We start from the raw sequence: 115,343 nt of genomic DNA, 5'->3' as shown, positions 1-115,343 counted from the left end.
CACCAGGATCATCACCAGCACCGAGGTTGCCGACGCCAGCGGGTAGCTGTCCAGCAACTGGTACAGCGCGTGGTTACTGTTGACCGCCCCGTTGGCCAGCTGGAAGGCGCCCTCGCGCACGGCCTCGATGGCGGCGCCACCGAAGATGGTGAACCACACCAGGCTGACCAGGCTTGGCACCAGCAGCACCCCGGTAACGAACTGGCGAATGGTGCGACCGCGGCTGATACGGGCGATGAACATGCCCACGAAAGGCGTCCAGGAGATCCACCAGGCCCAGTAAAACACGGTCCAGCCGGCCAGCCAGCTGTTCATCTGCTCGCCGCCGCTGGCGTTGGTGCGGGCCATCATTTCCGGCAGCATCTTGATGTAGATGCCGAGCGAGGTCGGCAGCAGGTTGAGCATCAGCAGCGTCGGCCCGACCATGAACACGAACACCGCCAGCACCAGTGCCAGCACCATGTTGGTGTTGGACAGCCACTGGATACCCTTGCCGATGCCCGACACCGCCGAGGTTACGAAGGCAATGGTCAGCAGGGTGATGATCGAGATGTAGAACAGTTTACCGGGGCTTTCGATCCAGCCGTTGTATTCCAGGCCGCCGGCAATCTGCAGCGCCCCAAGGCCCAGCGAGGCGGCCGAGCCGAATAGCGTGGCGAAGATTGCCATCATGTCGATCAGGCGGCCGAGAGGGCCGTTTGCGTGCTTGCCGATCAGTGGTCGGAAGGCGGCGGAAATCAGCTGCGAGCGGCCACGGCGGAAGGTGCCGTAGGCGATTACCAGGCCGACGATGGCGTACATGGCCCAAGGGTGCAGGGTCCAGTGGAACAAGGTGGTGGCCATTGCCACCTGCATCGCTTCGCTGGTCTGCCCGCTGGCCGAGCCGGGCGGCGGCGATATGTAGTGCGACAGCGGCTCAGCCACGCCGAAGAACATCAGGCCGATGCCCATGCCGGCGCTGAACATCATTGCTACCCAGGACACCGTGCGAAATTCTGGCTGTTCGCCATCGCGGCCCAGCGGCACTCGCCCGTAACGGCTGGCGGCCAGCCACAGCACGAACACCACGAACAGGGAGGAGGTGAGCACGAAGAACCAGCCGAAATTGAGAATGACCCAGGATTGCGCGCTGGAGGCGCTGCTGGCCAGGCTGACCTGGTTGAGGAAGCCCCAGAGCACGAAGGCGATGGCCAGAAGGCTGGTGAAACCAAAGACAATCCAGTCAAGCTTGCCCTCGAAATGCCGGTCCTGGCGGGCTTCTGCGGTTTTCGAGGGGTCTGTGACGCCAAGATCGAGTGTTTCGGGGATGTGTTCCTTTGCCATGTATGATGAGGCCCCATTGTGTCTGCCTGAGCGCGCAGGCTTGTTGTTGTGTGGGCTGCCGAGCGCGATGACGGCCTCGGCGGGGTGGATTGCTGGCGGGATTATCCTGCGCAGCAAATGGCGGCTCATGTCCCCATAACGTCCTGGGGCGTCCATTACGCGACTTGGCAAATACTTTTAGTTCTGGGGGCAGTGGCCCTTTCTGCCTCGGCTTCTGGTACCCTGATGGGCATAACCCGGGCCCGCACATACGAGCATCGTAGAAGCGCTGCTGCTTGTGGGCCTGGCCGCACCAGGAAACGGAGATTCGTCATAATGGCCACTGACCGTGTGAGCCTGATTCATTTCGATAAATTGAGCATGAGCCCTGCCGCTGCCGATCGGTTCCAGAAAGCCCTCGACGCGCTGGAAGCGCTCAAGCTGCAGGACCGTTACGTGTATCTCATTGCTCCCTATCTGGGTGATATCGCTGACGCCTCCGACGCCGAGCAACTGGCCACAGCCCTCGAGCAGGGCTTGCGCGTAGTCGAAGAGTTGCTGGCAGCCAGGTCGGTAACCAAGGTCAAGGCCGAGGAAGTGCGCCAGGTGTTCCACAGCGCAGGCGAACGTGCGCGTGCAGAGCTGCCTGGCTGAGCAGTTGCATGGCCAAAGACATCGACAACCCCTGCGTCTCGTTATGCCAGCTCAACAGCGAACTGTGCGTGAGCTGCGGCCGTACCCGTGACGAAATCCGCAAGTGGCGGGGCATGAAGCGGCCCGAGAAAATGGCCACTGTGCAGCGGGCGGCGACGCGAATGAAGGCTATCGCCAAGAAGGCGGCCAAGCGGCAGAATGCCAGCTGAACCTGCGTGCAATTCACGCAGCCTTTCCTGATTGTCTGCCGAGCCTGAAATGGATTCTCACTCGCTGTTCGCGTTCACCCTGGTCGCCGCCATCGCGATCGCCAGCCCCGGCCCTGCCACCTTGATGGCTATCAACAACAGCCTTGCCCATGGCCAGCGCAGCGCGATCTGGTCGTCGCTGGGCAATGGCACGGGCCTGTTCTGCTTGTCGGCTGCGGCCATGCTGGGGCTAGGCGCACTGCTGGCCAGTTCTGAAGTACTGTTCAATGCCGTGAAGATCCTGGGGGCGGGCTACCTGTTCTACCTGGGCGTGCGACAACTGCTGAAGAAGAGCCCGATGCTGGAGCAGGGGGCCGCAGAGCGTGCGGCCAAGGTGCGACCCGCGCCGCTGAAACTGTTCAAATCGGCCTTCCTCACTGCAGTCACCAACCCCAAGGCGACCATGTTCTTTACTGCGCTGTTCCCGCAGTTCATCGACCAGGGGGCTGCGTTGTTGCCGCAGTTCCTGACCTTGACCGGGATTTTCGTGGCCTTGTCGCTCACTTCGCTGAGCGCGTATGCCGCCTTGGCTGCGCGGGCCAAAGGGGTGCTGACCCGGCCGTCGCTGTCGCGCTGGGTGAACCGGGTGGTGGGCACCACCTTTATCGGTTTCGGCGCGGCGATCCTGGCGATGCGACGGCAGGGTGCCTGAAAAGCCCACGTTGTCGCCTGCTGTGCAGGCCCTTACTGTCTGTCCTTCGGCAGATTTTTCAACTGAACGATGAAAGGCTCGTCTGCGGGTTGCTGATGGTCCAGACTGTCCACAGCGCGCAGACGATAGCTGCAGGCGACCACAGTGGGTGGCAGCCTTTGGCTATCACGCCGGGTCGCCGGGTGTTTCATGTGCCGAGGGTTGTAGATGATCGAGCGTTGCTTTCGCCACGTCTTGCTCCTGGTGTGCCTGTCACTGCTGCCCCTGGCTGCGGTGGCGGATGATGCATGCTTACGGCTGACCGCCACAGGAAATCCGGAGTACCCCCCCTACCTGTGGCGCGACCCGCTAAACCCTCAACGATTGATCGGTGCCAATGCCGACCTGCTCAAATACGTGGGCAAGCAGTTGGGGCTGGACATAGAGGTGGTTTACGCCGGGCCGTGGTCGCGAGCCCAGGAAGCCGTGCGCACTGGGCGGATCGACTTGATGGCCGGGTATTTCCTGACCGAGGCGCGCCGGCAGCATGTGGACTTCATCGCCCCGCCATTTTTGCGCACCCCCAGCGTCATCTGGGTGCGCCAGGACAATGCTTTTGCCTACCAGCAATGGGCCGACCTCAAAGGCCGCAAGGGTGGCACTCTGGTCAACAACAGCCACGGCCAGCAGTTCGATGAATACGCCCAGGCCAATCTCACCCTCGAAGCGGTGCCCAGTGCCAGGCAGGCGTTCGAGAAGCTGATGCACAAGCGCAGCGATTATGTGGTGTACGAGCAGTATCCTGGCATGGCGCTGGCACGCACATTGGGCATCGCAGCCACTGTGCAGGTGTTGCAGCCACCGGTGTCCAGCGAAGGGTTGTACCTGGCAATCTCACGTGAGTCGCCCTGCAACCGGCCACCGCTGCGTGAGGCGCTGGCGCGGGAGATGGCGAAGATCGTTGGCGGGGCCTTGCCCGAACAGTGGTTGAAACAGAATCTGGAGCGGTGGCAGTGACAGAGTGGCTCATGTGCTGCGCGGTCTTTGTTGGGGGCAGCCTCGCGTCGGTACATGTGCCACTCCAATTCAACGCATATGCAAGATGATAGGGCTGCTGCTGGCCGGGTCGGTATGCCCACGCAGCTTGCCTACCGCCTGCACATCCACCGCACCACCCTGGTTGCCCCAGGCCGTACGCACAAAGCTGAGCACGTCGGCAATCTCCTGATCACTCAGCTGTTCGCGCAAAGCCGGCATGCGATAGGCGTCCGGCACCCCTGCAGCCACCACCCGCTGCGAACCATTGAGCGTGATATTGATTGCCGAGGCGCTCTCCTTGGCCAGTGCCGAGGTTGCCCCGGCCAAGGGCGGCATCCATTCGGCCTGGCCCTTGCCGTCCAGGCCGTGGCATGACGCACAGCGTGTCACGTAGGTGCGCGCTCCTGGGCTGTCCAGCCGTGTGGCTAGCGATTCGGCCTGGTATTGCCAGGGTGCGCCGTCACGTTGAGGGTCGCCGGGCAGCGACTTCAGGTAGTGGGCGATGGCGGCCAGGTCGTCGTCACGCATGAATTGCGTGGAGTTGTTGAACGCCTCGGTCATCGAACCATATACCACTGCATGCCGGTTGCGCCCGGTCTTCAGGAACTGCGCGATCTCGGCCTCGCTCCAGCGCCCCAGCCCGGTGTTGTGGTCGGCACGCAGGCTGGGTGCATACCAGCCGTCGAGCAGTGCGCCGGACAGGAACGGCTTGCCGCTGTCATCCAGCGCCTTTTCATTGAAGGCCAGGCCGCGTGGCGTATGGCAACTGCCGCAGTGCCCGGGGCCCTGGACGATATAGGCGCCACGGTTCCACTGTGCATCCTGCCCGGCCTTGGCGGTGTAAGGCGTGGTGGCGGCGAACAGGCCGTTCCACAAGGCGATGGGCCAGCGCAGGTTCAGCGGCCAGGGGATGTCGCTGGCCAGGTTGGCCTGCCGCGCCGGTTGCACGCCGTGCATGAAGAATGCATACAGCGCCTTGACATCATCATCGCTGAGCTTGGCGTAGGACGGGTAAGGCATAGCCGGGTACAGGCGTCGGCCACCCGGCGCGACACCCTGGCGCACGGCGCGGTCGAAGTCAGCCAGGGTATAGTTACCGATACCGCTGTCGCGGTCGGGGGTGATGTTGGTGGCGTGGATTGCCCCCAGCGGGGTGGCCATTTCCAGCCCGCCGGCGAACGGTTTGCCATCCGGCAGGCTATGGCAGGCCACGCAGTCACTGAGCCGGGCTACGTATTCGCCTCGGCTGACCAGCGCCGGGTCGGCAGCAGTGGCCTGTGCATCGGCAAACGGCGATGCGGGTTCACGGGTGACATACCAGGCCAGCAGGCCCGCCGCGACCAGGCACGGCAGCGCCAGCCAGCCAGCGGTTCTTGCGAAACGATGGGTCATGAGGCGTCCCTTGTGCGATCAGCTGAAGGTGTGGCGGCTCAATGGCAAACTGCGCACGCGCTGGCCAGTGAGCTGCGCGACCGCATTGGCCACCGCCGGGGCAACGGCGGGCAGCGGTGGTTCGCCGATGCCGCCCATCTTCGCCCCGCTTTCGATGATGCGCACATGCACCCGGGCCATGCGCGAAGGCGGCAGAATCGGGTACAGGTCATAATTGCGCGCGCGCGGCTTGCCATCCACGTACACCGCTTCTTCCACCAGCGTCTGCGACAGGCCCAGGGCGACAGCGCCGTTGACCTGATGCTCGATGATCGCCGGGTTGACGATGCTGCCTGGGTCGATGGCTTGCCAGATGTCGTGCACCCTGACCTGGCCGTTGTCGATGGAAACCTCGGCAATGACCGCAGCCTCCGAGCCGAACGGTGAGGCCATGGCCACGCCGCGTGCGCGCTTGCTGCCATCCTCGGCGGTGAACGGTCCGCGCTTCCAGCCGCCGGACAAGTCGGCCACTGCGTTCAGCAGGTTGGTCAGTCTCGGGTTGTCGCGCAGCAGGTGCAGGCGCAGTTCAAACGGGTCCTTGCCACCTTTGTCAGCCAGTTCGTCCAGGAATGATTCGTAGAAGAAGTCGTTCAGCGAGTTACCTACCGAGCGCCAGTAACCGAGCATGGCCGGGCCTTTGACATAGATCTGGGCAATGCGCTTGTTGGCGATGGCGTAGGACTTGCCTGACAGCCCCTCAAGCGCGGTCGGGTCGATCTTCTCCCCTTGTTTTCCAGCAAGGGCCTCGGTTGGGCCCTCGGTGGCGCTGACCGCTTCGAGCGCCACTGGCATACCGTCTGCGTCCAGCCCGGCGCGGAACTTCACCACTGCGACGGGGCGCAGTACATCGCGCAAAAACTCCTCCTCGCGGCTCCAGATAAGCTTCACCGGCCGGCCAACCGCTTTGGCCAGGGCAATGGCCTGTGGGTAGGGGTTGGCAGAGTCGTACAGGAAGTGGCGGCCAAAGAAGCCGCCCAGCAGCGGCGAGTGCAGGTTGATTTGTGCAGGCTCCAGGCCGGTGCGTCTGGCAATGTCGTCTCGGAACATGTCCGGGGCCTGGTTGGGCAGCCAGACGTCGAGGCTGCCGTCCGGGTTGAAGCGGGCGAGGGCGGACGGTGGCTCCAGCTGGGCATGGTTCAGGTACTGGTTGTGGTAGCTGGCCTCGACCTTGGTCTTGGCGTTGGCCAAGGCGCCGGCAATATCCCCTTCGTTCTCTTCATCACGGGATGGCCCTTGCACCGTCGCGAGGTGTTCGCGCCAGGCGTCGCTGGAAAAATCGGCCGGCATCGGGCGCACTTTGCTGTCGGCGGCCGGTTCTTTCCAGTCCACCTGCATCGCCTCCACTGCACGCTTGGCGTGCCACCAGCGCTCGGCGACCACGGCCACGGCGCCTGGCAGCTGATGCACAGAATGTACGCCTTTCATGGCCTTGACCTGGTCTTCGTTGCGCAGGCTGCCAACCGTCATGCCCAGGCGCGGCGCATGTTGCACGGCAGCGTGGAGCATGCCGTCGACTTTGATGTCGATGCAGTACTGGGCCTTGCCGGTGGACTTGTCGTAGGCATCCAGGCGGCGTACGGGCTTTCCAATCCAGCGAAACTGGCTGGGGTCGCGCAGCTTGACGCTGGCCGGGTCGGGCACCGGCAGGTCCATGGCGCGACCGGCCAGCTCACCGTAGGGTACGGAACGTCCGGTCGTGGTATGTACTACGTTACCCGGTGTGGTAGAAAGCTCATCGACCGGTACACCCAGGTGTTCGGCGCCCGCCTGCAGCAGCATGCCCCGGGCGAGCGCGCCCAGGCGGCGCATGGTGGGGTAGCTCATGCGCACCGACATGCTGCCACCGGTGATGCGCATGCCGTTCTCCATCACCACGTAGGCTTCGCCCGGTGGTGCGCTATCGACCACGAAATGGGCCGGGTCGACATCCAGCTCTTCACCCACAATCTGCGCCATGGCGGTGAAAGGGCCTTGCCCGCCTTCCATAAAGGGGCTCAGCAGGCGCACCGTGCCGTCCGGGCGAATCTCCAGAAATGCAGGCACCTGGGTGCCGCGTTCCGCGGTTGCCGCAGCGGCGGCTGCTGCCTGCACGCGGGCCGAGCCCATGGGCAGGCCGAAACCTAGCACCAGGGCACCGACTGCGGTGCCGGCAAGAAAGCGCCGACGTGACAGGTTGACCGTTTCGCCCCGCTGCAGCCTGAGCAGTTCGGCGGGTGTATCGACTGGCGTGTTCATCAGGCCTGTTCCCCCTGGGCCAGGTCATGCACGGCGGCATGGATGGCGTTGTAGGTGCCGCAGCGGCACAGGTTGACCATGGCTGCATCGATCTGCGCATCGCTGGGTTTGGGCGTGTGCTTGAGCAGCGCCGTGGCTGCCATGACCTGGCCAGACTGGCAATAGCCGCATTGAGCCACCTGGTGCTCGACCCAGGCGGCGACCACCCGTTTGCCGACGGGGTCGGCTTCGATCGCCTCGATGGTGGTGACCTCACGCCCCACCACACCGGCCACCGGGGTAACGCAGGCGCGCACCACATTGCCGTCCACCAGCACCGAACAGGCGCCGCACTGGGCCAAGCCGCAGCCATACTTGGTGCCGGTCAGCCCCAGGTCATCGCGGATTACCCACAGCAGGGGCGTGTCGGCGTCCGCCTCGACCTGATAGGTCTTCTGGTTGATGCGTAGTTCCATGGTTTCACCTGCCCGTCACGGTTGTTGTCGCTGTGTTTTATCTGCATGGGGAATACGTTGTCCCCCGGTGCAGAAACGCTAGCACAGCAGGATGACCGCTGGTCTGGTGGCGGGGTGGCTTCAGAGGATCAGGCAAGTAATCCGGCGGAATACGCAAGCCAGCTTCGAAAAATCAAGCCTGCAGTCGGCGTTGAACAGGACTTGCGCAACGAAAACCCGGATAATGCCGGCCAATTTCGTTTTGCACGCTTAAATCACGGTAATCCCGCATGGAAATCAAGGTCAATTTTCTCGACAATCTCCGTCTCGAAGCCAAATTCGATGACTTCACGGTGATCGCCGACCAACCTATCCGCTACAAAGGCGATGGTTCGGCCCCCGGCCCGTTCGACTATTTCCTGGCGTCTTCGGCCTTGTGCGCGGCTTACTTCGTCAAGCTGTACTGCCAGACCCGCGATATCCCCACCGAAAATATCCGCCTGTCGCAGAACAACATCGTCGACCCGGAAAACCGCTACAACCAGATTTTCAAGATCCAGGTCGAACTGCCCGAGGACATCTCCGACAAGGACCGTCAAGGCATCCTGCGCTCCATCGACCGCTGCACGGTAAAAAAGGTGGTGCAGACCGGCCCTGAGTTCGTGATCGAAGTGGTCGACAACCTCGATGCCGATGCCCAGGGGTTGCTGATGCCGGTGTCGGACACCAGCACCTATATCCCCGGCAAGGACCTGCCGCTGGAGCAGACCATTGCCAACATGTCGGGCATCCTCGCCGGGTTGGGGATGAAGATCGAGATCGCCTCGTGGCGCAACATTGTGCCCAACGTCTGGTCGCTGCACGTACGCGATGCGCAGTCACCCATGTGCTTTACCAACGGTAAAGGCGCCACCAAGGAGGCTGCGCTGGCCTCGGCGCTGGGCGAGTTCATCGAGCGCCTCAACTGCAACTTCTTCTACAACGACCAGTTCTGGGGCGAAGACCTGGCCAACGCCCCGTTCGTGCACTACCCGAACGAGCAGTGGTTCAAGCCGGGCCCGCGCGACGCGTTGCCGGCCGAGATCCTCGATGAGCACTGCCTGGCGATCTACAACCCTGACGGGGAGCTGCGTGGTTCGCACCTGTATGACACCAACTCGGGTAACACGGCGCGGGGCATCTGTTCGCTGCCGTTCGTGCGCCAGTCCGACCAGCAGGTGGTGTACTTCCCGTCCAACCTGATCGAAAACCTGTTCCTCAGCAATGGCATGAGCGCGGGCAACACCTTGGCCGAGGCGCAGGTGCAGTGCCTGTCGGAAATCTTCGAGCGGGCAGTGAAGCGCGAAATCCTCGAGGGCGAGTTGTGCCTGCCGGACGTGCCGCAAGAGGTGCTGGCCAAATACCCGGCGATCGTCGCCGGCATCCAGGGCCTGGAAGAGCAGGGCTTCCCGGTGCTGGTCAAGGATGCGTCGCTGGGGGGCGAGTTCCCGGTCATGTGCGTGACCTTGATGAACCCGCGCACGGGTGGCGTGTTTGCCTCGTTCGGTGCCCACCCGAGCCTGGAAGTGGCGCTGGAGCGCAGCCTCACCGAGCTGCTGCAGGGCCGCAGCTTCGAAGGCCTGAACGACCTGCCGCAACCCACCTTCGAAAGCCATGCACTGACTGAGCCGAACAACTTCGTCGAGCATTTCATCGACTCCAGCGGCGTGGTGTCGTGGCGCTTCTTCAGCGCCAAGGCCGACTTCCAATTCGTCGAGTGGGACTTCTCCGGGCACGGCGAGGACTCCAACCAGCAGGAGGCCGCGACCCTGTTCGGCATCCTCGAAGACCTGGGCAAGGAAGTGTACATGGCGGTGTACGACAACCTTGGCGCCACCGCGTGCCGCATCCTGGTGCCGGGCTATTCGGAAATCTACCCGGTCGAGGACCTGATCTGGGACAACACCAACCGCGCCTTGTCGTTCCGTGCCGACATCCTCAACCTGCACAGCCTCGACAGCCGCTCGCTCAAGCTGCTGCTCAAGCGCCTGGACAATTGCGATGTGGATGACTACACCACCATCACCACGCTGATCGGCGTGGAGTTCGATGAAAACACAGTGTGGGGCCAACTGACCATTCTGGAGCTGAAGCTGCTGATTTGCCTGGCGGTACAGCGTTTTGAGGACGCCAAGGAACTGGTTGAGGCATTCTTGCAGTTCAACGACAACACCGTAGACCGCGGCCTGTTCTACCAGGCGCTGAACGTGGTGCTGGAAGTGCAGTTGGATGACGAACTGGAGATGGATGACTACGAAGCCAACTTCCGCCGTATGTTCGGCAATGCGCGCATGGACGCGGTATTGGGTTCGGTGGACGGCAGTGTGCGCTTCCATGGCCTGACCCCGACCAGCATGAAGCTCGAAGGCCTTGATCGCCACCTGCGCCTGATCGACAGCTACAAGAAACTGCACGCGGCCCGGGCCAAGTTCGCCTGACAGGCGCTGCGCCCAATCATCGCCGGCAAGCCAACGCCACAGGTATTGCACCGCTCTTGAGATTTGTGCCGAACCTGTGGACGCTGGGTTGCCTGCGATAAGTCAGGCGCCGTCCTACAGCCCTTTGATCTGGGCGCCATCCTCATTCTGTCTTGCCGCGTTGCCATCCAGGCGCTTAGCGTTCTCTTCCTATCCACTTCAGGTGGTAACTATTCGGGCTTAGCAGGCCCCCCTTCGAAAGCCTCCGCCGGTGGTGGCGCTGCACGGACATTGAAAAGCTTGCAGACACAGTACCAACAGAGGGCGACGGTCAGGTTGTAGGGAAACAGCACGGCCCAGAACGGCAATTGCCAGTTCTTTTTGCCCTGCATTTCACCGGGCTCGCCGGTTCGCCAGGGGGCATAGTGGCGCCAGGCTTCTGCCGGGGTCAGGCAGATGGCGTGCAGTGGCTTGTGCCACCAGTTGGGTTCACCGGGCGGGGGGAGTTTGTCCGGGCCGTGGTCCATGAAGTGGCGCAGGTATTCCCACACTTCGGCGACATGTTTGACGCCGGGTTCGGTGGGTTCGTTGCTGTCGACCCAGAGGCAGTCTTTTTGATGCAGGCTGCCGTCTTCGCGGCGGGGGGCGAAGGCGAGGGCATAGCTGGTGCTGAAGGATGAACCGCCGTATTCGGTGCGCTTGAAAATGCCACCTCCGGTGTTGGCCCATTCGAATACGAGTACCTTGCTCAAACGTTGGTAGTAGATTTTTTGGGTTGATCGATTGAAGCAGAAAATTGATAAGCGTTTTATGAAATATATTCGATAGGCTAAGAATGGGAGGAAGATTAAAGGTGCAATTAGTGTAAGGAGGATAAAGGTATAACTAAAGGTGTATGGGTTCCAGGCTTCACTGGTTAGTAAGTAAGGGTAGGTGAAGATGACGAGCGCAATGGTCATTGCACAGTACAGCTTTCCCATAAAAACTGAGTCTGTTACCCAGGGGTTTCTCAGGCATAAGGTGGTTTTTGACAAGCTTGATAGTTGCCCGCCAATAGCGGGGTTATACCCTGAACTTGAGCTTGAGTTGAATATCCAGATGGTTGCCATGATCAGCGCTCCAGACGAAAAATTGACAGGGTCTCATTGTCTTCGTCCAGGCCTTGATTGGCGTTGTAGGGATGGATACGCGTTAGCTGCAGGCAGGGTCCGGAGGTCGCGCTGCTGACGGAGGTGTCGCTCATGTACGCTTCCTTTTTGGGGTTGAATGCGCTGGGGCCTCCTCAAATGCTTCGGGTGGCGGTGGCGCTGCTCGGACGTTGAACAGGCGGCAGATGCCATACCAGCAGAGTGCGACGGAGAGGTTGTAGGGAAACAGCACGGCCCAGAACGGCAATTGCCAGTTCTTTTTGCCCTGCATTTCACCGGGCTCGCCGGTTCGCCAGGGGGCATAGTGGCGCCAGGCTTCTGCCGGGGTCAGGCAGATGGCGTGGAGTGGCTTGTGCCACCAGTTGGGTTCACCGGGCGGGGGGAGTTTGTCCGGGCCGTGGTCCATGAAGTGGCGCAGGTATTCCCACACTTCGGCGACATGTTTGACGCCGGGTTCGGTGGGTTCGTTGCTGTCCACCCACAGACAGTCTTTTTGGTGCAGGCTGCCGTCTTCCCGGCGGGGGGCGAAGGCGAGGGCATAACTGGTGCTGAATGATGAACCGCCGTATTCGGTGCGTTTGAAGATGCCACCTCCGGTGTTAGCCCATTCGAATACGAGTACCTTGCTCAAACGTTGGTAATAGATTTTTTGGGTTGACCGATTGAAGCAGAAACTTGATAAGCGTTTTATGAAATATATTCGATAAATAAGGAAAGGAAGGAAGGTGAAGGGGGCGAGTGTGAAGCCGGACATTAATATGGGGTTGGAATTAAAGTAGCCCAGGAATTCTCTGCCAAATAGATTTGGGTATAAGCCGATTATTAATGATAGGATCATTGTGCAGTACAGTTTCCCCATGAATACGGAATCTGATATCCAAGGATTTCGCAGACATAAAGTGTTTTTTGATAAGTTTGATGCTTGCCCGCCAATAGCGGGTTTATACCCTGAAGCTGACGTTGAATTGAATATCCAGATGGTTGCCATGATCAGCGCTCCAGACGAAAAATTGACAGGGTCTCATTGTCTTCGTCCAGGCCTTGATTGGCGCTGTAAGCTAGATGCAGTGAGATATGTTCTTGGTTGGTAAGCGTGTTCTCGAAATGCAGAACCAGGCCAGCACCTACGATGTGGCCGGTCGGGGCAATTGGGAATACGTCCATTCTTTGGTCATCATGGAGGGAGCTCAAGCTTCCTGACCATTTGCTTACGCCTAACCTGAAGCCAGGTAGCAGGACTGTGAACTCAACGGTTGGTTGAAATGTGCCTACTTCGTTATGTGTGATAGCTGTCCAGTTTGGCGGAGACCAGTGATTGTTTTGATTCCATCTTGTATCGACTTTGGTTATGCCGAGTGTGAGGGCTTGCTCAGCTGAAATTAGCTTTGGTCCAAAATGCTCATCATGCCAAGCTTTGATTTCTGCATGCAGCGATGGGAATGCAGGCAGTTTTTTTTCATGGTCCAAGATGATTTCAATGCGGATTTCTCCATCGTTAATACGATTGCCGAAGATGCTGCGTGCTGCCCAAAGTTCAATAGGGCTGTGAAGATGTTCATGTGCCTTGGCATGTAGGTAGAGCCCCCCTGCAATGATTGCAATACCTACGAGTACAAGTGCAGCTGCTGCCCATCCAGCGAAGGGAACAATGGATGTCACGCCCGCAACTGCAAGTCCTGCTTCAAGGGCAACAACAGAGCCAGTAGCCATCGTTACCCCGCCGGCCAAGGTGTATCCGCCTGCGGTTGAATTACCACTGTCGAGTTGACGCATTCCCTTAGATAGGTCAGAAAATAGGCTAAATGCAATCGCCGGGTATCCGGCTAAACGCGCAAACAAATTGCTACTCAAAAACTTGATAACCCCATTGCCGAAGGCCATACCCGGCGCTGTGGCACTTAGTCTCAGCATGACGGCCTTTTGCGTCGCCCGCACGCTGACCAATGTCGCCGCCGCTGCACCGATCACCCCGAAAACAGATGAAGCGAACCCCATGGTGTATTCCGGTGCGTCGCTCTTTTGCAGGCTGTTGTAAGCCGTCTTGAGCGATAAGATGTTGAACCACAGCATCCCCGCGTTTAAACCGCCACCACCGCCGGAGGTGAGCAACCCCAGAAAGTTGGGTTTCACCCGCGCAGTGGTGGTCAGCTCGATGGACACCGTGCGGCTACCCGAGATGCGCAACGCTTTCATCTCTTCAACCTGCGCCATGCCGCTCTTCAAATACCGCTGCACCTCCTGGCTAAAAGGATTTTCCGTAATGGCCTGCTCGGTGATTCGATAGCGCGCCGCCAACAACCCCAGTGCTTTCTCGGCATTGGCCTCACGCGCTGCCAGCAACACTTGCTGGCGCAGGCCATGGCTGGCATCCCAACGGGTCTGGCCACGCAGGCGCTTGAGCACCACGGCATTGACCGACTGGGCGGTGAGGTCGGTGATGTCCGCCATGGCCGGGAAGCGCCCCGCCAATCCCTCGATCACGTTGTCGCTGGCGCCGAACAAGGAGCCGATGGCGTCGGCTTTGTCCTTGAACGGGTTGAACGGCGCCAAGGCGGTGTAAAGCGGGCTGTCGTGCTGGTCCAGCCATTGCTCCAGGCGTTTGAAACGCCGGTCATGATCTTCGGTGCCGGGTGTCGGCTGGCCCATCGGGTGAATCAGCAACGCCAGTGAGATTTCCAGACCGCGGGCGGAGGTGCGTTCGTCGCGGTCGTAACAGGCCAGTGCCGCAGCCAGGCTGTAGGGGTTATCAATGTGTTGGGATTCGGCCGTCGCCAGCCAGGCGTCGTGATCGTTGCTGGCTTGCAAGGCCAGGTTGCGCAGGGCAGCAATCCGCCGTTCCAGCGCGTCGCGTTCGGCGAGGAAGCGCCGGTATTTGTCGACATCGAGGCGCTGTGCCAGGCGCGCGCCATTGGGGGAGTAATCTTCGTGGGTGAGGGCCTGGAAATGGGACTCGGCCGGCGACAGGGCAGGCCCCCGGCGTGACGTGCCCAGCCTGAACGCGGCCAGTTCCGGTGAAGGTGCATCCGCCGGGTACAGGCTTTCCAGCGTCTTGTTCAGCAGCATGGCGACCAGGTTGCGATGGTGAAAGTCGCGGCTCTGCGGGCTGAGCTGTTCGGCATCCAGCCGGTAACACGCTGGCACGCGCTCCTGCTCGGGAGGTTGGGCGGGTCTTGTGTGCTCCAGTTGCTCGGCCGGCATCAGGTCACGCAGTTGATGCTGGTAGGCCGAGACAGACAGGCTCAGGTCCAGGGCCATGCCTTCGGCGTCGGCGAGCGCCACCACCACTGGCACTTTCGGCTGGGTCCAGGGGTAGTGGCGGGCGATGGCATTGAGGTTGCCGATGGGCAAGGTTTCGGTGACCGGGTCGCTGCTCCAGGTCAGCGGCATGCGCCGCTCGGTTGGCTTGAAGTCTTCGACCCAGGTTTGCAGGGCACTGACCGGCAACACATGGGGCTGGGTGGACGGCGCCTGATTGCCGCTCACCAGCTCGGCCATGTCCAGCTGGCGCATGTGCCGTTTGCGCAGGGCTGCCGAACCGGTGATACGGGCGGTGATGGCGTTGGTCCACAGGTGCGGGCTGTAGCCGATCCACACTTCCTTGGCCGTATCCTGGCAGGTGTCGGCCCACACCCAACCCGTGCTCTGGCCGGACAGGTAGCGCTCACGGCGGTGGTAGTCCTCCAGCCCTTGGTAGCGCATCTCCTTGTAGAGGCCCGCGCCGACGTGCTCATGAATGACCAGTTTTTCGCCCAGAGGGCCTTTCATGAACACGTAGACATAGCCTGGGCGCACAGCGCGGAGGGTGTAGGCCGAGTGCTGCAGCGGGGCGAAGCCTTGTTCCAGGTTGAAGCCTGCATCGGTATAGCGGCAGGCGGGGGCGTCGCCGGTGCGGGGTACGATGGCGTAGCGCACCGGCAGGATGGGCACACGTGCGCTGCAGGCAGGGCCGGAGGTGGCGCTGCTGACGGAGGCGTTAGTCATGGGCAGGCTCCTTGCTTTCGACCAGTGCCTGGAGCTCGCGAAGGCGGGCCTGGGGCGACTCTTCGAGGTTGGTGTAGATTTTTCCTGCCTTGTCATTGCTCATCAGCCACATGTGCCCGGCTATCAGCCGAATGAATTGGCCCGCAACTTCCTCGCTCCGGAAATTGAGGGCTGTCAGTTGCGGCAGGAGTGTTTCTATCCATAGGCGTATGTCCGCCAAGGTATGGGTGGCATGGGGCGGCATGGCCAAGACCTCATGCGCCAATGAGAGGACGAAGTGCTCGTGCATGCCTGCTTGCAACCGATCAAGTTCAAGCGGGTGGAGGGTCAAAGGCAGTTCTGATCTTGAGCGGGCAGCAATCGGCATGTTTTCGTGTGTCTTCCACTCATGAGCCGGCCCCCAGTTGACTCGCCATGCCAACCGAGACACCGGGCCAAGCCAGGCCTTGCGATGGTCGTCGTCCAGCGCATTCAGCCAGGCTGCAAGATGGTCCGGCGTGACATGGTGAGTGGCAACGCTCTGATCAGGGAGCACGACCTGCACCAGGCTGGTGAAGTGGTCTGCCAGCGCTGCCAGGCCAACCTCGGCATCCAGCGCGATGGCTCCACCGATAGGCATCCAGGTCGTGATTGCATGGGCAAGCAGCTCGTGAGCGTCTGCAACGTCCACCAGCAGAGGCCCAAACTCATGACGGTCATCCAGGGCGCTGTTCTTCCATAACCATGCCTTTTGAGTATTCCGGCTGACAGCGTTGATAAGCTCGAGTACCGATGGGGCATAAGCAGGAACCAGTTCACCTTCCTGCGGGATGGGCCGATAGGCCCAGTACTCGATTGCCCTGGTCATGAGCAGCAGAAAGCGGCAGTTGTGAGCAAAGTCTTCGCTGCGCGGAGCAGGTGATGGCGTTGTAGTCATTGGCCTGGCCCTCGGATACAGCGGCAATCGGGCAGGGGGCAGGAACCATCAGGGCGGCGCCCACACAAGCGCTCCAGAGGCTTGCCGGTGTTCGGTGCACTGCTGATGGAAAAGGGGCTTGTCGTCCCATTTGCCGACTTGAGCATCTGGCCGGTGATGCGAATCGTCGGGCTGTCCAGGGTGATGCCCGTTTCGTCGATTCGAATGGAGCCACCAGGGCCTTGGATGACCACGGCTTCCGAGGCTCGAAGTTCATAACGGCGTGTACGTCTGAGGATATCCCCACGGGCTTCCAGCTCGGCATGCCCTTCGACCCGTTGCTCGAAGTTGCCACCGATACGGGTGTGGTGATTGGCGGCGATCTGGTCGTGACGGTGATTGCCGATGTTTTCGACACGGTCCTTGGCGATCCTGATCGTGTGGTTTCTGCCGATGTCGAGCGCGGCGTCCTGCCCGATGGTGATGTGCTCGTCATTGCCAACCGTTTCCGTACGGTCGTGGCCGATCAGGATCGATTCGTCGTGATCGACCTGCTCTTTGCGGTCATTGCCGACCTGCGTAGTCTCATCGTGCTTGACCACATTGTTCTGGTCCCTCTGGGCATGAATGAACACTTCCTCCTGGCCCAGTTCGTCCTCGAAGCGCAGCTCATTGAAGCCATCGCCCTTGTGGGTCTGGCTCTTGATGGTCATGCGGGTCTTGTGGCGGGGAAGGTCGTAGGGTGGCAGCTGGTTACCGCAGTAAGTACGGCCGGTGATCATCGGCTGATCGGGGTCGCCGTTGACGTAGTGGATGATCACGTCCTGGCCAATCCGTGGGATGGCCATCGAGCCCCAGCTGCCGCCGGCCCAGCCTTGGGATACGCGTACCCAGCAGGAGCTGAACGCGTTGTCCTGGCTTTCTCTGTCCCAGGGGAAGCTGACCTTGACCCGGCCCCATTCGTCGCAGTAGATCTCTTCACCGGGCGGCCCCACCACGGTGGCCATATGCGGGCCGTCAACGCGTGGTTTGGGCAACGGAGCTGGGCGCCATTCGGTTCTGCCTGGCACCAGTACCGCCTTTTGCTCGTAACGTGTGCCCTGGTCGGTCCCGGCAGCTTCTTCCTGCAGGCTGGTGAACTGGCTGCCTTCGTGGCGGACCGTGCTGACCCGCCAATGCACATTCAGGTCTTCGCGCGGGTGCCCGGTCAGGGTGAAGCTCAGGCCTGGTTGCAGGCGCACATCGTCGCCTTGCACTTGGGCAATACGCACGTCATGGCGCAAGCCGGTGATGCGGTTTTCGGTGAACGGCTTGCCAACGGCATCGCGTTTGTAACGGCCGGGGTAGTCGAAGCACTCATAGTCCGTGGACTGGTGCTCAAGATAGGGGCCCGAGGCCCTGTGTTCCTGACGATAGGCCGGGTGGGTGAAGGTGTAGTCGCGTTGAACCTGCCGTGCAGTACGCACCTGTTCGCTGTAGCGCAAGCGCCGTAGGCACGGTTGAGGCTGGTCGCCGCCGTGGTTGGAATGGTACAGCACGGTGTCCGGGGCTGACGGTTCACGCTCACGGTAGAAGCCTTCGGCGTCGTCCTCGTGTTTGATGACACCGTGACTTATCAGACCGAGTGACTGCAGTCTGTCGGTGATGATCAGCTTATGGCGTTTTTCATTGTGCTCGAAGCGGTAGACAAAGCCTTCTTCGGCCGCCAGGCGGGCGATGAAGTCGAGGTCGGTTTCGCCGGCCTGAACGCAGAATTCGCGCACCTGGTGGTCCAGGCTGGCGCGTAGTGCGTACTGGTCGATGCCCTGGCGCTTGAGCATCAGTTCAAGAATTTGCGGCACGGTCTTCTGCTGGAAGATGCGCCAGTTCGAACGCAGGCTGGCACGGGCCAGCTGTGGCTCGATCAGCGCGTCATAGTAGGTGCGGTAGAAGCCACTTTCCGCTTGGCTGAAACGACTGACCAGACCGTGCACGTAGCGTACTGGGCGTCCGCCTTCCCAGATGGTGAAGAGCACCGGTTTGTCGAGCAGGTGGCCGAAGTCGATATCGTTCTCGAAGCTGATCAATTTCAGCTCCAGTTCGAAGGGTGTGCTGATTCCTTCTCGTAGTTCGAACGACACCACTTCGAACTCAGCGTTGCCAACGAGTGCCTCAAAGCTGTAGCGCAAATCAGATTGGCTAGGCATAAAAGATCCTTGTCCGCCGTCTGAATCAACATAAAGCCCGGGCGGGCATGGCCTGCCCGGGGCATTTGCACAGGTCAGGCGGCGGGTGCGCGCCAGTCGTCAGAGCTTTCGGTATTGGCTACATCGTGAGCCCACGTGATCTTTCGATAAGCCAGCGATACTTCAACCAGTTGGGTGTAGTTTTCATTGTCTTTGTCGAGTGCGTGGGGAAGCACGGTATTGATGCTGACAATGGTGGCGTCTTCGAGCGTGGTCGTGAAAAAATGCTCTTGTTTGCCTTCCGACGAGGTGCGATACCAGCTGACCTCGACCGTTGGCAGCATTTCGCCGTTGGCAAGTGCCTGATACATCAGGGGTGTAGCTTTATTCAGCGAACTGGTGAATATGAAAGGCTTATGCACGCGCTGGCCACTCGGTTGACCGCTCTGGGGGTCAGTGGGCGTAGTCACCTCATGCTTGATTTCCTGAACCAGAATTTGATCTTCATGGCCTTGTTGGAACACGTTGCCGACGGATTCAGCGGTAAATGCATTTTCGGTGATGTTGCCTTGGGTGTGGCCTATGATCTTGATATAAGCGGGTGTTGGCATGGCAGTTTCTCCTACATCCATATGGATAAATCACGCCACCACGGGCGGCGTGGCCATCAGGAACGATGGGCTTGTCAACGAGGCAGGTACCTCGTCAATTCAATGAATCAGCTGCGCCGTGGATCGACGCGCTACTGCTGCAAGATGCCGTTGAGCGACTCCAGCACCTCGGTGGTAATCAGGTGCAGGCGATAGCTGTAGATGCTGTAAGCCACCGCCATGGCGATGGCGGAAATCACCAAGGGGCTCCACCAGGGCCATTGCCGGCTCATGCGGAAGTTGCGTGGGGCCACATTGGTGTAGGGGTCGCAGACTTCTTCGGGGGTAGGGCCGCGCAGTTCGCGGATGATCCCGTGCAGTTGGTGAATCAGTGCGTTGAGTGTTTCTTCGCCTTTCGGCGCGAGCGCGTACTTGCCCTTCAGCCCAAGGCACAGGGCGTAGTACATGAACTCAAGTACGTCCTGATAACGCTTGGGCTCCTGCATCAGGCGGGTGATCACCGTGAAGATTTTTTCCCCACCCCAGGTCTCGTCGTGGAAGATGCTGAGCAGCGGCTCCTGGCTCCAGCAGCTGCTCTTGCCCCAGGGCCGCTCCATAACGGCCTCGTCTATGAACAGGCACAGACCGTAGGAGTACGCCAGCAACTGAGCCGGCTCGTAACCGTGCTGGCGCATTTCTTCCTGAATGTTGTCGATCTGGCTGCGTACTTGCTGGTGCACGTCCTGGATGTTCGGCAGCTCGTCCAGCGTACGCAGGCGTATAACCAAGCCGAACAACGGTGATGCGGCATCCAGCATCAGGTTGGCGAAGCCGCCCCGCAGCTGAAATTCCGGGTCAGCGGGGTAGCCTTCGGAAACGGGCTCTGGCTCAGGTTTGTCCGTGGATGCTTGCCCATTGGTTGCTGCAGCCCGGGGGGCGGGTACTGGCTGTTCAAGGGTTGAATCCAGCGCGTTGACTGCAGCGTTGTTTTCATCGGTGGGCGTATTGTTGTCTTTTCCCATGTCACTCACTCCTGATCGCCCAGAACTGCAGTTCAAGCCCTGGGAAGTCGCCCGCAATGTGGATGCCGAAGCCATTCGCCTTGCTCATGCACGCCCAGGCCGGGTCACGTCGGTCCAGCTCGAAGTAGCTGAAGCCCGCATGGAAGGGCAGGTCGCGGGGCGCCACGGGTAATGGCAACAAAGGGATGCCCGGCAATTGCAGCGGCACCAGGTCATTCAGTGACTCAAGTGAGGTGATCTTGGCTTTCTGGATGAACATCTGGCGCAACGCCTGTGGTGGCATGCTGGCGCGCACGGCGAGGATGAAGTCGGCTTCGTCGATCAGCCGGCGGTCTTCCAGCGTGGTCGTCATCACGCCGAATTGTTCGCTCTCCAGCGGTAGTGAAACAGCGCGTGGCCGCAAGACGGTGCTCAGAGACCGACGCAAGGTGTCTTCCAGTGGTTTGAAAGAGGTGCGCAGCGCGGTGTGGTGATAGGCGGGGTACTCCTGCGGGAGCCTGTTCTGGTCGGTGAAGGTGACGAATTCGCCGCAGGCCTGGCTCATGCACAGGTACAGCTGCTCGGGGTGCGTTTGCGCTTGCCTGGCCAGATGCTGGAAGCATGGCCACCAACGGTTCATGGCCTGCAGCAGGTTGAAGTCGCGAATGTCGGCGATCCCGGACTGGCCCGAGGCACCAATCCGCGTGGCAAGGCCGCGCGCCCGCTCGCGCAAGGTATGGGTGATTTCTTCAAGAAACCGCTGCAGCGCTGGCACCGCCCGCACCGAAACGCTGGTGGGGTAGAACGCTTCGTCCAGTTGCAGGCTGCCGTCGGGGCGCCGTTCCAGAATACGTGCCAGGGCCAGGCGGGTGTAGGCGCTGCTGTCTTCGGTCTTGCGTTTGAGCTGCAGGTTGGGCACCGCAAGGTCTACCTGCACCAGGTCACCGTCAGCGGTGTGGGTATCCTTGATTTCCTGTGCCTGGGCGGTATAGCGGAAATTGGCTGCATTGTCGGGCCAACTCACTTCGCGGCCGCCATCGGTACGCAGCGGCAGGCACAGATACACCTCACTGTCTTGGCACGCGTCGTCGCCGATTTCCAGCGGCGGCGGTGGCGGCAGGTCGGCGGGAATGTCGAACACCGTGCCGTCCGGCATCACACCGCGCGCCCGGGTGATGGCGACTTTGCCCAGGCTCAGGTATTCGTCGCTCAACTGAAGTTCGCTGAAGCCGTAGAAGGCTGCGTTGAGGCTGGCGAGGCGCTGTTGCAGGGCTGCTTCGCTGGCCCTGGTCGCCTGCTGGAAATGCTGTGGTTTGACGAACAGGCCTTCGGGCCAGAGAACGGGATTGCGTGAACTCATGGGCGCTCCGTGTCAGCGTGAGTAAGCAGGAAGGGCAAAGGGTGTTGAGGCGCCATCAGTCTTCTTCCTTGAGCACGATGTGCGTGTCGTTGACCAGCACCGACAGCATGATCTGGCGGCCACGCGGCGGAATGCGCAGAACTTGCCGCCAACTGGCGTTTTCATGCCCTCGGTAATCGGCAATCACCGCGACGAAGCGGGTTTCGGCGTGGATAGTCTCGAACGGGATGTACTTGAACTGGCCAGGGCGCAGCAGGTAATCGTCACTGCGGATGTAGGTACTGCGCAGCGCTTTGGCCGGGTCCTGCTCCAGTAGCTGGTACACGGTGTTGCGCAGCAGTGAGTCGTCGCGCAGTTGCAGGATCGTGATGGCAATAGGCGTGGCGACCAGCGCTGAGGCAACGCTTGTGGTGCGCGGCAAGGTCAACGCCACCTGAGGGTCGTCGTAGCTGCCGGGGCCGCTTTCTTCCAGGGGCGAGCGCGCCGGGTCGCTTTCGTCTCCTTCGTCCAGCTCGACGGGAGACATGGCCGGGAATTGCGCTTGCAGGTATTCGAACAGAACCCCGATTTTTTCGGTCAACGCATAGGGGTCGCCAGCACTCAGGGTTACAGCGTAGGGGCTGGGCTCCAGGGCGCTATCCTGTTCGGCTGCGACGTCAAGGCTGTTCGGATTGCCGTTGAGGGTAGGGCTGGCATTGATGCTGAATGCGACCTCGGTCGGGTGATCCTTGGGCGGCCCGATGGGCAACGAGTGGTCCATGGCCACCTGGCTCATTCTGCTCAAAGAGGTACAGCCGGTGGGCACGACCAGCGCAAGCAGCAGGCTGGCGAGCAGAAGTGGATGAGGCTTCATGGGTATGCTCCGGCAATCAGGCGCTGCAGCGGGCTTTCTCGGAGTGCCCCTTCACCGTCTGCTGCGTCCAGCGCTGCCAGAGGGTCATTCCCCATGGCTGCTTTGAAGACCGAGGAGATCTCGACGGCTGGTTGGGGGGCAGAAGGCTGTGCCGGCCAAGCGGGTGCAGGCGCTTCCGCTATCAGGCGGTCGAGCACCCTCGGGTCCGGGTTGAACAGGTCCTCCAGCGAGCGCGTGCAGGCCTGATCCTGGGTGTACTGAACCTGTAGCCGATAGGTACCAATGAGAAGCTGGTCACCCTCAACCAGGCGTCTGGGTGGAAGCGGCCCCAGGCTGTTGGCACTGCCATTGAGGTAGGTGCGGTGGCAGTGGTCGATCACGCAGAAGCTGCCTTCGATCCAGCGGATTTCGCAGTGGATGGGCGCAACGGTCTGATCGCGGTCATTGATCTGCCAGTTTGCTCGCCCGCTGCCGATGGTGCCGCCCTTGCAATCGAACAGGTGCCGAGCAGTAACGCCGTGCTGCAGTTGGTCGAGGTTGGTGATGCTCAAGGTGACTGTGTTCATGAGCGCCCCCGGATGCGTACAACCGGGCTGATCTGGCCATGCCGGTCGTCGACGAAGCTGGTCCAGCCCAGGTATGCGCCCTGGCTGCGGTGCAAGCAGAAGGGGGACAACGCGCTCTGCTTAAGGCGCAGTTCCAGGTCGTAGGCCAGCCCGTCACGCAGCAGAAAGTCGATCAGTGCACGCAAACGGCCGAAGTTGATGCCGCTGGGCAGCAAGTCCCGCAGCTGTGTCTGGTCGAGTTCGCTGATCACGATGGTGAACTTGCTGCTGCGAGTGCGCGTGCGGCTGCCGATCATGAACGTGCTGCCCAGCTGGCCGTTGGTCCGCCCCAGCCTTGCAAGCTGCCTGGACGGCGTGACGACTGATCGCGTCTCGAACTCGCGGATGTGCACCTGCTTGAGGTCGAAGCAGTGCGCAATGATGCCGGCCACAGTGCCCGGCGCACGGCTGCGGCTGGCGATCACGCCGGCAAAACTGAGCAGGCGGCTCCAGGGCAGCGCCGTGTCCCCTCGCAACTGCTTGTCGTTAAGCCCAAGCAGGGCAAACACGTACTGCGAGAACCCGTCACTGGCACCTGGCTGGAAGCGGATGTAATAGCGGTACTTGCGCCAGATACGGTGCAACAGGCTGAGCAGGTAATGGTTGAAAAAGTCGAAGAAGGCCGGCCGTACACCGATGCCATGCGCATGTTCATACGCCACCTGTTCCAGGTAATAGGTGGGCAATGGCGAATCGGTGCCGTGCAACCCCAGGAATGTGGCAATGATGCGGTAGCGCGCTTCCTCAGCGGGCATCCGCTGGGCTTTGTACACGTCCGATACAGGGAAGGTCAGCCGTGGGTCGCAGGCCAGGCGCACGCGCAGCCGGGTGGCCTTGTCCGGCCAACGCGGTTCCAGGTCATCGCCATGCAGCCCGTGCAACCGCTCCAGCAACTGGAAGAAGTTGTACTGGTGCGCTTTGCAGAGCAGCTTGTCGGCTAGATCAGCGGTTGCTTGCCGGTCTGTATTGGCCATGTGTAGTGCTCGTTATTGGTGGTGTTGATCACTTCCAGCTGGTGGAAGGAATTGATGCTGGCGTACAGGGCGAAGAAATGAGCGAGCACACAGCTGAACAGGTACAAGTCGCCTTCGCAGAGGAAGGCGGTCTGGTCCAGTTTCAGCAGGGTGTGCAGGCCGCGAATGGGTTGCCCCTTGATCAGCCAATCCATGGGCTGCGTATGAATGTCGCGCATACCCTCCAGGCGTTTACGGGTGGTGCGAGCCTGCTGGATGTCGTGCAGGGCCATGAAGTCATAGGCCCGGATCACCGCTTTCAGCGGCTCTACCGAGAGCATGGACAGGTAGTTGAGCGACATGTTGGAGATCAACGCCCACTGCAACTGGCCGTCCAGCACCGGGCGACAGGGGCGGGTGGGGGTACAGAGATTGGTGTAGGTGGCCAGCGGCGGCGTAAGTTCGCTCAGGACGTTGATGTCATCCACGCCTAGCGCCAGCGGTAGGTCCCGATTGGTGCAGGTGAGGTCGATGGACGCGGTTTCCAGCTCGCCTATGTAGCTGTTGGCGTCGGCGCGGACGAAGGCGATTCGATGCATGACGCCATTGCCGTGCAGGCACTCTTCCAGCTGGCAGCGGTAATACAGCGCCGTGCGCCCCTGGACGTGCTCGATTTCATGGGCGAATGACTCGAAGGGACGGAAGGTCCGAAGGTGCTCACCGGTGTTACCGTCAGTCGTCGTTCGGGTGCTGATCACCTGGTCGACACTGAAGATTTCGTAGCCGTGCGGCGCTGTGCCCTTGGGCTTCAATGGAACCATGGCGTCCTTGCCGGACAGGTCGATGGGCTCGGCGCTGTGCTGGAACAGGTTGACCGCAGGTGCGCAGAACAGGTTGAAATCTGCTTTGCCGACACGCAGCGAGTCGGGTAGCTGGCGCGTGAAGTGAAATTCGAGGTTTACCTGCTGGCTGCCATGAGCTGGCCAGATTTTTTCCAGCCCGGTAACGCTGAAAAAGTGAAAACGTTGAGGGAACGCGAAGTATTCCTGCAGGATGCGGTAGCCATCAAAGACGTTCTGTGGATAAGGCAGCAAGGCGTCGTTGGGGCTGAACCCTGGGAATGCGATGCTGTTTGCCGGCAGCCGACGAACCTCGCCATTGATGGTCACGCTGACATGCTTGAGGTATTGAGAAACCCACAGGTAAAGCGTGCGAGCGGTTCGGGCATCGCCGCTGAGGTAAAAGTCGAGGCCGGTACAGCCCAGGCTGTTCAACGGCCGCTCGACCAGTGATTGAAGGCCGATGCAGATCACAGAACTGTCGGATGTCTGGGTGGCTGCGACCGTGTCGATCTCGAACGGATGAATGTTGACCGCTGTACAGGTGCGGAACTCGCAGGCCACGCCGTCTACCGGTTTCGAGAACAGCCGCGACCCCTTTGGGATGCGCTGTGACTGGCTGAGGGATTGCCTCACCGGGCTGAACTTGATGATCGTCGCGCTGGGCAGCGGCCGCAGGTAGTTCGGCCAGAGCAACTGCAGCATGGGATGGGTCAGCTCTGGCAAGTCGTCTTCCAGCTTCAGCCGTAGCTTGGCGGTCAGGAACGCAAAGGCTTCCATCAGGCGTTCGACATCGGGGTCGCTGGCACCTTTGCCAAGCAACCGCGCGAGTTGTGGGTTGTCCTTGGCAAAGTCGTTCCCCAGTTCGTGCAGGTAACGCAGTTCTTCGCTGAAACGGTCTCTCAGTGACATGGGTCACCTCACGCGCGTGTAGCGGTTGTGCCCATCGACCAGCAGCTCGAGTTGCAGCTGCTCTGCGTGGTTGTTGACCTGTACCAGGCAATCCAGCCTGAAATGCAGCTCCAGCGGGGCATGGGTATCGGGCACTGCGTTGAGCGTGCGTACCTGTATGCGCGGCTCGAAGCGCTGGAGGGTGCGGCGGATATCCGCGCTCACCTGCACAAGCAAGTCGCCGTTGCTCACGTCATGCCCGTTGAAGTCGCGCAGGCCCAGCTCAGGGCTGCTCTGGGAGCACCCCTGGCGAGCATTCAGCAGCGTTTCGAGGTGGCGCTTGATGGCGGCGAACTTGTGGGAAGCGCTCTCGCGTCGGGAGGCCTCCCGGCGGGTGCACTGGTCCACCATCAGGCGATCAAAAAGACCACTCATTGCGTATCGAGCCGCCCGACCAGGGAAATCTCGAAGTTCGCGCCCATGTACTTGAAGTGCGGGCGTACGGCGAGCGAAACCTGGTACCAGCCCGGGTCACCCGCAACATCCGAGACCTCAATACGGGCGGCACGCAGCGGCCGGCGGCTGCGAACGTCGGCAGACGGGTTCTCCTGGTCGGCGACGTACTGCTTGATCCATTTGTTCAGCTCGGACTCAAGGTCACGGCGCTCTTTCCAACTGCCGATCTGCTCGCGCTGCAGCACCTTGATGTAGTGGGCGAGCCGGTTGACGATGAACAGGTAGGGCAACTGGGTACCCAGCTTGTAGTTGGTCTGTGCCTGAAGCCCCTCAGGGGTTTTCGGGAAGTGCTTGGGCTTTTGTACCGAGTTGGCGGAGAAGAACGCGGCGTTGTCGCTGTCTTTACGCATGGTCAGGGCGATGAAGCCCTCTTCGGCCAGTTCGAATTCCTTGCGGTCGGATATCAGCACCTCGGTAGGAATCTTGGCCTGCAACTGGCCCAGGGATTCGTACAGATGGACCGGCAAGTCTTCGACAGCACCGCCGGATTGGGGGCCGATGATGTTCGGGCACCAGCGGTAGCGGGCGAAGCTGTCGTTGATGCAACTGGCTAACAGAAAAGCAGAATTGCCCCACAGGTAGTTGTCGTGCTGCCCGGCGATGTCTTCGTTGTAGTTGAAGCTCTCGATCGGTTGTTCCTGCGGGTGGTAAGCGGAGCGAAGCATGAAGCGCGGCCCGGTCAGGGCGACGTGGCGGGCGTCTTCGCTTTCACGAAAAGCGCGCCACTTGGCATGCCGAGGGCCGGCGAAGAGGTCTTTTATTTCCTTGAGGTTAGGCAGCTCCTCGAAGCTGTTCAAATTGAAGAATTCGGGGGCAGGTGCAGCAAGAAAAGGGGCATGGGACATGGCGCCAACGGAGGCCATGTAACTTAGCAACTTGATGTCAGGGGAAGAGGGGCCGAAGTTGTAGTTGCCTACCATGGCCGCAACCGGCTCTCCCCCGAATTGGCCATAACCCGCGGTGTAAACATGCTTGTAGATACCGCTGCAGGTAATGTCAGCAGCATTTTCGAAGTCGTCGAGCAGGTCCTCTTTACTGACATGCAAGACTTCAAGCTTGATGTTCTCCCTGAAGTCCGTGCGGTCGACCAGAAGTTTCAGGCTGCGCCATGATGATTCAAGCTGCTGGAACTCAGGCTGATGCAGAATGGCATCCATCTGTTTGCCGAGCATTCGGTCGATTTCGGCAATCATCTGGTCGGCTCGGTGCTTGTTGATCAGTTGATCTGGGTCATTGCTCTTGAGGATTTCGGTGATGAAGGCAGATACGCCCTGCCTGGCAATTTGGTAGCCCTCCTGGGCAGGTACCAGTTTGGTTTCTGCCATGATCTGGTCGAGCAAGGTGGCATTGCTCAATGTGTCGGCCGTTGCGTCTGTGGTGATGGCGGTGCTGCTTGGCTTGGGCATGTGGACGCTCCGTTGTCTCAATCTTGTTCTGGCGCCTCGAGCACCAGGTCCAGTTCTTGGGCGAGCTGCTTACGCGCCTGCTCGTTGTTAAGCAGGTGCTGCAATTGCTTGCGGAAGGCCGGGACGTTACCCAGCGGGCCTTTCAGGGCGACCAGTGCTTCGCGCAGCTCCAGCAGCTTGTTCAGCTCGGGCACCTGGCGCGCGATCCGGTCCGGCCCGAAATCGTTGATGGACCTGAACTGAAGGTGGACGGCCAGCTCGGTATCCGGGGCGGTGCCAAGCCTGGACGGTACCGTTACGTCCAGGCTCACGTTGGCGTCGTTCAACACGCTGTTGAATGTATGTTTATCGATGCGCATGACCTGACGGTCCTCAAGCGCACGGTTGTCATCCAGGCCGAAGTCGCCCAGCACCAGCATCTTGTGCGGCAGCTCCACCTCAGCCTGCTCATCGCTGGTAGCGGGGACATACTTGATATTGACGCGTTCTTTCGGCGCAACGGATCCCGTATTTTTAGACATCGGTACGCAACTCCCTGTTGGGCTGTAGGATGTTCAGGTGCTAGTTGTGTTTATTGTTGTCTCGGTCTTGTAGGAAGATTCCCACATATGATTAATGGGTTGGGTTATTTGTCCGTTCCCTATGAAAACGATGCACGGAATAGTGCTCTTTGGTCGAGCATTAAGATGTAAAGAAATATTTGTTTGTGTGCATTCGGTACTGTGTAATAGGCTTCTGCTGGATTTGTTTTAATTGGTCGCGCGGACGCATGGGCATTGCTATCTATTTGTAGGAAAGTTCTTTGCGCCATATAGGCCATTTGTACTATTCAGAGAGTAAATTCAGGATGATTAACCGCTGTGCATATGGCGCCGGTCTCTCGTTGCTGTTTTGTCTGCAGCCGGTGCTGGCAGGCTCCACGCGGGACTGTCCCCGGATTGTTTCCAACGTCGAGCGACTGGCCTGTTTCGATCAGGCTGCTGGCACCCCGGCGTACACGCCAAAACGGCAGTGGTCTGCACCGGAGCAGCAGGCCCCCACTGTGTTGCGTGTGATGGCAAATGAAGCTGAACGGGCACCGGATGACCTGACGTTTCGCATCGGGAGCCAGACCCAGGACGGGGCAGGCGCACCAGCGCTTGTGATTTCGGCGCCCGCCATCGCATCGGGTGATGAACGTGCTTACATGGCAATCAGTTGCATCCAGGCCATCTCCCGGCTACAGCTGATTGCCAGGCGCCCGATCGAAGCAAGCTGGGTCAAGGTACGCCTGAGCGGGGAGGGCTGGTCTACCCGTGAGACGTCCTGGCAAGTGATGGAGAACGGCCAAGTGCTCGATGCCGGGCGGGGCCTGCCCGCCATCGAACAGATCAGGAAGCTGATCGGTGCCCAGCGTATCGAGGTTGTGAGTGATTACGGCGAGGTCGACGGGCTGACCTTCGATGCGCAAGGCCTGGACCCCTTGATCAGCCGGGCGCGAAGCACATGTCGGTGGTAGCGCAGGTATCCAGGGAAGAGGTCACTCGGTTGCTCGCGCCGATTGATCCGGCAGTTCCGGCTGGCCTGTTCGATGTCGAGGACGAAACCTATCAGGCCATTGATCAGGAGATGGTCAAGCTGGGTGGGCTGCAGGAAGCCTCGATAGACTGGGTCTACATCGAAGACGCGTCCCGTCAGTACCTGAGCCAGCAATGCAAGCACTTGCGAATCGTTGCGCACCTGAGTGCCGCATGGTTGCGTAGCGGCTGCTGGGAGCAGTGGGGATGCACCTTGGCGTTGCTGGCCGGCATGCTCGAGTGCTATTGGGAAGCCGCTCATCCCAAGCCGGGACCGAAAGGCTTCCTGGGCAAACGCAAGCTGGTTGCCCTGGTGATCGATCGCTTGGCCGAGGCGCTACCGCGTCTTGATCGTTTTACCTACACCCCGACCCACGCAGCGGCAGCGCAGGCTGCCTTGAAACGCCTGCAACAACAGGAAACGGTGCAGCTGGACACGGCAGCACTGGGCGAACTTGAGCGCCTGCTAGGCAAGTACTCGGAACTTGCCAACGGTGTTGGCGAGGCTGCTGTGCCCAAAGCGCCGGCTGCAACCGAGAAGCCTGCGCCGTTGGCCGATGTCATCGCCACACCCGTGTCACGCATGTCGATGGGCAATGAGCGTGAGACACGGCGGGCCGTGCTGTCCATGGCCGAGCTCATCAACCAGCAGGACCCTTACGACGCTACCGGCTATCAGGTACGGCGTTTCGGTTTGTGGGCGCACATTCAGATTGCTCCCCAGGTCAGGCAGGGCAACCGTACGGAATTGATGGCGGTGCCGCTGGACATCACGCGGGTCTATGAAGAGGCCATTGCCAGTAAGGCGGTTGACCCCGCCTTGCTGCAGCGTATTGAAAAGAGCCTGACGGCTTGCCCCTTCTGGATTCGTGGCAGCTTTCTGGCTGCGACCGTCGCCACACAGCTGGCGATGTGCGAGGTGGCCGAAGCCATCCGTTGTGCCACCGCCCGGTTTGTACAGCGCATGCCGTCGCTGCAGCAGTTGTGCTTCAGCGACGGGCTGGTATTTGTCGACGACCAGTGCCTGGCCTGGCTCAAGGGCACGCAAGGGCCGTCTGGCCAAGGTGCAACCCCCCAGGAGTTCAGCGGCTTGCGCGAGGAGTTGGTCAGCCAGCTGGAAACCGGTGGCGTAGAACCGCTGCTCCTTCGGCTGCAAGGGCTGCAAGCGGGCTTTCGTGCTCCCCGTGAGCGCTGCCACACCACCGTGATTGCAGCTGATCTGCTGGCCGCGCGGGGTGTGTCCTGGCTGGCCCAGGACCTGTGCGCCAACGTTGCCCGAACCATGCAGCAAACCACCGCCAGTGCGTGGGAGCCCGAGGTGTTTCAGCGGCTTCAGCAGTACGCGGCATCCCCAGTGCTGGCAGTTCAAGACAAGGATCAGGAGCCTCGATGAATCAAATATGGACGCAACTCAAACGTTGGGGCTGGCCGTGGGTAACGCGCATTGGCCTGGCGCTGCCGCTGCTGCTAGGGCTTGGCGCCTTGCTGATGCTGGTCGCTATCTGGTGGCTTGGCCCGCAATGGACGTGGCGGGAGCAGCAGCCGCTGGCAAGTGTGGCTCATCGCAGCGTGGCAAGCCTGGTGCTCGTGCTGGTGCCGCTTCTGTGCTGGCTTGGGGTGCTGCGCACGCGCTTTCGCCGCCTGCAAACGGAGCGCCGGCAGGCACTGGCCGCCGAACAGGATGTCGCGCTACCGTTCGTGCAGGCGCAAGAGCGGGCCTTGAGCCAGGGGCTTGAGCGGTATCTCGACAATGCCGGTGGGCGACGCGCGTTGTACCGGCTGCCTTGGTACCTGGTGTTGGGCGACGAACAGTCCGGTAAAAGCAGCTTCATCGACCGCACCGATCAGCGCTTTACCCTGACGCGTATCGACCAGGCCCAGGCACGGGGCCGACAGGCTGAAGCACTGGCCTATCCGGTAGGCTGGTGGGTCAGCGACGATGCCGTGATCATCGACCCGCCCGGCGTTTTCATCAGTCAAAAACCACCGGTGGGCTCGGCGGCCAACGACCCCACCAATACCTCCGCGCCGCCCGGCATCCAGGCCCGGTTATGGGAGCACCTGTTGGGCTGGCTGCAGCGTAAGCGAAGCCAGCGGGCGCTCAATGGTGTGTTGCTGGTGGTCGACCTGCCGGCGCTGCTGCATGGCAAGCCCGAGCAGCGCGTCGCGCTGGCCCATGGGTTGCGCACACGCCTGTACGAAGTGAGCAGTCAATTGGGCGCGCGCCTGCCGCTGTACGTGGTACTGACCAAATTCGATCTGCTGGACGGCTTCGACCAGTTCTACAGCCAGCTTCCGGCCGCCAAGCGTGAAAGCCTGTTGGGGTTCACCTTCAAGCTGGATGCGGTTGACGCGTTCGACGCCTGGCTGGATGAGTATGACGAGCACTACGGGCGGCTTCTCACCCAATTGCATGAGCAGGTCATCGATCGGCTGGATGTACTGGGCAAGACAGCACCGTGCGGACGCCTGTTCTCACTGCATGCACAGCTGATCGGGTTGCGCCCCATACTGCAGGCATTCTTGCGCGAAACCCTGGCGAGTGACCGGTTCACCACGCCACCCTTGGTGCGTGGTGTGTACTGGTCGTCAGTGGTACAGCAAGGCGACATGCGCAATGCCTTTGTCCGTGAAGCGGCTCAGCCCTACACGACGAAGCTACCCCTGCGTGAAGGTAAAGCACAGGGGAAGGCGTTGGTCTATTTCATCCAGCAAGCATTCAGGCGGGTTATTTACCAGGAAGCCGGGCTGGCGGGCGACAATGTTCGGGTAGCGCGCAGCAAGCGCCACTTGTTGTGGGTGGGCTCTGGTGTGGGCATCCTGGCGTTCAGTATCGCCATTGCCAGCTGGCAGCGTTACGCCGAGATCAATGGCGCCAAGGCTGCCAGTGTGCTCGCCAAAAGCCAGGAGTACGGCGGTCACGAAGTCGATATGCGTCTTGATCCGACCGGGCGCAACCTGCTGGCGCCACTGGACCAGATTCGCGATGCGGTGGCGGTGTTTGGCGACTATCGTGCGGCCTGGCCGGTGGTTGCCGATTTTGGCTTGTATCAAGGGCGCAACATTGGTCCCTTGGTTGATGAGGCGTACCTCAGCTTGTTGTCGAAACGTTTCTTGCCGGCCTTGGCCAGTGGTGTGATCGATGCCATGAACGCTGCACCACCTGGCAGTGAGCAACAAATGGCCGCGCTCAGGGTTTACCGGATGATCGAGGACCGCAATAGCCGCCGGCCAGAATGGGTCGAGGACTGGATGGCCCGTCAGTGGCAACGGGCCTTTCCTGGCCAGGGTCAGTTGCAGCGTGACCTCATGCAGCACCTGAAGTACGCCTTGGCCTATGCCGATACCGATTTGCCGCAGTACCGCCAGCGGGTCAGCGAAGTGCAGCAGGCGTTGCGCAAATTGCCGTTGCCACAGCGGGTCTACGCTGGGCTGAAACAACAATCGTACGAGCAGGTGCACGCCGGGCTGGACCTGCGCCACCAGGTAGGGCCTGCGTTCGATGTGGTGTACCAGCCGTCTTCCGGGTCAAGGCAAGGGGGGGAGGATGTAAGGCTGGCCGGCATGCTCACCGCCAAGGGCTTCAGGGATTACTTCGAGCCGCACAGCCAACGCTTCGCTGAAATGGCGATGGTTGATCAATGGGCATTGGGGGAGCGCAGTCAACTCGACTATTCGGACGTCGACCGCGATGCGTTGACCGAGCGGCTGTATAACCTCTACAGCGCCGATTACATTGACAGCTGGCGGCGCGCCCTGAACGCGTTTACGGTGGCTGACTTCCGTGATCTGGACCATGGTGTCGCGATCCTGGAGCAGTTGACCGGCCCCGCAGCACCGTTGCAACGGCTGCTGGATACGGTCAGGGATAACACCTCGCTTGCGTCTCCAGCAGTTGTTGAATCACCGGGTGAGCTGAGTACGCTGCGGGTAGCAACCGGAAAACCCGAGCAACAGCAAGCGTTGGCTATCCAGCGGGCGTTTGCAGGCCTGGGCGCCATGCTGCAGGCGACAGGAGAAAAGCCGAGCTACTACGATGAAACCCTCGGCGCTGTTGCGGCCGTGCTGGACTACGCCAAGGCCGTACAGGACAGCCCGGACCGCGGCAAGGCCGCGTTGCAAGCCGTGCATCAGCGCTTTGCGATGACAGGGCAGGACCCGATCGGCACCCTGCAACGTGTTGCCACAGGTTTACCGGAGCCTATCAGCCACCAGGTCAGAAAGCTCGCCGACCAGACTGCCCAGGTGCTGAACGTCGAAGCACTGCGCGAACTGGAGCGACGTTGGGATGCTGACGTGTACAGTTTTTTCCAGCAACGCCTGGCAGGCCGCTACCCCTTTGTGGTGAAGGCCCCCGATGCTTCTTTGGATGACTTCGAGGCGTTCTTCGGGCCGAAAGGGCGCCTGCAGCAGTTTAATGATCGGTATCTCAAGGTTTTCCTGAAGGACAACCTTGAGGCTTTGCAGTCCGCTCAGCACGGGCAATCCCTGATTCGTGCCGACGTGATCGAGCAGCTCGAGCTGGCGGAGCGCATCCGCGAAACCTTCTTCGATCAGCGTGGCCAACTGAGTGTGCAGTTCAGCATCGAGCCCTTGGGGCTCAGTGCGAACCAGCGTACCAGCCTGCTGGACCTGGATGGCCAGTTGATTGCCTACACCCATGGCCCAAGCCATATCACGGGTATTGTCTGGCCCAATACCCTGGGGCAGCAGGTCCGTAGCAATCTCACCTTGCTAAGGCAAAATGGCAACAGCAGCAGCCTGGAGTACCGTGGCCCGTGGTCGATGTTCCGCTTGCTCAGCCGCGGCGCGCTCAATGGCCGGACGGCGACCAGCGTGGACCTGAGCTTCCGGACCGGAGATGGTGTGATGCGCTATCGGGTTAACGCTGAAAAAGCCTTCAATCCTATTACCCAGCAACCGTTCAAAGGCTTCCGCTTGCCCCGAGGCTTATTGCAACAGCCAGCCAATGGGGTGCAGGCGGCGCTATCGGATGAGCAGCGACTATGAACATCGTCAGGGGCGCAATGCATTGACTGGGCAGGCTTTCGAATCTTGGGTATGCGCTGGCTGCCCCCGGCCTCTGCTTACTCCACAGCCTCGGCCACGCCCCGATCCTCACCCAGGAACCCGCCACTCTGGTGCTGCCACAACCGTGCATAGGTACCCTGTTTTGCCAACAGTTCGGCATGGGTGCCTTGCTCGATGATGCGCCCTTCATCCATCACGATCAGCCGGTCCATGGCGGCGATCGTCGACAACCGGTGGGCGATGGCGATAACGGTCTTGCCCTGCATCATCTCATCCAGGCTCTCCTGAATGGCCACTTCCACCTCCGAGTCCAGCGCGCTGGTGGCTTCGTCAAGCAGCAGGATCGGTGCGTTCTTCAGCATCACCCGGGCAATTGCAATGCGCTGGCGTTGGCCGCCAGACAGCTTGATACCGCGTTCTCCCACCAGGGTGTCATAACCGCTGTTGCCCTGGCGGTCGCTGAGCTGGCTGATGAAACCGTCGGCCTGGGCATTGGCCGCAGCAGCACGGATCTGTGCTTCGGTAGCATCGGGGCGGCCATAGGCAATGTTGTCGCGAATCGAACGGTGCAACAGCGAGGTGTCCTGAGTGACCATGCCGATGGCGCTGCGCAGGCTGTCTTGCGTGACCTTGGCGACGTTCTGCCCGTCGATGCGTATTTCCCCCTTATCCACGTCGTAGAAGCGCAGCAGCAGGTTGATCAAGGTGGATTTACCGGCGCCGGAGCGGCCGACCAGGCCGACTTTTTCGCCTGGACGAATGTGCAGCGTCAGCTCATTGAGCACCTGGCGCTCGCCGTTGTAGTTGAAGCTGACCTTGTCGAAACTCACCGCGCCACCCGTGGTGACCAGCTCTGCAGCACCCGGCGCATCCTGTACCTTGGGGCCGCGGGTGAGGGTGGCCATACCGTCCTGCACGGTGCCGATGTTTTCGAACAGCGAGGTAATTTCCCACATGATCCAGTGCGACATGCCGTTGACGCGCAAGGCCATGGCGGTGATTGCCGCCACGGCCCCGGTGCCGACCTGGCCCTGGTGCCACAGCCACAGTGCATAGCCACCGGCACCAAAGATCAAGCCCACCACCAGCGCCTGGTTGACGATTTCGAACTGGCTCACCAGGCGCATCTGGCGAAAACCGGTCTGCTTGAAGTCTTCCATGGCTGCGCGCGCAAAGTGCGCTTCGCGGTTGGAGTGCGAAAACAGTTTCACCGTGGTGATGTTGGTGTAAGCGTCAGAAACCCGCCCGGTCATCGACGACCGGGCATTGGCCTGCTCCTGCCCGACTTTGCCCAGCCGGGGTACGAAGTACAGCATGGCCAAGCCGAACAGCACGACCCAGGCAATGAAGGGCAGCATCAGTTTCAGGTCAAAGCCGCCGGCCAGGGCAATGATCGCGATGAAATACACGCCAATCCCCGGCAGGATTTCGATAAGGGTGAACAGCACATCGCGCACTGCCAGTGCCGTCTGCATCACCTTGGTTGTGACCCGGCCAGAAAACTCGTCAGAAAAGAACGACAAGCTTTGGCGCAACATCAGGCGGTGAAAGTCCCAACGCAGCCGCAGCGGCAGGTTGATCGCCAGCACCTGGTGCTGAACCATGGTGCGCAGCGCCACCAGCCCGATGCTGACCAGCAGGACGATGCCGATACCCCACAGCACACGGCTTTCCTCGGGGCCAACAGTACCGCCTGCCTGCCAGGACGCGAGCAGGTCGACCACCTGGCCGAGGAACGCGAACAGCCAGGCTTCGTATATCGACACCCCGGCACTGAGCAGTGCCAGCGCCAGAATGTAGCCACGGGCGCCGCGGGTACAAGCCCACATGAAGCGCAACAGGCCAACGGGCGGCGGTGGTACCTCGTCGGGTGGGAAGGGGTCGAGCCGACGTTCAAAGATACGCAGCATGCTTGTCTCCGGAAAACGGTTTTTGCCTGGCCAATGCCCTGCCGGCTTGCCTTTGCCGACTTTTGTTTTTAACCCGGAAAAGGTCGGCCTTGGGGTGTTTGTTAACAAACCTTTGCAACTCATTACATTTCAGATTGATTTCATTCTGCCCTGATGCTGTATAATTGACGCGACTTTGTGCTCGGCATCCTTTTCGTCGTTTTTTTGACATGAGTCATAAGGCGTCAGCAGAGGATGTGACACATTCCGCCTTCAAACCGTTTCAATTTACCTTTTGTAGAGCCAGTGTTTTGACTAATGGAATGCAGTTGTTGGCGATTTCCGGCCTGAGCGTCGAGAGCAGCCAGCTTCATCAACAAGGACTGTACTGGTTAGCCTGTGACGCCGCCGAAGACGCCTCCTTGCTATGCCGCCAGGTGGTCGAAGGCATGCCCGATAATGCCAGGGCAGCCCTGATCGCCGATGCGCAAGCCATGGATGACGTGCTGGGTGCGCTCGACGCAACGCGCGGCCCGGCCGAGCTCGCGTTGTATGAGGCCAACTCGCAAGCCACCCGTTATCTGGTTGAAGACCTGCCTCGTCTTGATGCCCGTGGGCGTGTGCTGGTGCTGCTGGCACCGGCACACGCCTGGGCGGATACCGAAGTCGAGCACTGGTGCAATGCGCTGCGCCCGGCGTTGTTGGCTGAAGCGGCGTTGCTGCTGGTCGTCAGTGGGGGACAGAGCACCGCCTTGGTCGAGCGCCTGCGCGTTTTCAACCAGTGCCTCGACGGCCTGGGGCAGGTGTACCGCGGCAAAGGTGGGGTGCGCTACCTGCAGCATTTCTGGAGCAACCCGCTTGGCAAAGCAGCCACCCGGGACATGGAGCTGACTCGGCTGAGCGCGGGGTTTGCCGTTGCTGCCACGCCTCAGGCACCCAGCGACACCGGTGGCGACGAGTTGCTGTGCCTGGCCCAGCGCCCGGTACTGGAAGGCGCGCCAGCCTTCTCTGAACACTGGCAGGTCTGCGAAAGCTTTGAGGAACTGGGGGGCAAAGCCAGCCGGGCGGTGTCTGCCACGGTGATCTTTGCCATGGACGGTGGGCAGCGTCTGGATAGCCTGGCGCGCCAACTGCACCACCTGCGGCAGTCGCGTGGCAACGCCTTGAAGCTGGTGGTGCGCGAAATGGCGCCGACCCTGCGTTATCAAGACGAACAGTTGCTGCTGGCTTGTGGTGCCAGCCAGATCGTGCCGTTCGGTGCCAGCTTGTCACGCTTCCTGACCATGGTCGAGAGTATCCAGGGTTACGTCTGGCGTCGACACCTGCCAACCGACTTCGATGCCTTGCTGGCACGCCTGCGGCCGCTGGCCATCTGTGGGTTGGTAGCGCCACGGGCGTTCGCCGAGGCTGTGCAAAGCATGTGGCACGGGGTGCGCAACGGCGAAATCGTCCACCAGTTGCTGGTGTTGCGTCCGGCGCCCGGCCTGACCCCGCTGCAGGCTTGCTCGCGTACGGTATTCCGCCGTGATGGCGACATTGCCTGCGTGGTTGGCGAGGTGCTGTTCCTGTTCCTGTTCGCTTGCCGCTCAGAAGGGGTCGAGCAGGCGCTTGACCACATCTTCCAGCTGTCATGGAAAGAGCTGTTCATCAGCCAGGAGGTGCTTGCCGGTGTCGACAGCCTGGCCACTCCGGCTTTCCTCGACAGCAACCTACCGCAGCCACCCCGCAGCGACACGGCGGCGCAACTGCCTGCACAGGCATGGTCGGCACTGGCACCGCGCAAGGTTGGCCTGGCCAAGCGGGGTGGCGCATGAACTTCGTGCAACTGCTGCAGGTGGTCGGCATTACCGCACTCGTCACGCTGGGCCTGGCCTTGTTGCTCGTGCGCCTGTGTTCGGCATTACGTGGCGTGTTGCGCCGTCGCCTTCCCCCCCGTTACCTGAAACCGCTGGGCGTACGCCGCCGCGCTGCACGCCAGGAACCCCAGAATGACTAATACCACCATCACCCTCCCGGTACTGGCCCGCTGGCCTGGACTGGGAGGGTGGAACCTCTATTTTTTTGCAAAGTTTCTGCTGGTCGCACTTGGCATGCTCGACTTCCAGGCGCTGCCGAACCTGTTGTTTGCTGCGTTTCTGCTTATCCCTTTGCCGGGCCAGTGGCTGCGTATTGCCCGGCAACTGCTGGCGGTGCCAATCGGTATCGCGCTTTTCTACCAGGACACCTGGCTGCCACCCTTCAGCCGCTTGCTGGCGCAGCCGGGGGTGCTGGACTTCTCGTGGGACTATCTGCTCGAGCTGCTGGGCCGCTTCATCAACTGGAACCTGCTGGGGGCGCTGGCAATGTTGCTGGTGGGTTACCTGTACCTACGCCATTGGCTGCGCCTGAGCACCCTGAGCCTGCTGGGGTTGGCATGGCTGTCGGTCGGCGGCTTGCCGTTGCTGGGTGCAAGCCAGGCGCCCGGCGTGGCGGCGCGCACCGCAGCCGAACCCGCGCCAGCCACTGCAGTAGCCGACAATGCCACGCTCGACAGCTGGCTTGAGCGCTTCTTCGCCAGTGAGCGCGAGCGGGTGACGGCGTTCCCGGCCGTGAATGCCGATGAGCAACCGTTCGACCTGCTGGTAATCAACATCTGCTCGCTGGCCTGGGAGGATCTGTCTGCCGTGGGGCTGCGGGACAACCCGCTGTTGTCGCGCATGGACGTGATCTTCGACCAGTTCAACTCGGCGACCTCCTACAGCGGCCCGGCCGCCATCCGTGTGCTGCGTGCCAGCTGCGGACAGTCGTCGCACACTGGCCTGTACCAACCGGCTCCGGAGCAGTGCCTGTTGTTCCAGAACCTGGCCCGGCTGGGTTTCCAGAGCAACACCTTGCTCAACCACAGCGGCCGGTTCGACAACTTCATCGGCGACATTACCCAACAGCACATGCCGCAACCCGGCATGCGCAATACCGACTTCCCACGGGCGCTGGTGGGCTTCGACGGCTCGCCGATTGCCAGTGACCTGGATGTCCTGCGCCGTTGGTGGGGGCAACGCAAAGGTACCCCGGACGAGCATGTGTCACTGTTCTACAACAGCATCAGCCTGCATGACGGCACCCGTATCGTCACTGCCGACGGCGGTACCCGCGTGGCCGACTATGCCACCCGCGCCAATCGCCTGTTTGGCGAGCTTGGCACCTTCCTTGACGAACTGGAGCGCAGTGGCCGCCGGGTAGTGGTGGCCATTGTCCCTGAGCATGGGGCCGCGTTGCATGGTGACCGCATGCAGTTGTCTGGCATGCGCGAAATTCCCACGCCGTCGATTACCCATGTGCCGGTCGGCCTGAAGTTCATCGGCATGGGCCAGCCTGCCCGCAACGAGCCGCTGCGGGTCACAGCTGCCACCAGCTACCTGGCGCTGTCCGAGCTGATCTCGCGTGTGTATGCGGGCCTCGGCCAGCAGCAGGTGCTGGATGTGCCCGGCCTGCTGACCGACCTGCCAACCACCGAGCAGGTTGCCGAAACCTCTGGCGCACAGGTGCTGAATTACCAGGGCCGTGCCTACATGCGCCTGCAAGGCCAGCCTGACTGGCAGCCCATTCCGAAGGAGCGCCCATGATCACTGGCAAGTCAGACCCGTCCGACCGCAGCGACGATATTGCCCAGTTGCGTCAGCACCTGGACATGCCAGAGCTGGACTACCAGGACATCTCGATGCTGGTGGGCGTTCAGCAGGCCCTGCAGCGCTGGCCATTGCTGGGTGAAAGCTGCAGGGCCAGCAGCGACGATGCGCTGTACGCGGCTGTCACCCAGCGCGAGAGGGTCGCGCCATGACCAGCCTGGCATTGCATGGGGTACGCGGAGGCCTGGGGCGCAGCGCCTTGCTGGCTGCATTGGGCTACGCGCTGCAGGGCGTGGGCGAGCGGGTGCTGCTGATTGACCTGTGCCCAAGCAACTTGCTCGGGCTGCACTTCAACCTGCCGCTGGATACGTCCGAGGGCTGGGCGCTGGCCGAGCGGGAAGGGCGACCGTTCAGTGATGCCGTGTACCAGGTGCTCGATGGCCTGTGCCTGCTGCCGTACGGCAACCTGCCTGGCGGTGCGCAGCACCGTGTGCCCGATGCGCAGTCATGGCGCGCTCGCCAGGTCGAGCTGGCCGAGCATTTCGACTGGCTGTTGTACGACCTGCCGCAATTGCCGGGCGATACCGCCGGCAATGGCATCGAGACTGATGTACGGATACTGGTGGCAGAAGCCGAAATGGCTAGCCACCTGCTGCTCGGGCGACGCCCGCTCGAGCACTTCGACATGCTGCTGGTCAACCGCTACGACCCGGCCAGCCGCTTGCAGAGCGACCTGTTGATGGTGTGGCGTGACCTGTTTCGTGATCGCTTGCCGATCCAGGTGGTCCATCGCGACGAAGCCTTCCTCGAAGCGCTGGCGTACAAGGCTCCCCTGGGTCTTTACGCACCGCAGAGCCTGGCCTGCCGGGATGTGCAAAGCCTGGCGGTGCGCTGTCTGACGAGGCGCCAGCCGTGACCCTGACCCCTCTGTCGGCCTATACCTGGTTCACTGTCCGTGGCGCGCGTCTGCCGGTCGCGTGGCTGTTCACCCTCGGCGTGTGGTTGGCCTTCCTGTTTCTGCGCCTGGAGTCACCCGCCTGGCAGGCGCTGCTGGCCGAGCGCCAACGCCTGTACCCGCAGCTGGCGGGCAAGCGCCCAACCCTGGGTGACCCGCTGCGTCTGTTGATCCAGAGCCTGTGGTTGTTGCTGCGGCGCCAACCGCAGGCACGTACAGCAGGGCCTGGCCGCCGCGCGTTGGGCGCGGTGCGCATGCACCTGCGGGCGGCAGGCGGGGTGGCGCGCCACTACCGCGGCCTGCTGATCGATGCATTGCAACAGGTACCCGCGCGCTACCGCGCCAGTGCTTTCAAGCACCAGGCCTCGGCACGCCTGCGCGGCCTGAGCGTGTTTGCCCGGCGGGCGTTCTATAGCGTGCTGACGGTATTCGCCCTCAGCCTCGCCCTGCTGTGCGTGACCGAACCGTTCGGCTACCTGGCGCAACTGATGTTCATCTGCCTGCTGCTGGTCATCGCCCTGCTGGTGCGACACATGCCAGGGCGTTTCCCGACCCTGATGCTGATCGTGCTGTCGACCATCATCTCGTGCCGCTATCTGTGGTGGCGCTACACCTCGACCCTGAACTGGAACGACACCACCGACTTGATATTCGGGGTGATCCTGTTGGCGGCAGAAACCTATTCGTGGTTCGTGCTGATCCTGGGTTACATCCAGACCAGCTGGCCATTGCAGCGCAAGCCGGCAAACCTCCCGGCCAACGCCAGGCACTGGCCAACCGTCGATTTGCTGATCCCCACCTACAACGAAGACCTGTCAGTGGTGCGCACCACGGTAATGGCCGCGCTGGGCCTGGACTGGCCACGCGAGTGCCTGCGCATCTATATCCTCGATGATGGCCGCCGCGACGCGTTTCGTGCCTTTGCCGACGAAGTCGGGGTAGGGTATATCGTGCGGCCCGACAGCAAGCATGCCAAGGCCGGCAACCTCAACCATGCGCTGGGCGTCACCGACAGCGAGTTGATCGCCATCTTCGACTGCGACCATGTGCCGGTGCGCTCCTTCCTGCAACTGACCGTGGGCTGGTTCCTCAAGGACGCTAAACTGGCGCTGGTGCAGACACCGCACCATTTCTTCTCGCCTGACCCGTTCGAGCGCAACCTCGGCTCGTTCCGCCGCCGCCCCAACGAAGGGGAGCTGTTCTACGGCCTGATCCAGGACGGCAACGATATGTGGAACGCGGCGTTTTTCTGCGGCTCGTGTGCCGTGCTGCGCCGCACTGCGCTGGAAAGCATCGGTGGTTTTGCCGTCGAGACCGTGACCGAAGATGCCCACACCGCCCTGCGCCTGCATCGCCAAGGGTGGACGTCAGCCTACCTGAGCATTCCGCAGGCTGCGGGCCTGGCCACTGAAAGCCTGTCGGCGCACATCGGCCAGCGCATTCGCTGGGCCCGTGGGATGGTGCAGATCTTCCGCACCGACAACCCGCTGTTCGGGCGTGGCCTTAGCCTGTTCCAGCGGGTGTGCTACGCCAACGCGATGCTGCACTTCCTGGCCGGCCTGCCGCGGCTGGTGTTCCTGACGGCGCCACTGGCGTTCCTGTTGCTGCATGCCTACATCATCTACGCACCGGCATTGATGATTCTGCTGTACGTGCTGCCACACATGATCCACGCCAGCCTGACCAACTCGCGCATGCAGGGCAAGTACCGACAAACCTTCTGGGGCGAGGTCTACGAGACCGTACTGGCCTGGTACATCGCCCGCCCGACCACGGTGGCGCTGTTCGCGCCGAAAAAAGGCACGTTCAACGTCACCGCCAAGGGCGGCCTGATGGAGCAGGAACAGTTCGACTGGCGTATCGCCCAGCCTTACCTGTGGCTGGCGGCGCTCAACGTGGTGGGTCTGGGCTTTGCGGTGTGGCGCCTGGTCACTGGCCCAACGGCAGAAATCGGCACGGTGATCGTCAGCTCGCTGTGGGTGATCTACAACCTGCTGATCATCGGTGCCGCAGTTGCGGTGGCCGCCGAAGTGCGCCAGGTGCGCCGCGCCCATCGGGTGCAGATGCGCTTGCCGGCGGGGCTGATGCTGGCCAGCGGTCATGCCTACCCCTGCACCCTGGTCGACTACTCCGACGGCGGTATCGGCCTGCAGGTACAGCCCGGTCTGGAGTTGAAACCGGGGGAGCAGGTACGCCTGCTGCTCAACCGCGGCCAGCGCGAGTTCGCCTTCCAGGCGTGCGTCACCCGTACCGTCGGGCAACACGTGGGCCTGGTGTTCCGCGACCTCGCCCTGCAGCAGCGTATCGACCTGGTCCACTGCACCTTTGCCCGCGCCGATGCCTGGCTTGGCTGGAACGAGCAGCACGAGGTCGAGCGCCCGCTGCGCAGCCTGATCGATGTGTTGAAGCTGGGCGGCGTCGGTTACGTGCGCCTGGTCGAGCACATGCCGCCATGGCTGCGGGCGTGGTTGCGCCCGTTGCGTTCGCTGGCGCTGTGGCTGGCCAGCTACTGGCCCCGCACACCGCGGGCAATCCCTTCCATGAACCCTGTTGATCGAGACGCATGATGACTGGTTATCCCGCGCGTACCTGGGGCCTGGCGATGGCGCTGTTTACCGCCTTGTCGCAGAGCGCCGCTGCTGCTTCTGTAGCTCCGCTTGCCGAGCCTGCGGTACCCACACCCACGGTACCAAACTGGCAGGTTGCAAAAACCTTCGAGCAGCTTGGACATGCGTCCGACAGCCTGCTGCTGGGGGTACGCAACAGCGAGCATATTGAGTTCGGCCTGCGTCGCGATCGCCTGGCCACCGATGCCAGCTTGCAACTGGACTACACGCCTTCGCCAGCCTTGCTGCCGAACCTGTCGCACCTGCGCGTCTACCTCAACGACGAGCTGATGGGCGTAGTTCCGGTGGAAAAAGAGCAGTTGGGCCAGCGTGTGCGTCGCCAGCTGCCGTTGGACCCGAAACTGCTCGGCGACTTCAACCGGGTACGTCTGGAGTTTGTCGGGCACTATACCGATGTCTGCGAAGACCCGGCGCACAGCGGCCTGTGGCTTAACCTTAACCGCAAGAGCCAGGTACAGTTGCACGAGCAGGCGCTGGTGCTGGAAAACGACCTGGCGTATTTCCCGTTGCCGTTCTTCGATACCCGCGACACCGGCAAGGTAGTGCTGCCGGTGGTGTTCAGCGGCGTGCCGAGCCTGGGCGAGCAGCGTGCGGCGGCAATCCTGGCATCCTACTTCGGTAGCCAGGCCGGTTGGCGCAAGGCCAGCTTCCCTGTGCTGTACAACCACCTGCCGGCCCGTGGCGAAAAACCTGCACCGAGCATCGTGTTTGCCAGCAACGACCGTCGCCCGGCGTTCCTCGCCGATCTGCAGCAGTTCCCGCCAGTCGACGGCCCCGTGCTGCAGGTGATCGATCACCCGGACGACCGCTTCAGCAAAGTGCTGCTGGTGCTGGGCCGTAACGACGACGACCTGATCAAGGCCGCCTCGGCGCTGGCGGTCGGCAACAATCTGTTCCGCGGCGCGCGCGTCAAAGTGGAACAGATGACCGCGCTGCAACCGCGTCAGCCCTACGATGCGCCGAACTGGACGCGCACCGACCGGCCGGTTCGATTTGCCGAGCTGCTGGATTACCCCGAGCAACTGCAAGTCAGCGGCCTGCAACCGCGGCCGGTGACACTGGAACTGAACCTGCCGCCCGACTTGTTCGTCTGGCGCAACCAGGGTATTCCGCTGCGCACCCTGTACCGCTATACAGCGCCAGCGGTGACCGACGAATCGCGCCTGAGCATCAGCGTCAACGATCAGTACATCACCAGCATGCCGCTGGTGGGCAATGACCGGCGCGGCGGTACCCTTGAAGAAATGCGCCTGGCAGTGCTGTCCGGTGACAACACTGCATTGACCGAGAACTCGCTGGTGCCGGCGCTGAAGATTGGCGACCGTAACCGCCTGCGCTTCGACTTCAGCTTTGCCAGTACCCTGGGCAGCGCCCAGCGCGATCGCTGCCAGACCTCGCTGCCGGTGGACGTGCGTGCAGCAATCGACGACAACTCCACCATCGACCTTTCCGGTTACCACCATTACATCGCCATGCCCGACCTGCGTGCATTCGCCCGCAGTGGCTTCCCGTTCAGCCGCATGGCCGACCTGTCCGAGACGCTGGTCATCATGCCGGCCAAACCTACGGCGATGCAGGTCGGCACTTTGCTCGACACGGTTGGCGGGTTGGCCGGACAGATCGGTTACCCGGCGCTTGGCCTGCAATTGATCGACGACTGGCAACAGGTCGCAGCGGCAGACGCCGACTTGCTGCTGATCGGCAGCCTGCCCGAGGCCCTGCGCGACGCGCCCGACCTTGGCCTGTTGCTCAGCGCCCAGCGTGACTGGTTGCTGCAGGGCCGCAGCGCATCGCTGCCCGGTGGCCAGCGTTTCGATACTGAGCCGGTGGCTGCAAGCAGCCGCGTGGCGGTCAGCGCCCAGGCGCCGATTGCGGCCATCACCGGGCTGAAGTCGCCGTTCCACGAGCAGCGCAGTGTTGTGGCCTTGCTGGCCAACAGCGACAGCGATTACGCATTGCTGCGCGACGTGCTTGGCGATGTAGGCAAGCTCGATGCGGTGGCGGGTTCGGTAACGCTGGTACGCAGCAGTGGCGTGAGCAGCCAGTTCGTCGGCGAGCACTACTTCGTGGGCGCGCTGCCGTGGTGGCTGCTGCTGTGGTTCCACTTGTCCGAGCACCCTGTGTTGCTGGCGGTGATCGCGGCTGTTTGCGTGGTGCTGTTCGCCTTCTTGTTGTGGCGGGCACTGCGCTGGGCAGGCAAGCGCCGCTTGGGTGAGGCGGGGTGATGATGCGTCAGATGCTGGTAGGGCTGGTCGCCTTAGGCCTGCCCGTCTTTGCCAATGCCGGGTCGGTTTGCTCATGGCCTGCCTGGGAGCGGTTCAAGGCCGAGCTGGTGAGTGTGGATGGGCGGGTCATCGACCCGAGTGACGAGCGCCTGATCACCACCTCGGAAGGGCAGAGTTACGCGTTGTTCTTCGCCCTGGTAGGTAACGACCGGCAAACCTTCGCGCAGTTGCTGCGTTGGACCAGCAACAACCTCGCCGAGGGTGACCTGGCCCGGCATCTGCCTGCCTGGCTGTGGGGCCGTGACGGGCAGCAGCAGTGGCAGGTGCTGGACGCCAACAACGCCAGCGATGCCGATCTGTGGATCGCCTACAGCCTGCTGGAAGCAGGGCGGTTGTGGGACCAGCCGGCCTACACGCAACTGGGCCAGCACCTGCTGTGGCGTATCGCCGCGCAGACCGTGCGCAAGCTTCCAGGCCTTGGCGTGATGTTGCTGCCAGGTGACTACGGCTTCGAAGACGCCCAGGGTACCCGCCTGAACCCCAGCTACCTGCCGCTGCAGTTGCTCGACCGCTTCAGCGAGGTGGACCCCTTGTGGGGGGAGCTGGCGGCCAACACGCGGCGTTTGTGGTTGGCATCGTCGCCAAAGGGCTTTGCCCCGGACTGGTTGCTGTGGACGCCGGCCGGAAAGCCAGCGGCAGACACGAAACATGGCAATGCCGGTGATTATGACGCCATTCGTGTGTACCTGTGGGTCGGCATGTTGGCCGAGGGGGCGGCGCAACGCCGCGAACTGGTGGCCCATTATGCGCCGATGGCGGCATTGACCCAGCGCCAGGGGCTACCTCCTGAGCACCTGGATGCACGCAGCGGTGAAGCCCGCGGCCATGGCCCGGCAGGTTTCTCTGCGGCCTTGCTGCCATTGCTTGCTGCCTCGCCAGAGCACGTGGCCGGCCTGGCGGCCCAGCGCCAGCGCTTGCGCGAACAACCGGTCGAGGCCAAGGCGTACTACAGCCAGGTGCTGGCGCTGTTCGGCCAGGGCTTCGACGAGGCCCGTTACCGTTTTGACCCGCACGGCCGCCTGTTGCCGGCCTGGAGTGCGCCATGCAGCGAATGATCGGCGTGTTGATGCTGGCGGCAATAACCTGCCAGGCAGATGCACAACCCAAGGATATCGATGAACAGCGCCAATGGCTGCTGGACCAGGTACGCCGTGGCGAAGCGCTGCACCGTGACGACCTGGTGCGCGATGCGCTGGGCCGTTTGCAGTTGCTTGAGCCGCGCAACCCGGAGGTATTGCTGGCGGCCTTGAGCCTGGCATTGCGCGAGAAGAACAGCAGTGAAGCCGAGCAGTTGAGTGCGCGGATCAGTGCCGTGGCGCCTGGCAGCCTGCAAGCACGTCAGGCCGCACGCCTGCTTGAACTTCAACAACCGGCGCCTGCGCGGCGCTTGCAGCAGGCGCGTCTGCTGGCGGTTACCGGCCGTAACGAAGAGGCGCTGGCGGTGTACGAACAGTTGTTTGCCGGCGAACCACCCAGCCTTGAATTGGCCCTGGACTACTGGCGCGTGCGCGGCAACCTGCCAGGCCAACGCCCTGAGGCGATCCGCCAGTTGCAGCGGTTGGATCAGCAGTACCCAGGCAGCGCCGGGCTGCGCCAGACCCTGGCCGGTTGGTTGTTCGCCGAAAAGCGTGACCGCGAGGCCTTGGCCCTGCTCGATCAGCTGGCGCGAGACCCCGGTGCACGGGATGCCGCTGCCCAGCGCGAGTTCGACTACCTGTCCGGGCAAGCCGTGAGTGCCACCAGCGCGGCAGCCTGGCAAGCCTTTCTTCAGCGTTACCCGGCTTCGCCGTTGTTGGCACAGGCCAGCGAGACCTTGCAACAGCAGCGCAAGCTGCTGGCCGACCCGGCATGGCAGGCCGGTCAACGGGGTAAGGCATTGCTCGACAAGGGCCGTAATGCCGAAGCGGAAACGCAGCTGCGCCGCGCCCTGCGCCAGTACCCGGGCGATGCCAGCCTGCATGGGGCCCTGGGTTATGCGTTGATGCGCCAGGGCCACCATGAAGACGCCCATGCGGCGTTCCGCGCGGCGAGCGCCAAGGAGCAGGACACCTACTGGATCAGCCAATGGAAGGACCTGGAGTCGTCCAGCCAGTATTGGGCCCTGCTGAAGAAAGCCGAGCGGGCCCTGGAGGTGAAAGACGTGCGCGGTGCGCGCGCACTTTACCAGCAGGCTCGCCAGCAACGGCCAAAGGATGAATACGCGTTGCTGGGCTTGGCAGATGTCTCGCTGGCCGAGGGCGATGTGGCGGCTGCCGAGCGGCAGTACCTGCAGGTACGGCGTATGGCGCCGGATAACGAAAGTGCCGTGCGTGGCTTGATGCGCGTTTACCAGGCGCAGTCGCCAGGCAAGGCGCAGGCATACCTGGACAGCCTGCCACCACGGCAGCAGGCGCAGTTCGCCAGCCTGCGACGCAGCCTGGAACTTGCGCGCCTGCGCCAGCAAGGGGACGAAGCCCTGCAGCGCGAGGACTGGTCGACGGCCAGCCATGTGCTGGGCCAGGCTTCAGCCCTGGCTCCCGATGAGCCTTGGCTGGTGTATCAGCTGGCCAACAGTCTGCGTCACCAAGGGCGCACTGGCGAGGCCGACGCGGCATTTGCCAGGCTGGTGCAGCACCAGCCACGTGATCCGGCAACGCGCTATGCCCACGGCCTGTTCCTGGAGTCCAGCGACCGTGATGCCTTGGCTCTGGACAGTCTGAGGGCGGTACCTCAGGCGACCTGGAGCGCGGACATGCACGCGCTGGAGCAGCGTGTTCAGCGGCGTATGACCCTGGCCTCTGCGCAGCAGTTGCAGGCACAAGGCCGCAGTGCCGAGGCGACAGCCTTGCTTGAAGCCGGCCTGGCGCGTGGTGAAGGTAGCCCGGACGACTTGATGCTGTTGGCTGACTGGGCAGCCGCGCGTGGTGAACATGGCAAGGCGCGCAGCTATTACCAGCGTGTGCTGGTCGCGCAGCCTGGGCGTCCTGATGCACGCCTTGGGGTGATGGAAAGCGCCGTGGCCGAAGGCAACCTGCAGCAGGCCCGGCACATGCTGGGCGTGAAGGTGCCACAATTTGCCGCTGATGACGGCAACGCCCAGCGGCGCCTGGCGGCGGTGTGGACCGCGCTGGGTGAACACGATCAGGCGGCCAGGCTGCTTGACCGGATTGCCGCGCAGCAGACGCGACCCGATCCGTTGTTGCGGCGCGACGCAGCCCGCCTGGTGGCGCAGGATGATCCTCATCGAGCACTGGACCTTTACGCGGCAGCGATGGCTGATGCGCAGTTGCTGGACCGTGCTGCCGTAGCGCCACGGGATGACCGTGCATTGACCCTGGCCAGCCGCGAGCGGGATGGCGACGACTGGCTGGCCCGCAGCCTGCGCAGTGATGTGGACGCCCTGTATCGCCAGCGCAATACCCATGTGACGCTGATGCATGACTACGGCTGGCGCGAGGATGACGGTACGCCCGGCACGTCGGAGCTGAGTACCCAGTCGACCTTGTTGCATGCCGACACTCCTTGGCAGGAGGGCACCGCGTTTGCGCGAGTAGAGCGCATTGGCATGGATGCGGGGTCGTTCGAGCCGAACGATCAGGGAAGCTACACCCCCGACTTCGGCAGCTGCCAGTTTGTTGGCCAGACCGCTGACGGCAAAACACTGCCCGCGTGCACGGGGGGATCGCAGACTGCAAACGGTAGCCTGTTGGCGTTGGGTTGGCAGGGCAGCCGCTGGGCGTTCGACCTGGGCACCACCCAGGGCTATGCAATCAACAACTGGCTGGGCGGCGCAACGGTCAACGGTGACCTCGGGCAGGTTGGCTGGTCGCTGACCGCCTCGCGCCGGCCGATGAGCAATTCATTGCTGTCGTTCGCCGGCGCACGCGACCGCCCGACGGGCGTGCGCTGGGGCGGGGTCACTGCCAATGGCGCCACGCTCGGCCTGAGCTGGGACCAAGGTGGCGACAACGGGGTGTGGGCCAGCCTGGGGCACCATTGGCTGTACGGCGAGAACGTGGCCGACAACCAGCGGACCCGGGCCATGGCCGGCTTTTACCACCGCGTGGTGGAAAAGGCCGACGAGCGTGTCCGTGTTGGCGTGACGCTGATGCACTGGCGCCATGACAAGGACCTGGGCGGCTACAGCCTGGGGCAGGGCGGTTACTACAGCCCGCAGCGCTACAGTTCGGTGGGCGTGCCGGTCAGTTATGCCTGGCGCAACTACGACTGGTCGCTGCTGCTGGAAGGTTCCGTCAGCTGGTCTCAGGCTCATAGTGGCAGTAGCCGCTTGTACCCGGACGCGCACATCAACCGCAAGGTACTGGCGAATTATGGCGTCGACTCCAACATCGATGCGATGACCGAAGCCAGCGACAGCAGCGGGTTGGGCTACCGCCTGCGCGGTCTGTTCGAACGGCGCCTGAGTGACCAGTGGGTACTGGGCGGCGGCTTCGACTGGCAGCACAGCGATGACTATGCGCCTAGCCATGGCATGCTCTACCTGCGCTACCTGTTCGAACCGTGGCGAGGCAACCTGGCCCTGCCGGTGACACCGCTGGAGCCTTACAGCGAGTGGCGGTGACGGCAATCGCTGCGTTGCAAGGGGCGCGCCTGCACGGGGCGATGCGGGCCAAGGGTTGACACCAGGCACGCCGCCCCACCATTATCCAGCCATACCTACGCAACGGGCTTGCCAGCATGTCCACATCCAACCACGCCATTTCCGCTTCGGGCTTCATCGCTCAGGCAGACGCGTGCGTTGCCGTTGCCAAGAAATCCAAGAAACAGCCGCTCATCTGACCGAGGCGCGCTGTCTCGTCAGGTGGGCTGACGAGACAGAAGGCGCCAGGTATCCCTGCCACCACTTCCACTCTTCGCCCTGCTGACGCTGACTTTCGGTCAACATCAGGAGTTTTTGCATGTCGAATTTCCGTGGTATCTGGATCGCCCTCGTCACGCCAATGCGCGCCAATGAAATCGACTTCCCAGGCCTGGAAAAGCTGGTGAAGAAGCTGCTCGAAGACGGTGTGGCCGGTTTTGTGGTGTGCGGTACCACGGGTGAGGCAGCGGCGTTGTCCAAGGCCGAGCAACTGGCAGTGCTGGATGCCGTGCTGGCCTGGGTGGAGCCTGGCAGGGTGGTGATGGGCCTGTCAGGTTACAACCTGGGTGAGTTGCTGGCCTTCCAGGCTGAAATCCAGCAACGTGACATTGGCGGACTGCTGGTTCCCGCACCTTGCTATATCCGCCCTTCGCAGGCTGGCATCGAAGCCTTCTTCGCCACCGTGGCCGATGCCGCCAGCGTGCCAGTGATCGTCTACGACATTCCCTACCGCACTGGCGTACGCATCGAACGTGAAACCCTGCGCCGTATCGTGCGCCATCCACGCATTGCAGCGGTGAAAGACTGTGGTGGTGACAGCGAGACGACCATGGCCCTGATCGAGGACGGCCACGCCCAGGTGCTGGCCGGTGAAGACCTGCAGATCTTCAATAACCTGTGCCTGGGTGGGGCAGGGGCCATTTCAGCCTCCGCACATGTGCGCGCCGACCTGTACGTACGCATGGTGCGGCAGGTTGACAGCGGTGATTGGGCCGCCGCGCGTGGTACGTTCTACCAGTTGCTGCCCTGGATCAAAGTGGCCTTTGCCGAGCCCAACCCGGCCGTGGTCAAGGCGGCGTTGCAGCTGCAAAGCCTGATTGCAGACGAGCTGCGCGAGCCCATGCAGGCGTGCACGAATACCACCCGAGACAAGCTGCAAAGCGTGCTGTGTTCGCTCGGCGCCTGAAGCGGCAACGGTTGATGGCGGGTTGACAAGCCGCCACACCCGGCATATACCGTTGGTTGTCAGGAGCCGCGCATCAATGGCGATGTCGCGGCCTCCACCCCGAACCCAAAGAGCAAATGAGCTCTCTCCGCATGCGGAGAGGGCTTTTTTTCGTCCCTGAAAAATAACAACAAGAGGTGGTCAACATGCGTCATGGTGATATTTCCAGCAGCAATGACACCGTCGGCGTCGCCGTGGTCAACTATAAGATGCCGCGCCTGCATACCCGCGATGAAGTGCTCGAAAACGCCAGGAAAATCGCCGACATCATTGTCGGCATGAAGCAGGGGCTGCCGGGCATGGATCTGGTGATTTTTCCGGAGTACAGCCTGCAGGGCATCATGTATGACCCGGCCGAAATGATGGAAACCGCCGTGGCCGTACCCGGCGTGGAAACCGAAGTGTTCGCCCAGGCCTGCCGCAAGGCCAATGTCTGGGGCGTGTTTTCGCTGACCGGCGAGCGCCATGAAGAGCACCCGCGCAAATCCCCCTATAACACGCTGGTGCTGATCGACAACAATGGCGAGATCGTGCAGAAGTACCGCAAGATCATCCCCTGGTGCCCGATCGAGGGTTGGTACCCGGGCGACCAGACCTACGTTGCCGATGGCCCCAAGGGCCTGAAGATCAGCATGATCATCTGCGATGACGGCAACTACCCGGAAATCTGGCGCGACTGTGCCATGAAAGGCGCCGAGCTGATCGTGCGCTGCCAGGGTTACATGTACCCGGCCAAGGACCAGCAGGTGCTGATGGCCAAGGCCATGGCGTGGGCTAACAACTGCTACGTTGCAGTGGCCAACGCCGCGGGCTTCGATGGTGTGTATTCCTACTTCGGTCACTCGGCAATCATCGGTTTCGATGGTCGTACACTCGGCGAGTGCGGTGAAGAGGAGATGGGTATCCAGTACGCCCAGCTGTCGATCTCGCAAATTCGCGATGCGCGGCAGAACGACCAGTCGCAAAACCACCTGTACAAGATCCTGCACCGTGGCTACAGCGGTATGCATTTGTCTGGCGACGGCGACCGCGGCATTGCCGAATGCCCATTCGAGTTCTACCGCACCTGGGTGCTGGATGCCGAGAAGGCCCGCGAGAACGTCGAGGCCCTGACCCGGCGCACCTCGGGGGTGGCGCAGTGCCCGGTCGGCAGCCTTCCCTACGATGCCAAGGAAAAGGAAGCCCGCTGACGGGGTTGCCCAGCGTGCCTGCGGGCACGCTGTTTCACAAAGCGAGGGGAAGACCATGCCGTTCTTGAACGACCTGCTGGAGCAGACGCGTCGCGATGCGTCCTCCAGTGCTGCACTGAGTGCCGAAAACTGCCACACCCGGGCAATCGTCGAGACCCACCTGCGCAGCGAAGACACCCTGCAGTCGCGTTTCCGCTTCGATGTCGCTGCCGTCATGCAGGTAGTACGCAACGAAGTGCTGGGCCAGGACGAAGCCTTGCAGGCCATCGAAGATGTGCTCACGGTGGTGCGTGCGGATATTCTCGACCCGCGCCGCCCGCTGTTCACGGCATTGTTCCTCGGCCCGACCGGGGTCGGCAAGACCGAGGTCGTGCGTGCCCTGGCCCGCGCCCTGCACGGTGATGCCGATGCCTTCTGCCGGGTCGACATGAACACGCTGGCCCAGGAACACTACGCCGCTGCTCTGACCGGCGCGCCACCGGGCTATGCTGGCGCCAAGGAAGGCCGCACGCTGTTTGATCAGGCGCTGCTGGACGGGAGCCAAGGGCGCCCTGGGATCGTGCTGTTCGATGAGCTGGAAAAGGCCAGCAAGGAGGTGTCCCAGGCGCTGCTCAATGTGTTCGACAATGGCCTGCTGCGCTTGGCCTCCGGTGAAAAGAGCTTCAATTTCCGTAACACACTGGTGTTCATGACCAGCAACCTGGCGGCAGACGAAATACGCCAGCACCGGCTGGGCCCGCTGGCGCCGCTGCGGCGTCTGCTTGGCCTGCAGGCAGGGCGACGCGAGCGTTTGCTGGGGCTGGTGCGGCGGCGCCTGGTGAAGCGTTTTTCTGCCGAGTTCGTCAACCGCATCGACAGCACTGTGGTGTTCAATGCCATCGAACAGGAGGTGAGCGAGCGCATCGTTGAACTGGAGGTGTCGCGCCTGAACCGGCGCCTTGCCAAGCATCACTGCCACCTGCAGCTGGATGCGGCGGTGGTTGGCAAGCTGGCCAGCGAAGGCCACGACCTGGAGTTTGGCGCGCGTGCGCTCAAGCGCTTTATCCGCCATGAGCTGGAAGTGCCACTGGCCGAGTACCTGCTTGGTAACCGCATCCCATGCCAGGCAGACGTGACGTGCATGACGGTGGCCGGCCACCTTGAGCGCGGGCGCATCCGTTTTTCGTTGCCGACATGACGGTTGTCACAGGATGGTGTGATGAGTAGACAAGACAGGCAATTGAAGGTGGGCTTGCTGTTCGCCGAAACCGGCGTTACCGCAGCCATTGAACGCTCGCAGCGCTGTGGCGCGCTGCTGGCGGTCGAACAGGTTAACCGCGAGGGGGGCGTACTTGGCGAACCGGTTCTGACCCTGGTCGGCGACCCCGGGGGCGACCCGGACCGTTATCGCAATCTGTGTGACGACTATGTGCGCAACCACGGTGTGCGCCTGATGCTCGGCTGCTACATGTCGCACACCCGCAAAGCCGTGATGCCCGTCATCGAGCGCGCCGATGGCTTGCTGTTCTATCCCACGCCCTATGAGGGCTTCGAGTACTCGCCCAATATCATCTACGGCGGGCCGGCACCTAACCAGAATAGCGCGCCTCTGGCGGCATACCTGACACGTCATTACGGCGCCAGGGTCGCCTTCGTCGGTTCCGACTACATCTACCCGCGGGAAAGCAACCATGTCATGCGCCACCTGTACAAGCAGCATGGTGGCGAAGTGGTGGAAGAAGCCTACATGCCCCTGTACCCCTCGGCCGATGACCTGGCCCTGGTGGTCGAGCGGGTGGTGCGTTCTGCCCCTGACGTGGTGTTCTCGACCGTGGTCGGTACGGGGACGGCAAGCTTCTACCAAGCAATGGCGCAGCGCTATGGCAATGGCCCTCGGCCGCCGATCGCCAGCTTGACTACCAGCGAGGCAGAAATTGCCGAAATGGGGGCCGAGGCGGCCCGTGGCAACATCGTCGTGGCACCCTACTTCACCAGCGTCGAGTCACCGCAAAGCAACGCATTCGTCAGTCAGTGCCGTGCGTTCTTTCCGGCCGATGTGCGCATCACTGCCTGGGCCGAGGCGGCGTACTGCCAGATGCGCATGCTGTGCCAGGCGGTAAATGCCACCGGCAGCCTGGAGGTGGAGGTAATCCGCAATCACCTGTACCACGCGAGCATGGATAGCCCCCAGGGCAGGGTGCAGGTGGAGCAGCAGAACAACCACTCGCACCTGTTTTCACGTATCGGCGAGATCGATGCGCGCGGGCAGATCTGCATCAAATGGCAATCGTCTACGACCATCCGCCCTGACCCCTATGTGGTGGTTCACAACCTGGACGACTGGACCTTGAGCATGATGGGAGGCGGCCCCTCATGAGCACGTCGAACATCCTGAACACGCTGCGTGAACTGCACGTGGGCATCGTTTGTCCGCCCAGTGAAATCACTGATGCCCTGGTGTTGCAACTGATGCGTATCGGCTGCTCGGTGAAGCAGTGCTGGCCACCGCCCAAGGCGTTCGACACCCACACCGACCTGGTGTTTTGCGGGGTGTTCGAAGGCCGCCACCATGCCGAGCTGGGCAAGCTGCTGGCCCAGGGCGGCGTACGCCTGACCGCCATCGCCTTGGTGGAGTACGAGAGCCCGACCATTCTTTCGCAAATCCTGGAGCTGGGGTGTCACGGCGTGATGGTGCTGCCTCTGGACAACCACAAGGTGCTTCCGGCGTTGGTGTGCGCCAGAAGCAACAGCGAAGCCCAGGCCCGCTTGATGCAGAAGAATGCCCAGTTGCAGGAGCGTCTGGAGCACCAGGCCGACATCAACAAGGCCAAGGTCCTGCTGATGGCGGCCCAGGGCTGGCAGGAGTCTGAAGCTCATGCCTACTTGTCGAAAGAAGCGATGAAACAGCGGCTGTCGATGCTGGAAATGGCAAGAAAAACCCTAAAACAATTCGAATGAGAAGAGGTTGCCATGTTGTACGGACTGGTTCTGCTGTATGTGGGTGCAGTGTTGTTCATCAACAGCATCTGGCTGATGGGGCGTATCACTGACCGCGAAGTGGCGGTGATCAACCTGTTTGTCGGTTTGCTCAGCCTGTTGGTGGCGGTCTACCTGATCTTCGTGGTGGGCTCGGCCGAAGGCATCAAGGCCGGTGCCTTGACCCTCCTGTTCGCCTTTACCTACCTGTGGGTGGCCGCCAACCAGGTGCTGCAGGTTGATGGGCGCGGGCTAGGCTGGTTCTGCCTGTTCGTCAGCGTGACGGCGCTGGTGGTGACAGTCAGTTCCATCCCTGGCGCCGAAGGGCTGTTGAAGGTATGGGATGTGCTGAACTGGGCGGCGTGGACGGTGTTGTGGTTCAGCTTTTTCCTGTTGCTGGCGCTGGCCAGGAAGATCCAGCGTCTGGTGGCGGCAATGACCTTGCTGTGCGCGATCTTCACCGCCTGGGTGCCCGGGCTGTTGATCCTGTGGCAGCAGATGGGCTGACGGCCATGCGCCCGCTGTGGAGCAGCCTTGCGCTGTGACGCTGCCCTTACGGCAGGCGCTTTTCCATCGGCTGATATACCAGCCCGGCAAACTCACCCACGTCGCCTGCCAGGCTGAATCCGTAGCGTTGGTAGGCGGGTACAGAAGACAGTGATGCCTTTACCGTCACCACCTCAGCGCTGGCATGCTCCAGTGCTGCGTTCATCAACCGCTTGCCTATGCCCTGGCGTTGCAGGCCTGGTGCAATGAACAGCATCGCAATGTGACGGCCTTCCTTGAGCTCGATCAGCCCCGCGATAGCGCCTTCGACAAAACAGGCCAGCATAAGGTTGCCACCTTGCATGCGCTCGGCAAACGCCTGGGGTGCTGACACCTGGGTAAAGGTCTCGATACCTTGCGCCGACAGCGTGGGCGCGACTGCCTGCATGAAGGCATCCATGCACAAGGCGCAGGCTTGGGGGAGGTCGTCAGGGGTGAGCGTGCGTACTTGCATGGTAATCGTCCTTGTCGGGTGTCCTTCTGTTGCCCACTTTAACCTGTTACGGGTTCAGAGGCCGATGCGGCATCAAGCTGCCTTGGCAGCGCCCGGCTTGCGTTCGCCAATCAGGATGTCTTCGAAGAATGCCCCGACAGGTTCGGTAGGGTGGCACAGTTGTATCTCCAGCACCCACACCACCTCGCTCGGGACAATCTCCACCTCGGCCAGCTTGTCCTGGCTATACAACACATGCGGGAAGTCGGCGATGCGATGCCCGGCCAGGTTGCGCTCCAGCTGCCAACCTTTGGCCTGGGCACTGCGCTCGGCGAAGTCATACAGTTCACGCCCGGTCAACCCGCGGCCCCAGGCCTGGCGGGTCTCGTCGAACACTTCATGCAGTGCCTTCACGCAGGCGTGGTGCAGGGCGTGCTGGCCAAACACGAAGGTATCGCCATAGTCACCTTCATAGCCATCCCATACCGGCCCAACGTCGACAACGACGATGTCCGTGGTACGTAACACGCGTTGAAGGTCAATGCCTTGCCGTGGCGTACGCACGGTATCGTCACCAAAACGGATGTAGGTGGGGTGCCAGGTGTGTGAGGCGCCCATCGCCTGCAGGGTATGCGCGGCCATCTCCAGTGCCTGGGCGGTGGTCATGCCGACTTGCAGTTGGCTGGCAATGGCGGCCACGGCCCGCACCGACTGCTCGCGGGCAGCGAGCATGCCGTCCAGCGAATAACGCGGGCCGACCTTTTCCAGCTCAGGGTGCAGCGGGTTGGCTGAGGAAGCCTGCGTTGTCAGTGCGCCGCTGGCGACAAAGGCCTCGGCGACAAAGCGATGGGGCTTTACCCCTGCTGCAAGGCATTGTTCGCGGGCCTGGGTGATCATCGTGGCATTGCCACAGGCATAGACTTGGGCTTCGTGCCAGCGATGTGTCTGGCTGAGCGCCACCTGCTGTATACGTGCCTGGGCCGAGAGCACCGGTTGCCAGCGAAAGTGCGGGTGCACACGGCTGGACACGTCGAGAAATTCGCGATCATAAAAATCCGCCGGCGAAGAGCCGCCCCAATACAGCGTGACGTCGGCATCGCCGGCCAAGGCTGTCAGCAACAGCGGCTTGATGCCGGCGTAACCTGTGCCAGTGGCGAAAAGGATCAGCGGGCGTTGATCATCGTGCTGCCAGGTACAGGCGCCCAGCGGGCCCTCGAGCTTTACCGTTGCACCTGCTTGCAGGGTGGGCAGCAAACCTTCAGTGAACAGGCCGCCGCTGACCTTGCGGATGTGAAACACCAGTTGCCCTTGTTCCTGGGCAGGCAGGTTGGCAATGGAGAAACAGCGGCTGTCGCCGTTGTCCAACTGAAACCGCATGTACTGGCCCGCCCGCACCTCCAGCGGCTGAGCAGGTTGCAACACCAGCTCGACGATATCTGCGCTCAGCGCGCGCTTGCCAACCACCTGTGCCTGGGTTTCCAGTGCGGGTGCGTCCAGTGACCAGCCGGGTATTTCCAGGCGCATGTCGCTGCAGGCGTGGCTCTGGCACAGCAACATCTCGTCGGCGGCCAAGGGGTAGGAAGGCGGCGGCGTGTCCGCATCCCGCTGCTTGTCCTGATGCTGCCCCGACACCACCTTGACCTTGCACGAGCCGCAGGCGCCGCGGCGGCAGGAGAAGGGTACCGGCAGGCCGCTGGCGAGCATGGCGTCGAGCAGCAGCTCCTGGCTGGCTTCGAAGGTTTTGCCCGTGGGCGAAATTTCAATGACGTGGCGGCTTTGCATGAGCACCTCGGGGCAAATGGAGGTTCGATTGTTGCTATAGTCCAGGACCAGCAGAACCTCCAGTTTTGGATATTTCATATGGTCCAGCTTCGTAAATGGCAGCCACTGCTCAAACTCGATGGGGCACAAGCTTCGTACCGGCAGATCGTCGAAGGGTTGGTGGCCGCAATCAGCGAGGGTCGCCTGCGCCCTGGCACGCCGTTGCCGGGCACGCGGGAGATGGCGCAACTGCTGAACGTCAATCGCAAGACCGTGATCCTTGCTTATGAGGAAGCCGAAACCAAAGGCTGGCTGCAAAGCGTGCAACGCCGGGGCACCTTTGTCAGCCAGCAGCTGGCGCCTGGCACAGCGGCCGTTTGCGGTGCCGTGCGGCCTTTTGCCCTGGCGCTGCCAGAGGAACCTGCCGTTGCCTACTTCAAGGCGAACGAACAGGCTGTAGCCCAACAAGGCCGGCCAGGGGCCTTGTTCTTCGACAACGGCGCCTGTGACCACCGCCTGCTACCGCAGGCTGTACTGCACCGCTATTACCGCAATGCCTTGCGCAGCAGCTTCAGCAGCAATAGTGTGCGCCACGGCAGCGAGTGCAGCAGCCGCAATCTGCGCAGCGCCCTGGCCGACATGTTGCGGCACAATCGCAGCCTGAACGTTGGCGCCGAGCATATCTGCCTGACCCAGGGGGTGCAGATGTCGCTGTCCCTGGTGGCCAGTGTGTTGCTCAAGCCGGGTGACGTTGTGCTGGTCGAGCGCCTGAGTTACCCCCCTGCCTGGGAGATCTTCCGTCAGCTGGGTGCCCGCCTGGTGACCGTGGAGCTGGACCATGAGGGCTGCCGAGTCGATCAGCTCGAGGCCCTGTGCCGGCAGCACAAGGTGCGGATGATGTACATAACACCCCATCACCAGTTCCCGACCACGGTCAGCCTGCCAGCCGGGCGCAGGCAACAGTTGCTGGAGCTGGCGCGCCAGCATGCCTTTTGCGTGGTCGAAGAAGATTACGACTACGAATACCACTTTGCCGGGCGGCCTTATCTGCCGTTGGCCAGCGACCGCCAGCAGCGGCACGTGATTTACATTGGCTCACTGTCCAAGCCTTTGGGCAGCACGTTCCGTTGCAGCTATATCGTGGCACCGGTGGAAGTGACAACCGTGCTGGAACGCAGGGCGATGTTGACCCTGGGGCAGGGCGATGCAGTCATGCAGCAGATGTTGGCGGACCTGATCAATGATGGCGAACTGAAGAAGCACCTGCGCCGGGTCAACCGCGAGTACCGGCGCCGGCGCGAGACTTTGTTGGGGTGTTTGCGCGATGCGTTCGACGAACAGATCAGCGTGCAGGCGCCAGAAGGTGGCCTGGCGCTGTGGGTGAGGTTTGCCGATGAGATCAACGTGGATCAGTTGGTCGACAAAGCGCTGGAACGGGACCTGGTGGTGCGCAGTGGGCGACAGTTTTCACCGTTTGGCCATGCCGAGAATGCCTTGCGCCTGGGGTTTGCTTCGCTGGATGCCGATGAGATCCGGCAGGCTACCCAACGCCTGGCAGACGCCGCGAAAGCGATTGGCAAGGCGCGGTGGCTGTAGGCACGGCCATCTGCCGCGACAGGGGATGGCACGGGCTTCGCCCGTGTTCGCGGGCAAGCCCGCTCCCACAGTGATCGCGCTGGCCTCAGGATTTGTGCAAGAGGGTTACGCCCCCAAGGGGCGCGCGGCCTTTGGGTCTCAACGCATTCCGTTCGGTTACCGCACATAACCGTATCTCGGCGCCTCAAGCCTGCGCCAGCACCTCCGATAGCAGCACACCCACCCTCGAATCTTCGATCAGAAGTGGTGCCAACAAGGAGTACTGCCCGCATGCTTGCCAACCTGAAAATTCGCACCGGAATGTTCTGGGTGTTGTCGCTGTTCAGCCTGACCCTGCTGTTTTCGACGGCCAGTGCCTGGTGGGCTGCCGTGGGTAGCGACCAGCAGATCACTGAACTGGACCAGACTGCGCACCAGTCGGACCGGTTGAACAATGCGTTGCTGATGGCGATTCGCTCCAGCGCCAACGTGTCTTCGGGCTTTATCGAGCAGTTGGGTGGCCATGACGAGAGTGCAGGCAAGCGCATGGCGCTGTCGGTGGAGCTGAACAACAAGAGCCAGACGCTGGTCGACGAATTTGTCGAAAACGCCCGTGAACCCGCCCTTCGCGTGCTGGCAACCGAGCTGCAGGCTACCTTTGCCGAATACGCCAAGGCGGTGGCGGGGCAGCGCGAAGCGACCCGCCAGCGTTCCCTGGAGCAGTATTTCAAGGTCAACAGCGATGCCGGTAATGCCATGGGGCGGTTGCAAACCCTGCGCCAGCAGCTGGTGACCACACTGAGCGAACGTGGCCAGCAAATCATGCTCGAGTCCGACCGGCGTCTGGCCCGGGCGCAATTGCTGAGCCTGTGCCTGCTGGGCATGACCGTGGTGCTGGCGGTGCTGTGCTGGGCGTTCATTGCCCAGCGTGTGTTGCACCCCCTGCGTGAAGCCGGTGGGCATTTCCGGCGCATTGCCAGTGGCGACCTGAGCGTGCCGGTGCAAGGGCAGGGCAACAACGAAATCGGCCAACTGTTCCATGAGCTGCAGCGCATGCAGCAGAGCCAGCGCGACACCCTTGGGCAGATCAACAACTGTGCCCGGCAGTTGGACGCCGCCGCCTCGGCGTTGAACGCGGTCACCGAGGAAAGCGCCAACAACCTGCGTCAGCAGGGGCAGGAGCTGGAGCAGGCCGCGACTGCCGTGACCGAAATGACCACGGCAGTGGAGGAGGTTGCGCGCAACGCGATCACCACCTCGCAAACCACCAGTGAATCCAACCAGCTGGCCGCGCAAAGCCGCCGGCAAGTCAGCGAAAACATCGACGGCACCGAAGCGATGACCCGCGAGATCCAGACCAGCAGTGCGCACCTGCAGCAGTTGGTGGGGCAGGTGCGGGACATCGGCAAGGTGCTGGAAGTGATCCGCTCGGTGTCCGAGCAGACCAACCTGCTGGCGCTCAATGCTGCCATCGAGGCGGCCCGTGCCGGTGAGGCCGGGCGCGGCTTTGCGGTGGTGGCGGATGAGGTGCGCACACTGGCCTACCGCACGCAACAATCGACCCAGGAAATCGAGCAGATGATCGGCAGCGTGCAGGCGGGGACCGAAGCTGCGGTGGCTTCCATGCAGGCCAGCACCAACCGCGCCCAGTCGACACTGGACGTGACCCTGGCCTCGGGGCAAGTGCTGGAGGGCATCTACAGTGCGATCGGCGAAATAAACGAGCGCAATCTGGTCATTGCCAGTGCGGCCGAAGAGCAGGCTCAGGTAGCGCGAGAAGTAGACCGCAACTTGCTGAACATCCGCGAACTGTCCAACCATTCCGCGGCAGGTGCGCAGCAGACCAGCGAGGCGAGCAAGGCGTTGTCGGGGCTGGTGGGGGAGATGACGGCGTTGGTGGGACGGTTCAAGGTTTGAGGCGCTGCGCCTGCGTGGAACATTAAGATAAGGTTAAACTTATTTAAAGTTCCCCTTGCGGGTTGACTTCGATACTACGCTTGAATAAAGTTCGACCGCCCCGAGCGCGGGGCCTTTTTTCCCTTCACTGAAGAATTCAATGGACACAGTATCTCGTCGCTGCCTGACCTCTGCCGAATGGCCGGGTCAGGCACTTGAACCGGAACACCGGTCCCGACACCCTGGTCGGGCAAGCCGCGCCAGAGCCTGATGCTCCGCCGTGACTTGCCGCCGCCGGTGTTGGCCGGTTGGAGGCAAGCTCATGAACCTCACTTCATTCGTTTCACATCGCCAGCCTGCGTGCCTTGCGCCGCGGCAGGCCCGCGCCTGGCCGCGGCGTCTGCACGGCTACCTTGACCACCACCAGCACCCCCCAAGTAGTTGCGGGGTGCTGGCGCGTCTTCATGCACGCTTGAGCCCCCGCACTTCTCACTGAATAAAAGATATTGAGCGGTATCTTTATGCTCGAACTTTTCACCTTAAAAGTTCGCGGGATAACTATTGCCCTGTGTTTATGAAAAGGAACCAAACCATGGATTGCGCGAGTAGAAAGTTCGCTGCCGACACAACTTCCGACTCTCGGCAGCGGACAGACAACTGTCGGAAAGAACCAGCATTATTCAGCGACCCGACATGCCTTCGTTCACCGCCTGAGTGAAACGTCTGTGTGTCGTGCCGCCGCAGCGGCAGGAGCACAGCAACATGACTGTCAAACACCGTAACACCTCATCGGCCAAGGCCGAACGCGAAACCCGCCTGTCCACCCGCGCCGCCCGTGAAGCGCGCAATGGCCTGGCGGTCACCCTCGCCAACCTCGATGCCAGCGAACAGGGCCTGACCGAGCACGAAGCCGCCAAGCGCCTGGCGTGCGATGGGGCCAACCAGGTTGCCCACGACCCGCAACCCCACGCCCTGGTGCAACTGCTCAAGGCCCTGAACAACCCGTTCATCTATGTACTGCTGACCCTGGCCGGGATCAGCTTCGTCACCGACTACTGGCTGCCGGTCAGCGCAGGCGAAGCAGACGATGCCGACCTGACCAAGGTCATCATCATCATGACCATGGTCAGCCTCAGCAGCCTGCTGCGCTTCTGGCAGGAGTACCGCTCGAACAAGGCTGCCGACGCGCTCAAGGCAATGGTGCGCAGTACTGCCACGGTGTTGCGCCGCGAGCAGATCGGGCAAGCCCCGCGCCTGCGCGAAGTGCCCATGGACGAACTGGTGGCCGGCGACATCGTGCAGCTTTCTGCAGGTGACATGATTCCCGCCGATATCCGCCTGCTCGAAGCGCGCGACCTGTTTATCAGCCAGGCCGTGCTCACCGGCGAAGCGTTGCCGGTCGAAAAGTACGACACCTTGGGTAATGTCGCGCAGAAGTCGGCGGCCGAGCATGGCGCACATCAGGACAACCTGCTCGAGTTGCCGAACATCTGCTTCATGGGTACCAATGTGGTCAGTGGCCGCGCCCGCGCCGTGGTGGTCGCCACCGGCCGACGCACCTATTTTGGCTCGCTGGCCAAGGCCATTGCCGGTTCGCGCAGCCAGACCGCTTTTGACCGCGGCGTGAACAGCGTCAGCAGCCTGCTGATCCGCTTCATGCTGGTGATGGTGCCGGTGGTGTTCATGATCAACGGTTTGGTGAAAGGCGACTGGGGTGATGCCTTCCTCTTCGCGCTTGCCGTGGCAGTGGGCCTGACCCCGGAAATGCTGCCGATGATCGTCAGCGCCAACCTGGCCAAGGGCGCCGTGGCCATGGCCCGGCGCAAGGTGGTGGTCAAACGCCTGAACGCCATCCAGAACCTGGGCTCCATGGACGTGCTGTGCACCGACAAGACCGGTACGCTCACCCAGGATCGGATCATCCTCGAGCACTCTGTGCGCTTCGACGGCCAAACCGACAAGCACATCCTTGAGCTGGCCTGGCTCAACAGCCATCACCAAAGCGGCATCCGCAACCTGATGGACCAGGCCGTGCTGCATTTCGCCGGCCAGGACCACCAGTTCCAGGCGCCTTACGCCTACGCAAAGGTCGACGAACTGCCGTTCGACTTCATCCGCCGCCGCCTGTCAGTGGTGGTGAAGAATGCCTTGGGCGATCACCTGCTGGTAAGCAAAGGGGCGGTCGAGGAAATGCTCGCCATCGCCACCCATGTGCAGGAAGGCGACAAGATCGTTGCCCTCGATCCGTGCCGCCGCCAGCAGCTGATGGCCAGTGTCGATGCCTTCAACCAGGACGGCTTCCGCGTGCTGGTGGTTGCCACCCGGCAGATCCCGGCGGCCGAAGGCAAGGCGCAGTATCACACCGAAGATGAGCGCGATCTGGTCATCCAGGGCTTGCTGACCTTCCTCGACCCGCCCAAGGAAACGGCCGGCCCGGCCATCGCCGCCTTGCGCGACATGGGCGTGCAGGTAAAGGTACTGACCGGCGACAACCCGGTGGTCACGTCCAAGGTCTGCCGTGAAGTGGGCCTGGCGCCAGGCCAGCCGTTGCTCGGCCAGGACATCGAAGGCATGGACGACACCACCCTGAAGCTTCTGGTGGAGGAGCGAACCGTCTTCGCCAAGCTCACCCCGCTGCAGAAATCACGGGTGCTCAAGGCCCTGCAGGCCAATGGTCACACCGTGGGCTTCCTTGGCGACGGCATCAACGATGCCGCCGCCCTGCGCGATGCTGACGTCGGTATCTCGGTGGACAGCGGCACCGACATCGCCAAGGAATCGGCCGACATCATTTTGCTGGAAAAGAGCCTGATGGTGCTCGAGGAGGGCGTGCTCAAAGGCCGCGAAACCTTCGGCAACATCATGAAGTACCTGTGCATGACTGCCAGTTCCAATTTCGGCAACGTGTTCTCGGTCCTGGTGGCCAGTGCGTTCATTCCGTTCCTGCCCATGCTGGCGATCCACTTGTTGCTGCAGAACCTGATGTATGACTTTTCCCAGCTGTCGCTGCCCTGGGACCGCATGGACAAGGCGTTCCTCAGCAAGCCACGCAAATGGGATGCCCGCAACATCGGCCGCTTCATGTTGTGGATAGGTCCTACGTCGTCGATCTTCGACATCACCACGTTCGCCCTGATGTGGTACGTGTTCGCCGCCAACAGCGTCGAAATGCAGGCGCTGTTCCAGTCTGGCTGGTTCATCGAGGGCTTGCTGTCACAGACGCTGGTAGTGCACATGCTGCGCACTCGCAAGGTACCGTTCTTCCAGAGCACCGCTGCATTGCCGGTGGTATTGGCAACGGGGCTGGTCATGGCATTGGGTATCTACATCCCGTTCTCCCCGGTGGGCGCGATGGTTGGCCTGGTGCCGCTGCCGTGGGAGTACTTCCCTTGGCTGGCCGCCACCCTGCTGGGCTACTGCGTGGTCGCCCAGGCCATGAAGACCCTCTATATCCGCCGTTTCGGCCAGTGGTTCTGAGCGATGCAAGGAGAGCAGACCATGCGGGTACTGATTTGTGCAGGACGCAACTACGCCGACACCCGACGCTGCCGCCAGGCCTTGGACGACGTCCAGCGCCAGCGGCCGATCCGGGTGTTGATCCACGGTGGCAGCCAGTTCATTGGAGGGGAAATCGAAAGCTGGGCGCGCGAGCATGGCGCCGATCTGGTGCGTTACCCGCCAAACTGGCAGCTGCACGGCAAGCAGGCCGAACGCTTGCGCAACCTGTTCATGCTCAATGACAGCCGCCCTGACCTGTTGCTTGCCTTGCCCGGTGGCGATGACACCGAGGAGCTGCTGGCCAGGGCCCGTGGCGCCGAGGTTCAGGTGATGTGCGCCAGGCAACCACGCCAGCCCGAGCGGGGCGATTGCAGCTAATGCAAACGCCTGGGGCCGTACGGTACCTGCGGGCTTGCCCGCGAAGCAGGCGCCTCGGTTTCACGGCCTCAAGCTTTGCGCAGCCGCCCTGGGCGGCTGCTTAACCTGGCTGCGCCGCCAGATCGTTACTGACGTTGCGCCCCAGCACCAGCACGGTGACAAAGCCACAGCCCACCAGCGCCGTGGCCAGGCTCAGCAGTACCGCAGTGCCCATATGGTCTACGACTTGCCCGCCGAAGAACGAGCCCACGGCAATGATCACCTGGAACAGGGCCACGAACAGCGGCATGCCACGTTCGACATCCTTGGGCGCCACGACAAACATCCAGATATTGGCACAGGCCGGGAACGCACCGAAGGCAAAGCCCCACAGCGCGATCAGCATGGCGGCGCCCGTCATGCCGGTGGCGAAGTGCGGGAACAGGGCGGTGCTGACTGCGATCATGAGCGCGACCAGCATCAGGGTATGCCGCACGCTGCGGTTGGCCGCAAAGCCGGCGAAGATGTTGCCCATGAAGCCGGCCACGCCATACAGCAGCAACAATGAACCGATCGTAGGCCCGTCAAAGCCGGCATTCTGTTTGAAGAACGGTGCGACGTAGGTGTACGCCGCAAAGTGCGCCAGGCCGATCAGCAACACGGCGATCAAACCGACCCGTGCTTGCGGGTTGATGAACAACGCCGGCAGGTCGCGGATGCGAATGGCCTTTTCCGGCATCAGCCGCGGCAGCAGGAAGACCTGTGCCAGCAGCACCGGTACGCCTACCAGTGCAGTGACCAGGAACGTCATGCGCCAGCCCATCAGGCCACTCAGCCAGGTGCCGACAGGCACGCCCACTACCGTCGCCAGGGTTACGCCCGCCATGATGATGGAGTTGGCTTTGGCTACGCCCATCCCGTCAGGTGCCAGGCGGCCGCTGAGGGCGATGGCTGTCGCCCAGAAGCCGCCGATACTGATACCCAGTAGCACACGGCCGACCAACAGCAGGTTGAAGTCGCCGGCGTAGGCGACGATGGCGTTGGCGATGATCATGATCAGCGTCAGGCCGATCAGCAGGTAGCGCCGGTCCAGCGCGCCGACGCCTACGGAAATCAACGGGGCGGCTAACGCAGCCATGATCCCTGGCAGGGTCACCATCAGGCCGGCAAGGCCTGCACTGATGCCCAGGTCGCTGGCCACATCGTTCAGCACCCCCACCGGGAGGAACTCACTGGTGACCAGGGCGAAAGCACCCACGGCTACCGAGAGGATTGCCAGCCATTGCTGGGTCACGCTTTGTTGGCTATGTTCGGGAAGGCCGCGAGGGGCCTGGCTGTTGCTTGGCATGGGTTAGGTTCCATGAGGGATCTCGCCTGTAGCAGGCGCAGGAGCGGGGGGATTTGCAGGGGATTGTAGAGGCGGCCTTGCCTGGCCGACAGGCAGGCCGCTCGATAGTAATCATCAGTGCAATCGATGAAACGTCTTGTGGAGAGCGCGCTGTCAGCGACTACGCCCTACCGGTACCGCACCGGTGCAGGCCATGGCAATTTGCAGCCTGCAGCGTCAGCTTCTCTTTCCTGCGTCGTATACCGGGGTGCCCAGCGAGTGATCGAACGCACCGTACGGGCGTCGCCGTCGGCTACTTTTGCTGTTGCTCACCCTCCACCCACTGCTGGTAGGTGATGCGGCTGATGTGCTCAGTACGATAGTCGTCGAGAAAGCGGTTGTGCTTGTTTTCTTCGGTGTGATGATGACGGAAGCCACACTTCGCCTGGGCAGCCTGTGACTGGCTGTTGTCAGTGTAGTAGCCACACCACAGTGCCTGCAGTTTCAGGGTTTCGAAGGCGTGGCGCATGACTTCCCGCACAGCCTCCGGAACCAGGCCTTTGCCCCAGTAGGGAACCCCGATCCAGTAGGAAATTTCACCTTCTTGTTCACTGATCTCGAAGTTGCTGTTACTGCCAGTCAGCAGGCCGACACAGCCTACGGCACGTTGATTCTGCTTGAGTTCAAGGGCGTACACTTCGGGGTGGTTGAACACTTCGCGAATGACCTCGCGGCTGTGCTCCACACTGGTGTGCACAGGCCAGCCCGCAACGGGGCCGACGCGCTCGTCCTTGGCATATTCGTACAAATCAGCAGCGTCGCTCTCCAGCCAAGGGCGAAGCAGCAAACGTTCGGTTTCCAATTTCATGTCCTGTACTCGTGTCTGGTCCGTGGGCCAGCGTATGGCCGACTGGCCACGCGGTAAACGTCACTACCTTGGCATTATCGGTACTTTTCGAAACTGCACGGGTGCTTGATGTTAGGCTGTTGGCTCTATCTGGCGGTGGTACCGAGTGCGATGCATCACATTCCGAAACTTTACGCGGCTGGTGATCCGATCCAGACAGGTGAAAGCACGCTTGCCGATGGGCAGGGGGCGCCACTGTCATTCGGTCATGCCTATCTGACACTGCTTGTGTGCCTGTCCGGGGCTGCCCGTTTCACGCTGAACTTCAAAGAACATGCTGTCAGGCGCGCAGATGTGCTGGTGCTGGCCGAAGACACCATAGCCTTGCTCAAATGTCGCTCACGATGCTTCAAGGTGTTTTTCTGCCTGATACCACAAGCACTTGCTGCCGAGGTCGCCTACCCACTGCCCAATTCATTGTTCGTCTTTCTGCACGACCATCCGCACTGTGTACTTGCCGAAAGCGAGAGGCCGCTGCTGGAAGGGTGGATGGGGCAGATGCGCGATATTGTGCGGTGCTGTGCCACTTATCAGCACATCATGCTGCGCAACCAGCTACAGAACCTTTTCCTGAAGATTGCCGAGCAGCTTCCCGTGTTACCGACAGCAGGCAGGGCGTTCAGCCGCAAGGAAGCGCTGAGTTGGCGATTCTGGGAGCTGGTAGGCAAACACAGCACCCGGCAGCGCGAGGTTAAGTTCTATGCCGACGCGCTTAACATCACCCCGTTCTATCTGTCGCAACTGACAAAGGTGTATTTCAATGCCAGCCCGAAAGGTTTGATCGATCGGCAGGTGACCCTGGAAATCAAGGCACTGCTTTCCTACAGTAATCACGCTGTCGGGCAAATTGCCGATGCGCTCAATTTTGCCGACGCGTCTTACCTGTGCCGCTATTTCAAACGTCAGACCGGTTTTTCGCTTTCCAGCTACCGCAGGCAAGCGCAGAACGTGCAAGGGCAGGGCTGACGCTTGCACAGCGGCGCCTGCCGAGGGCGCTTAGCAGCGTGCTCGGCAGGCACGGTATGCTATGGCGAGACCAGCACATCACACTGCGATTCGTTCAGTACATGCTTGGTGACGCTGCCCACCAGCAGTTCCTCCAGCGCGCTTGCCCCCTGCTTGCCGACCACGATCAGGTCGCACTCCAGCTCCTGTTCCTGCTCTGCAATGCGCCAGCCAGGGTCGCCGTGCACGAGGATCTGCCGTGCATCGGCCAGGCCGGCAGCCTCACTCAGCGCCGCGAGCTGTACTTGTGCATCCTTGCGGATGACATTGCGGTAGTGGGTGAGGGTGTCGTGGTCGAGATGGGCGAAGCGCACGCTGGCTTCGAACGGGGCTTCGTACACATGCAGCAGAATGATCTCTGCTTGCGGGGCAATGGCCTTGGCCAATTCGAGGGTGCGCAGTGAAACGGACGAAAAGTCGACTGGCACCAGCACGGTGCGGTAGGCATCACGAGGGGCCGGCTTGACCACCAGCAAAGGGCAGGGCATGCGGTTGAGCAGTTTCTGCACGGTCGAACCCAACAGCAGGCGCCGCGCTACGTTCTGGCCCCTGGCCCCACACACCAGCAGGTCGCTGTGCTTGTCCTGCACCACCCGGTTGATCTCCGTGATCACCGAGCCGCTGGCGACCTGCACGCCAGCGGAGATACCGTAACGCTGGAACAGCAGCGCTGCCAGTGCGTGGGTTTTCTCGCCTGCGCTATCCAGTACGCGTTTCAACAGATCGTCATCAGGCGTCACCAACTGTTTGAGGTGCTCGAAGGGTGCCGGGTTGGCAACGTAGAGCAGGTCCAGCGAGGCCTGTTGCGCATCGCTCAGGTAGGCCGCGCGCTCAGCGGCGTTGCGGGCATGTGGGGAAAGGTCGGTGGCAACCAGTATGTGTTTCAGCGGGTTCATGTGGGGCTCCTTGGTCAAGGCGCGCACTGCGATCAAGCGGTAAACCTTGCGCACTGTGCACCTGTCGGTACTTGAGTCATTCCTTGCGTGCAGCCATCGTCGCGCGAACCCGGCGCGAGGGCTTGATCTGGGTCAATGGCGTGTAGGTGTAGCGGCAGGTCATGCCGGCAACAGCACGCGCAGCAACCCCGTCACGACAATGGCAAATACCACCACCGGCAACAGGGAAAACCGCGCAGCGGCGTACACGGTAAGCCCCAGAGCAATCAGGTCGGCCGGGTGCCCGGAAACGAACTTGGGCGCGATCACGGCAATCAGCACGCAGCCGGGCGCGGCGTTCAGCACCTGGGTCAGTTGCGGGCCCAGGGTGCGGTTGCGCAGCAGTAAAAAACCCAGTGCACGGGTCAGGTAGGTGACCACGGCCATGCCCACGATGGTGACCAGCGTAGCAACGTCAATCATGGCTTGGCCCACAAATAGGCGGTCACCAGGCCGGCTACAGTGCCCGCGAGCACGTACCAGCCACCGGGGATCAGCAGGTAGAACAGCGCTGCGGTGAACAGGCTGAATAACCATGGCAGGGCAGCGTGTACACCTTTCCACAGGCCTTTGAGCAGTACCAGAAAGACCGCGGCGAAGGCCATGTCGAAGCCATAGCTGCGCAGGTCCCCGAGCAATGGCCCGATCTGCGTGCCAAGGCTGGTGAAGGTGACCCAGGTGATCCAAAGGGATAGCGACACGCCCATGAAATAGCACAGGCTGAAGCCACCACGCTGGCGTGCATCGGCCAGGCCCATGGCCCAACTTTCGTCACACATGAAGAACAGCGCTCCTAATGCCTTGGGCAACGGCAGGTGGCTCAAGCAAGGCGCCAGCGTCGCGCCCATCAGCAGGTGGCGGCTGTTGATCAGCAGGGTCATGGCAACAATCACAAGGATTGCCGGCGGCGAGGTCCACAGCTCGATTGCGGCCAACTCCGAGCCGCCACCGAAGTTGAGGCCAGTCATCAGTGCCACTGCGCCTGCTGTCAATTGGTGCTGGGACGCTTGCGCACCGAGTACCAGGGCAAAGGGGATGAACCCAAGCAATACCGGCAGGGCGGCAACGGCGCCACGGCGCAGTTCGCTGTGCGGCGTGGTGGCGGGTGGATCGTTCAGTACAGGTTCAAGGGCATTCATGGTCACCTCCAATGGAGGAAAATTATTCCAATGAACGACTGAAATTGGCTTGCGTAGTTGCGCTGATGCGCAGAGCATTTGGCAGTTGCTACCGATAATATCGAAAAAAAGGTTTATCAATGCCAATCAAGCTAGATGCCATTGACCGACGTATCCTCCGGGCGCTGCAGCGCGACGGCAGGTTGCAGAACCAGGAGCTGGCCAAACAGGTAGGCTTGTCTGCCTCGCCGTGCCTGCGCCGGGTACGCCTGTTGGAGGAGGCTGGGGTGATCGAGCGTTATGTGGCGCTGCTGGACCCGGCCAAGGTCTCGCTAGGCCTGACCCTGTTCGTGAGGGTATGGCTCAAGCGTCAGGACCAGGAAACCACGGACGAATTTGTCGAGGCTGTGCGCCAGTTGCCCGAAGTGGTGGAGTGCCATGTGATGGCGGGCGATTGTGATTTGATGCTACGGGTGGTGGCAGCAGACCTGGAGGCCTATCGACGCTTCCAGGTGGCGCACCTGACCAGCCTGAGCGTGGTCCAGAACGTGAAGACCGAAGTCCCGATGGAAAAAATCAAGCTCACCACCGAACTGCCGGTGTAGCTGCAAGGCTGATTACTCAGGGCTGCCTCATTACCGTCTTGACCCTCAGCCTTTCAGCCCGGATTTCCCAGTGGCCTGCCATGAAACCGCATTAACTGTCGCAGCGCTGTCGGCCCTGCAACAGCAGCAGTTCGGTGAGCGTGTCCATGGCCGGTGTTGCCTGGCTGCCTTTACGGGTTACCAACTCGTAGGGGTCGCTGACCGAGGCCATGCTCAAGGGCAGTATGCTGACCTGTTGATTCATTGCACATTGCTGGGCCACGTCGATCGACACCAGCGCAACGAAGTCAGGACGGTTTTGCAACAGCGACAAGGTCGCCAGGATCGAAGTGGTTTCAACCAGGTGCAGCGGGAAGCGCAGCCCGGCATCGTGAAATTCGCGCTCCAGTTGCACGCGCATGGGCATGTTGGCCCGGTAGACGATCCAGCGGCTCTCGGCCAGGTCGGCAAGGCTCAGGCTTGGCGCATGCTTGAGCGGGTGGTCGATGTTGGCGATGACCGCCAGTGTCTCATCCTGGACAAAGGTGCTGGCGAACAGCTGCGGCGTATTGCTGACACTGGTGCGGCACAGGGCGATGTCCAGGCGGCCGCTCTCGATCTGCGTCAGCAGCGACTGGCTAGTGTCTTCGATGATTTCGAACGACATCTGCGGCTGGATGCTGGCCAGCTGTGACACCGCCTTCATCAGCAACGGCACCGCGCCCATGATCGCCCCCACAGCCAGCCGGCCGCCGACCCCACGCAGGATCGCATCCAGATCGTGCCGCAGGTTGGCGATATCGGTCTGCAACAGGCGTGCGTAGCGGATGGCGCAGTGTCCGGCGGCCGTGGGCTCCAGGCCTCGGTTGGTGCGGTTGAACAGCACAGTGCCGAAGGTGGTTTCGATTTCCTGCAAGGCCTTGCTGGCACCAGGCTGGGTAAGCCCGACGCTGCTTGCTGCACCGAGCAGCGAGCGGTGCTCGTCCAACTCGATCAACAAGCGCAGGTGGCGGGCGTGCAGGCGGGACATGATCGAATTGAGCGATGGGGTCATCTGGTATTCGTCCTGGTTATACCGATATGGATTGTTCTCAATACCATGGCCAGCCGCGCATTCCTATACTGGCGCTGCACAGTGTCGCATCCAGTGCGGCTGAAACGCCCAGAACAATAAAGCCAGGAGCCTGCCAAGCCTTATGTCCCTGATCAACTACATCACCCAGATCCAATTCGATATCGGTGCCATTGCCTGCCTGCCCGCCGAATGTGAGCGCATTGGTATAACCAGGCCTTTGATCGTGACCGACCGTGGCGTGCGTGCCGCCGGTATCGTCGATACGGCGTTGAACACCTTCGGCAGCACCACCGCACAACTGCCGATCTACGACGGTACGCCACCCAACCCCAACGAGCATGCCGTGCGTGAGGCCGTGGCCATGTTCAAGGCATATGGCTGTGATGGCATCATCGCCATTGGCGGTGGCTCGGCGATCGACCTGGCCAAGGGGGTGGCCGTGTGTGCCCGGCACGACGGCCCGTTGAAGGGCTTTGCGGTGATCGAGGGCGGCCTGGCCCGGATCACCCCGGCAACCGCGCCGGTGATTGCCGTGCCGACCACGGCCGGCACGGGGAGCGAGGTCGGGCGCGGAGCCATCCTGATACTTGAGGACGGGCGCAAGGTGGGGGTGATCTCGCCCCATGTGGTGCCCAAGGCCGCCATCTGTGACCCGGCATTGACCCTCGGGCTGCCGGCACAACTCACGGCTGCCACCGGCATGGACGCGATTGCCCACTGCCTGGAAACCTTCATGGCACCTGCGTTCAACCCGCCTGCCGACGGCATTGCCCTGGACGGCCTGTGGCGGGCCTGGCGCTTCATCGAACGAGCCACCCGCGAGCCGGGCAACCTGGACGGGCGCATCAACATGATGAGCGCATCGCTGCAAGGTGCGCTGGCCTTCCAGAAAGGCCTGGGCTGCGTGCACAGCCTTAGCCACGCGCTGGGCGGGATCAACCCGCGCCTGCACCACGGCACCCTCAATGCGATCTTCCTGCCTGCCGTCATCCGCTTCAACCGCACGGCCGAAACGGTGGTGAGTGAACACAAGATGCAACGCATCGCCCAGGCGATGGGGCTGGCCGATGACAGCCAGATCGAAGATGCCATTCGCCACATGACCCGTACGCTGGGCCTGCCGACCGGCCTTGGCGAACTGGATGTCAACCCGGACCTGTTCCCACGCATCGTCCAGGGCGCGTTGGCCGATCACAGCCACCGCACCAACCCACGTGAGGCATCTGCCGAGGACTACCAGTGGCTGCTTGAAGCGTCCATGTAAGCCGTTACCTGCTGTTCAACCAATAACAACAAAAGTGAACGCCCATGAATACCAAATATGCGCAACCCGGGCTTGCCCGCGAACCTGAAGCGGTCGCCAGCTCGAACCCGTTCAGAAAGTACCAGGTCATCACCGTCAGCCTGTTGCTGGTGATCGGCATCATCAACTACGTCGACCGCAGTGCGTTGTCGATTGCCAATACGTCCATCCAGCGCGACATGGGCATCACGCCGTCACAGATGGGCATTCTGCTGTCGGCGTTTTCCCTGGCGTATGCCTTTTCGCAACTGCCCTTGGGCATGATCATCGACCGCCTGGGCAGCAAGATTTCGCTGGGGGCGGCCCTGCTGGGCTGGTCGGTGGCACAGACGGCTTCAGGCCTGATCAACAGTTTTTCTGCATTCATCGGGCTCAGGGTGGTGCTGGGAATTGGCGAGGCGCCGATGTTCCCGTCGGCGGCCAAGGCGCTGGCGGAGTGGTTCGAGGCCGAGAAGCGGGGGACGCCGACCGGCATCGTGCTGTCATCGACCTGCATCGGGCCGTGTCTGGCGCCGCCGTTGCTGACGCTGCTGATGGTCACCTGGGGCTGGCGCGGCATGTTCATCGTCACCGGAGTGTTCGGCATTCTGGTTGCCGCCTGCTGGTTCGCCTTCTACAAAAGCAAGGCGCGGTACCTGGCTGAACTGCCTGCCGAGGCGCGTGAGCAACTGCTGGCGGCCCAGGCGCATAAACAGGCGGTGCCAAGCGCCAGGCCCAGTGTGCAGGCACAACTGGCCGCGTGGGCCGAACTGTTCCGCCACAAGAGCACCTGGGGCGCAGTATTGGGCTTCATGGGGGTGATCTACATGCTGTGGCTGCACCTGACCTGGCTGCCAGGCTACTTCGAGCGCGAGCATGGCTTGAGCCTGTACCAGACCGCCTGGGTGGTTTCACTGGCCTATGTGTTCGGCGCGTTGGGCACCATTGTTGCGGGCCGCATCTGCGACCGCCTGGTGAAGCACGGTGCCAGTGTGCTGGGTAGCCGCAAGCGGGTTGTCGTGACTGCGTTGTTCGCGGCGGCCGCATTCACCGTTCCCCTGTCGTTCGGTAGCGGCTTTCTGCTCAGCGTGGCGCTGCTGTGTTGCGCGCTGTTCAGCGTGAACATGGCCAGCTCTACCGCATGGATGATCGCCAACACCGTGGTCGATAGCCAGCGCGTGGCCTCGTTTGGCTCGATCCAGAACTTCGGCGGCTACCTGGCAGGCTCTGTGGCGCCCATCGTGACCGGGTTCAGCATTCAGCAGACCGGGTCCTTCGCTTCGGCATTCCTGATCAGTGCCGCCGTGGCCGCGGTTGCTGCGATGGTTTATGTGTTGTTGTTGAAGCAGCCGGTTTCCACTGATTGCTGAGCATGCACCTGCAGGCGGATTTCATCAGGCAATTCAATAACAATTTGTGATGATTGGCATCATGACAATATATTTATCATTATCAATTTCAGGCCATAGCATCTGTTGCCTGCCATCGCCTATCTCAACGAGGTCTTGATGAACCGTTCGCTCTTCGTACACCAACGCACTGCAGCCTTGCTACTGCAACACTGGCGCAGCGGTGACCTGCTGACGGAACTGCCCGCCAGCCTCAAGCCCGAGACGTTGAAACAAGGCTATGACAGCCAGGACCAGTTGTTTGCCGCTGCCGCAGGCCAGCGCGCCGGGTGGAAGCTGGGCGTCGGCAGCCCGGCTGGCATGCGTGCCGGCAAGTTGTCGCGGCCCTTGATTGGCCAACTGGAAGCGGGGCGTTGCCATGCCGATGGCGCACATATCCAGCTGCCAGCGGTTACGCCGGTGACCATCGAATGCGAAATTGCCTTCGTGCTGGACCGGGATATTCCTCCGCAAGCCGGGCGCGTACCGGTGAGTGAGGATATTCGCGCCACGTGCGTCACCTTTGAAGTGGTGCGTTCGCGCTTTGTCGACCGCAAGGCTGTCGGCTGGCCAAGTTTTGTGGCTGACAACGTGGGGTTTGAAGCATTGGTGGTCGGCAATAGCCTGGGCGCCGGTATCAATGTGCCGTTGCTCGCCGACCTGGCCGAAACCACCGAGGTGCATGTGGATGGTCAACGGCGCGCCGGTGGCTTGTCTGGCGATGCGGCCACCGACCCGCTGGTGTCGCTGGCTCACCTGTACGCGCACGCTGCCGAGCGTGGCCAGACCCTGAAGGCCGGGGATATCGTGACCACCGGGGCCATGTGCCAGCCGTTCGACCTGCATGAAACAGGCCACCAGGTCAGCGCCAGGTTCCTTGGCCAGACCCTGACGTTCACGCTGTAACGGCCGACCATTGCTCGAACGCTGCCAGCATTCTTTGCCGGGTCTGTGGGTCGGCGGGGATCAGGTGTTCGATGCGCAGTGACTGCACGGTGACATCCTGCGGCATGCCAAAGGTGGTGAACGTGGACAGGAACCGCAGCTCACCATACGGGGTGTTCACGCGGGTCAGCAGCAGAGGGGTGGCTGTCGTCATCTGGCACGGGCTTGCCGGGGCCGGCAAGTCGCGCAAGCGCGCTGCCAGTGCCGGATTGCCTGCGGCCTCCCTGGATGCACGTTGCCAGGCTGCAGCGCGGATTTCCGGCGCGTTGACCAGGTGATCACCCAGACCACCCGGGCACAGCAGTGTCTGTAGCAGGTTGAGGCCGGTTGCCGGCTGTGCGCTGACACCGGCCATCGCCAGCAGCAGCCCGGTACTGGCGTTGGCGGCGATGACGTCCCAGTGGCTGTCGATGACGATCGCCGGAGCGGGGTTGTTCACCTGCAGAATATGCTCGATGGCAGTATTCACCAAGGCCAGTTCAGGCGCATCGAGTGGCGTGGCGGCGTAGCGGGGCGCGTATCCTGCAGCAACGAACACTTCGTTGCACCGCTCCAGCGGCGCATCCAGGGCCGAGAGGAGGGCATGCAACGTGCCTGGGCTGGCCTTGGCGCGTCCTGTTTCCACACAGCTCAGATGACGCTGCGACAGCCCCGTCAGCAGCGCCAGCTCCAGCTGGCTGAGGTTGGCCTGACGGCGCAGTTCGCGAAGATGCTGGCCCGCTGAGATGTGCGGGGCAGGGGTGCTGCGATGGAACAGATGCTGATTCATGCGTTGCCCTGATCGTCCTTGAGTGCAATGTCCATGACCTCACGGGTCATTGAGTGCAAGCAACCCTATCACTACTGTGCCGGCAAACCCTATCAAGGAGAGCTATATGGGCTTGCGTATCTGCGCGCTGGCAATACTGGTGCTGTTTTCGCTGTATACCGGCTGGACCATGCTGATTGCCGAGCAATCGCTGCTGGCATTCGGGCTGGCACTGCTGGCGCAGCTGGACACGGCCCAGGTGGTCATCGACCTGTACCTGATGGCCGGGCTGGCCGGTTGCTGGATGGTGAGAGACAACCGCATGCGCGGCAGCGCCGGGATCGCGGTGCTGCCTTACCTGCTGCTGACCGTCGTGTTCGTTTCGCTGGGGCCGTTGCTGTACCTGGTGATCAGAGGCGTTGCCGAGGGGCGCCAGCCATGAGCAGTGCCTTGCAGGCCTATGCGCTGTGTGTGGTGGTGCTGTTCCTCAAGATGTTCCTGGTTTCCTGCTATCAGGGCTATCACCGCTTGCGCTTCGTCGCGTTCACCAACCCGGAGGACGCTGCCGTGTTCGGGCGCGTCGCCCAGGCTGCAGAACGCCCGCAGGTGATACGTGCTGCCAAGGTTTGGGCCAACGACCTGGAGAACATTCCCCTGTTCTTTGCCCTCGGCGGGCTGGCTGTTGCGCTGGAAGCCGCCACGCTACCGGTACTGTGGCTGAGTGTGGTGTTCACGGTTGCCAGGGTCCTGCACACGCTGGCCTACCTGCGGGGTTTGCAGCCCTGGAGAACGTTGTTCTATGGCATCGGGGTCATTTGCCTGCTGGGATTCTGCTCACTCATCACCGCGAGAATAGGCGGCTGAACCAAAATATTGCATGAGTCATCTTGATGCTTTCACGTAGCAGTACTAATACTTAAGCACTGCCGAAGGGGATGATCATGCAGACACGCTTCGTTGTGGTTCCCGCAGTGCCACTCAAGAAAGAGGCTTATCCTCGGCGGCTTGGCTTTCCCGCCGCACTGGGGGAGGGTTACGACCTCTACGACACCCAAGACAAGATGCGTCTGAGCCTGAACTTTTCCACCCGTGCCCAAGCCGAGTTCGAATGTGCATGCCGCAACCGCTGTGCGGATGCCGGTGATGCAGGTCTTGCCGGCATCGGTTGATCGCCTGCAGTGGCCAGGTTCTTGTTCCTGGTGCTGCGTTACAGGGTCTTCGCGCTTGCCGGTTTGCCTGAACGGTTGAAACCCTGCGCGTCTAAAAAGTGCCGGCTAATGGGCGAGCGGTGCTTTGGCCTCGTACGGCCGTCATCCAATCGGCACATTCAAGCGTTAGCGTTGAGGCCGGAGCCGTTTCAGGGTTCCAGCTCGGCGCCTGATGGCACAGTCAATAAGCTCTACCGCGCGGCCTGCCATTCAATAGTCACAAAGTTGTAACACAGCTGATGCAAAGTGTGCCGGCCATCACATGGAGCACATTTTGATGAAACGCCTGATGAAGTCTGCTGCACTCGCCGTTGCCGTTTCCCTTTGCGCCACCTCGGCAGCCTTTGCTGCAGAAAACGTTCGGTTGACCGGTTCGGGCGCCAGCTTCCCTGCACCGATCTACCTGACCTGGTTCAAGGACTTCAGCAAGAACACGGCTGGCGTCACCGTCGATTACCAGTCCAAGGGCAGCGGCGCGGGCGTTCAGGACTTCCTGAACAAGACCGTCGACTTCGCCGCCAGCGACTCGGCCATGAGCGAAGCAGACATTGCCAAGGTTGGCGAAGGCGTGCAGTTGCTGCCAATGACCGCCGGTGAAATCGTCCTGGCTTACAACCTGCCGGGTAACCCTAAAGGGCTGAAGCTGCCGCGCGACGTCTACTCCAATATCTTCCTCGGCAAGATCACCCAGTGGAACGACCCGCAAATCGCGGCGGCCAACCCTGACCTGAAGCTGCCTGCCACCCCGATCACCGTGGTCGTGCGTGCCGACTCCAGCGGCACCACTGCCGTCTTCACCAAGCACCTGTCGGCCATCAACGCTGACTTCAAGCAAGGGCTGGGCGAAGGCAACACCGTCAACTGGCCGGCCACCGACAAGTTCATCAAGTCGCCGAAGAACGACGGCGTAACCGCCACTGTCCGCCAGACCCCAGGCGCCATCGGCTACATCGAGTACGGCTTCGCCAAGCTGGCCAAGGTCGACTTCGCCATGTTGCAGAACAAGGCTGGCCAATACGTCGTGCCGAATGCCGAGAGCGGTGCTGAAGCACTGGCGGCGGTGAACATGCCGGAAAACCTGGTGGCCTGGCTGCCTGACCCGGACGGTGCCAAGTCCTACCCGATCACTTCCTATACCTGGATGATTTTCCGCAAGGACAACGGCAACCCGGAAAAAGCCAAGGCCATGCGTGAAATGGTCGAGTACAGCCTGACCAAAGGCCAGACCATCGCCGACTCGATGGGGTACATCCCGCTGCCGCCGTCGGTAGTCGACCAGGTGCGTAAAGCGTCCGCCAACATCCAGTAATACCCAGGCGCTCCCGGTATCGGCATGAAGCCATGCCGGGGGTGTTTGTCCCTTGTCCCGGAACTCGCCAATGAACACTCCTTTTGCCATACCGGATAACCCCGACTCCGCGTGCCAGCCACCGTCTACGAAAGACTTTCTGGTCGATCGCACCTTCCGTGCGCTTGCGCGCATTGGCGTGGTGTTGGTACTGGCGCTGGTCTTCGCGCTGGTCTACGAAGTCGGCCGCAAGGCACTGCCCGGCATTGAAAAGCACGGTTTTGACGTGTTGTTCGGCAGCGTCTGGGACGTTAACCAAGGCAAGTACGGTATTCTGCCAGCGATCTGGGGGACGCTGTACAGCGCCTTGATCGCCCTGTTGATCGCCGGTTTCTTCGGCGTCAGCATGGCCATTTTCCTGACCCAGGATTTCCTTCCGGCCAAGCTTGCCGCGGTGTTTCGCACCATCGTCGAGCTGCTTGCCGCCATCCCCAGCGTGGTGTACGGCCTGTGGGGCATCTATGTGGTCATTCCGGCGATTCGCCCGCTGACCGCCTGGCTGAACAGCGAGCTGGGCTGGATCCCGTTTTTCGGCACTTCCCTGAGTGGCCCAGGCCTGCTGCCTGCGGCGTTGGTACTGGCGATCATGATCCTGCCGACCATCGCGGCGGTTTCCCAGGATGCGCTGACCAGCGTACCGATGAAAACCAAGCAGGCTGCCTACGGCATGGGGACCACCCACTGGGAAGCCATCCTCAAGGTGATGGTGCCCTCGGCGGCTACCGGCATCTTCGGCTCGTTGGTGCTCGGCCTGGGCCGTGCACTCGGCGAAACCATGGCGCTGGCCATGCTGGTCGGCAACGCCAACACCATTTCCCTGTCCTTGTTCGCACCGGCCAACACCCTGGCGGCGCTGCTGGCGCTGAACTTCCCGGAAGCCGGCCCGAACGAGGTCGAAGTGCTGATGTACGCGGCACTGGTACTGATGTTCATCACCCTGCTGGTGAACGTCCTCGGCTCGATGATCATGCTCTACGCCCAGCGGGGTAACAAACAATGACTGACCTGACGACCCCTGTTGCCGCGCTGCCCAGCCTGCAGCGCAAGCTGGAAGGCCGCGCCCTGCGCAGCCTGGTATTGACCACCCTGGCATGGTTCGCGGCACTGGTGGCCAGCGTGCCGCTGATTTCCGTGCTGTACATGCTGATCACTCGCGGCGGGGCACGCCTTAACCTGGAAGTGTTCACCGAGCTGCCGCCGACCGGCTTCGAGATGGGCGGTGGTTTCGGTAACGCCATGGCCGGTACCTTCGTCATGGTCGGCATTGCCGCCGCCATCGCTGTGCCGGTCGGTATCCTGGCAGCGGTGTTCCTCGCCGAGCTCGGCCCGGACAGCAAGCTGGCCAATGCCGCGCGCTTTGCCGCCAAGATGCTCACTGGCCTGCCCTCGATCCTGGCCGGGGTGTTTGCCTACGCCCTGGTGGTGATGACCACCGGTACCTACTCGGCACCGGCAGGCGGCGTGGCGCTGGCGGTATTGATGCTGCCGATCGTGGTGCTCACCGCTGAAGAGTCGATGAAGATGGTGCCCAAGATCATGAAGGATGCTGCCTACGGCATGGGCTGCACCCGTGCCCAGGTCATCTGGAAGATCGTGCTGCCTACCGGCCTGCCGGCCATCCTCACCGGCGTCATGCTGGCCGTGGCCCGCGCCGCTGGCGAAACCGCGCCACTGCTGTTCACCGCGTTGTTCAGCAACTACTGGATCTACCACGACGGCGACCTGGCGGTGATGAACCCCACAGCCTCGCTTGCGGTACTGATCTACAACTTCTCCGGCATGCCGTTCGACAACCAGCTGGAGCTCGCCTGGGCGGCCTCGCTGGTGCTGGTAATGATCGTGCTGGTCATCAACATTTTGAGCCGAGTCTTCGGCAAGCCCAAGTATTGAGAAAGGGAGCATCCAACTTGAACGTATCCACTGCGCAAAGAGCCGCTCCCATGGTCAGCGAAGCCCCCATCGTCATGGACTGCAAGCTCGACAAGATTTTCTACGGTAACTTCATGGCCGTGCGTGACAGCCATGTGCCGATCAGGAAAAACGAGATCACCGGTTTCATCGGCCCTTCGGGCTGCGGCAAGAGTACCGTGCTGCGTAGCTTGAACCGTATGAATGACCTGGTGAAGGGCTTCCGTTTCGAAGGCCATGTGCACTTTCTTGGGCAGGATGTCTACGGCAAGGGCGTCGACCCTGTTGTAGTGCGCCGCTATATCGGCATGGTGTTCCAGCAGCCCAACCCGTTCTCGATGAGCATCTTCGACAATGTGGCCTTCGGCCTGCGCCTGAACCGCTACAAAGGCGACTTGGGCGATCGCGTGAAGCACGCCTTGCAAGGCGCCGCATTGTGGGACGAAGTGAAGGACAAGCTCAAGGTCAGCGGGCTGTCACTGTCCGGTGGCCAGCAGCAGCGCCTGTGTATCGCCCGTGCCATCGCCACCGAGCCGGAAGTGCTGTTGCTGGACGAGCCCTGCTCGGCACTCGACCCGATTGCCACCCGCCGCGTGGAGGAGCTGATGGTCGAGCTGAAAAAGGACTACACCATCGCCCTGGTGACCCATAACATGCAGCAGGCGATTCGTGTGGCCGACACCACCGCGTTCTTCTCGGTGGATATTTCCCAGGGCACCCGCACCGGCTACCTGGTCGAGATGGGCCCGACCGCGCAGATTTTCCAGAACCCGCGCGAGCAGCTGACCAGCGACTACATCAGCGGCAAGTTCAGCTAAACCATGCAAGCTCAAGGTGGGCGGGTGTTGCAGCCAGGAAGGTTGCAACACCCGGCCGCGTTACCTTCCGTTAAAGTGTTACCCGGGATTACCAATGCGAGCGACGCGTCGTCTTGATCTGTCAGCGGTAGAGCGCGCACTGCGCGAGGTGCAGGGCCGTTTTGCCGAACTCAGCCAGCATTTCACCGAACCGCGGGACCCGTTTACCGACGAGGTGCTGCTGAATGTGGTTGAAGGCTATGCGCTGATTGACGACTATGTCGCTCGCGGTATCGACCTGTTCGACCTGCAACAGCTGAACCTGATGCTGGAAATCAATGCCACCGTGCTATGCGGCAGCGATCCGGCCCGTCGCCTGGAATTCGCCCCGCACCTTGCGGCAACCGAAGCGCACTTTTTCAACAACGTGGAAGGTGGCATCAAGGATTTGTACAACTGGTACTGCGCGTACCGCAGCGATTCCATCTGGAAGCGGGCAGCGGGTGTGTATGTACGGATCCTCAGCAAGCCGCAGCTGTTCATCGAAGGCAACAACCGCACGGGTTCGCTTATTGTCAGCTATTTGTTGATGCGTGCCGGGCTGCCGCCATTCGTGCTGTCGCTGGACAACGCCGAGGGTTACTTCAACCCGTCCTCGGTCATACGCAACTCCGCCAAACACGGTGTCAAGGCTTTGTACGAACTCCCCAAGATCAAGAAAAAGTACGCCGCGTTCCTGGAAGCGAAGGCGCCTGAGCCCGGCAAGTTCTTCCTGAACGGCACGCCCGTGCCTGCCTGTGAGGGGAGCCGCTGATGCAAGGTTCATCCCTGTTCGCACGAGGGCGGCAAGCCATCGAACGCAAGCTCAAGCGTGGCCAGGTACGCATTTCGTTCGATATCGACGACACGCTGGCCTGCCTGCCCGAACACGCCGCCGCCGAGGACAGCAAGCTGCCGGGTTTCGTCCATCGCTGGCTGGGTGAGCCCCTGCGCAGCGGCACCCGCGAGCTGATCCGCGACCTGCGCCGCCAGGGCTGCAGCATCTGGATCTACACCTCCTCGGGGCGTACCCCGGCTTACATCCGCCGCTGGCTGATGCTTTACGGCATTCATGTCGATGGCGTGGTCAACAGCGATCGGCACCAGCACATCCTGGCCCAGAACGGGCTGGAAAACTCACCCTCCAAGCTGCCTTCGGCTTTTGATATCGATCTGCACGTAGATGATTCCGAAGGTGTGCGCCTGGAAGGTGTCGACCACGGTTTCCGCGTGGTGGTGGTGTGCCCGAAGGATGAGCACTGGGCGCAGAAGGTGAAGGACGCGGTGGTGGATGTGCAGGCACGGCTGGCCTGGCAGCAACCGCATCGCTATGAGATGCCCGCTTGCCAGCGTTCGCAGGCACTGGCTTCCTGAAGCCAGGAGATTCCGCTCAGACAATGTAATTGGGGCTGCTTTGCAGCCCTTCGCGGGCTCGCCCGCTCCCACAGGGATCTTGGATATCCAAAGATTGTGGGAGCGGGCGAGCCCGCGAAGGGCCGCAAGGCGGCCCCGGTTCATTCAATCGTATGGATGCCCGCCTGCCACTCCTGCCTAAGCCATAAGTCTCGAACCCAGACCCAAGCAGGTACCGGGACCAAATCACCGGGCCACACCCTCCCGCCCCAAAGCACTCGCCACCCCACGCCAAAGCAGCGTTTCTGGCAATTTGCCCACTTCTGATAATCGCCTCCGACATCCCGTCCCCGTTTGGAGCGCGCCATGCACAACAACAATAAGCACCTGCCGCCTCGTTTTCTCGCAGCCGCCATCGCCAGCTTTTCTGCGCTTGGCCTGAGCAGCGTCGCCGAAGCCGAGATCATGCTGTACGACAAGGACCAGACGACGTTTTCCACCGATGGCTATATCAACGCCTTCTACGTCAACAGCAAGGTCGACCGTGAGGGCGAGCAGTTTGACCGCCGCCAGTCGCGGGTGAAGATGGGCTTCTTGCCCAACTACCTTGGCTTCAACATGGGCAAGCAGGTGGATGACCTGAAGCTCGGCGCGCGTGCCTCGTTCTGGGTAACCATCAACGACAGTGAAACCAACGGCACCGACACCGCCATCGACGTGCGCCAGTTTTACGGCACGGTGGCCAACCCCGAGTGGGGCGAGGTGCTGATCGGCAAGGACTTCGGGCTGTTCGCCCGCTCCAACATCCTGCTCGACGAACTGCTGGCCGGCTATGGCCAGGTCAGCGACACCCTGGGGCTGGTGGACGGCGGCGGGGTGTCGTTCGGCAACATTGGCAGCGGTTACCCATACCCGTTCCCTACCTCACAGATCACCTACCGTACGCCCGTGATGGAGGGCCTGCGGGTGGCGGTGGGCATCATGGACCCGGTGGACACCAACGACAGCAGCCCGACCGGAAAGGCCTACCAGGAAAACCCACGCACCGAGAGCGAGATCACCTACCAGTTCGACCTGGGTGGGGCGCAGATCTACAGCTGGGTCAACGGCAGTTACCAGACCTCGGACAATACTGACTCCACGGTAGAAACGATCACTTCCAAGGGGGTGGGTTACGGGGTGCAGGCAAAGATGGGCGGCTGGTCGCTGACCGGCTCGGGGTTCCAGGCCAAAGGCATCAACCCGTTCTTCACCAACAATGCCGGCGAACCGGTTTTGCGCAATGTCGACAGTGATGGCTACCTGCTGCAGGGCTCGTACAAGTTCGGCAAGAACCGCGTGGCGCTGTCCTATGGCAAGACCAAGGACGATGGCAACGGTGCGGTTGGCAGCGGCGCGGACTACGAGACCCGGGGTGTAGCGCTGTTCCATGACATCAACGACAACCTGAAACTGGTGGCCGAGTACAACCAGTTTTCCATCGACGGGCATGACACCAGTGCGCAGAACGAAGACACCGATACCTTTGCGGTGGGCGCGGTGTTGACCTGGTAAGCGGCCGGGGCCGCAAGGCGGCCCCGAATGACACGGTCTTTTACGCCCATGGAACCGCCCACCCGCTACCCAAGTAGCATTCGTCACCCACCACCACCTCCTTAAACTGATCACTCAGCCACCCCGTGCCGGAGACCACGATGCAGCAGGCTCATAACGACGGTGTGGTCAGTGCCATGTCGCAGGCTACCGACGCACGGCTGGCCGCTCAGGACCTGGCGCGGCAGTTGCTGCACCCGCACCTGGGGTTCGTGCTGTTCTTCTGCTCCGCCGAATACGACTTGCAGGCTTTGGGCGAAGCATTGGAACAGGACTTTGGTGGCATACGCCTGGTCGGCTGCACCAGCGCCGGTGAAATCACCCCGCTGGGCTACGGCCGCAATTGCGTGACGGCGTTGGGCTTCGATCACCGGCACTTTTCGATCGCCACCGCGTTGATCGATGAGATGGAGCGCTTCAGCCTGATCGACGCGCAGCAGATGGTCGAGCGGCTGGTCGGCACCTGCCGCAGCAATACCCTGGCGCCAATCAAGGGCCACAGCTTTGCACTCACGCTGCTCGATGGCTTGTCCAGCCGCGAGGAGATGGTGCTTGCCGCACTCAGCGCAGCACTGGGGGATATCCCGCACTTCGGCGGCTCGGCCGGTGACGACAACTACCTGAACCGCACCCATGTGTATTACGGCGGTACATTCCACAACGGTGCAGCCGTGGTGGTGCTGGTCAACACCTGGCTCGACTTCGAAGTGTTCACCACGCATCACATCCTGCCGCGCCAGGAAAAGCTGGTGGTCACCGGTGCCGACAGCGCCCAGCGCCGGGTTTTCGAACTGAATGCCGAGCCGGCGGCCGAGGAATATGCCCGCCACATCGGTGTGCCCGTGGCTGCGCTCGATCACCGGGTGTTCGCCGCCCACCCGCTGGCCGTGCGCATTCATGATCAGTACTACGTGCGGGCGATCCAGCAAATGCACCCTGACCTCAGCTTGAGCTTCTACTGCGCGGTGGAGAACGGCATCGTGCTCACGGCCATGACCCCGGGCCCGCTGCTGCCGAACCTGCACCAGCTGTTCGATGGCCTGCACCAGCGTCTCGGACCGTTGCTGCTGACCATCGGTTGTGATTGTTTCCTGCGGCGGCTGGAACTGGAGGCCCACCACGGCCTGGAGCCGGTCGGCGCGTTCCTGCGCGAGCAACGGGTGATCGGCTTCAACACCTACGGAGAACAGTTCAATGGCATGCACATCAACCAGACCTTCACCGGGGTCGCCATTGCCCGCAACCGGCCTCCTGTCGGTCGCTGAACTGCAGGCCGAGCTGACCCGGCTGCAGCACCAGAACCACAAGCTGCAGCGCATCAATGACGCACTGATCGAGCGCATCGAGTCGGGCGTGACCCGGGGCAACGACCCATACGCCGCGTTCCAGCATTCAGTGGTGCTGGCCGAGCAGGTGCGCGAACGCACCGATGCGTTGAACCAGGCCATGGCCGAGCTCAAGGCCGTCAACCGCCTGCTCAGCGAGGCCCGGCAGCGGGCCGAGACGGCCCATCAGCACCAGATTCGCCTGATTACCGACAACGTCCCGGCGCTGATCGCCTACCTGAACGCCGATCTGGTCTACGAATTCACCAACAAGGTTTACGAGGAGTGGTATTGCTGGCCGCATGGCGTGATGCTGGGCCAGAGCCTGCGCGAGGCCCACAGCGAGCAGCATTACCAGCGCCTGGAAGGCTACGTGGCGCGGGCGCTGGCGGGGGAGAGCGTAACGTTCGAGTTTGCCGAGACCAATATCAACGGCCAGGAACGCTACATGCTGCGTTCCTACGTGCCGAACCGCCTGGCCAGTGGCGAAGTAGTGGGTATCTTCGTGCTGATCCGCGACATCACCGAGCGCCGCAACACCGCACAGGCGTTGCACCAGGCGTATCAGCACCTGGAGCAACGGGTGCGCGAGCGCACTGCCGAACTGACCAGCCTCAACGACCAGTTGCTGCGCGAGATCGAAGAGCGCAGCCAGGCCGAGTCGCGTCTGCGCGAGGCCAAGCGCGAGGCCGAGCAGGCCAACCTGTCGAAAACCAAGTTCCTTGCTGCGGTCAGCCATGACTTGCTGCAACCGCTGAACGCGGCGCGGCTGTTCACCAGTGCATTGCTTGAGCGCGACGAACCGCAAAACGCTGCCCACCTGGTGCGAAATGTCAGCAATTCACTGGAGGATGTGGAAAACCTGTTGGGTACCCTGGTGGATATTTCCAAGCTCGATGCCGGGGTGATCAAGGCCGATGTCGCCCCGTTTGCCCTCCACGAACTGATGGACAACCTGGCTGCCGAATACGCCCAGGTGGCGCGTAGCGAAGGGTTAGAGCTGCATTTTGTGGGGTGTTCTGCCGTCGTGCGCAGTGACATCCAGCTGCTGGCGCGCATCCTGCGCAACCTGCTCAGCAATGCTATCCGCTACACCCGCAGCGGGCGCGTGGTGCTGGGGTGTCGGCGCCAGCGCGGTGGCGTGCGGATTGAAGTGTGGGACAGCGGCATCGGCATTGCCGAAGAACACCTGGAAGACATGTTCCTGGAGTTCAAACGGGGTGATGTGCAGCGCCCGGACCAGGACCGTGGGCTGGGCCTGGGCCTGGCAATCGTGGAGAAGATCGCCGGCATCCTCGGCCACCGGATCCGCGTGCGGTCATGGCTGGGCAAAGGCTCGGTGTTCGCTGTCGAGGTGCCGCTGAGCGCCACTGCACCCAAGGCCCAGCCGAGCCAGGCGATCTGCGAGCCAATGCTCGAACGCCTGCGCGGGGCGCGGGTGTGGGTACTGGATAACGATGCGGCGATTTGCGCGGGCATGCGCACCTTGCTGGAAGGTTGGGGCTGCCGGGTGGTCACTGCGCTGTCGGAAGAAGACCTGGCGCGCCAGGTGGACAACTACCACGCCGAGGCCGACCTGCTGATTGCCGACTACCACCTGGACAATGACTGCAATGGTGTCGACGCCGTAGCGCGGATCAATGCCCGCCGCGCCCAGCCGCTACCGGCGCTGATGATCACGGCCAACTACAGCAACGATCTCAAGCAGCAGATCCGCGAGCTGGGTCACACGCTGATGCACAAGCCCGTAAGGCCGATGAAACTCAAGACGGCGATGAGCCATCTGCTGGCCAGTGGCGTGGCATAGCGGTTGGCCGCTTCGCGGGTTTACCCGCGAAGCGGCCGGAACAGGTCAACGGCGCAGATAATCAGCAAAATCGATATCGCCAGCACTGAGGATGGCTTGTACCCGGTTGTGCACATTGAGTTTGCGCAAGATCGCCGAAACGTGGGCCTTGACTGTGGTTTCGGCGATGTCCAGCGTGTAGGCGATCTGTTTGTTCGATTCGCCTTTGGTCATGCGCTCGAGCACCAGCAGTTGCTTGCGGGTCAGGGCCTGGAGCATTTCCGGCGGGAAGCTCGGGGCATCGTTATGGCGCCGGCTGGTACTGCTTTTTTGCGCGCGGATGATGTCTGGCGGCAGGTAGACATTGCCATTGAGGATCTGCTCGATCGCTTCGATCATCTGTGAGCGTGGCGACGACTTGGTGATGAAGCCCACGGCACCGTAGGTAATGGCCTGCAGCACGATCTGCTTTTCCTGCTCGGCCGAAACGATGACCACCGGCGTGGTCGGCGCCTCGTTGCGCAGGGTGATCAGGCCATTGAGGCCGTGCATGCCGGGCATGTTCAGGTCGAGCAGGATCAGGTCGAGGTCGTCATGCGCCTGGGTCAGGGCCAGGGCGCTTTCAAGGTCGGCGGTCTCCATGACCTCGCTGCCCTGGAAACCATCGCTGATGACATTGTGGATGGCTTCGCGAAACAGGGGGTGATCGTCGGCAATCAGAATTTTGTACATGGCCTTTTCACCTTGTTTTTATTGGATGGAGCGGGGCACGCATACACAGGCATTTCAGGGGAACGGCACCGGTTGTGCCGGCTGCAATGGCAGGTTGGCTTGCTGCCATGCATCCAGGCCGTCGCGGTACCAATACAGGTTGTTATAGCCCAAGGCTTTCGCGCGTTTTACCGCGTTCCAGCTTAACCAGCAATCGGAGCGGCAGTAAAAGACCAGTGGTTGGTCCGGGTGCCCGGCCGTGGCTTTTTGCAGGTTACGCACGAAGTAGTCCTGCCATGCCGGGCTCAGTTCGCCGTCGCCGGTGTTGGCCAGCCACAGGCTGCCGGGGAGGTTGCTGTGTGGTTCGTCTTCGATGAAACGACCTTGCAGCCATTGGCGGCGATAGACGTCGATCAGCACCGGCCTGGGCGTCTGGCCCAGCAGGCTTTGCAATGTGGCGGTGTCGACGACCTGGCCGCCTTCGACCTGTTGCGGGGTCGGGCTGCGATAGTGCGTGCTGCGATAGCCGTCGGCGGAGAACAGCGGCGCCGTGTCAGCCTGGGCAATGCCTAGCGTCAGGCTCAGCGAAAGTACCGCCAGCAAAGGGCGTGGCAGCCGGGGCAGGGCACGTGGCATGGAGGTTTTTCCTTTTTGTTATGGACTCATTACATGCCAGTGGCGGTGCTTTGTGAATGCGACGATAGACAGTAAATGCAGTACTAAAGTAGTAGATGGCCGGGCGCCTGAAGGCAGGGAGACGCCCAAGGTGTGGGAGCAACTGTCTTGCTCAATTTCTAAAAGCTGGCGCGATCCGTGTGGGAGCGGCCTTGCGTCGCGAAAGGGCCGCAAAGCGGCCCCCGATTTCAGCTGCACCGCACACATGGCCGGGGCTGCTGCGCAGCCCAATCGCGACACAAGGCCGCTCCCACACGCGTTACACGCCAGGTTTTCAGCGCGGCTTGCGCAGCGCTGCATGCTGGGGGTTGAAGGTGAGGATCGCCAGCAGGGTGAACAGCCCGGTCAAGCCCAGGCACACCGCCAGCGCCAGCAGGTTCAACCGCTCATAAAGTGCAAACCGCACCAGCTCTACGGCATGGGTGAACGGGTTCACAGCACACAGCCAGTACAACCACTGGCTGGCCTCGCGCATTTTCCACAACGGGTACAGCGCCGACGACAGGAAGAACAGCGGGAAGATCACGAAGTTCATCACCCCGGCGAAGTTCTCCAGCTGGCGGATGGCGTTCGACAGCAATAGCCCCAAGGCACTGAGCATGAAGGCCACCAGCAGCAACGCTGGCAGCGCCATCAGCAGGCCTGCAGCCGGTGGCTGTACCCCGTATAACCAGGCGATGGCGAGGAAGGCATAGACTTGCAGCAGGGAAATCAATGAAGTTGCCAGCAGTTTGCTGCCCAGCAGGAACGGGCGTGGCAGCGGGCTGGTCAGCAACACGCGCATGCTGCCCATCTCGCGGTCGTAGACCATCGACAATGAGCCCTGCATGCCGTTGAACAGCAGAATCATGCAGGCCAGGCCGGGGATGATGTACACCTCGTAGGGGATGTAGGTGTCGTAGGGCTCGATGATGGCAATGCCCAGCGCTGCGCGAAAGCCGGCAGCGAACACCAGCAACCACAGCAGCGGGCGTACCAGCGCGCTGAGCAGACGTGTACGCTGCAGCACGAAGCGCAGCCATTCGCGCAGCATGATGCCGTTGAAACATTGCCAGTAAGCGTTCATCGGGCGTTGGCTCCTGAGGGGGCGTTGGTCAAGCGGGCAAAGGCGTGATCGAGGTCACCGCCGTGCTCAAGGCTCAGCGCATCGGCGGTGCCACTGGCCACCAGGCGCCCCTGATGCAGAATCAACAAATCATCGCTGGGCTGCACTTCGTCCAGCAGATGAGTGGCCCACAGCACACTGAGCTGCTGCTCGCGGCACAACCGGCGCAGGTGCTGGTTAAGCGCCAGGCGGCTGGCCGGATCGAGGCCGACGCTGGCTTCGTCCAGCAGCAGCAGGCGCGGTTCATGCAGCAGCGCGCGGGCAATTTCCACCCGCCGCCGATGGCCGATGTTCAGCTCACGCACACGATCGCGCCGGCGTTCACCAAGGCCTTGGCGGGCCAGTTCGGCTTCGACCCGCAGGTGGCTCTGACGCCGCGACAGGCCATGCAAGGCGGCGTGGTAGCGCAGGTTCTGCTCAACGCTCAGGTCCAGGTCCAGGGTGCTTTGCTGAAACACCACGCCCAGTTGGCGCAAGGCCGGGCGTGCAGCGTTGCGTAGCGAGCAGCCACACACGCGGATGTCGCCATGCTGCAGGTCGTACAGGCGCGTGAGCAGGGCGATCAAGGTCGATTTGCCGGCACCATTGGGGCCCAGCAATGCGGCGAAGCGCCCAGGTGCCAGGCTGAAACCGACCTGCCTGAGTGCCTCGCGCTGGCCATAGGCAAAGCTCACGTCACTGACGTCGAGGGCATTCATGGTGTCACCACCACGCCCCAGGGGTAGCGCCCGACCTTCACCGACTTGAGCACTTTGAGCTGCTTCACATCGATGACCGAAACGTCACCGCTGACACCGTTGGTGGCCAGCAACTGGCGCTGGTCCGGGGTGAATGCCAGCTGCCAGACCCGCCGCCCGACCAGCAGGTAGTCGAGCACATCAAAGGTCTTGGCATCGATCACCGCCACGTGGTTGGCCGGGCCCAAGGCGACGAAGGCGTACTTGCCATCGGCGCTGAGCTTGATGCCCACTGGCTGGACTTTGTCCGGGTGCACGCCCTTGATCTGGAAGTTCAGGGTTTTCAGCACCTGGCGCGTGGCCACGTCAAGTATGGTCACCGTGCCGCCGATTTCTGCCGAGGCCCACAGGCGCGAACCGTCTTTGCTGAACTCGACGAAGCGCGGGCGCTGGTCGACCAGCGTGCTGTCGGCCAGGGTCTGGGTGCTGGTGTCGATCCAGTGCAGCATGTTGGTGGTTTCACTGGTGTTGACCGCCCACTTGCCGTCAGGGCTGACCGCCATGCCTTCGGGTTCGATGCCGACTTCGATCTGCCCGAGCACCTTGTCGGTGACGGTGTCGATCACTGTCACCAGCGCATCGTCCTCGTTGGACACATACAGCCAGCGGTCGTTGGGGTGCAGGGCGAACTGCTCGGGGTCCTTGCCGGAAGGCAGCTCCTTGATGATCTTGCGTGTGGCCACGTCCATCACCTGCACCCGGTCCGAATCGCTGGCGCAGATGTACAGCAGCTTGCTGTCGTGTGACAGCAGCAAGCCACGCGGGCGCTGGCCCACCGGCAGGGTTTCGGTGACGTCCAGCGTTTGCAGGTCGATCAGGCTGAGGCTGTTGTCCTTCTCGTTGGAGACCCAGGCGGTGGCAGCCATGGCGTGACTGCTGGCCAGCGCCAGGGCGCCCGACAGCAGGCTGGGGTAAATCAGGGCCCGGTGGAAGAGGGGGCGGCGCATGGCGGATTCCTTATTGTTGTGGTTGTCGGGTCAGGGGTAGCTACACGTCACTTCGGGCTTGTCATAGCCCAGGCTGTCCATTTCGTTGAAGGGATGCAGGAAGCCCTCCTGCGGCGAGGTGCTGACCAGGGCGCGGGGCTGAACCAACGGGATCGGCTGGCGCAGTTCGCCGTTCCACGGGCGGTAACTGAGCTTGCGCCCCTTGAAGCCGTCCAGCGGCAACTGCTCGCTGAGCAGCAGTTGCTGCAGCGCGCGCGGTTCGGCCAGGCGCAGCTTGCTGGCCGCACTGGCGACACTGCGCACAGCCATCCAGGCGGCGAAGTCACGGTCATTCATCCAGCGCCCGGCCTGGGCCTCGAAGCGTTTTTGCAACTGCGCCGCCCCGAAGGTTTCCACCGTCTTGTGCCAGCCCGTGGGGGTCAGGCCCTGGGTACCGGCCACCGGGCGTGGATACCACGTCTGGTAGGGCAGGTACTCGCCGAAGTCACCGCGCTCGTCGGCCACCAGTACCACGTCGTATTCGGCAGTCTGGGTGAACAGCGGCATGTCGGCCTGGGCGCTGCGGCGCTGGTCGTTGTCGAACGTCCAGGTTTTTTCCGCGACCAGTTGCACGCCAAAACGCTTCACCGACCGCCGCAGGGCAGCGGCGTACGCCTGATCGTCCGGGGTCTGGCCGACCACCAGCAATGCCCGTTGCCATTTGCGCAGCACCAGAAACTGCGCCAAGGCATCGGCCAGCATGGCCCGGCTCGGCAGGCTGTGCAGGACATTGCCCAGGCACTGGCTGCTGCGCAGGCTGTCGTCGGGGCTGCCGGCGTTGAACAACAGGCTGTCGGGCAGGGCGGCAGACAGCGCGCGCAGGCTGGCGGCCGGGGCATTCACCACGAACAGGCGCAGGCCTTGTTCATGCTGGGCCCTGGCGGCTTGCAGCAGGGCCTCGGGGCTGTCGACATTGGCGCTGGTCAGCTGAAACTGCTGCTTCAGGAAGCGCCCGGTGCTGTTGCTGTCGACAATGGCCAGTTCGGCACCTTGGAGCCCGGCATCGCCGGGTTCGGGGATGACGTTGGACAGCAGCGGGCCAGCGGCGGGGCGATAGCCCAGGTAGCCGATGCGTATGTGCAACGGGGCTGCGGCCTGGCCCTGAGCGGCGGGCGCCTGGGGCGTAGCCAGCGTTGCGGCCAAGGCCAGCAGGCAGGTCAAGGCAAGGTGGGCAGGCTGGCGCATAACACACTCCACGGCAGATGGCGCCAGCATAGGAAGCCCGCCGGGAGGGGGGAATATGCAGAAAGTAGCGCTCGGCCGGTACCAAGGTAGTAATTCAGTGCGGGGGCCGCAGTTTTACGATGGTCCACAACGGCCTGAGGAGAACCGCTTGTGCGCCTTGTCAACTTGTCGGCCCTGTGGCGAGTCAACCTCTGGGTCACGTTATGCTTCGCCTTGGTGACGCTGGCTTGTGCCGGGGTGCTGTTGCACCAGGCGGTGGCCGACGTCGAGCGTGAGTTGCAGTCAGCCGAAGCCGTGGTGGCATACCTGGGCGACACCGCCGAACGCGACCCGGCAAACCTGCAGCCCGGCTTGACCAAGAACCTGCGCCATGTGCGGGTGCATTGGCTGGCAGCGGGTGAGGTGCCAAGGCTGCCGCAAGAGGCCGGTATGGATGCCTGGCTCGGCCGCCAGTTGTTCGGCGAGCGCTACCACAGCAGCCGGCTGCTGGACTTGAGTGATGGCCGCCGCGTGTTGATTGCCGTGGATGCGCGGGATGAAATCGATGAAGTCTGGGACTCCCTGCAACAACTGCTTGTCGTTTGTGGCCTGGCGTTGTTGCTGAGCTTGTTGACCATCCGCTGGGCGGTACGGCGGGCCATGGGCCTGCTGGATGAGCTGCTGGGCGCCTTGCATCAGGTTTCAGGCGGGCAATTGACGGCACGCCTGCGCGAAGCCGGCCTGCCGGAAGCGCGCCAGCTGGCCAAACACTTCAACCGCATGGCCGCAGCCCTGGAGCAGGCCCAGGCCGACAATGCCCACCTGACCCAGGCCCTGCTGGCGGTGCAGGAGCAGGAACGTACCCAGCTGGCGCAGACCCTGCACGATGATCTGGGGCAATACCTGGCAGGCATGCGTGCCCAGCTATGCCTGCTGCGTATGGTGGCCGAACAGCCTGAAGTGGTGACGCAGACGGCGCAGGCCCTTGAATTCAATTGCGAGCGCCTGCAGCAGGGTTTTCGCGCGCTGGTGCACAACTTGTATCCGGTGGCGCTGCACTACATGCCGTTGGCCGAGGCCTTCGGGCTGTTGGTGAGCCAGTGGCAGGCCAGCCAGGGCATCGAATGCCGGCTGCGGGTTGGCGAGCACTTGCCGGCGCTGCCTGGGGCGAGCAGAACGCATTTGTACCGCTTGCTGCAGGAGGCGTTGACCAACGTCGCCCGGCATGCCGGTGCCAGCCAGGTGCGGGTGCGCCTGCAGCGCAGTACCAAGGGCTTGCGCCTGTTCATTCGCGACAACGGCTGCGGCGGGTGCCAGCCCCAGCGCCCAGGGGTAGGCCTGCACTCGATGGCCGAGCGCGCCCGCAGCCTTGGGGGGGAGTTACGCATTTTCAGCCGCCCGGGCGGTGGCTGGGCGCTGGCCCTTAACATTCCCCAGGAGGTGTGATGAATATCGTGTTGGTCGATGACCACGCCGTGGTCCGCCAAGGCTACGCCAGCTTGCTGCGGGCGGTGCTGCCATTGGTGCAGGTGCGTGAGGCCGCCAGTGGTGAAGAGGCGCTGGCCAGGGTACAGGAGCAGGTGCCCAACCTGGTGATCATGGACTTTGGCCTGCCCGGTATCAGTGGCCTGGAAACCACCCGCCGCCTGCGCCAGCGCCTGCCGCAATTGCGGGTGCTGTTTTTCAGCATGCACGATGAGCTGCCGCTGGTGCGCCAGGCGCTGGATGCGGGGGCCTCGGGCTATCTGACCAAGAACTCGGCGCCCGAGGTGCTGATCGAGGCGGTGCAGCGGGTGTTGGCCGGGCATGCCTACATCGAGCAGCCCCTGGCCACCCAGCTGGCTTGCCTGTCACAGCAAAGCACCAGTGACCCCCGGTTGCAGCGCATGACCCAGCGCGAACTGGAGATATTCACGATGCTGGCCAAGGGCACCCCGGCGCGGGTGATTGCCGAGCAGTTGTGTATCAGTGCCAAGACCGTGTCCAACCACCTGACCTTGCTCAAGAGCAAGTTGCAGGTCAGCTCGCATGCCGAGCTGGTGCATCTGGGGATTGACCTGGGGGTGGTGCGGGTGGCGGGGTGAGGTATTTCATTGCACCTGTTGGGGCTGCGTCGCAGCCCTCCGCGCACAACGGAATGTGTCCAGCCCCCGACATGTGTCCACCCCCGAATCAGGCGTAGGAGCGGGTTTACCCGCGAATACGGTGGCGGCAGCAACAGTGAACGGCGGGTGGAAATTGGCCAGCAGGCCCGGCCCTTTCGCGGGTGAACCCGCGCCTACGACGGAATGTGTTCAACCCCCGATGCGTGTCCACCACCGATCCGTGTGTGTAGGAGCGGGTTTACCCGCGAATACGGTAGCGGCAGCAACAGTGAACGGCGGGTGGAAATTGGCCAGCAGGCCCGGCCTTTTCACGGGTGAACCCGCGCCTACAGGCTGCTCATTTGTCCCAGGTTTCAGGGCACCCCTTGCACCCCTCCATGTTGGCCTCCTGAAAATTCCCGTAATGCTGCCGCGCCCCGCGCAAATCGGCGTGTGCCAGGTTGCTCTGGCCAAACTTGGCCTCCTGCAGGTTGGCATCGCTCAGGTTGGCCGCTTGCAGGTCGGCCTTGCTCAACCAGGCCATCTCCAGGTCCGCCGCCTGCAAGTTGGCCTGCTGCAGCTTTGCCCCGGACAGCCTGGCGAACTGCAGGTAGGCTGCGCGCAGGTCAGCCTTTTCAAACTGTGCACCCTGGGCGAACAAGCCCCAGCCTTGAATGGCCACCAGCCTGCTGTTGCTCAGGTCAGCCAGGCGCAGATTGCTCTGTTGCAGGCTGGCGCGGGTAAGGTTGGCACCTTGCAGGCGGGCTTTTTCCAGATTTGCCAGGTCCAGCTGGGCATGACGCAGGTCGGCATCGCGCAGGTCGGCACCGGCCAGGTTCATCTTGCGCAGGTCCTGGTTGGCCAGGTTGGCGCCGCGCAGGTTGGCCCCCGGGCACTGGCTGGCTTCGGCAATCACACAGCCGTTGATGGTCAAGGGGGTATCGTTGCCGGCGTCGTCGGCGCTCACTGCCAAGGCAGGGGATAGCGCCAGCAGCAAGGTAAAGGGCAGGTAATTCATGGCAAAAGCCTCTGGGCAGGAGAAGGGCAGAAACGGGGAGGGGCGCAGGCCGCTCCCCGCTGCAGGTCAACGCTGTGCCGTCTTGTTGTCCCAGCTCGGGATCTTGAACACCCAGAACGAACCACCCTGAGCCACCGGCTTGGTCAGCTCGGCCATGTCGCCGCCCCACAGCGGTACTGCACCGCCGTAGCCCACGGTCACGCCGATGTACTGCTCGCCGTCCTGCTCCCAGGTGATGGGCGGCGAGACGATGCCGCTGCCGGTCTGGAACTTCCACAGCTCTTTGCCCGTCTTGGCGTCGAAGGCCTTGAAGAAGCCGTCGCCCGTGCCGGTGAACACCAGGTTGCCCTTGGTCGCCAACACCCCGGCCCATAACGGCAGGTGCTCCTTGTGTTCCCAGACCAGCTTGCCGGTGGTCGGGTCCATGGCGCGCAACGTGCCGACGTGGTCGTCGTACATGCGCTTGATACGGAAGCCCATGCCCAGATAAGCCGAGCCCTTCTTGTAGTTCACTTCCTCGGTCCAGTATTCCTCTTTCCACTGGTTGCCGGGGATGTAGAACAGCCCGGTGTCCTGGCTGTAGGCCATGGGGTTCCAGTTCTTGCCGCCCAGGAACGGTGGCGAGACTTCCACCGGCTTGCCCTTGGTTTCACCCGGCAGTGGCTTGGCCGGGCGTTGGCCGGGGTTTTCCACCGGGCGGCCGGTCTTCAGGTCGATATGGCTGGCCCAGGTGATGTTGTCGACGAAGGGGAAGGCGTTCTGCAGCTTGCCGTTGTTGCGGTCGACCACATAGAAGAAGCCGTTGCGGTCGGCGTGGGCGGTGGCCTTGACCACGTTGCCGTTCTTGTCCTTGTAGTCGAACAGCACCAGCTCGTTGTTGCCGGAGAAGTCCCAGGCATCGTTGGGGGTGTGCTGGTAGAACCACTTGACCTCGCCGGTACTCGGGTCGACGCCGACCTGGCCGGAGGTGTACAGGCTGTCGAAGTCATGCGGGTTGCCGTCTTTCGACGTGCGCGCCCAGGTATTCCAAGGGCCGGGGTTGCCAGCGCCGACAATGATGGTGTTGGTTTCGGGGTCGAAGCTCGCGCTTTGCCAAGGGGCTCCGCCGCCGTGGCTCCAGGCTTCGACCTTGCCGGTTTCGGTGGTAGGGTCGTCTGGCCAGGACGGCGCCTTGACGTCACCGGTCGGGGTGCTGTCCTTGCCGTTCAGGCGGCCCATGTGGCCCTCGACGAAGGGCCGCATCCACACTTCTTCACCGGTGTCCGGGTCGCGTGCGAACAGCTGGCCGACCACGCCGAATTCATCGCCGGAGCTGCCGTGGATCAGCAGCACCTTGCCGCTGGTCTTGTCCTTGATCAGCACTGGCGCACCGGTCATGGTGTAGCCGGCGCTGTGGTCGCCGAACTTCTTGTTCCACACCACTTTGCCGGTGCGCTTGTCGAGGGCGATGACACGCGCATCGAGGGTGCCAAAGTAGATCTTGTCGCCGTAGATCGCCGCCCCGCGGTTGACCACGTCGCAGCAGGGACGAATGTTGTCGGGCAGGCGGTGGTTGTAGGTCCACAGGCGTTTGCCGGTCTTGGCATCGAGGGCGAATACCCGCGAGTACGAGCCGGTGACGTAGACCACGCCATCGCTGACGATGGCCTGGGATTCCTGGCCGCGCTGCTTCTCGTCGCCGAAGGAGTAGGACCAGGCCGGGGTCAGCTTGAACACGTTCTTGTCATTGACCTGGGCCAGCGGGCTCCAGCGCTGGGCATTGGTGCCCATGCCGTACTGCAGCACGTCCTGGGTGGTCAGGTGGTCATTGGCGATGTCTTCCCAGGTGACGTTCTTGCCGGCAGGTGCAGCGGGTGTGCTGGCCGCTGTTGCCACATTGCCCAGGGCCAGGCTACCGGCTATCAGCAGGACGCGCACGCTCAGGGCCAGCGGGGAAAGGGCGGGTAGCGATCTTATTGTCATGGTTGCAGTTCCCAGTGGAGGTTTTGGCCTGCACAGGGTGGGGCGCAGCGGCCATCGCGGGATACGGAAAAAGTCCCGCCCTTGCCGGGAATAGTTCCCGCACGGCACCTCAATTGGCCCTTCGCCACAAGCCCTACTACCAAGGGATTAAGGCCCGGCCACCAAAGCAGCATTCGGCCACCCGCGGGCTGTTTCTAAGATGGCGGCACGGCCTCTGTGGTTGAGGCTTTGTGTGCAATGGTGAGGGCATAACAATGACAACAAAATGCAATGTGTTGCTGGCTGCTGGGTTGCTGGCCGCAGCCGTGCTGACCGGTACAGCCTGGGCCCATGGCAACGTGGTGCCCCAGGCAGTGGAGACCAAGGGCCTGACCCCGATCAAGGACACTGGCGTGAGCCTGGACGGCGACGGCTGGGCCGCGGTCAACCCGTACCGCAGCTCGCCCGAGCACGAAAAGGCCGTGGAAATCGGCGCCTCGGCCTACAACCAGAACTGCGCTGCCTGTCATGGCCTGGAGGCCAAGTCGGGTGGTATCGCCCCTGACTTGCGCATGCTCGATGCGGGTGATGCCGGCGATGAATGGTTCGTCGAGCGGGTACGCCACGGCGCGGTTCGCGACGGCCGCGTGTACATGCCGAAGATGGCCGACTACCTCAGCCAGGAAGCCCTGTGGGCGGTGCGCACCTACCTCGACAGCGTGCACGTCGAGGAGTGACGGCCATGCGTCTGTGGGCGGTGCTGTTGAGTGGCCTGCTGCTGTGTTGCGCGGCGGCCCAGGCGCAGGTGCGCAACTATGACGCGATCATCGCCGCCGGCGAGCTCAAGGTGGCAGTGTACAAGGATTTCGCCCCCTACAGTTTCCAGGACCACGGCCAGCCGCGTGGTGTCGATGTGGAGCTGGCGCAGGCCCTGGCCACGGCCTTGGGGGTACGCCTGCAACTGATCTGGGCGCCACCCGGAGAAAAGCTCGACGATGACCTGCGCGACTACATCTGGCGTGGCAGCCCGCTGCGTCATCAGCAATTGGCCGACCTGATGATGCGGGTGCCTTACGATCGCGCCTACGCGCAGCGGCGCAACGAGCTGGGGGAGCTGGAAAACGCCCAGGTGGTGATGTTCGGCCCCTATCAGCAGGAGCGTTGGCAGGTGGCCTACGATCGCCGTCGCCTGGCCTCGGTGGCCAGTGTCGCGGTATTCCAGCAGCATCCTATCGGGGTCGAGGTGGACAGCGTGCCGTCGTTCTACCTGACATCGGTGTTCAACGGCATGCTCAGCGCCAGGACCCACCATTACCCCAGCGTGCAGCAAGCTTTCGCTGCCATGCAGGCCGGCCAGGTGGACGCAGTGATGGCGATGCGCGGCGAGGTTGACTGGCAGCTGCACCAGGCCGCCGACCCGCAACTGGCCCTGGCAGAAAACGCTTACCCGAACCTTGGCAAACAGGCCTGGGAAATCGGCATGGCCGTACATGAAAGCAACCGGCAGCTGGCCTATGCCGTGGAGGAGGCCATGGAAGCGATGATTCGCGATGGCCGGCTCAAGGCGATGTATGCCGCATACGGCCTGCGTTACGAGGTCCCGGAGATGTATCAATAGGAGTGGCCATGAACTGGCGAGCAACTTTCCTGCTGGCCTGCTGGATGCCCTGGGCCGCCCAGGCTGCGACACAAGGCACCCACACAGACCCGGTGCCTTCTGTGATGTGGGACTTCTACCACAAGCAGTTGCTGGGGCAGGCGGCGTTCGTGTTCGATGACCGTGTGAAGCTTCTGGCGCCGCCCTTTGCCGAGGATGCACGGCAGGTACCGCTGGAGATCGACGCCCGGGCGTTCACGGGCGATGTGGTGCGGATTATCGCCTGGGCAGAACTGAACCCTCTGCCGCGCATCGTCGACTTTCAGCCCGGCGAGCGCGTGTTGCCCTGGTTGTCGATCCGCATCCGCATCGAACAGGCCACACCGTTGCGCGCCGCCGTACTGACACGCGATGGCCTGTGGCACGTCGGTTCGACCCTGATCGATGCTGCCGGCGGCGGTTGTACCGCACCCAGCGTGGTGCGCACCCAGCCCGGCTGGGAGGAGCACCTCGGGGAGGTGCTGGGCGGGCGCTACCCGCGTGGCGACAGCAGCCGCCTGCGCCTGCAGGTGGCCCACCCGATGGATAACGGCCTGGTCAGCGGCATTCCTGAATTCTTTCTCAACCATGCCGAGTTGCAAGGTGCAGATGGCCAGCGCCTGGCCAGCCTGGAACTGTACCCGGCGGTCAGCGAAAACCCCAACCTGGGCTTTGACATTCAGGGCCCTGGGCCAACACGGCTGCTGTTGCAGGACAACAGCGGCAACCAGTTCGAGGCGGCGCTGCCCTGAGCGCGTTGTCTGATTTCACCCTGACCCGAGGCACCGCCATGCGTTGGATCCTGCTGTTGCTGCTGTGCCTGGGGCTGCCGGCCCAGGCTGATCTGGCGTACCGGCTTACCCCCCGGCAGATCGCCGAGGGCACCTGGTTGCTGGAAGGCAGCACCGACAATTTCGCCAAGGCCAATGGCGGCAATGTGGTCAACACCGCGTTCATCGTCACCGACAGCGGTGTGGTGGTGATCGACAGCGGGCCGTCGAAGGGCTATGGCGAGGCATTGCGCAAGGCCATTGCCACCCTCACCGACAAGCCGGTAGTGGAGGTGCTGCTGACCCATCATCATCCGGATCATGTGCTGGGCAACCAAGCCTTTGCCGATGTGCCGATCGGTGCCCTGGCCGGCACCCGCGACCTGCTGCGCCAGCAAGGCGATGCCATGGCCGAGAACATGTATCGCCTGGTCGGCGACTGGATGCGCGGTACCGAGGTGGTGCTGCCGACCCGGGTGCTGCAGCCGGGGGGGCATGAGGTGGGCGGGCACCGCCTGAGGTTGTTGGGGCTGGGCGGGCATACGGGGGCCGACCTGGCGATTTTCGATGAAAAGACCGGCGTGCTGTTTGCCGGCGACCTGGTGTTCTACGACCGCGCCCTGACCACGCCCAACAGCCCGGGGCTGGACGTGTGGCTCAAGGACCTGGATACCCTGCAGGCACTGCCCTGGAAACAGCTTGTACCCGGGCATGGCCCCTTGGCCAGTGATGCGCAGCCGTTCGTGCAGATGCGTGACTACCTGGGCTGGCTCGATGGCCTGATGCGTGATGGCGCGGCGCGCGGTGACGACATGGCCGAGATGATCCGCAGCCCCATTCCCGAACGGTTTGCCGGGATCAGCCTGACGCGTTATGAGCTGATCCGCAGTGTCAGCCACCTGTACCCGCGTTACGAGCGCCAGCAGTTGCAGCGCTTGCCATGACATTTACGGTGCCTGTGAGCCCCCGCGCCGTCCGTGCCGCGCTCTATGGCTGCCCCCGTCCATCGCTCAGTCCCCTACCAAGGAACTAGAAAACTCCGCACTGCGGGCAATTGTTGGCAATCGGGTCGGGACCAAGAATTCCCGGCACACCGGGAAATTTTCCCGGGCACAACAAAAAAACCAAAGGTAGCCGTCATGACCCGATCCCCACGTCGCCCCTTGTTCGCCGTGAGCCTGGTGCTCAGCGCCATGCTGCTTGCCGGCGCGGCTCACGCCGCTGTCAGCAATGAAGAAATCCTCCAGGACCCGAAGAACCCGCAGCAGATCGTGACCAATGGCCTGGGCGTCCAGGGCCAGCGCTACAGCCCGCTGGATCTGCTCAACGTCAATAACGTCAAGGAGCTGCGCCCGGTCTGGGCGTTCTCCTTCGGCGGGGAGAAGCAGCGCGGCCAGCAGGCCCAGCCGCTGATCAAGGACGGGGTGATGTACCTGACCGGCTCCTACTCGCGGGTGTTCGCCGTGGACGCCCGCACCGGCAAGAAACTGTGGCAATACGATGCACGTCTGCCGGATGACATCCGCCCCTGCTGCGACGTGATCAACCGCGGCGTCGCACTGTACGGCAACCTGGTGTTCTTCGGCACGCTGGACGCCAAGCTGGTGGCCCTGAACAAGGACACCGGCAAGGTGGTCTGGAGCAAGAAGGTTGCCGACCACAAAGAAGGCTACTCCATCAGTGCCGCGCCGATGATCGTCAATGGCAAGCTGATTACCGGCGTTGCCGGCGGCGAGTTCGGCGTGGTGGGCAAGATCCAGGCGTACAACCCGGAGAACGGCGAGCTGCTGTGGATGCGCCCCACCGTGGAAGGGCACATGGGCTATGTGTACAAGGACGGCAAGGCGATCGAGAACGGTATTTCCGGCGGTGAGGCGGGCAAGACCTGGCCTGGCGACCTGTGGAAGACCGGCGGCGCCGCGCCGTGGCTGGGCGGTTACTACGACCCGGAAACCAACCTGATCCTGTTTGGTACCGGTAACCCGGCCCCGTGGAACTCGCACCTGCGCCCCGGTGACAACCTGTACTCCTCCTCACGCCTGGCACTGAACCCGGACGACGGCACCATCAAGTGGCACTTCCAGAGCACGCCGCATGACGGCTGGGACTTCGACGGCGTGAACGAACTGATCTCGTTCAACTACAAGGACGGCGGCAAGGAGATCAAGGCTGCCGCCACGGCCGACCGCAACGGTTTCTTCTACGTGCTCGATCGCACCAACGGCAAGTTCATCCGTGGCTTCCCCTTCGTTGACAAGATCACCTGGGCCACGGGCCTGGACAAGGACGGCCGGCCGATCTACAACGACGCCAGCCGCCCGGGTGCCCCCGGCAGCGAGGCCAAGGGCAGCTCGGTGTTTGTCGCGCCGGCCTTCCTCGGCGCCAAGAACTGGATGCCGATGGCCTACAACAAGGACACAGGGCTGTTCTACGTGCCGTCCAACGAGTGGGGCATGGACATCTGGAACGAAGGCATCGCCTACAAGAAAGGTGCGGCGTTCCTCGGCGCCGGTTTCACCATCAAGCCGCTCAACGAAGACTACATCGGCGTGCTGCGCGCCATCGACCCGATCAGCGGCAAGGAAGTGTGGCGCCACAAGAACTACGCGCCGCTGTGGGGCGGTGTGCTGACCACCAAGGGCAACCTGGTGTTCACGGGCACGCCAGAGGGCTTCCTGCAGGCATTCAACGCCAAGACCGGCGACAAGGTCTGGGAATTCCAGACCGGCTCAGGCGTGCTTGGCTCGCCCGTCACCTGGGAAATGGACGGCGAGCAATACGTCTCGGTGGTCTCCGGCTGGGGCGGCGCGGTGCCGCTGTGGGGCGGCGAAGTGGCCAAACGGGTCAAGGACTTCAACCAGGGCGGCATGCTCTGGACCTTCAAGTTGCCAAAGCAGTTGCAGCAAACGGCAAGCACCAAGCCATAACGCCTGCCTACTGCCGCTTGCTGCCGCTGATCGGTGGCAAGCGGCCCTAGGCTCTGACGAAAAGCCTTGATACTTGTTCATGCTGCGTTGAGAACCGCCTCGGAATGCTCATGTACTCCCGTACAGTTGGGCGCGACCCCGGCCGTTCCTCGGCTGTTTTCGCCTTGCCTGACCTGCGTCTCAAGACTTTTCGTACAGAGCCTACTACCAAATGACGAGAGCCCCGCTGCCAACGATGCATTCGCCCGGCACGCGGGGCTTCTTACCATCGGTGCATCGCCTGTCGTGGGACAGGCACCGACCCGCAGAGGCTCAGCATGATCTACGCACAACCCGGAACTCCAGGCGCCGTCGTATCCTTCAAACCCCGTTATGGCAACTTCATCGGTGGCGAGTTCGTGCAGCCGTTGGCTGGCCAGTACTTCACCAACAGCTCGCCGGTCAATGGCCAGCCGATTGCCGAATTCCCGCGCTCCACGGCCCAGGACGTCGAGCGCGCCCTGGACGCCGCGCATGCCGCCGCCGAAGCCTGGGGCAAGACCTCGGTGCAAGACCGTGCGCGGGTACTGCTCAAAATTGCCGACCGCATCGAACAGAACCTGGAAGTGCTGGCGGTTACCGAAAGCTGGGACAACGGCAAGGCCATACGCGAAACCTTGAATGCCGACGTGCCGCTGGCAGCGGACCACTTCCGCTATTTTGCCGGTTGCATCCGCGCCCAGGAGGGTGGCGTAGGCGAGATCAACGAAGGCACCGTGGCTTATCACATCCACGAGCCGCTGGGTGTGGTGGGGCAGATCATCCCGTGGAACTTCCCGCTGCTGATGGCCGCCTGGAAGCTTGCCCCGGCCTTGGCCGCAGGCAACTGCGTGGTGCTCAAGCCCGCGGAGCAGACGCCGCTGTCGATTACCGTCTTTGCCGAACTGATCGCCGACCTGTTGCCGGCAGGCGTACTGAACATCGTCCAGGGCTTTGGCCGTGAGGCCGGCGAGGCGCTGGCCACCAGCAAGCGCATTGCCAAGATCGCGTTCACCGGGTCCACCCCGGTGGGCTCGCACATCATGAAGTGCGCGGCCGAGAACATCATCCCGTCCACCGTCGAACTGGGTGGCAAGTCGCCGAACATTTTCTTCGAAGACATCATGCAGGCCGAGCCGGCATTCATCGAGAAGGCTGCCGAAGGCCTGGTGCTGGCGTTCTTCAACCAGGGCGAGGTGTGCACCTGCCCGTCACGGGCGCTGATCCAGGAGTCGATCTACGAACCGTTCATGGCCGAGGTGATGAAGAAGATCGCCAAGATCACCCGCGGCAACCCGCTGGATACCGAAACCATGGTGGGTGCCCAGGCGTCCGAGCAACAGTACGACAAGATCCTTTCGTACCTGGAAATTGCCCGGGAGGAGGGCGCGCAGCTGCTCACCGGCGGTGGTGCCGAGCGGCTGCAGGGTGACCTGGCCAGCGGTTACTACATTCAGCCAACCCTGCTCAAGGGCAACAACAAGATGCGCGTGTTCCAGGAAGAAATCTTCGGGCCGGTGGTGGGCGTGACCACCTTCAAGGACGAAGCCGAAGCGCTGGCGATCGCCAACGACAGTGAATTCGGCCTGGGCGCCGGCCTGTGGACCCGTGACATCAACCGCGCCTACCGCATGGGACGCGGGATCAAGGCCGGGCGAGTGTGGACCAACTGCTACCACCTGTACCCGGCGCATGCGGCGTTCGGGGGGTACAAGAAGTCCGGTGTTGGCCGTGAGACCCACAAGATGATGCTTGACCATTATCAGCAGACCAAGAACTTGCTGGTGAGCTACGACATCAATCCGCTGGGCTTCTTCTAAACCGCGTCGCGGCCTTCGCGGGCTCGCCCGCTCCCACAGGTTCACCGCTGGTTCCAGAACCGGTGCAGAGCCTGTGGGCGCGGGTTTGCCCGCGAAGAGGCCGGCACACGTAACGGCCTACCCGTACCAACGCACCCCGCCAGCTCGTTCCAAAGTAGCATTCGGTCCGGTCCGCCCCCGTGCATTAATGCTTCTACCGGAATCCTCCGGCACAAGAAGAGGACTTGCCCTATGTGGACTAAACCCGCCTATACCGACCTGCGCATTGGCTTCGAAGTGACGATGTATTTCGCCAACCGTTGATGACGGCCCGGCCATCGCCACGGTGGCCGGATCCTCCTGGAGCATGTGCCTGTGAACCTGATTGATCGCCAGCAAGCCCTTGCCTTGGGGCGAGGCTTGCGTCTGGACTGGGAGCCACAGAAGGCTTGCCACGTGCTGTTGTACGCCGGGGGCATCATCGAGCTCAATGCCAGTGCCGGCTGGGTCCTGGCGCTGCTGGACGGCCACAGTACCGTGGCAACGGTCATCGACCGCCTGGCACAACGCTTCCCCGATGTACCGGGGCTCGAAGAGGACGTACTGGCGTTTCTGGAGGTGGCCCGCGCCAAATCCTGGATAGAATGACCGGTAGCCCCGCTTTGGTCTGGTTGCTTTCGTGGTGGGATGCTTTACGCTGGCGGTTATCTTCCAGAACAATAAGAACAGGCTTACCAATGAGCCAGAGTTTCAGCCCCCTTCGCAAATTCGTATCGCCTGAAATCATCTTTGGTGCCGGCTGCCGGCACAATGTGGCCAATTACGCCAAAACCTTCGGTGCGCGCAAGGTACTGGTGGTCAGCGACCCTGGCGTGATCGCGGCCGGCTGGGTGGCGGATGTGGAGGCCAGCCTGCAGGCCCAGGGTATCGACTACTGCCTGTACACAGCGGTGTCACCCAACCCGCGGGTCGAAGAGGTGATGCTCGGCGCCGAAATCTATCGGCAGAACCACTGTGACGTGATCGTCGCCGTCGGTGGCGGCAGCCCGATGGATTGCGGCAAGGCCATCGGCATCGTGGTGGCCCATGGGCGCAGCATCCTCGAATTCGAGGGCGTGGACATGATCCGCGTGCCCAGCCCGCCGCTGATCCTGATCCCGACCACCGCCGGCACCTCGGCGGACGTGTCGCAGTTCGTGATCATTTCCAACCAGCAGGAACGCATGAAGTTCTCCATCGTCAGCAAGGCGGTGGTGCCGGACGTGTCGCTGATCGACCCGCAGACCACCCTGAGCATGGACCCGTTCCTGTCGGCCTGCACCGGCATCGATGCGTTGGTGCATGCCATCGAGGCCTTCGTGTCTACCGGCCACGGGCCGCTGACCGACCCCCATGCGCTGGAAGCCATGCGCCTGATCAATGGCAACCTGGTGGAGATGATCGCCAACCCTACCGATATTGCGCTGCGCGAGAAGATCATGCTCGGCAGCATGCAGGCGGGGCTGGCGTTCTCCAATGCGATCCTGGGCGCAGTGCACGCCATGTCGCACAGCCTGGGCGGCTTCCTCGACTTGCCCCATGGCTTGTGCAACGCTGTGCTGGTGGAGCACGTGGTGGCGTTCAACTACAGCTCGGCGCCGGAGCGTTTCAAGGTGATCGCCGAGGTGTTTGGTATCGACTGCCGCGGTCTCAATCACCGGCAGATCTGCGGGCGGCTGGTGGAGCACCTGATTGCCCTGAAGCGTGCCATCGGCTTCCATGAAACATTGGGCCTGCACGGGGTGCGCACGTCCGATATCCCGTTCCTGTCGCAACACGCGATGGACGACCCGTGCATCCTCACCAACCCCCGTGCGTCCAGCCAGCGTGATGTCGAGGTCGTTTATGGCGAGGCCCTCTGACGAGCAGCAGCGGGCGTTGGCCGGGTTGCTGGGGCTGGGTGACCACTCGGCGCGCAAAAGCCATTACCCGGAGCTGTCCGCCCGCCTGGACGAACTGGAAGCCGAACGCAACCGTTACAAATGGCTGTTCGAAAACGCCGTGCACGGTATTTTCCAGGCCAGCCTTCAGGACGGCATGCGTGCCGCCAACCCGGCGTTGGCGCGCATGCTCGGCTATGACGACCCGCAATCGGTGCTGTTTTCCCTGACGGACCTGGCCGCCAACCTGTTTGACGGCGGTGCCGAGGAGTTACAGGCCATTACCGCAGTGCTCGCCCGTGAGCACAGCCTGCACGGCTACGAAACCCGTTTGCGGCGCAAGGACGGCAGCCATCTCGATGTGCTCATGAACCTGCTGCTCAAACCCGGCCATGAAGGGCTGGTGGAGGGGTTCGTTGCCGACATCACCGAGCGCAAGCTGGCCCAGCAACGCCTGCAACAGCTCAATGATGAACTGGAGCAACGGGTCGCTGCGCGTACCGATGAATTGCTGGAGGCGCGCGATGCTGCTGAAGCTGCCAACCGCAGCAAGGACAAATACCTCGCCGCCGCCAGCCATGACCTGCTGCAACCGCTGAACGCCGCCCGCTTGCTGATCTCGACCTTGCGCGAGCGGCCATTGCCAGAGGCCGAGCATGTGCTGGTGGAGCGGACCCACCAGGCCCTGGAGGGCGCGGAAGACCTGCTGACCGACCTGCTGGACATTTCCCGGCTCGACCAGGCGGCGGTAAAGCCGGATGTGGCCGTGTACCGCCTCGACGAGTTGTTCGCACCACTGGTCTCGGAGTTCCGCTCGGTGGCCGATGCGGAAGGCCTCAAGCTGCATGCGCGCATCCCGGACTGTGCCATCAGCACTGACCTGCGGCTGATGACACGTATCCTGCGCAACTTCCTCAGCAACGCCTGCCGCTACACCGACGAAGGCCGGATCTTGCTTGGGGCAAGGCGCCGGGGTGGCCATTTGCGGCTGGAAGTGTGGGATACCGGGCGGGGTATTGCCGAAGACCGGTTACAGGCGATCTTCCTTGAGTTCAACCAACTGGACGTCGGCCGCGCAGCGGATCGCAAGGGCGTGGGGCTGGGGTTGGCCATCGTCGAGCGGATTGCCAAGATTCTCGGCTACCGGATTGAGGTACGTTCGTGGCCGGGGCGTGGTTCGGTGTTCAGCATCGAGGTCCCGCTGGGTAAAGAGGTGCCGCTGGCCGCTCACCAGGTTGTGCCGCTGCCAAGCGTCGGCAACCCGCTACCGGGCCGCCGCCTATTGGTACTGGACAACGAAGTGAGCATCCTCGAGAGCATGGGCGCGCTGCTTGGGCAGTGGGGCTGCGAAGTGGTGACCGCGACCGACCAGGCAGGTGCCTTGCTGGCCTTGCAGGGGCAGGCCCCGGAACTGATCCTGGCCGACTACCACCTGGACCATGGCGTGGTGGGTTGCGAGGTGGTCAGGTATTTGCGTGAGCATTTTGCGGTTGCCATACCGGCGGTGATCATCACCGCCGACCGCAGCGATCAATGCCGGCGGGGCTTGCAGAAATTGGGGGCGCCGCTACTGAACAAACCTGTGAAACCGGGAAAATTGCGAGCTGTATTGAGCCAGTTGCTCCTGGTGCATTGATTGCGCAGGGCTCATTGGGGGCGCGGGTACTGCATTTGCCAGAAGCCTGCGCTGTACCTGTGGGAGCGGGCTTGCCCGCGAAAAGATGAAATGGGGTGGCGCTGTATAACCCCCTGATTTGGAGTTGCCCTGCGAACAACGAAGTAGAGCCGTGAAGGCCCGTTGCGACGTTTGGATCCAGTGATCAGAAAACTTTACCATTCGGTCAGCTTGCAAAAAGTTAGCAAACTAACTAATGCGGCTTTAAATACCGCTGGTCGGTGCTTTTGCTCAAGAAATGAACGATTACCCTGTTGATGGCTCATATTTGCCAGCAGGTGTATTCGCAGGAACTGCACCTGGCATCTCTCAGGAAGTTATCAACCTTAAAACTCATGTGGGTCGCAGGGACTCACATGGGGATTTTTATTGTCTCTGATCATGGAGTAACGCCTATGCCCAACCGAGGCTCAACGGTTGAGTCGCTGTGTATTCATGTTTCAATCCGCTGTTTCAATTAACGATATGAATGGGGTCTTGCCGTTGCGATCACGCCGTTCGCACGCCTGTAGCACGGCCCGCTAGCGCTAATGCATTACGTGGAGAATTCGACGTGGAGTTTAATACAATTATTAGCCTGTTCGGGCAGAAAGAATCCATGGAGCTGGTGCGGTTGTCGGTTATTTATGTTCATTTGCTGGCCTGCTGCGTTGCCATCGGGCTGGTGTTTGCCAGCGATGCCGAGATGGTCAGGGACTTGTTGAAGGGTCATCAACAGGCCGGGCATGACGGCAGGCATATGGCACGTTTGCAGAAGTCTGTAACGAACGCCTTGATGTTCTTGTGGCTCACGGGGGCTGCCGTCATCGGTATCGACTACCTTGAAAAAGGCATGGGTTACTTTGCCAATCCGAAACTTCACGCCAAAGTTATTATTGTCCTGTTGCTGACATTCAATGGCATGTTGTTGCACCGTTATGTCCTGCCGGCGTTACTCAAGGCGGGCTCTTTGCTTGACCTGAATATCGGCGTGCGCATGTTTGCACTGTTCTCCGGCGCGTTGTCCGGTGTGTCCTGGTTATATGCGGCAATGTTGGGTGTCGGTCGGCCGCTGGCCTGGAAGTATTCGCTGACCGAGTTGCTGCTGGCCTATCCAGTCATGATCCTGCTCGGCTTTGCCCTGATGGCCGCACTGACCCAGTGGGCGCGCAAACGCACCATGGCCAAAGCGACGCAAGCACCTGTCTGGCCGCTGGCGGGCATTCCTTGCTGATAGCCTGAGCCACGGCGCTGAACGCAGTTCGCTGCGAACCTGTAACGCGGGTTCGCGGCGTTGTTGAGGCTTTGGACATGACACAGGCTTAACTGGCCGGAGAACGTCGCCTTGCTGCGTCGCTGAGTATCCGGCGCATTTACAAGATCGAAAACGGATAACTCACGATCACCCGGTGCTCATCGAACTCATTGCTGCTGAAGTCCCTGCGCAAGGTTGAACTGCGCCACCTCACGGTCAGGTCACGCAATGTGCCGCTTTGAAGGGTGTAGGCCAGCTCGGTTTCGCGGCCCCATTCCTTGCCATCGCGCACGCTGCCGACGCGCACGCTGTCGCCGCTGATGTAACGGGTCATGAATTGCAGGCCGGGCAGGCCGTCGACCGCGAAGTTGTGGTCGTAGCGCAGCTGCCAGGAGCGCTCGTGGGCGTTGTCGTAGCTGGAGTTGTAGCTGTCGTTGGCCAGGCTGGTGCCGGCAGTGCCATTGACCCGCATCCAGCCGGTGTCGCCGCTGACCCGCTGCAGCCCCAGATACAAGGTATGGCCGCCGGTACGTGCGCAGAGCAGCAGCGAGGTGGTGCGGTTGTCCATCGCACCCGCCAGCGAGCGGCCGCTGTCGTTGCCGACGAAGTAGCCGAGGTTGGCCCCCAGGGTCCAGTTGCCCACGGTCTGGCTGTGGATCAGGTTGTAGTACTGTTGGCGGTAGATGTCTTGCAGGTCCGAATGCCAGACGGCGAGTTGGGTGGCCTTTTCGTTGAACAGGTATTCGGCACCGAGGATGTCCAGGCGGTCCGAGGTGGCGGTGGGCCTGCCGGCCATGAACAGGTCCTCCATGCTGGCGTCGTTGCGCGGGCTGTTGCCACGCAAACGTGCGCCGTAAAGGGTCAGGTTGTCGATTTCGCGGGAGGTGAGCTGGGCGCCCTGGAAGGTCTGGGGCAGCGAGCGACCGTCGTCCGAACGCAGCACCGGCAGCATCGGCGACCATTCGCCAACCTTCAGCTCTGTGGCTGAAACGCGTGCCTTGAGTGCCACACCCAGGCGGCCGAAATCATCCGCCGGGCGGCCATCGTCGTGCACCGGCAGCAACTGGGTACCGGCAGTGCCGCGGCCGCCGTCGAGCTTGACCGAGTACAGCCCCAGCACATCCACACCAAAGCCGACCACGCCCTGGGTAAAGCCGGAGCGGGCGTCGAGGATGAAGCTTTGCGTCCATTCTTCGGCCTTGCCCTGGGGGTAGGCCGGGTCGACGAAATTGCGGTTGATGTAGAAGTTGCGCAGGGTCAGGCCGACCTTGGCGTCTTCGCTGAAGCCTTGGGCCAGGGCGCTGCCGGCGCCAAGCAGCAGGCAAGCGCAAGCCACCGTCATGCGGCAAGGGGGGCAAAGGATATTCATTGTTGTTGTTCCTTTCTTGCAGGCGAGTGAAACCACGCAGCCGCAGTGGCTGCGTGGCAGAGCAGGGGAGGGTCAGTTCAGCCGAACAGGGCGACGATGGCCGGCACGCTGAGCACGGCGGTGTAGTAGCCCATGAATTGCACGCCGATGTTGAAGCCGATGAAACGGTACAGGAAGCCACCCAGCAGGCCGACCGTGAGGATCACCAGCAGGCCCAGCAAGCCGCCTTCCCACAGGCCGATCACCAGGATCAGGCCGACGAACGTGGCGATCACCGCCTCGTGGCTGATGCGTCGGGACACGAACGAGGCGGCGCGGTGGGCGAAGTTCATCGAGAAGGGGTAGGCAATCAGGATGGCGATCACGACCGCCAGCATGCCGTAGGCGAGGAACTCGCTTGCGCTGAGCAGGTTGTGCAGGTTGTTCACCTGCCCGCTGGCGCTGTCCACGGTGAAGCGTGGTGGGGCGTTGAACAGCGGTGCGGCCGGCCCGGCGGCTACCGGGCTGAGCGGCAGGCCAAAGGCGATCAGCGGGATCAGCGCCTCGGCAATGTAGGTGGACTCGGTAACACCATTGCGCACGCTGATGACCGTGGTCAGCCGGTGATAGGCGTGCTTGATGCGCGAGCCCACCACTTCACCGAGGATTACCGTCATTGCCACCGGGCTGAACACGAAGGTGGCACTGGACACCGTGGCGGTGGCCAAGGTCCAGCCGGCCTGGCGGCGGTCCAGTACCTTCAACGGGTTGGGGAACCATCCACCCCAGCCCTTGACGTCCGGCGACAGGGCAAAGGTGCGTTGCTCGCTGCGCTTCATCCGCGCCCGCTCTGCCGGGGCGAGCATGGCAAACAGGGCGGCGATCAGCGGGCCGATGGCGATACCCAGAAAGTAGCTGACGCTGAGTTTGACGCCGTGCTGGCCGGTGAGGGTCTGCAAGGCAATGATCACCAGCACGAAGGGCAGCAGCGCCAGCACCGAGGCCCAGCGGCCGGCCGAGAAGTAGGCAATGGTGGTGGCGGCAGCGAGGAACACCCAGGGCGCCGCCTGTTTGATCGCATCGCCGAAGGGCGCCAGCAGCACGGCGAACAGCACCGCCAACGGGACTGCCACCAGGGCGGCGATCACCGCGCCGGAGATCATCTTGCGCAGGGCGATATGCGGCACGCCAAGGTTGCGCAGGAAGTTCGCTTCGCGCATCAGTGGGGTAGCCATGGTGTCTCCGGGGATGCCGAGCAACGCCGTGGGTACCGCGTGGGTCATGTGCTTGGCCACCGCGCCGGCAAGGAAGAAGGTGAACACCCCGGCCGCGGGCACGCCCAGCAGTACCACCAGCAAGGTCAGGGGCGCCAGGGTGGTGGTTTCGTCGCTGCCGGAGATCAGGCCGATGGCAGCAAACACCACGGCACCGATCACGCCCATCAGCACGGCTATCAGAACCTGGTCGAACAGGGCGTCCATCAGGCGGCACCTCGCTTCAGGGCGGCGGTGCTTGTGCAGGCGACGGCTGCGTTGGCGGGCTCGGCTTCATCGAACAGGCGCTCCAGGCCCAGTTCACGCAACTCGTTGCGTACCGCTTGCGGCAGGTCGCTGAGCTGGCCGATGCCGCCGTACTCGCTGCGCAGCGCTTCGATCACCTGCTGGCGCCAGGCAGGGTCGGCGACGTGCTCGACCACATGGCGCTTGGGTTTGAACAGGCATGCGCTGACCCCGCCGCCCAGCAGTGAGCCGAGAATGCCGAGCAACATGGCGTAGGCGCGGGCCATCTGGCTGGACTCGACCCAGCCGGTCAGCAAGTGCGCAGCCAGAAAGAACGTGCCCAGGCTGCAGGCGGCGCCGATGGCGATGGCGGCGAGCAGGTGGCGGCTGTCCACGGTGTCGCCCCAGACTTCATACAGGTTGTCGTCAGCCATGGTCCACCTCCGGGTGGAGGGGCTGCAGGCGGCATTCAAGGGTCATTGGTTTTCTCCTGCCCTTGCGGGCTTGTTGTTTTTGTACGGGAGCTACAGGCGCAATCAGTGCTGGCTGACGCTCCTTGCCGCCAGGGCGAGGCCGGCGCGGGAGCGGTTGGCGGTGCCCAGCTGGGCGCTGATGTGCACGCCAACCCGTGCCACGGCCTCCAGGTCGACACCGGTGCTGTAGCCCAGGCCGTGCAACAGGTACAACAAATCTTCCGTGGCCACGTTGCCGCTGGCACCAGGCGAGTAGGGGCAGCCGCCAAGGCCTGCGACCGAACTGTCGAAGGTGCGTACACCTTGCGCCAGCGCGGCATGAACATTGGCGATGGCCATGCCCCAGGTATCGTGGAAATGGCCGGCCAACGCTGCCACCGGCACGTGCTGCGCGCAGTGCTCGAACAGCTGCGCGGTTGCGTCCGGCCGGCCGGCACCGATGGTGTCGCCCAGGCTGATCTCGTAGCAGCCCAGTTCGTGCAGGCGCCGTGCGACCTTGGCCACGGCCTCTGGCGTCACCGCACCACTGAATGGGCAGCCGAGTACGCAGGATACATAACCGCGCACACGGACAGAGGCTTGCCTGGCTGCTTGCAGCACGGGGATGAAGCGTTCGAAGCTGTCATCGATGGAGCAATTGATGTTGTTGCGCGAGAACGCCTCGGAGGCGGCGGCGAACACCGCCACCTCGCGGCATCCGGCCCGTTGCGCGGCCTGGAAGCCTTGCAGGTTGGGCACCAGGCCTGCGTAGCGAACCCCGTCGTCGTTGGGCAACTGGCGCAACACTTCCTCGCTGCCGGCCATTTGCGGCACCCAGCGCGGCGACACGAAGGCACCGGCTTCGATGTGCCGCAGGCCGGTGGCCGCCAGCGCGCCGATCAAACTTACGCGGGCGGCCACCGACAATGGCTGGCGCTCGTTCTGCAGGCCGTCACGCGGGCCGACTTCAAACACCTTTACCGCTTGCGCCGGGGCCATGGTCATTCGCCGCGCTTCTGTTTCAGCAGCGCGACGGCGCGGTCGGCACGCACATCGTGGTCTTCTACCAGTTGCCGGGCAACCCAGTCCACCTCATCGCCCCGGGCACCCGCGACCACGGCGATATTGCGCGCATGCAGGGCCATGTGGCCGCGCTGGATGCCTTCGGTGGCAAGGGCGCGCATGGCCCCGAGGTTTTGCGCCAGGCCCACGGCCACGGCAATCTCCGCCAGGTCCTGGGCGGTTTTCACCTGCAGGATGCGCAGCGACAGTTGCGCCAGCGGGTGCGTCTTGGTGGCGCCGCCGACCAGGCCCACGGGCATCGGCATTTCCAGGGTGCCGACCAGGTGGCCGTTACCGTCCTTTTCCCAGGTGGTCAG

At 62.3% G+C, this 115,343-nt stretch carries 100 protein-coding genes and 1 pseudogene (2 of these 101 running past the window's edge); 58 read left to right on the top strand and 43 right to left on the bottom strand.

The genetic code is table 11. The features are described 5' to 3' along the window. Positions 1–1,323, bottom strand: the 5' portion of a protein-coding gene (locus V6093_RS06975; protein WP_003256034.1) for a BCCT family transporter. Its footprint begins 423 nt before the window's first position; only the first 1,323 of its 1,746 coding nucleotides appear in the window; its start codon is at positions 1,321–1,323; its stop codon lies off the left edge, out of view. 315 nt (positions 1,324–1,638) lie between these two features. Here V6093_RS06975 and V6093_RS06970 point away from each other — a divergent pair, with 315 nt between their 5' ends. From V6093_RS06970 to V6093_RS06955, 4 genes are all read left to right on the top strand, one after another. Further along, positions 1,639–1,956 carry a hypothetical protein gene (locus V6093_RS06970; protein WP_003256033.1) on the top strand — a complete coding sequence of 106 codons (318 nt, stop codon included), beginning with the start codon at positions 1,639–1,641 and terminating at the stop codon, positions 1,954–1,956. An 8-nt stretch (positions 1,957–1,964) separates the two neighbouring features. Further along, entirely contained in the window at positions 1,965–2,165 is a 201-nt protein-coding gene (locus V6093_RS06965; protein WP_003256032.1) for a DUF1289 domain-containing protein, read from the top strand. Positions 2,166–2,214: 49 nt separating this feature from the next. Beyond that, positions 2,215–2,856 (top strand): LysE family translocator, encoded by a 642-nt coding sequence (locus V6093_RS06960; RefSeq protein WP_003256031.1) that lies wholly within the window; start codon positions 2,215–2,217, stop codon positions 2,854–2,856. Between the two features lie 207 nt (positions 2,857–3,063). Continuing rightward, a complete protein-coding gene (locus tag V6093_RS06955; RefSeq protein ID WP_003256028.1) occupies positions 3,064–3,852 on the top strand; it encodes an ABC transporter substrate-binding protein in 789 nt (262 codons plus the stop codon). A gap of 69 nt (positions 3,853–3,921) precedes the next feature. Here the strand turns inward: V6093_RS06955 and V6093_RS06950 are convergent, their stop codons facing one another. From V6093_RS06950 to V6093_RS06940, 3 genes are read right to left on the bottom strand one after another with little or no spacing between them, the layout of a single operon-like run. Continuing rightward, on the bottom strand, positions 3,922–5,265 hold the full coding sequence (locus V6093_RS06950) for a cytochrome c (RefSeq protein ID WP_012052021.1): 1,344 nt from the start codon (positions 5,263–5,265) through the stop codon (positions 3,922–3,924). A gap of 18 nt (positions 5,266–5,283) precedes the next feature. Then, positions 5,284–7,539 (bottom strand): molybdopterin cofactor-binding domain-containing protein, encoded by a 2,256-nt coding sequence (locus V6093_RS06945; RefSeq protein WP_332729840.1) that lies wholly within the window; start codon positions 7,537–7,539, stop codon positions 5,284–5,286. Further along, positions 7,539–7,994 (bottom strand): (2Fe-2S)-binding protein, encoded by a 456-nt coding sequence (locus tag V6093_RS06940; RefSeq protein ID WP_003256023.1) that lies wholly within the window; start codon positions 7,992–7,994, stop codon positions 7,539–7,541. Before V6093_RS06940 ends, V6093_RS06945 begins: the two co-directional genes overlap by 1 nt. A gap of 269 nt (positions 7,995–8,263) precedes the next feature. Here V6093_RS06940 and V6093_RS06935 point away from each other — a divergent pair, with 269 nt between their 5' ends. Then, positions 8,264–10,450, top strand: a complete 2,187-nt coding sequence (locus V6093_RS06935; RefSeq protein WP_047603026.1) for an OsmC domain/YcaO domain-containing protein — start codon at positions 8,264–8,266, stop codon at positions 10,448–10,450. A gap of 209 nt (positions 10,451–10,659) precedes the next feature. Here V6093_RS06935 and V6093_RS06930 read toward each other — a convergent pair whose 3' ends face one another. The 16 genes from V6093_RS06930 to tssB all read right to left on the bottom strand — a co-directional run bounded on the left by V6093_RS06930 (position 10,660) and on the right by tssB (position 28,153). Beyond that, positions 10,660–11,538, bottom strand: coding sequence for a DUF6708 domain-containing protein (locus V6093_RS06930; protein ID WP_265977713.1), 879 nt, complete (start codon positions 11,536–11,538; stop codon positions 10,660–10,662). A gap of 2 nt (positions 11,539–11,540) precedes the next feature. Next, positions 11,541–11,672, bottom strand: a complete 132-nt coding sequence (locus tag V6093_RS06925) for a hypothetical protein (protein WP_256238740.1) — start codon at positions 11,670–11,672, stop codon at positions 11,541–11,543. After that, positions 11,669–12,565: a DUF6708 domain-containing protein gene (locus tag V6093_RS06920; protein ID WP_265977709.1), complete on the bottom strand. Its 897-nt coding sequence runs from the start codon at positions 12,563–12,565 to the stop codon at positions 11,669–11,671. The genes V6093_RS06925 and V6093_RS06920 overlap by 4 nt, the downstream gene beginning before the upstream one ends. Positions 12,566–12,567: 2 nt before the next feature. Continuing rightward, the gene (locus tag V6093_RS06915; protein WP_265977833.1) at positions 12,568–15,558 is read right to left on the bottom strand and encodes a T6SS effector BTH_I2691 family protein; all 2,991 of its coding nucleotides are present in this window, start codon (positions 15,556–15,558) and stop codon (positions 12,568–12,570) included. After that, positions 15,551–16,474 carry a DUF4123 domain-containing protein gene (locus tag V6093_RS06910; RefSeq protein WP_108078407.1) on the bottom strand — a complete coding sequence of 308 codons (924 nt, stop codon included), beginning with the start codon at positions 16,472–16,474 and terminating at the stop codon, positions 15,551–15,553. Before V6093_RS06910 ends, V6093_RS06915 begins: the two co-directional genes overlap by 8 nt. Continuing rightward, the gene (locus tag V6093_RS06905) at positions 16,471–18,639 is read right to left on the bottom strand and encodes a type VI secretion system Vgr family protein (protein WP_265977706.1); all 2,169 of its coding nucleotides are present in this window, start codon (positions 18,637–18,639) and stop codon (positions 16,471–16,473) included. Before V6093_RS06905 ends, V6093_RS06910 begins: the two co-directional genes overlap by 4 nt. A gap of 74 nt (positions 18,640–18,713) precedes the next feature. Beyond that, the gene (locus V6093_RS06900) at positions 18,714–19,229 is read right to left on the bottom strand and encodes an Hcp family type VI secretion system effector (RefSeq protein WP_265977704.1); all 516 of its coding nucleotides are present in this window, start codon (positions 19,227–19,229) and stop codon (positions 18,714–18,716) included. Positions 19,230–19,360: 131 nt separating this feature from the next. Continuing rightward, a complete protein-coding gene (gene icmH, locus V6093_RS06895; protein ID WP_108078404.1) occupies positions 19,361–20,230 on the bottom strand; it encodes a type IVB secretion system protein IcmH/DotU in 870 nt (289 codons plus the stop codon). Between the two features lies 1 nt (position 20,231). Beyond that, positions 20,232–21,569, bottom strand: coding sequence for a type VI secretion system baseplate subunit TssK (gene tssK / locus V6093_RS06890; RefSeq protein ID WP_265977700.1), 1,338 nt, complete (start codon positions 21,567–21,569; stop codon positions 20,232–20,234). A gap of 55 nt (positions 21,570–21,624) precedes the next feature. After that, on the bottom strand, positions 21,625–22,422 hold the full coding sequence (tssJ, locus tag V6093_RS06885; RefSeq protein WP_265977698.1) for a type VI secretion system lipoprotein TssJ: 798 nt from the start codon (positions 22,420–22,422) through the stop codon (positions 21,625–21,627). Beyond that, positions 22,419–22,988 carry an FHA domain-containing protein gene (locus V6093_RS06880; protein WP_003254171.1) on the bottom strand — a complete coding sequence of 190 codons (570 nt, stop codon included), beginning with the start codon at positions 22,986–22,988 and terminating at the stop codon, positions 22,419–22,421. Before V6093_RS06880 ends, tssJ begins: the two co-directional genes overlap by 4 nt. Beyond that, positions 22,985–24,001 carry a type VI secretion system baseplate subunit TssG gene (gene tssG, locus V6093_RS06875; protein ID WP_265977696.1) on the bottom strand — a complete coding sequence of 339 codons (1,017 nt, stop codon included), beginning with the start codon at positions 23,999–24,001 and terminating at the stop codon, positions 22,985–22,987. Before tssG ends, V6093_RS06880 begins: the two co-directional genes overlap by 4 nt. Next, complete coding sequence (gene tssF, locus V6093_RS06870) at positions 23,965–25,731, bottom strand: type VI secretion system baseplate subunit TssF (RefSeq protein WP_265977694.1); 1,767 nt, start codon at positions 25,729–25,731, stop codon at positions 23,965–23,967. Before tssF ends, tssG begins: the two co-directional genes overlap by 37 nt. 3 nt (positions 25,732–25,734) lie before the next feature. Beyond that, entirely contained in the window at positions 25,735–26,145 is a 411-nt protein-coding gene (gene tssE / locus V6093_RS06865) for a type VI secretion system baseplate subunit TssE (protein ID WP_010953542.1), read from the bottom strand. Further along, on the bottom strand, positions 26,142–27,632 hold the full coding sequence (gene tssC / locus V6093_RS06860; protein WP_020191642.1) for a type VI secretion system contractile sheath large subunit: 1,491 nt from the start codon (positions 27,630–27,632) through the stop codon (positions 26,142–26,144). The genes tssE and tssC overlap by 4 nt, the downstream gene beginning before the upstream one ends. A gap of 17 nt (positions 27,633–27,649) precedes the next feature. Then, positions 27,650–28,153, bottom strand: coding sequence for a type VI secretion system contractile sheath small subunit (tssB, locus tag V6093_RS06855; RefSeq protein WP_108078351.1), 504 nt, complete (start codon positions 28,151–28,153; stop codon positions 27,650–27,652). Between the two features lie 326 nt (positions 28,154–28,479). Here tssB and vasI point away from each other — a divergent pair, with 326 nt between their 5' ends. Genes vasI through tssM form a run of 3 tightly spaced genes read left to right on the top strand, consistent with a single transcriptional unit; the run spans position 28,480 to position 34,198 of the window. Continuing rightward, positions 28,480–29,130: a type VI secretion system-associated protein VasI gene (vasI, locus tag V6093_RS06850; RefSeq protein ID WP_179053565.1), complete on the top strand. Its 651-nt coding sequence runs from the start codon at positions 28,480–28,482 to the stop codon at positions 29,128–29,130. Then, on the top strand, positions 29,118–30,581 hold the full coding sequence (tssA, locus tag V6093_RS06845; RefSeq protein WP_179053484.1) for a type VI secretion system protein TssA: 1,464 nt from the start codon (positions 29,118–29,120) through the stop codon (positions 30,579–30,581). The genes vasI and tssA overlap by 13 nt, the downstream gene beginning before the upstream one ends. Beyond that, entirely contained in the window at positions 30,578–34,198 is a 3,621-nt protein-coding gene (gene tssM, locus V6093_RS06840; protein ID WP_265977686.1) for a type VI secretion system membrane subunit TssM, read from the top strand. The genes tssA and tssM overlap by 4 nt, the downstream gene beginning before the upstream one ends. A gap of 77 nt (positions 34,199–34,275) precedes the next feature. Here the strand turns inward: tssM and V6093_RS06835 are convergent, their stop codons facing one another. Continuing rightward, positions 34,276–36,129 (bottom strand): ABC transporter ATP-binding protein, encoded by a 1,854-nt coding sequence (locus tag V6093_RS06835; RefSeq protein WP_047603023.1) that lies wholly within the window; start codon positions 36,127–36,129, stop codon positions 34,276–34,278. Between V6093_RS06835 and V6093_RS06830 the strand changes: the two genes are divergently transcribed. From V6093_RS06830 to V6093_RS06755, 16 genes are all read left to right on the top strand, one after another. After that, positions 36,128–36,283 (top strand): hypothetical protein, encoded by a 156-nt coding sequence (locus V6093_RS06830; protein WP_162996129.1) that lies wholly within the window; start codon positions 36,128–36,130, stop codon positions 36,281–36,283. The two genes, V6093_RS06835 and V6093_RS06830, sit on opposite strands and share 2 nt — an antisense overlap. A 148-nt stretch (positions 36,284–36,431) precedes the next feature. Beyond that, a complete protein-coding gene (locus tag V6093_RS06825) occupies positions 36,432–37,922 on the top strand; it encodes a BcsE family c-di-GMP-binding protein (protein ID WP_017148281.1) in 1,491 nt (496 codons plus the stop codon). Continuing rightward, positions 37,919–38,104, top strand: coding sequence for a cellulose biosynthesis protein BcsF (gene bcsF, locus V6093_RS06820; protein ID WP_010953551.1), 186 nt, complete (start codon positions 37,919–37,921; stop codon positions 38,102–38,104). The genes V6093_RS06825 and bcsF overlap by 4 nt, the downstream gene beginning before the upstream one ends. Further along, complete coding sequence (gene bcsG, locus V6093_RS06815; RefSeq protein WP_406669747.1) at positions 38,097–39,710, top strand: cellulose biosynthesis protein BcsG; 1,614 nt, start codon at positions 38,097–38,099, stop codon at positions 39,708–39,710. Before bcsF ends, bcsG begins: the two co-directional genes overlap by 8 nt. After that, on the top strand, positions 39,707–39,925 hold the full coding sequence (gene bcsR, locus V6093_RS06810) for a cellulose biosynthesis protein BcsR (RefSeq protein ID WP_014753468.1): 219 nt from the start codon (positions 39,707–39,709) through the stop codon (positions 39,923–39,925). Before bcsG ends, bcsR begins: the two co-directional genes overlap by 4 nt. Next, positions 39,922–40,629, top strand: a complete 708-nt coding sequence (gene bcsQ / locus V6093_RS06805) for a cellulose biosynthesis protein BcsQ (RefSeq protein ID WP_014753467.1) — start codon at positions 39,922–39,924, stop codon at positions 40,627–40,629. Before bcsR ends, bcsQ begins: the two co-directional genes overlap by 4 nt. Continuing rightward, complete coding sequence (gene bcsA / locus V6093_RS06800; protein WP_265977676.1) at positions 40,626–43,235, top strand: UDP-forming cellulose synthase catalytic subunit; 2,610 nt, start codon at positions 40,626–40,628, stop codon at positions 43,233–43,235. Before bcsQ ends, bcsA begins: the two co-directional genes overlap by 4 nt. Then, positions 43,232–45,520: a cellulose biosynthesis cyclic di-GMP-binding regulatory protein BcsB gene (gene bcsB / locus V6093_RS06795; protein WP_014859244.1), complete on the top strand. Its 2,289-nt coding sequence runs from the start codon at positions 43,232–43,234 to the stop codon at positions 45,518–45,520. The genes bcsA and bcsB overlap by 4 nt, the downstream gene beginning before the upstream one ends. Continuing rightward, positions 45,520–46,635 carry a cellulose synthase complex periplasmic endoglucanase BcsZ gene (gene bcsZ, locus V6093_RS06790; protein WP_265977672.1) on the top strand — a complete coding sequence of 372 codons (1,116 nt, stop codon included), beginning with the start codon at positions 45,520–45,522 and terminating at the stop codon, positions 46,633–46,635. The genes bcsB and bcsZ overlap by 1 nt, the downstream gene beginning before the upstream one ends. Next, positions 46,623–50,141 (top strand): cellulose synthase complex outer membrane protein BcsC, encoded by a 3,519-nt coding sequence (bcsC, locus tag V6093_RS06785; protein WP_267827766.1) that lies wholly within the window; start codon positions 46,623–46,625, stop codon positions 50,139–50,141. Before bcsZ ends, bcsC begins: the two co-directional genes overlap by 13 nt. A gap of 337 nt (positions 50,142–50,478) precedes the next feature. After that, the gene (dapA, locus tag V6093_RS06780; RefSeq protein WP_121783319.1) at positions 50,479–51,345 is read left to right on the top strand and encodes a 4-hydroxy-tetrahydrodipicolinate synthase; all 867 of its coding nucleotides are present in this window, start codon (positions 50,479–50,481) and stop codon (positions 51,343–51,345) included. Between the two features lie 185 nt (positions 51,346–51,530). Next, positions 51,531–52,574, top strand: a complete 1,044-nt coding sequence (locus tag V6093_RS06775) for an aliphatic amidase (RefSeq protein ID WP_014753460.1) — start codon at positions 51,531–51,533, stop codon at positions 52,572–52,574. 55 nt (positions 52,575–52,629) lie between these two features. Further along, the gene (locus tag V6093_RS06770; protein WP_180688291.1) at positions 52,630–53,751 is read left to right on the top strand and encodes an AAA family ATPase; all 1,122 of its coding nucleotides are present in this window, start codon (positions 52,630–52,632) and stop codon (positions 53,749–53,751) included. A 21-nt stretch (positions 53,752–53,772) separates the two neighbouring features. Then, positions 53,773–54,930, top strand: a complete 1,158-nt coding sequence (locus V6093_RS06765; protein WP_012052054.1) for a transporter substrate-binding domain-containing protein — start codon at positions 53,773–53,775, stop codon at positions 54,928–54,930. Beyond that, on the top strand, positions 54,927–55,511 hold the full coding sequence (locus V6093_RS06760) for an ANTAR domain-containing response regulator (protein WP_014753457.1): 585 nt from the start codon (positions 54,927–54,929) through the stop codon (positions 55,509–55,511). Before V6093_RS06765 ends, V6093_RS06760 begins: the two co-directional genes overlap by 4 nt. Positions 55,512–55,523: 12 nt before the next feature. Continuing rightward, positions 55,524–56,036 (top strand): AmiS/UreI family transporter, encoded by a 513-nt coding sequence (locus V6093_RS06755; RefSeq protein WP_012052056.1) that lies wholly within the window; start codon positions 55,524–55,526, stop codon positions 56,034–56,036. Positions 56,037–56,082: 46 nt separating this feature from the next. Here V6093_RS06755 and V6093_RS06750 read toward each other — a convergent pair whose 3' ends face one another. Beyond that, complete coding sequence (locus V6093_RS06750; RefSeq protein WP_017148285.1) at positions 56,083–56,529, bottom strand: GNAT family N-acetyltransferase; 447 nt, start codon at positions 56,527–56,529, stop codon at positions 56,083–56,085. Positions 56,530–56,601: 72 nt separating this feature from the next. Beyond that, the gene (locus V6093_RS06745; protein WP_265977661.1) at positions 56,602–58,368 is read right to left on the bottom strand and encodes an NAD(P)H dependent flavin oxidoreductase family protein; all 1,767 of its coding nucleotides are present in this window, start codon (positions 58,366–58,368) and stop codon (positions 56,602–56,604) included. On the opposite strand from V6093_RS06745, the gene V6093_RS06740 reads away from it, so the two are divergent. From V6093_RS06740 to V6093_RS06725, 4 genes are all read left to right on the top strand, one after another. After that, the gene (locus V6093_RS06740) at positions 58,369–59,865 is read left to right on the top strand and encodes a PLP-dependent aminotransferase family protein (protein WP_265977659.1); all 1,497 of its coding nucleotides are present in this window, start codon (positions 58,369–58,371) and stop codon (positions 59,863–59,865) included. 270 nt (positions 59,866–60,135) lie between these two features. After that, on the top strand, positions 60,136–61,761 hold the full coding sequence (locus V6093_RS06735; RefSeq protein ID WP_012052060.1) for a methyl-accepting chemotaxis protein: 1,626 nt from the start codon (positions 60,136–60,138) through the stop codon (positions 61,759–61,761). 741 nt (positions 61,762–62,502) lie between these two features. Next, a complete protein-coding gene (gene mgtA, locus V6093_RS06730; RefSeq protein WP_265977657.1) occupies positions 62,503–65,217 on the top strand; it encodes a magnesium-translocating P-type ATPase in 2,715 nt (904 codons plus the stop codon). Between the two features lie 21 nt (positions 65,218–65,238). Continuing rightward, complete coding sequence (locus tag V6093_RS06725) at positions 65,239–65,616, top strand: DUF2493 domain-containing protein (protein WP_014859235.1); 378 nt, start codon at positions 65,239–65,241, stop codon at positions 65,614–65,616. Positions 65,617–65,716: 100 nt separating this feature from the next. Here V6093_RS06725 and V6093_RS06720 read toward each other — a convergent pair whose 3' ends face one another. Then, on the bottom strand, positions 65,717–66,943 hold the full coding sequence (locus tag V6093_RS06720; protein ID WP_003254145.1) for an MFS transporter: 1,227 nt from the start codon (positions 66,941–66,943) through the stop codon (positions 65,717–65,719). A gap of 292 nt (positions 66,944–67,235) precedes the next feature. Continuing rightward, positions 67,236–67,790 (bottom strand): GNAT family N-acetyltransferase, encoded by a 555-nt coding sequence (locus V6093_RS06715; RefSeq protein WP_003254143.1) that lies wholly within the window; start codon positions 67,788–67,790, stop codon positions 67,236–67,238. 150 nt (positions 67,791–67,940) lie between these two features. Here V6093_RS06715 and V6093_RS06710 point away from each other — a divergent pair, with 150 nt between their 5' ends. Beyond that, complete coding sequence (locus tag V6093_RS06710; RefSeq protein ID WP_014753447.1) at positions 67,941–68,795, top strand: helix-turn-helix transcriptional regulator; 855 nt, start codon at positions 67,941–67,943, stop codon at positions 68,793–68,795. Between the two features lie 59 nt (positions 68,796–68,854). Here the strand turns inward: V6093_RS06710 and V6093_RS06705 are convergent, their stop codons facing one another. From V6093_RS06705 to V6093_RS06695, 3 genes are all read right to left on the bottom strand, one after another. After that, the gene (locus tag V6093_RS06705) at positions 68,855–69,730 is read right to left on the bottom strand and encodes a universal stress protein (protein WP_047603112.1); all 876 of its coding nucleotides are present in this window, start codon (positions 69,728–69,730) and stop codon (positions 68,855–68,857) included. Positions 69,731–69,889: 159 nt separating this feature from the next. Beyond that, the gene (locus V6093_RS06700) at positions 69,890–70,192 is read right to left on the bottom strand and encodes an AzlD family protein (RefSeq protein ID WP_029380584.1); all 303 of its coding nucleotides are present in this window, start codon (positions 70,190–70,192) and stop codon (positions 69,890–69,892) included. Next, positions 70,189–70,908 carry an AzlC family ABC transporter permease gene (locus tag V6093_RS06695; RefSeq protein ID WP_003254136.1) on the bottom strand — a complete coding sequence of 240 codons (720 nt, stop codon included), beginning with the start codon at positions 70,906–70,908 and terminating at the stop codon, positions 70,189–70,191. Before V6093_RS06695 ends, V6093_RS06700 begins: the two co-directional genes overlap by 4 nt. 119 nt (positions 70,909–71,027) lie before the next feature. On the opposite strand from V6093_RS06695, the gene V6093_RS06690 reads away from it, so the two are divergent. Next, the gene (locus V6093_RS06690; protein WP_014753443.1) at positions 71,028–71,492 is read left to right on the top strand and encodes an Lrp/AsnC family transcriptional regulator; all 465 of its coding nucleotides are present in this window, start codon (positions 71,028–71,030) and stop codon (positions 71,490–71,492) included. A gap of 91 nt (positions 71,493–71,583) precedes the next feature. On the opposite strand, the gene V6093_RS06685 is transcribed toward V6093_RS06690, so the two are convergent. Beyond that, positions 71,584–72,525, bottom strand: a complete 942-nt coding sequence (locus V6093_RS06685; RefSeq protein ID WP_012052065.1) for a LysR family transcriptional regulator — start codon at positions 72,523–72,525, stop codon at positions 71,584–71,586. 142 nt (positions 72,526–72,667) lie between these two features. Between V6093_RS06685 and V6093_RS06680 the strand changes: the two genes are divergently transcribed. The 3 genes from V6093_RS06680 to V6093_RS06670 all read left to right on the top strand — a co-directional run bounded on the left by V6093_RS06680 (position 72,668) and on the right by V6093_RS06670 (position 76,122). After that, entirely contained in the window at positions 72,668–73,810 is a 1,143-nt protein-coding gene (locus V6093_RS06680; protein WP_047603013.1) for an iron-containing alcohol dehydrogenase, read from the top strand. A gap of 44 nt (positions 73,811–73,854) precedes the next feature. Beyond that, positions 73,855–75,198 (top strand): MFS transporter, encoded by a 1,344-nt coding sequence (locus V6093_RS06675; protein ID WP_265977650.1) that lies wholly within the window; start codon positions 73,855–73,857, stop codon positions 75,196–75,198. 138 nt (positions 75,199–75,336) lie between these two features. Then, entirely contained in the window at positions 75,337–76,122 is a 786-nt protein-coding gene (locus tag V6093_RS06670; RefSeq protein WP_265977648.1) for a 2-keto-4-pentenoate hydratase, read from the top strand. Here the strand turns inward: V6093_RS06670 and V6093_RS06665 are convergent. Beyond that, the gene (locus V6093_RS06665) at positions 76,112–76,930 is read right to left on the bottom strand and encodes a helix-turn-helix domain-containing protein (protein ID WP_265977646.1); all 819 of its coding nucleotides are present in this window, start codon (positions 76,928–76,930) and stop codon (positions 76,112–76,114) included. The genes V6093_RS06670 and V6093_RS06665 overlap by 11 nt on opposite strands. A 106-nt stretch (positions 76,931–77,036) precedes the next feature. Here V6093_RS06665 and V6093_RS06660 point away from each other — a divergent pair, with 106 nt between their 5' ends. The 12 genes from V6093_RS06660 (at position 77,037) to V6093_RS06605 (ending at position 88,287) form a co-directional block, all read left to right on the top strand. Continuing rightward, positions 77,037–77,351, top strand: coding sequence for a DUF2834 domain-containing protein (locus V6093_RS06660; RefSeq protein ID WP_179053493.1), 315 nt, complete (start codon positions 77,037–77,039; stop codon positions 77,349–77,351). Beyond that, positions 77,348–77,773 (top strand): MAPEG family protein, encoded by a 426-nt coding sequence (locus tag V6093_RS06655; RefSeq protein WP_003254126.1) that lies wholly within the window; start codon positions 77,348–77,350, stop codon positions 77,771–77,773. The genes V6093_RS06660 and V6093_RS06655 overlap by 4 nt, the downstream gene beginning before the upstream one ends. 71 nt (positions 77,774–77,844) lie before the next feature. After that, a complete protein-coding gene (locus V6093_RS06650; protein WP_014753437.1) occupies positions 77,845–78,078 on the top strand; it encodes a hypothetical protein in 234 nt (77 codons plus the stop codon). A gap of 316 nt (positions 78,079–78,394) precedes the next feature. Further along, positions 78,395–79,426, top strand: a complete 1,032-nt coding sequence (gene pstS, locus V6093_RS06645) for a phosphate ABC transporter substrate-binding protein PstS (RefSeq protein ID WP_003254123.1) — start codon at positions 78,395–78,397, stop codon at positions 79,424–79,426. Between the two features lie 70 nt (positions 79,427–79,496). Beyond that, entirely contained in the window at positions 79,497–80,465 is a 969-nt protein-coding gene (gene pstC, locus V6093_RS06640; protein ID WP_003254121.1) for a phosphate ABC transporter permease subunit PstC, read from the top strand. Further along, positions 80,462–81,355, top strand: a complete 894-nt coding sequence (gene pstA, locus V6093_RS06635) for a phosphate ABC transporter permease PstA (protein ID WP_003254119.1) — start codon at positions 80,462–80,464, stop codon at positions 81,353–81,355. The genes pstC and pstA overlap by 4 nt, the downstream gene beginning before the upstream one ends. A 50-nt stretch (positions 81,356–81,405) precedes the next feature. After that, positions 81,406–82,191 carry a phosphate ABC transporter ATP-binding protein PstB gene (pstB, locus tag V6093_RS06630; protein WP_003254117.1) on the top strand — a complete coding sequence of 262 codons (786 nt, stop codon included), beginning with the start codon at positions 81,406–81,408 and terminating at the stop codon, positions 82,189–82,191. A 94-nt stretch (positions 82,192–82,285) separates the two neighbouring features. After that, on the top strand, positions 82,286–82,984 hold the full coding sequence (locus V6093_RS06625; protein ID WP_004574211.1) for a hypothetical protein: 699 nt from the start codon (positions 82,286–82,288) through the stop codon (positions 82,982–82,984). Then, entirely contained in the window at positions 82,984–83,583 is a 600-nt protein-coding gene (locus V6093_RS06620; RefSeq protein WP_003254112.1) for a hypothetical protein, read from the top strand. The genes V6093_RS06625 and V6093_RS06620 overlap by 1 nt, the downstream gene beginning before the upstream one ends. A gap of 345 nt (positions 83,584–83,928) precedes the next feature. After that, positions 83,929–85,116, top strand: coding sequence for a porin (locus V6093_RS06615; RefSeq protein ID WP_003254111.1), 1,188 nt, complete (start codon positions 83,929–83,931; stop codon positions 85,114–85,116). A gap of 140 nt (positions 85,117–85,256) precedes the next feature. Next, on the top strand, positions 85,257–86,420 hold the full coding sequence (gene nosP / locus V6093_RS06610; protein WP_265977642.1) for a nitric oxide-sensing protein NosP: 1,164 nt from the start codon (positions 85,257–85,259) through the stop codon (positions 86,418–86,420). Next, positions 86,389–88,287 (top strand): NahK/ErcS family hybrid sensor histidine kinase/response regulator, encoded by a 1,899-nt coding sequence (locus V6093_RS06605; RefSeq protein ID WP_014860443.1) that lies wholly within the window; start codon positions 86,389–86,391, stop codon positions 88,285–88,287. Before nosP ends, V6093_RS06605 begins: the two co-directional genes overlap by 32 nt. Positions 88,288–88,332: 45 nt before the next feature. On the opposite strand, the gene V6093_RS06600 is transcribed toward V6093_RS06605, so the two are convergent. From V6093_RS06600 to V6093_RS06575, 6 genes are all read right to left on the bottom strand, one after another. Continuing rightward, positions 88,333–88,998: a response regulator transcription factor gene (locus V6093_RS06600; protein WP_003254108.1), complete on the bottom strand. Its 666-nt coding sequence runs from the start codon at positions 88,996–88,998 to the stop codon at positions 88,333–88,335. Between the two features lie 54 nt (positions 88,999–89,052). Then, complete coding sequence (locus V6093_RS06595; RefSeq protein WP_003254107.1) at positions 89,053–89,613, bottom strand: PQQ-dependent catabolism-associated CXXCW motif protein; 561 nt, start codon at positions 89,611–89,613, stop codon at positions 89,053–89,055. Positions 89,614–89,926: 313 nt separating this feature from the next. Next, positions 89,927–90,718 carry an ABC transporter permease gene (locus V6093_RS06590; protein ID WP_004574210.1) on the bottom strand — a complete coding sequence of 264 codons (792 nt, stop codon included), beginning with the start codon at positions 90,716–90,718 and terminating at the stop codon, positions 89,927–89,929. Then, the gene (locus V6093_RS06585) at positions 90,715–91,455 is read right to left on the bottom strand and encodes an ABC transporter ATP-binding protein (protein WP_003254104.1); all 741 of its coding nucleotides are present in this window, start codon (positions 91,453–91,455) and stop codon (positions 90,715–90,717) included. The genes V6093_RS06590 and V6093_RS06585 overlap by 4 nt, the downstream gene beginning before the upstream one ends. Beyond that, positions 91,452–92,441 carry a YVTN family beta-propeller repeat protein gene (locus tag V6093_RS06580; RefSeq protein ID WP_265977639.1) on the bottom strand — a complete coding sequence of 330 codons (990 nt, stop codon included), beginning with the start codon at positions 92,439–92,441 and terminating at the stop codon, positions 91,452–91,454. The genes V6093_RS06585 and V6093_RS06580 overlap by 4 nt, the downstream gene beginning before the upstream one ends. A gap of 30 nt (positions 92,442–92,471) precedes the next feature. Beyond that, positions 92,472–93,665 (bottom strand): ABC transporter substrate-binding protein, encoded by a 1,194-nt coding sequence (locus V6093_RS06575; RefSeq protein WP_014860446.1) that lies wholly within the window; start codon positions 93,663–93,665, stop codon positions 92,472–92,474. Between the two features lie 150 nt (positions 93,666–93,815). On the opposite strand from V6093_RS06575, the gene V6093_RS06570 reads away from it, so the two are divergent. Continuing rightward, entirely contained in the window at positions 93,816–95,090 is a 1,275-nt protein-coding gene (locus tag V6093_RS06570; RefSeq protein ID WP_047603010.1) for a histidine kinase, read from the top strand. Next, on the top strand, positions 95,090–95,728 hold the full coding sequence (locus V6093_RS06565) for a response regulator transcription factor (protein WP_003254098.1): 639 nt from the start codon (positions 95,090–95,092) through the stop codon (positions 95,726–95,728). Before V6093_RS06570 ends, V6093_RS06565 begins: the two co-directional genes overlap by 1 nt. Before the next feature lie 358 nt (positions 95,729–96,086). Here V6093_RS06565 and V6093_RS06560 read toward each other — a convergent pair whose 3' ends face one another. Both V6093_RS06560 and exaA read right to left on the bottom strand, forming a co-directional pair. Further along, on the bottom strand, positions 96,087–96,746 hold the full coding sequence (locus V6093_RS06560) for a pentapeptide repeat-containing protein (protein ID WP_060544997.1): 660 nt from the start codon (positions 96,744–96,746) through the stop codon (positions 96,087–96,089). A gap of 66 nt (positions 96,747–96,812) precedes the next feature. After that, on the bottom strand, positions 96,813–98,708 hold the full coding sequence (exaA, locus tag V6093_RS06555) for a quinoprotein ethanol dehydrogenase (protein WP_012052783.1): 1,896 nt from the start codon (positions 98,706–98,708) through the stop codon (positions 96,813–96,815). A 254-nt stretch (positions 98,709–98,962) separates the two neighbouring features. Between exaA and pedF the strand changes: the two genes are divergently transcribed. The 11 genes from pedF to V6093_RS06500 all read left to right on the top strand — a co-directional run bounded on the left by pedF (position 98,963) and on the right by V6093_RS06500 (position 110,644). Next, complete coding sequence (gene pedF, locus V6093_RS06550; RefSeq protein ID WP_014860448.1) at positions 98,963–99,424, top strand: cytochrome c-550 PedF; 462 nt, start codon at positions 98,963–98,965, stop codon at positions 99,422–99,424. Positions 99,425–99,429: 5 nt separating this feature from the next. Then, on the top strand, positions 99,430–100,305 hold the full coding sequence (locus V6093_RS06545; RefSeq protein WP_012052781.1) for an ABC transporter substrate-binding protein: 876 nt from the start codon (positions 99,430–99,432) through the stop codon (positions 100,303–100,305). A gap of 8 nt (positions 100,306–100,313) precedes the next feature. Next, positions 100,314–101,075: a quinoprotein dehydrogenase-associated SoxYZ-like carrier gene (locus tag V6093_RS06540; protein WP_047603008.1), complete on the top strand. Its 762-nt coding sequence runs from the start codon at positions 100,314–100,316 to the stop codon at positions 101,073–101,075. 38 nt (positions 101,076–101,113) lie between these two features. Further along, a complete protein-coding gene (locus V6093_RS06535) occupies positions 101,114–102,037 on the top strand; it encodes a quinoprotein relay system zinc metallohydrolase 1 (RefSeq protein WP_098090625.1) in 924 nt (307 codons plus the stop codon). 195 nt (positions 102,038–102,232) lie between these two features. Then, the gene (gene pedH / locus V6093_RS06530) at positions 102,233–104,020 is read left to right on the top strand and encodes a PQQ-dependent alcohol dehydrogenase PedH (protein ID WP_019751153.1); all 1,788 of its coding nucleotides are present in this window, start codon (positions 102,233–102,235) and stop codon (positions 104,018–104,020) included. Positions 104,021–104,337: 317 nt separating this feature from the next. Beyond that, complete coding sequence (locus V6093_RS06525) at positions 104,338–105,858, top strand: aldehyde dehydrogenase family protein (protein WP_003254088.1); 1,521 nt, start codon at positions 104,338–104,340, stop codon at positions 105,856–105,858. Between the two features lie 231 nt (positions 105,859–106,089). Continuing rightward, positions 106,090–106,161 (top strand): pyrroloquinoline quinone precursor peptide PqqA, encoded by a 72-nt coding sequence (gene pqqA / locus V6093_RS06520; RefSeq protein WP_003243383.1) that lies wholly within the window; start codon positions 106,090–106,092, stop codon positions 106,159–106,161. Between the two features lie 51 nt (positions 106,162–106,212). After that, positions 106,213–106,485 carry a pyrroloquinoline quinone biosynthesis peptide chaperone PqqD gene (gene pqqD / locus V6093_RS06515; RefSeq protein WP_003254087.1) on the top strand — a complete coding sequence of 91 codons (273 nt, stop codon included), beginning with the start codon at positions 106,213–106,215 and terminating at the stop codon, positions 106,483–106,485. Positions 106,486–106,574: 89 nt separating this feature from the next. Continuing rightward, positions 106,575–107,738, top strand: coding sequence for an alcohol dehydrogenase-like regulatory protein ErcA (ercA, locus tag V6093_RS06510; protein ID WP_004576476.1), 1,164 nt, complete (start codon positions 106,575–106,577; stop codon positions 107,736–107,738). After that, entirely contained in the window at positions 107,722–109,392 is a 1,671-nt protein-coding gene (locus V6093_RS06505; RefSeq protein ID WP_108078370.1) for a NahK/ErcS family hybrid sensor histidine kinase/response regulator, read from the top strand. Before ercA ends, V6093_RS06505 begins: the two co-directional genes overlap by 17 nt. Positions 109,393–110,029: 637 nt before the next feature. Next, complete coding sequence (locus V6093_RS06500) at positions 110,030–110,644, top strand: hypothetical protein (RefSeq protein ID WP_017147696.1); 615 nt, start codon at positions 110,030–110,032, stop codon at positions 110,642–110,644. A 139-nt stretch (positions 110,645–110,783) separates the two neighbouring features. Here V6093_RS06500 and V6093_RS06495 read toward each other — a convergent pair whose 3' ends face one another. The 5 genes and pseudogenes from V6093_RS06495 to V6093_RS06475 all read right to left on the bottom strand — a co-directional run. Beyond that, the gene (locus V6093_RS06495; RefSeq protein ID WP_108078371.1) at positions 110,784–112,007 is read right to left on the bottom strand and encodes an OprD family porin; all 1,224 of its coding nucleotides are present in this window, start codon (positions 112,005–112,007) and stop codon (positions 110,784–110,786) included. Between the two features lie 104 nt (positions 112,008–112,111). Next, on the bottom strand, positions 112,112–113,494 hold the full coding sequence (locus tag V6093_RS06490) for a tripartite tricarboxylate transporter permease (protein ID WP_177342682.1): 1,383 nt from the start codon (positions 113,492–113,494) through the stop codon (positions 112,112–112,114). Further along, on the bottom strand, positions 113,494–113,946 hold the full coding sequence (locus V6093_RS06485; RefSeq protein WP_014756318.1) for a hypothetical protein: 453 nt from the start codon (positions 113,944–113,946) through the stop codon (positions 113,494–113,496). Before V6093_RS06485 ends, V6093_RS06490 begins: the two co-directional genes overlap by 1 nt. A 102-nt stretch (positions 113,947–114,048) precedes the next feature. Next, positions 114,049–114,963 (bottom strand): hydroxymethylglutaryl-CoA lyase, encoded by a 915-nt coding sequence (locus V6093_RS06480; RefSeq protein WP_218643554.1) that lies wholly within the window; start codon positions 114,961–114,963, stop codon positions 114,049–114,051. A gap of 2 nt (positions 114,964–114,965) precedes the next feature. Beyond that, positions 114,966–115,343 (bottom strand): annotated as a pseudogene (locus tag V6093_RS06475) (hydroxymethylglutaryl-CoA reductase, degradative); its annotated part runs 918 nt beyond the window's last position; the annotation flags it as partial.

Source organism: Pseudomonas putida group bacterium ESBL64, from assembly GCF_045277175.1.
Classification (GTDB): Bacteria; Pseudomonadota; Gammaproteobacteria; order Pseudomonadales; family Pseudomonadaceae; genus Aquipseudomonas; species Aquipseudomonas alloputida.
This window is presented reverse-complemented; position numbering and strand designations above follow the sequence as displayed.

Bases quoted from the DNA above. Each gene is read 5' to 3' on its own strand.
- V6093_RS06970 (WP_003256033.1), top strand. From the start codon at position 1,639: ATGGCCACTGACCGTGTGAGCCTGATTCATTTCGATAAATTGAGCATG.
- V6093_RS06965 (WP_003256032.1), top strand. From the start codon at position 1,965: ATGGCCAAAGACATCGACAACCCCTGCGTCTCGTTATGCCAGCTCAAC.
- V6093_RS06960 (WP_003256031.1), top strand. From the start codon at position 2,215: ATGGATTCTCACTCGCTGTTCGCGTTCACCCTGGTCGCCGCCATCGCG.
- V6093_RS06955 (WP_003256028.1), top strand. From the start codon at position 3,064: ATGATCGAGCGTTGCTTTCGCCACGTCTTGCTCCTGGTGTGCCTGTCA.
- V6093_RS06950 (WP_012052021.1), bottom strand. From the start codon at position 5,265: ATGACCCATCGTTTCGCAAGAACCGCTGGCTGGCTGGCGCTGCCGTGC.
- V6093_RS06945 (WP_332729840.1), bottom strand. From the start codon at position 7,539: ATGAACACGCCAGTCGATACACCCGCCGAACTGCTCAGGCTGCAGCGG.
- V6093_RS06940 (WP_003256023.1), bottom strand. From the start codon at position 7,994: ATGGAACTACGCATCAACCAGAAGACCTATCAGGTCGAGGCGGACGCC.
- V6093_RS06935 (WP_047603026.1), top strand. From the start codon at position 8,264: ATGGAAATCAAGGTCAATTTTCTCGACAATCTCCGTCTCGAAGCCAAA.
- V6093_RS06930 (WP_265977713.1), bottom strand. From the start codon at position 11,538: ATGGCAACCATCTGGATATTCAACTCAAGCTCAAGTTCAGGGTATAAC.
- V6093_RS06925 (WP_256238740.1), bottom strand. From the start codon at position 11,672: ATGAGCGACACCTCCGTCAGCAGCGCGACCTCCGGACCCTGCCTGCAG.
- V6093_RS06920 (WP_265977709.1), bottom strand. From the start codon at position 12,565: ATGGCAACCATCTGGATATTCAATTCAACGTCAGCTTCAGGGTATAAA.
- V6093_RS06915 (WP_265977833.1), bottom strand. From the start codon at position 15,558: ATGACTAACGCCTCCGTCAGCAGCGCCACCTCCGGCCCTGCCTGCAGC.
- V6093_RS06910 (WP_108078407.1), bottom strand. From the start codon at position 16,474: ATGACTACAACGCCATCACCTGCTCCGCGCAGCGAAGACTTTGCTCAC.
- V6093_RS06905 (WP_265977706.1), bottom strand. From the start codon at position 18,639: ATGCCTAGCCAATCTGATTTGCGCTACAGCTTTGAGGCACTCGTTGGC.
- V6093_RS06900 (WP_265977704.1), bottom strand. From the start codon at position 19,229: ATGCCAACACCCGCTTATATCAAGATCATAGGCCACACCCAAGGCAAC.
- icmH (WP_108078404.1), bottom strand. From the start codon at position 20,230: ATGGGAAAAGACAACAATACGCCCACCGATGAAAACAACGCTGCAGTC.
- tssK (WP_265977700.1), bottom strand. From the start codon at position 21,569: ATGAGTTCACGCAATCCCGTTCTCTGGCCCGAAGGCCTGTTCGTCAAA.
- tssJ (WP_265977698.1), bottom strand. From the start codon at position 22,422: ATGAAGCCTCATCCACTTCTGCTCGCCAGCCTGCTGCTTGCGCTGGTC.
- V6093_RS06880 (WP_003254171.1), bottom strand. From the start codon at position 22,988: ATGAACACAGTCACCTTGAGCATCACCAACCTCGACCAACTGCAGCAC.
- tssG (WP_265977696.1), bottom strand. From the start codon at position 24,001: ATGGCCAATACAGACCGGCAAGCAACCGCTGATCTAGCCGACAAGCTG.
- tssF (WP_265977694.1), bottom strand. From the start codon at position 25,731: ATGTCACTGAGAGACCGTTTCAGCGAAGAACTGCGTTACCTGCACGAA.
- tssE (WP_010953542.1), bottom strand. From the start codon at position 26,145: ATGAGTGGTCTTTTTGATCGCCTGATGGTGGACCAGTGCACCCGCCGG.
- tssC (WP_020191642.1), bottom strand. From the start codon at position 27,632: ATGCCCAAGCCAAGCAGCACCGCCATCACCACAGACGCAACGGCCGAC.
- tssB (WP_108078351.1), bottom strand. From the start codon at position 28,153: ATGTCTAAAAATACGGGATCCGTTGCGCCGAAAGAACGCGTCAATATC.
- vasI (WP_179053565.1), top strand. From the start codon at position 28,480: ATGATTAACCGCTGTGCATATGGCGCCGGTCTCTCGTTGCTGTTTTGT.
- tssA (WP_179053484.1), top strand. From the start codon at position 29,118: ATGTCGGTGGTAGCGCAGGTATCCAGGGAAGAGGTCACTCGGTTGCTC.
- tssM (WP_265977686.1), top strand. From the start codon at position 30,578: ATGAATCAAATATGGACGCAACTCAAACGTTGGGGCTGGCCGTGGGTA.
- V6093_RS06830 (WP_162996129.1), top strand. From the start codon at position 36,128: ATGCTTGTCTCCGGAAAACGGTTTTTGCCTGGCCAATGCCCTGCCGGC.
- V6093_RS06835 (WP_047603023.1), bottom strand. From the start codon at position 36,129: ATGCTGCGTATCTTTGAACGTCGGCTCGACCCCTTCCCACCCGACGAG.
- V6093_RS06825 (WP_017148281.1), top strand. From the start codon at position 36,432: ATGCAGTTGTTGGCGATTTCCGGCCTGAGCGTCGAGAGCAGCCAGCTT.
- bcsF (WP_010953551.1), top strand. From the start codon at position 37,919: ATGAACTTCGTGCAACTGCTGCAGGTGGTCGGCATTACCGCACTCGTC.
- bcsG (WP_406669747.1), top strand. From the start codon at position 38,097: ATGACTAATACCACCATCACCCTCCCGGTACTGGCCCGCTGGCCTGGA.
- bcsR (WP_014753468.1), top strand. From the start codon at position 39,707: ATGATCACTGGCAAGTCAGACCCGTCCGACCGCAGCGACGATATTGCC.
- bcsQ (WP_014753467.1), top strand. From the start codon at position 39,922: ATGACCAGCCTGGCATTGCATGGGGTACGCGGAGGCCTGGGGCGCAGC.
- bcsB (WP_014859244.1), top strand. From the start codon at position 43,232: ATGATGACTGGTTATCCCGCGCGTACCTGGGGCCTGGCGATGGCGCTG.
- bcsZ (WP_265977672.1), top strand. From the start codon at position 45,520: ATGATGCGTCAGATGCTGGTAGGGCTGGTCGCCTTAGGCCTGCCCGTC.
- bcsC (WP_267827766.1), top strand. From the start codon at position 46,623: ATGCAGCGAATGATCGGCGTGTTGATGCTGGCGGCAATAACCTGCCAG.
- dapA (WP_121783319.1), top strand. From the start codon at position 50,479: ATGTCGAATTTCCGTGGTATCTGGATCGCCCTCGTCACGCCAATGCGC.
- V6093_RS06775 (WP_014753460.1), top strand. From the start codon at position 51,531: ATGCGTCATGGTGATATTTCCAGCAGCAATGACACCGTCGGCGTCGCC.
- V6093_RS06770 (WP_180688291.1), top strand. From the start codon at position 52,630: ATGCCGTTCTTGAACGACCTGCTGGAGCAGACGCGTCGCGATGCGTCC.
- V6093_RS06765 (WP_012052054.1), top strand. From the start codon at position 53,773: ATGAGTAGACAAGACAGGCAATTGAAGGTGGGCTTGCTGTTCGCCGAA.
- V6093_RS06760 (WP_014753457.1), top strand. From the start codon at position 54,927: ATGAGCACGTCGAACATCCTGAACACGCTGCGTGAACTGCACGTGGGC.
- V6093_RS06755 (WP_012052056.1), top strand. From the start codon at position 55,524: ATGTTGTACGGACTGGTTCTGCTGTATGTGGGTGCAGTGTTGTTCATC.
- V6093_RS06750 (WP_017148285.1), bottom strand. From the start codon at position 56,529: ATGCAAGTACGCACGCTCACCCCTGACGACCTCCCCCAAGCCTGCGCC.
- V6093_RS06745 (WP_265977661.1), bottom strand. From the start codon at position 58,368: ATGAAATATCCAAAACTGGAGGTTCTGCTGGTCCTGGACTATAGCAAC.
- V6093_RS06740 (WP_265977659.1), top strand. From the start codon at position 58,369: ATGGTCCAGCTTCGTAAATGGCAGCCACTGCTCAAACTCGATGGGGCA.
- V6093_RS06735 (WP_012052060.1), top strand. From the start codon at position 60,136: ATGCTTGCCAACCTGAAAATTCGCACCGGAATGTTCTGGGTGTTGTCG.
- mgtA (WP_265977657.1), top strand. From the start codon at position 62,503: ATGACTGTCAAACACCGTAACACCTCATCGGCCAAGGCCGAACGCGAA.
- V6093_RS06725 (WP_014859235.1), top strand. From the start codon at position 65,239: ATGCGGGTACTGATTTGTGCAGGACGCAACTACGCCGACACCCGACGC.
- V6093_RS06720 (WP_003254145.1), bottom strand. From the start codon at position 66,943: ATGCCAAGCAACAGCCAGGCCCCTCGCGGCCTTCCCGAACATAGCCAA.
- V6093_RS06715 (WP_003254143.1), bottom strand. From the start codon at position 67,790: ATGAAATTGGAAACCGAACGTTTGCTGCTTCGCCCTTGGCTGGAGAGC.
- V6093_RS06710 (WP_014753447.1), top strand. From the start codon at position 67,941: ATGCATCACATTCCGAAACTTTACGCGGCTGGTGATCCGATCCAGACA.
- V6093_RS06705 (WP_047603112.1), bottom strand. From the start codon at position 69,730: ATGAACCCGCTGAAACACATACTGGTTGCCACCGACCTTTCCCCACAT.
- V6093_RS06700 (WP_029380584.1), bottom strand. From the start codon at position 70,192: ATGATTGACGTTGCTACGCTGGTCACCATCGTGGGCATGGCCGTGGTC.
- V6093_RS06695 (WP_003254136.1), bottom strand. From the start codon at position 70,908: ATGAATGCCCTTGAACCTGTACTGAACGATCCACCCGCCACCACGCCG.
- V6093_RS06690 (WP_014753443.1), top strand. From the start codon at position 71,028: ATGCCAATCAAGCTAGATGCCATTGACCGACGTATCCTCCGGGCGCTG.
- V6093_RS06685 (WP_012052065.1), bottom strand. From the start codon at position 72,525: ATGACCCCATCGCTCAATTCGATCATGTCCCGCCTGCACGCCCGCCAC.
- V6093_RS06680 (WP_047603013.1), top strand. From the start codon at position 72,668: ATGTCCCTGATCAACTACATCACCCAGATCCAATTCGATATCGGTGCC.
- V6093_RS06675 (WP_265977650.1), top strand. From the start codon at position 73,855: ATGAATACCAAATATGCGCAACCCGGGCTTGCCCGCGAACCTGAAGCG.
- V6093_RS06670 (WP_265977648.1), top strand. From the start codon at position 75,337: ATGAACCGTTCGCTCTTCGTACACCAACGCACTGCAGCCTTGCTACTG.
- V6093_RS06665 (WP_265977646.1), bottom strand. From the start codon at position 76,930: ATGAATCAGCATCTGTTCCATCGCAGCACCCCTGCCCCGCACATCTCA.
- V6093_RS06660 (WP_179053493.1), top strand. From the start codon at position 77,037: ATGGGCTTGCGTATCTGCGCGCTGGCAATACTGGTGCTGTTTTCGCTG.
- V6093_RS06655 (WP_003254126.1), top strand. From the start codon at position 77,348: ATGAGCAGTGCCTTGCAGGCCTATGCGCTGTGTGTGGTGGTGCTGTTC.
- V6093_RS06650 (WP_014753437.1), top strand. From the start codon at position 77,845: ATGATCATGCAGACACGCTTCGTTGTGGTTCCCGCAGTGCCACTCAAG.
- pstS (WP_003254123.1), top strand. From the start codon at position 78,395: ATGAAACGCCTGATGAAGTCTGCTGCACTCGCCGTTGCCGTTTCCCTT.
- pstC (WP_003254121.1), top strand. From the start codon at position 79,497: ATGAACACTCCTTTTGCCATACCGGATAACCCCGACTCCGCGTGCCAG.
- pstA (WP_003254119.1), top strand. From the start codon at position 80,462: ATGACTGACCTGACGACCCCTGTTGCCGCGCTGCCCAGCCTGCAGCGC.
- pstB (WP_003254117.1), top strand. From the start codon at position 81,406: ATGGTCAGCGAAGCCCCCATCGTCATGGACTGCAAGCTCGACAAGATT.
- V6093_RS06625 (WP_004574211.1), top strand. From the start codon at position 82,286: ATGCGAGCGACGCGTCGTCTTGATCTGTCAGCGGTAGAGCGCGCACTG.
- V6093_RS06620 (WP_003254112.1), top strand. From the start codon at position 82,984: ATGCAAGGTTCATCCCTGTTCGCACGAGGGCGGCAAGCCATCGAACGC.
- V6093_RS06615 (WP_003254111.1), top strand. From the start codon at position 83,929: ATGCACAACAACAATAAGCACCTGCCGCCTCGTTTTCTCGCAGCCGCC.
- nosP (WP_265977642.1), top strand. From the start codon at position 85,257: ATGCAGCAGGCTCATAACGACGGTGTGGTCAGTGCCATGTCGCAGGCT.
- V6093_RS06600 (WP_003254108.1), bottom strand. From the start codon at position 88,998: ATGTACAAAATTCTGATTGCCGACGATCACCCCCTGTTTCGCGAAGCC.
- V6093_RS06595 (WP_003254107.1), bottom strand. From the start codon at position 89,613: ATGCCACGTGCCCTGCCCCGGCTGCCACGCCCTTTGCTGGCGGTACTT.
- V6093_RS06590 (WP_004574210.1), bottom strand. From the start codon at position 90,718: ATGAACGCTTACTGGCAATGTTTCAACGGCATCATGCTGCGCGAATGG.
- V6093_RS06585 (WP_003254104.1), bottom strand. From the start codon at position 91,455: ATGAATGCCCTCGACGTCAGTGACGTGAGCTTTGCCTATGGCCAGCGC.
- V6093_RS06580 (WP_265977639.1), bottom strand. From the start codon at position 92,441: ATGCGCCGCCCCCTCTTCCACCGGGCCCTGATTTACCCCAGCCTGCTG.
- V6093_RS06575 (WP_014860446.1), bottom strand. From the start codon at position 93,665: ATGCGCCAGCCTGCCCACCTTGCCTTGACCTGCCTGCTGGCCTTGGCC.
- V6093_RS06565 (WP_003254098.1), top strand. From the start codon at position 95,090: ATGAATATCGTGTTGGTCGATGACCACGCCGTGGTCCGCCAAGGCTAC.
- V6093_RS06560 (WP_060544997.1), bottom strand. From the start codon at position 96,746: ATGAATTACCTGCCCTTTACCTTGCTGCTGGCGCTATCCCCTGCCTTG.
- exaA (WP_012052783.1), bottom strand. From the start codon at position 98,708: ATGACAATAAGATCGCTACCCGCCCTTTCCCCGCTGGCCCTGAGCGTG.
- pedF (WP_014860448.1), top strand. From the start codon at position 98,963: ATGACAACAAAATGCAATGTGTTGCTGGCTGCTGGGTTGCTGGCCGCA.
- V6093_RS06545 (WP_012052781.1), top strand. From the start codon at position 99,430: ATGCGTCTGTGGGCGGTGCTGTTGAGTGGCCTGCTGCTGTGTTGCGCG.
- V6093_RS06540 (WP_047603008.1), top strand. From the start codon at position 100,314: ATGAACTGGCGAGCAACTTTCCTGCTGGCCTGCTGGATGCCCTGGGCC.
- V6093_RS06535 (WP_098090625.1), top strand. From the start codon at position 101,114: ATGCGTTGGATCCTGCTGTTGCTGCTGTGCCTGGGGCTGCCGGCCCAG.
- pedH (WP_019751153.1), top strand. From the start codon at position 102,233: ATGACCCGATCCCCACGTCGCCCCTTGTTCGCCGTGAGCCTGGTGCTC.
- V6093_RS06525 (WP_003254088.1), top strand. From the start codon at position 104,338: ATGATCTACGCACAACCCGGAACTCCAGGCGCCGTCGTATCCTTCAAA.
- ercA (WP_004576476.1), top strand. From the start codon at position 106,575: ATGAGCCAGAGTTTCAGCCCCCTTCGCAAATTCGTATCGCCTGAAATC.
- V6093_RS06505 (WP_108078370.1), top strand. From the start codon at position 107,722: ATGGCGAGGCCCTCTGACGAGCAGCAGCGGGCGTTGGCCGGGTTGCTG.
- V6093_RS06500 (WP_017147696.1), top strand. From the start codon at position 110,030: ATGGAGCTGGTGCGGTTGTCGGTTATTTATGTTCATTTGCTGGCCTGC.
- V6093_RS06495 (WP_108078371.1), bottom strand. From the start codon at position 112,007: ATGACGGTGGCTTGCGCTTGCCTGCTGCTTGGCGCCGGCAGCGCCCTG.
- V6093_RS06490 (WP_177342682.1), bottom strand. From the start codon at position 113,494: ATGGACGCCCTGTTCGACCAGGTTCTGATAGCCGTGCTGATGGGCGTG.
- V6093_RS06485 (WP_014756318.1), bottom strand. From the start codon at position 113,946: ATGGCTGACGACAACCTGTATGAAGTCTGGGGCGACACCGTGGACAGC.
- V6093_RS06480 (WP_218643554.1), bottom strand. From the start codon at position 114,963: ATGGCCCCGGCGCAAGCGGTAAAGGTGTTTGAAGTCGGCCCGCGTGAC.